The following is an 87,354-nucleotide window of genomic DNA, read 5'->3' on the forward strand; positions in this document are numbered from 1 at the left end:
ATAAATATTTGAAGTTTGATCGCTAACCTCACAACTCGCATAAACAACTACAGCTGCTTCGATCGTGAGTTCCGGTTTTTGTACTTTGATGGGCACTACTTTGGACAGAGTGGTCGGATAACCTTCTATATTTAGCGTATAAACAGTATCTATTTGGGGAAAAACCTCAAGAGTACCCTTGTCGGGGAACGGAGAGACTATACCGGGTAACGGCGTTCCATTTGCGAGAAGAGTTTTAGAGGAAGCGTAAATTGTATCCCAGGAAAGTATAATTTTTTCTTTCGGCTTTTTAGGATTCTGAGGATCAAAGTCGGAAGTAAACGACTTTAACTCGGTCGTAAATACGGTAGCTACAATCGTTTTTTGATCATACTTATCCCCTTGGAATGCTTTTAATGTAAACGTAACTGGAGAGTCCGTTATGTTTGCATATGTGAATTTTGATTGATTCACCGCGATTTGATCTTTGTGATCAATCGAGTTATACGAAGTTCCCTTATTACCGATTGTTATGGAAAGTTCCACGTATTCTGCATTTCGTGTTTTCCAATTCAAATCGATGCTCTGTCTATTTACGACTTCTAAGGTGTTCGACTCAAAGCTAAGTACTTTTGCCGAAGAAAGAGCTTTTTGTAGAGGCAATGTCAAATAGCCATCGTCAAACCCTGGAACATCCAGATACTGAAGATAAAGTTTAGTAATATAGGGAGTAAGATCCGTAAAAATCTTATGGGGGAAGATACTTAGAGTTTCTCCCACATCCAGCAACGCTTTGTTAGAATTGGTTGGCTTAATCGTCTGAAATAAGGTTTCCTGATCGGTAATCACGTACCAGCTGTCGTTGGAAAGGAATACTTTTATGTCTTTTCCTTTGCTGATCCGAGTCAGGGCTTCCTTTAATATTTCCGGATCCTGCGCATCGTCCGGCGCTAATTTCCAATGTAAGAGAAAACTAGGAGTTTTTTCCGCGGTGGCATTTATAAGAGGAACAGGATTCCCATTGCTATCTACACGATCATTGGAAAGTAAAAACCCCAATACGTTAAAAATTGGGCTGTCCGTGTTATTCGAACAATAGACTTCTCCAGAATGATCGGGAACCGTTTGCTTTGTGAGTTCGTTATTTGCATCAAAATGCGTCACAATACTTTCCACATCGGGAATCCAGTGTAAGCTAACGGGCAATGGCTTGGGAACAGCGGCAGGGGGATTTAGGATAAAGACGTTTTTAATATTAAAGAAACTAGATGGAGAAGCTGGTGAATGAATGACTTGGATCCCTATCGGATACATGGGTTGCGTTTTTCTGGAGACGGTAAGATTATCGAATTTAATGCTAAAAGCATCGCTTACCATGAGATCTTGTTGCAGAATGAGGTTCACTGTTATTTGGTCCGACGCCAATTCGAGTTTCCAATATGGATCGGGAATCACCAAGGCCTTGACCTCGCTTTGGCTAAGTAATCCCTCAAAATCTATCGTAATAGTAAAAGGATTTGCATTTTTCCCGTTATTTGTGCCCGGAAGTGTAAAGATATTATCCGACGTAACACCGACTTTCAAATGGAAATCATTTTGAGAAGGGTTGTCACTAATGAACACGGCCGATTTGTTGTCTAGAGAACTGTAGATTTTATTTTGCTCAAATTTGATCTTGAATGGATTCATATCTTATTCCTATTTGAAAGTTATTCGCTATCAGGTGTTAATATAAGCCAACCTTCTTTCACTGATTGAGGTGTGTATCCCATTTCGGCAACTGTGGATGGCTTAATAATTTCGGGCTCACTCTTCCAGGTGCCTTCTTTTGCAAACATCCATTTCCAAGTGTAGCCTGGAATAAGAGGTTTGTAAATTGCGACGGAGAATTTTGCAGAGAGGATTGGATGTACAGGAAAGGCTAATTGTAATTTTCGAAGTGCCGTTTCAAATTGATCCGGCGGAACGCTGATGCTGCCGACTGGTAAGATACCGGTAGTAACATGAATGTTTACTCTGGGGTCTATCAAAAGGGTTAGATAGGAAGTAGCGGCTAACGGATCGGAAGTCAGCATTATAGTACTATCATTCGGTTGCTTTACAATATCTTGATGGTCTTGTGCAGCCGGTGAGAAAAAAGTACCGTAATCCGTATTGTTTTCCGTTCCTTTAAAGAAACCAACCAACCCGTCGGTTACTTGAGTTAAATCTCCTAGATGTACTGGAAATTTTACTTCCGTAAATCCTCGAGTGTTCCGGATCTGTTTCGGATCGTTTTGAGTTTCTTCCTGTAATGTAGCCCAACTTAGCTCATGAGCAGGGAGTCCTTTTAGTTCTAGATCCAGACTAGCTCTAACCAGGGCTAAAGGTCTTCCCATCAGCAAGGCAAGATTGTTTTCTTCATTGGTATTAGCCGGTATGATTGTTCCTGCCGACTTATTGATCGAATTGAAAAGTTGATCTAGAAAATGCGCCGATCGGGAAAGAGAGGATTCTTTATCATCAATTGGGAAAACGGACAGAATAAAGTTCAGCAAGTGAACATTTTTGACTGATTTTTTGATATCATTGATTTGGTCCGCAATGCTGCCGAGAGGTAGGACATTCTTTCCTTCTTGAGGAAAAGAAGTCCATCTTGTCACGGATCTATCATTGATCAGATTGATTATACCCAATGGACTACCGTCGTAGTCATAAAAGAATAAACCTTCATAAAGTAAGTCCGGGATCACCCATCCGCAAATCGGAGATGAAGCCGGATGATCATTACTTTCGATTCTATCATTATTAGCCGAGATCCATCGAAACAATAGGCGAGCATGTTGAGAAAGTCTTGGCGGTAAATATATGAGTCTGTCTACATTTGGATTTCCGGTATTCACCGTAAGATTTTCCGATTTGATTAAATGATCCGGATCCGTCGGTAGTATCCTTTCTTTTCCGAAGATATCGATTAACTTTAAGGTCGATACATTAGCGAAGCCTCCGCGGATCGGATTGAAATCATTCTGGGGTAGAGGGTTGGTAGAAAGGTAATTGTTTACGTTCTCGGCGACGGAATTTACAAAATTCTGATAAACCGGTAATGGTTCCTGAGGATCTTTTACCTGCATTTGGATACTTTCGTGCTGCATTATCAAAGCATCGTGAAAACCGCCAAGTGATTGAGAAAGTAGCGGAGCAAAATGTGCGTTTTTTAATAATTCAGAAAGTTCTTCATCATTACTTTCTTGAAGATATTGAGTAAGTGCCGCTTTTAGATCAATGAAGCCATGCGGAGTCAGCATTACTGTACCTGAATATTTCTGATAATCTCCCAGCGGAATATCGTTCCTGGCGTTAAAGTCCACATTAAATTGATCTAGTAAGAAATTACCAGAAATAAGATCTTTCGCGTAGCTAGTATGATCTCCGGAGATAAGGCGCTGCACGGGATGGTATTCAACTTCCCAGTATAAGAATAAAGGAGAGCTTGGATTGGATTGCCAGATATTAATTGCTAAGGGCATAATCGGCAAAATTCCTTGCACCGCAAACTCACTTGACTCGATGGAATTCTGACGCAGTAGATTCGTTTGAAAATCTTGCAGTGCCTTTGCAAGTTCGGAAAAGCTTACGGAGGAATTTGTTTCCGATTTTTTATACAGACAAAATGCGATAAAAGTGGATTGATTTAGATCTGCAATGAATGCTTCAGTTAAGATCAGAGCAATGTCATCCCATAAAGGTAGCTGTTCGTATGTGTCTTCTAATGACAAGTCATCTATATTAAACATTAAGGAAGTGTTTTTGTGGGTAAGATGTTGTAGTAGCTCGTTCCGTTTTCTACACGGCAATTTTCCGGATTCATCAAAAGTATGATCATATCCGTAACGGATAGAGGGGGATGCCGCATCTCCACTTAATAGTATTACAGGATCTTTAGGTCTGAAATAGGATGGAGAATTAGACAATTGAATCCGGTATTCCATTGATCCTTTTGCTAATTCCTGATCTAAAGCTTTCCATTTATTCACGATTCGTTGTGCTAAGGAAGCTGGGTCTGAGGTAGTGGAGCAAATGAATGTTTTAGGATCATACTGATAATTCCCGATTTCTTTCACGAAGTTTGTAAGCAATGAATCTTGAGATGTAGCGATATAATCTTGTAGATTAGAAAGAAGATCGTTGGTATCTTCTTCAGAGAGAGCCGACTTAGCTCCAGATTTATCGGGTAGGTATTGCAGTAGCATACTGCGGTACCAATCCATATATAAAGATTCTCTTAAGCTCTCAAGCTGATTTCGAGCTTTATCATATTCGTATTGTAGTAAGTTCAACTCATTGAGAAGAGACGCGGCGATTTCGGACAGTGAAACTTCCGTCGCGGATTCGGAATGTAAGCTGGTTTCTGTCTTGGCTTTCTTAACAACTTCCCAGATATTGCCGCCCTTAGCTACATCAAACGCTTTTGTGTGAAGCTCCTCTTCTAATTTTGCGGGTAAGTCCGATTCGCCGGCTAACTTGTTCAAAATTCCTAGCTGCAATGCGTTCAATTGGTATTCGACAGCGTTAGAATGCTTACCTTGGTCCGATGCAAAAAGAGCGGATAAGCATTCAATATCATTATTTCCGATCGTAACTTTTAGATCGGATTGTTGGTCTATCTCATTGTAATCCTTATTATTGTCCCATATTACATTTTGAGCAGTTCCGCTGCAGATCGTTCTTGCTGGATAATCTTCGTTGAATTTCCATTTTAGATCTTCCGGGCGAGAAGCATACAAATTCAATATATCGTCTTCCGGATTTTCATACCATCCGTTGATCACATACGAGATCTGGTTACTGCCCGGATCGAAGTCAGGTATTTCGAAACTTTCAATTAGGCTATCGTAAAATCCGAATACATTTCGGCAGTTAGGATAATAAGAAGAAAAGTTTACGTTTCCATAACCTATACTTGTGAGATCTTTCCCGGTTTGGATTTTGAGGTAATTTCGATCTGTTTGATCCCGTTTTATCCAATCCATTAAAGAATATACTTTGCCTAGAAAAAGATGAAACTGGCTTTCCGTATCACAAGGAAATGTAGTGGGGAAATTCTCTGAGGAATTTAGCATAACGTAGTCGCTTTCGACGACCCATGATTGGATATGATTGATGGGCTTCTCTGGGTTTTTATAGGAGGTATAGATCCGGGTAACTAACCATCGGTTAGGTGCGGCAGGAAACGCAAGGTCTTGTGTTTCCGATACGGTTCCTTGAGTGATCACATCCGGTAAGGCCCAGTGCAGGTGGATTCCCTTTTCTAACGGGATCTGCGGAAACTTTTCAATCGCTTCCGCTAAGTAGGGACCGTTTAGCCAACTGGCTCCGTCTCTACTTTTCTTTGGTAACATTTTAAAATCTGCAGAGGGTCCTAAGAAAGTTTCACCTTGAAGTTTGCTATTGACACAAAGTGCTTCCACGTGTATTGGAACGATTATATTCGAAGTTTTTAATATCATGTATAGTCGGGTTATTTCTGATGGAAAGTAACTTGTCCCACTCCTTCTACCATTTGGTAGGCAATCTCCGCGGAAGTGAACGCTGCCTCGGCTGGGAATTCTTGTCGTATCGCTTCCGCCATGGCAGAAATGTTCAACACTAATTTTCGGTCAGACCTATACACGACAGGAGTAGATGATGCACCTGTGACGCTTGCATCGTGAGTAGCCCGAGTCTTTTTAAAATACTGCAATGGGTTCATAGGATCTTCTATAGGTGGGGAGGCTTCTCCTTCCGGCATGTCCAGGCCAAAGTGCATAGATTCGGCCGGTTCATGTAATTGGATCTCGCTTAACTCTCCATCGAAAAGAGCAATTATGATATTTGGCGATAGGTGATCGATACGAAGGACAGGGAGTTCTTTTTCGGAATTTTTATCATATGCCTTAAATTCAATTCCAGGCCATCCCTTTACTACTTCAGATCTCAATAATATTCCGGTAATAATTTTCTGACGATCCGGACTTTGAGAACCTTCCGAAACCATATCCTTTATTCTTGAATGTACCTCATATTCTGTCGCCGAGAAGTTTCCAAGACTAAAGGCGCCATCGATCAATGCTGATATCCAGTTGCTGTCTATATAGAAAAATCGTAGCGATTCTTCCGGAAGCATGCGTTCGTCCGGTACTAGAAGATTAAAGGGAATATTTTCAAGTCTGCTGAGTCGGTCGAAATATTCAACGATCGAGGAAGGGAGTTCTTCGGTAGTCAACGGGACACTGACAGAATCCGGTTTGATTATATTATTTGCATATGCTGATTTTAATTTCATATTCTTCGATTTATGATTTCGGGATCGGAGGAGGTTGCGGTAATTTAATTTCTTTTTTCGGCGCAAGAGCTACTTTGTCGGATAGTGCCTTGATGGATGTTTGTACGAGCCGGTTTTGAAATGTTCTGCTTATGCTAACGGCGCTTTCTTCCGTTTTATTTTCTTTCCCGTAAAGAAGATCTTTCAGAAAATTTAATTCAGTTTTTTTGATCAGTTCATAAAGTTTTCCATTTTTCCATTCATGGATTGCCCCGGAGATATCCGGATTAGAAAGGCTTTCCATTTTTCCTAATTGCCACGCTACAGCATAGGAAACATCAAACATGCCGGACTCAGGATTATAGCGATAGGCGGCATCTGCGCTTTCGTATGTATTGAAGTCTTTTGTCGCTTTTCGAAATGGAACTAACGGAGAACGATACCAAGATACCGTTTTTCCTCCCTCTCTCATAAGATGATCTACGGCAGTATATCCCATTTTTATTGGACCTTTAATCGCCTCGCCTGATTTTGCATCCGGTAATTGAAATGGTCCGGCGTCCAATTCTTTGAGATAAGTACTAAAATTTTTAGATTCTTTCATGCATTGAAAGCTCCACTTTTTTAAGCTCACCAGTCGGACATGTGTGGTTCCTGACGGAAGGGGAGTGTTCGGGATCCCTTTTTGATTTGGAAGATAATTTTCCATCTTTTCTAAAGAGATGAGATGTACAGTGCTACTTCTTCCCATAACTGGAAGCCTGTTTGCTACTATGGTTGCAAGATCCGTTTCGTCATTTACGGATTTTTGTTGTTGTGACTGACTCTTGCTACTCGTATTTACTTTTCTTACATGCGTAAGCCATCGAATGTCTTGGATGGTCGGGCATATTTCGTAGAACAAATCCAAAGGAACATCGATATATTGGATCTGGTCCGTAGATTTTTCTCCATAGTCTAGATCCGGTAAAAAAGAATAAGAGGCGATGCCTGCCGGTAGGTTTCCATCCGATGCCACGGCTGTTTTGGAATAAAGATCGCTTATAACGCCTTGAACGATATTTGGTACCGGATCAAATTGATCGAATACCATAAGGGCAAGCCATCCCGTAATAGTTTCCGGATGTTTAACATTGAAGTTATCATGTAGTGCTGAACGTTGCCAAGGAAGTGTGGGTTGGGATAAAACAATATGCGGTAATACGTTAAAATATTCACCGGTCGTATTTTCCGGTGGGAAGACGCTTTGAATCTCTTCTGGAGAAAGTTTAAAGCGTTCACCTCTTACCGCAAAGGAACGAATCGTCTCGAATTGGTCGATAAGTTTTTCGCGTGCGGGGTCTTCCGTTTGCGTAATTTCGGATAAAACTGGTTGGTCACTGTTTGCGATGAATTGCTTTACGGTTAGAGTATATTCTCCTGCTTCTATAGCAGGTAATTTAAATTCTTCGAAGGCGACTTGTCCTTTCGAAGTGAAATCAGGATCTGATTCGGTAGTCGGCATCATTTACTCTCCTAATAGCGTTACGACTGGCCAGTCGTCCAGAACTGTTTCCGTTGAAAAAATTTTCAGATCTACTTGATCATCCAGATCTAATCCGAACAGCTTCAGATCTTGAAGAATGTTCTTTCTGTATGCTTGTATTTCTGTCGCTTCAATATCTTGAAGTATTAGATTTCTATTAATTATCTCCTTTCCACTTCTATTATAGGTCAGATTCTCCTCCGATATGTTAGTTTCGAATGCATCGGAAGCCGGTGCTGTAGCATCGCTGTAGAAGATAATGTTAAGGTTGTTCTGTTCGAAGAGCAGCAATGAGATCGGAGACCAGGGAGTCTCCTTCGCTTCCGGTAATATTGGCCTTAGGGCGAATCCGACCAACGCTTTCGGAACGGTCCTAGGGCCATTCATTCCTTGATCTTCTAACCATAAGGCTCCCGGTTGTCCGCTAATGATCGGATCTATTAGAAAATTATCATCCAGAGTCGAGTCGCCGTGCTTGCTGAGGGTGATGGATATTTTTGTTTGGAAGTGCTGCGGGTTATAAGCAGACGGGTTTACACCGAAATCCATCGACCAACTATCGTCTTTCCTTGCGAAGGTTTCATTGTTAAATTGAACATACTTTAGAGGAATGACGGTATGAATCATCAATTCGGCATGTTCGGAGGATAATATCCAGTCGAATGTATCGTTCTTATCCGAAAGGTCCACTAACAGACCTTGGGAAACCCTGATGGAGAGGTAGTTGTCTTTTTGCCCGACTAATGGAGCCGGTAAGAAAGATTGTTTGAACTGGTCCCATGTCAGAGGGATTCTTTGCGGACTCGAATCTCCGAAATGAATGCTAAAGGAACAAACATAAAGATGTACGCGGGCAGTTCCACCGAAATTGGGCCCATGAAAATCGACTCCAACGCCGACACTTACGGATATCCTAATATGAGCAAAGAGTATGCTGATGGTAAGCGAGACTCCGATACTTATTGATACGCTAGCTTCGTAATAAAATGGTTTCCATTGCATTAGGAAATCGATCTCTGCGGTAAACCAGGCATCGATTCCCCCCGATTCCCATATTGCGTTAAAGCTTCCTCCGGCCATGAGCGCATGAGGTACAACCGCAAAATACATAGAGCCACTGATCGATAAATTGGAAGATAGTCTCCAGTTGAAGCCGATCCGGGATAGATTGGGATAATGGGCCGGTGCTTGAAACTTAGGATGGTATCCACCCAAACTATATACGAAGTCTCCCTCGTTTTCACCGGCAAACCACTTGCAATAAGCAAAGTAACCGCTCAACCGATTGATTGGGGCAAATAAATAGGAGGCTTTGGTAAGACCTCCGCATACTTTCAAATATCCTTTGGCTTCACTATAAGAAGCGAACAACACCATTTCCGCATAAGCAATGGGGTTGGGTATTTGGCTAGGAACGCTCATGCGAGAAAAGCCTAAGATATTTGCCTCAAGTCCTTCCCGATCCATATCTATGATCAAAAGTGCTAATGAGTTGATTAGTTCGAATGAGTTAAATGTGATCCCTGCGGCGAACCATTTTGCTCCAAGTTCAGGGACAATATCCGCAGACATTTCCCTCATGACCATTACAGGGTCAGAAGTATTGGAAAACATGGTCTGTTGCGGTAAGGCCGCATTGATCAGACTGAAATCCCGAATCCTTTCTAATTGAGGTATCTTGAGTTTGCTATTATAACCCATTCCTGCGGCAGCTCCCGTTAGCCGGAACAGGCTAGGTTCGGTTAACGGGAATTTCAGAATCGCAAAAATGAAAAACGAGGGGTGGCCATCGATCGTACCGTAAGCTCCTACGGCAGTCATGTCGAAACTGGTTAGGCTCAGCCTTGCTAATCCTTGATAGACCTCCCCTGACCTTAAAAAGCCCCCCCCGATAGTCACAGGAGGATTATTGTATTCTACGCTGAGGCCGCTCAGTTCAAACGTCGGCGAAAAATCCGTGAATGGAGTGTTTAATCCAAGTCCTGCAAGGCCGATCTTGATCCCACCTAAATCGATAAAGGCATCAATGAGTAAACCTACTCTAGAATTTTGGAATCGTACACCGATGCGATCCAAATTGAATGCCTTGAAGTTTAAGTGTACGGGAAACCATTTTGTTTTATCAACGGGAGTCTGCTGTGTGATAGGATCGGGCGGAATATAAGCTCCAGGAAATTGTTCCTGAGATTGTGTTTTGGATTCTATTGGAACGGATAGTGCAACGTTAGATCCAGCTAATTGGAGTTTTACGGAAAAGGAAGAGCCACTCTCTACCGAAGTAGAAGACGCAGGGCTCAATGCAGATTGCGGCAATTTTTGAAGGAGAGTTTCCAATTCTACACCCTTAAATTCTCGAGAGGCAATCGTGCAATTGATCGAATGCAACTTCATGTCGCCTACAGCACTCAATTGAGGACCGGCAACCGGCAAATCTTTTAGGTCTATATCAACGTCAATTTCTAGGCAAACGATATGGTCCCAATGAGCTTTGCTACTATTGCTGCCCTCACTGCTGGCGTTGGTGGGAGTCTTGCCATATGTATCTGCGGGGTCCAGCTTTTGAGCGAGTAGGCTGATCTTTCCCAATTGTTTTTCGCCGTCTTTTACCGTGCCGGAAATCACCATGCATTTGTTAGGGGAACCGACATTAAACTCCATGTAAAGATCATGGATTGTCAGTTCGCCCAGCCATATGGGCATTTCTAATCCGATCCATTCTCCCAGATTTTCGATCAATTTGCCGAAAGGAATCGGAGATGCGCCTTGTGCAAGTTGGAATACCCAACCTTGCAGAGAATCGCTGTTAGTTGATCCCTGCGGTAAATCAGATACTTTTTTGTCGGCAGCCAACGTAAGTTGCACGCCTCCGACATCGAAGGTGATATGGATCGTGGATTGTTTGGAGTATCGCTTTTGTTGCGGATCCACCAGGGTTCGGCTTACATGGAAGAAATTAATCTGAAGCCCCAGTCCTTCAAAAAAAGGAATGGTGTCCGAAGAACTTCCTTGGATATCGAACTCCCCTGTTTTTGGTGTTACGGAAATAGCTAGGTTTTCAACGGTAAAGTCCGGAAACTCTAAGGGAAGATCTATACCATGCAGGAACTGGTCGATCAGATTTCCGACATTAATGGAAGAGAAGAAGGTTTTAATACTTAATTCTTTTTGAATATCGACCGTAATGATGGCACTAGTGTCTCCAATTAAGAAACTACCGCTTAGAACTGCTGTTGTATTTTTTTCTTCTTTTTGGAGTTCTATATGCATTCCTGTGACGGTAAGCATTGATTTTCCGCTGATGTTGATTTCCCAATCGGATCCTATGTCCAGGATCAGTCCGAAGGTTTTGGTCTTGTAATTTCCATCCAGTTCGAAATCGACAATTTCTATTTCCGGCATATGGTTCACGCTTAGCAATTCCTCCAGAAAAGATCCGATCTCTAATTTCTGGTTAGGAGCTAAGAAGATCGAGATGTCTCCCGGATCAGGGTCTAACGTGGTAATCAAGTCAGTTCCGTTAAGATCCCATACTCCGACCACTCGGAGAGAAGTTGTTTCAGGATTTACGGAATTCGCATATTGTTTCTTATAGATCAGTTGAGGAAGGATGCTGACTTTTCCTTCCAAAAGTTGCCAGGGTGACGAGGTAGTTAAAGTAAAACCTAAGGAATTGATTCCGGCATTACTGCTTAAAGATAAACTAAAGTTAATCTCCTTCAAACTAATATCGCCTAATGCACTGAAGTCGGATGGCAAGTTGAGGTTGCCTAGGCTGAGAGCAGCGATAAGTTTTTGGACAGTAATGAGGCCGGAATCAAAATATCCTGTAATTGTAAGGTTTTTACTCCCAATGCCTGCGAAAACGACCAACTCTAGGTCACCGATCTGCACATCTAAGTAAAAACCAGGATCCACTCCTGAGATAATGCTAAGGCCCGTGCGAATGTTGAGAGTCTTTAAACTGATTTGAATGGAACCTACCGAGAAAGAGATCCCTTCGTCAAAATGATAGCCGATGTCGGCTACTCCATCTCGGATAATCGGAACATCCGTCTCCGGTGCTTCATGTTCCGGGATATATTCCGGTCCGATACAAGCAAAAATGGGTAATGAGCTAGGTAGATTGGGGATAAAGCTTAAAGTAGTCCAGAAATCGCCTTGCGGTGCAATGTTGCCGGTAAAATTCAGTCCCGCCTTTAATTCTTGTCCGGCAATATCCAAGGGTAAATTAGTATTTTCTAATAAAGAACTGGTGCGATATGTGATCTCATTATGCTTTTGAGCTTCCGAAGCTTCGAAAAAATCAAAAGAAGAATAACGGACATCGATTTTATCGATATCAATTTCCTTGAAAAATGATTCTTGTCGGCCCAAGGAGATCTTATCCGGAGCACTGTCTTCATATCCGGGAAGATTTTGATATACTTTTGTAATATTCCAATGGTCGGGAAAGTTAGAAGGAACAATCAAACATTCGAGTCGTTTTTTATCGGAAGAACCTGTTTCCCAAGATAAGAAAAATGTAATGGTGACTTGTATGTCCTCAAACTGAAGGAGATTCGTTTTTCCGGATATGCTAAAATTGCCATTTCCGTCCTGGGTTGACTTTTGAGGCTGCCCGATTTTGAAAGAGTCTGTTTTTAGAATGGTAAATAACTGATCCGTTAGGTAGTCTTCTTGGAGCGTTGTTTTGTCCAAGACGAGATCCAAGTTAGGCGTGATTGCTATCCTCGAAAATAGATTGTTCAGCTGAGGGTTCGTCATGTTCTTTTTACTAAATCCAAATATAACTTGACTTTAGCGCACCGGAGCCAGTGAATCCATTGCACTTTTGAGTGCTCTCGGGATACTAAGTAAATAAAGATCTTGAGAGAACGCAAATCCTGCTTCGATCATCGACCCAACAAGAACGGTCCAATTCGGGTCTTTTTGTTTGTTTTTTTTGTAATCGTTTAGGTAGACTCTAAAGTTGTCTGGAATCGGTGGATCTCCTTCGTATTGACCAAGGAGCTGCTCTATGAATCTGGCAATTACGGATGCTTTGTAGCGATCTGCCATTCCATTTGCATACGTACAGATTTTTCGATCTACAAACTCTTCTAATATTAAGAACTCATTATAATCAAAACTTTCACTCTGTGCATCATACCAATGGTCAAAAATTTTCCTATCGTTATAATACAGTTTATACCTTATATATTGGGCGACTGGTAGAAATTCGACGTCAGCCTTGCCGCCATCATCTGTAAAATTGGACCGCTCACCCGGAGAGATCCTGGCTCCATTTGTGGGAAGCAGATACGCTGTGATTTTTGCCTTTAAGCGATCGACACTTCTTTTTCTCTGCCCTGTCTCGATGGCTAGCTGCTCCGTGTTGCAATGATTGCTACCTGAAACGAAGTTTGCTGGAACTTCTTCTCCTCCATCTCCATGCCCGAATAGGTGACACCATTCTTGGCTGGTTCGGACCCAAATTTTCGGATCGACATCCATTCCCGAACTAGCTGCAGATTGGGCTGAGTCTATGTAACTTGGTTTATATCTGCGAAAGATCTCTGAGAGAATTTTATCAGTCTCGAAAGAATAATTCATGAACCGGGTTGCGGACAGTCGAGACGCTTCAAATTTAAGCTGGCGTGCTTCACACCAGGCTTTATACGTTTCGCGAAACATTCTTCCTTCTGGCAAGAGCTGTTTGGTCATAAAAAACTTTCCCATTACGGAGGCGGCGCTGATTCGCTTTGCTTTTTCTCCTTGGTTCAAATTAATCCCTGGAGTCCCGTCGGCCGCGCGAGGACCACCCTTCATCTTTTTGCGGATTAATGGTAGATCCTTGTATTGTTTTATGATAGAGACATTCTCAAAATGGAAGGTGATAGGAGCTTTATATGTTTGTGGCAAATTCTTTCTCTTTTCGAATATATCCGCAGCTATCCTTCTCTGTTTCTTGTAATATCTAATATGCTCATCCGTGGAGCTTGGATGGTGATATGTCGTAGCATGTCCGTTCCGCCCAAGAAAATCTGTTTCCTTTTCATTAGGAGTGTTTGTCTCGAAGTAAGCTGCAACGCTTGGCACATGCGGAGGTCTTTGTCTGATATCAAGCCCTAACATAAACCCCATATATATATTGCCGGTCCATGCATATTCGTTTTCTTCTATATTATCTGCTCTACCTTTTCCTCCGTGTGCTCCTCCGCTCGATAGTGCCATGAATGTTCTGCCTAAAAATGAATCTATCGCGTTTCCATTCACAAAATAATAAGGTCGGATAGAAGATTTAAAGCCTGGCGCGTACTTACTTGAGTTTACGTCTGATCCGAAATAAGTAGTAAGTATTTTCGAAACATTGTTTCCTCCTCTTGCGCTCCCGTCGCTGACCTGGGTCATAAGGTTCAGTTCAGAATATTTCCCCGACGACGAATTCAGGAAGGTCCACAGTTTTACTGTTGTGTTATCAAAATAAAGAGCACGATCCGGGACGATTTCATAATTTATTCTAGAAGGATCCTGAAAGTCCAAATAACGAAGTAACTTTCCAAAAAAAAATGAATCTTCTCCTCGGGAATATCTCTCAAAGCAGTATTTTCCTCCCGAAAAACCGACAATTCCAAAATCATAAAATACTTCTTCATTATTGCCATTTAAAAAAGGATGACCATCGATTTGGATATCAAAATGAAGCCAGGAAAGATAATTATCCGCCTTGGCCAAGATGTAATTCAGTTGCTGGTTTCGTTTTTCCCACAAATCTCGTCGGTCTCGATCATCTCCCCTGCTGCTTAATATTCGTGCGGTGGAATCGGAAAAAGTGATTTGACCTCGTGTCTCCGTATTCATCGATAGCTTACCGATTGGCAGTTTCGGATCCGTGTTGTTTTCAACAGATTCGTTATCGCCTTCCGGGAGTTCTTCGATATCTTGTTCAACTTTATAAGATTCATAAGCTAAGTTGATGGCAAAATAGAGAGGAAATTCCAATAAGCCGGTTTTACCGATAAAATATCTGAGCTCTTCGACCGAGAATTGGGTTTTTAACTCCGGAAACTGGTCCAGGAATGGAAAAAAATCATTTGGCATACTACCGGAGAATTCATTCCTTTCGTCATCAACTAAGTAATAGGGAGTGATCTTGCAAGGCATACTGGTTTTAGTGAATACAATCTAAAAGGTCAAATTTTTGCTAAAGACGGAACTTATCCCGAGCATATAAATCTTTCCTAATGAACTGGGTCTCTTGAACAGCAAATAAAGAGCGAATGACGCTTAATCGTCAATTCAAATTTACTAATATTTTCAATGGATCCAATTTTCTTGGAAAAAAATTATCCCTTCTTGCTGGAAAGAAAGGCAACCTTACCCCGGCTTTATCCAACCATAAGAAGCCAGAACTGTTTTGAGCAAGCTATTATTGCCTTCAGCTACTTGAGAGTGTATTCTATTTTTAGAATATATTTTCCTCTCATCTAAATATATTATTTTTAGATCTTTCGAAAAGCCCGACTAATCGGCCTTTAACTCAAAAAATGTTTCTTCAATATCTTCTCCGAAAACTCGCAATTGAGTTCTTCTGTTCAAGCTTTCTACGGTAGGCTTGAGCAGGTTCCATTTTTATATTTCGATTCAATGGAACCCGAGTAATGCCTAATTTAAATCTTTTTCGCTTAATAAAAAGGTTGACTTTTTCTCTCAAGACTATAAGAGTCAAAATGTGAGCAAAAGCTCACATTTTTCATATTAACGATCTTTGCATAAAAGGGGCGTTCCAATGCGTGAAACAACGTCGAAGGTTTTTTATTTTTCTCACTTATTCCTTATTATGGCCGGGGTTTCTATCGCAATCGTAGTCTTCGGATGTGGTAGCGAGGATGAAAAGCCGAATCAAGGTTTTGCGCACGTACTCATGGTGGACAATGCGTTTTCTCCACCTATGCAAAGGATCCATGTAGGTGGACAGGTCGAGTTTTTGAATACGGGTGCGAATCCGCATAATGCGATCTCTGTGGATAAGTCTTGGTCTACTGAGAAAAATTTTGGGAATATAGTCATGCCGAGTGGTGCAAAAGTAAAAATTACTTATCCGAAGGAAGGAGTATTTCCTTACTTCTGTAGTTTTCACGCGGCACCGGACGGATCTAAGGGTATGGTAGCGGATATCGTAGTAGGAGACGTTCCGTATAATCCCGCTAAAAGAATAGGAAAACAATGGAAGTCTGTAGAAAAATTTTCGGGAAGAACACTTCACGTTCCAAAAAGTTATCCGACGATCCAAAATGCTGTAGATGCTGCATTCCCGGGAGATCTGATCCTCATCAGTGAGGGAATATATTACGAAGAAGTTATAGTGACCACTCCTTCACTTGTTTTGCGGGGAATGGATCGGAATAGAACGATCCTTGATGGCCAATTCCAAAGAGGAAACGGAGTTATGGTGGTCAGTGCGGATGGCGTTGTAGTCGAGAATATGACTGCTCGAAATTACAAACTAAACGGCTTCTTTTGGACCGGAGTGAAGGGATATAGAGGCTCGTATTTAACCGCATATAATAACGGTGATTATGGAATTTACGCCTTTGATTCCATAAATGGAGTATTAGAACATTCTTATGCATCAGGATCTCCGGACTCAGGGTTTTACGTAGGGCAATGTTATCCTTGTAAGGCGATTCTTTACGATCTGATTTCTGAAAATAGCGCTTTGGGGTATTCCGGTTCAAACGCCGGAGGCGAGTTATACATCTTAAGTTCCGTTTGGAAGAACAATATTACGGGTATAGCTCCAAACAGTTTGGATACGGAACTCCTTCCGCCAGAAAGAGAGACTACGATTATCGGAAACCTAGTATACGATAATAACAATAGGTCAGTCCCCGTAAAACCCTTCGAATATCCTTCCTACGGAACCGGAATATTGATCGCGGGCGGACAAAAGAACGTTATTAAAAAGAATGTCGTAATCGGGAATGCAAACTATGGCATTTCGATCTTTCCGAATTTAGAAGAGAGCCTTTGGCTTTCACATTTAAATATCGTAGAGGATAATATAGTTTATTCTTCGGGGCTTGGAGACTTAGTGGTGTCCGGACCGATCAGTATCGGAAATTGCTTTTCGAATAATAAATTCCAAACATCCATTCCTCCACTTTTGGAGAAAACGAATCCATGTTCTTCACGATATCGATTTCCGTCGGGAGGAGAACTATTTCCTATCTTCAACGCTATTTCCTTGGCGATAGATGCATCGCATGGGGATTATCCAAAGGGAGATTGGAGAAAACAACCTATTCCTCCCGAGCAGAAAACTCTTCCTTTGGGAGCGACTTCTCCGGTAAAACCTGCAGTACATCCTTTCGAAGACTTTCCGTTGGATTTGGATCATGTCGCTCTTCCGGAAGAAGCAACTTTAGTCTTGGCGGAAAGGACCCCGAAACGAGGAAACATTTTCGGCAGTTTTTCTTTACCTAAACCTTTGAATTTGCGTGTGATCATCATCCGTTGGTTGGGATATATCCTTCCTTTGATCTTATACGTTTGCTTAGTTAGTCTTTCCTTAAAGGATTTAACCCTTAGGTCGCGAAGCGAGTCAAAAAGAACTCTGTGGGTCCTTTTTACTTCCTTGGTTCCTTTTGTAGGCGGGGCAACATATCTTTTATTCGGAAAATCCTCTTATCCCAAACATATTAGGTATACGTTATTAGGAGTAGGATTCGGAGTATATTTTGTATTTCTAATATATTTGGGAATAGAATTATCCGGCTCCGCCGCTCCGACCGACTTTGGAAACTGATATTTTAAATCGAAATCTAATATATTTTTTATTGGGAGATAAAAATGGAAAGCGCGCAAATTTTTGAACCGGGAGCAATCGCTTTGCTCTTCAACCTGTACGGATATTATATTTTCTTTATTCTTTTTGCACTTTGGACCCCTTTGGCCGTAGTCGATTTGGCCGGAAGAACGGATTTAAGCGTAAGGGCAGGAAGTATATGGACGGTGATAGTTATACTTGTGCCATTGCTGGGAGCTGCTGCTTACCATATCGCTGGCGGTTCGCAAGTTCCCGTTCGTATGAAAAGCCTTCTTGTTTCGGGCGGATTTCTTCTTCTCTTTTTGACAATCATGATTTCGACAATCGTTTGACTGTCAGAACTTGAGTTAGAGTCAGGAACCTCTTTCAAACTATAGCTCCTCCACCTAGGTCGTTCCTGGGTGTTTTTTTCTCGTCCCCGAATGATATCGCGAAGAGCAGTGTCCGACTTGACAGTTGAAAGAGATAAACCATTTTGAAGAGAATGATGCAGGATGCCTCCATTCCGAAGAGAAGAGCTCGAAATAGTTTGAACCAAGCTGAAATCGTTCAGGCGAGTTTGGAAATTATTAACCAGGAAGGTGTCGATGGGTTCTCTATGAGGAGAATTTCGAAGAAGTTAGGATGTAGTATCGCCAGTCCTTATTCTTATTTCAAGGGCCAGCAAGAGATCCTTGGACTCGTTATTTTCGAGGGAGAAAGAAGGTTAGCTGAGATGATAAGTAGTTCTCGCACAGTTGGTAATACTACTTTCAAACGATTGACTTCCATTGCCGAAGCCTACTTCAATTTTTCAGGGAAGAATAGGGAATTGCATAAAGCTATGGGCAAGACGTCCTTTCGCCGTAGATATAAAAAGACCTTTCCGATTTTATCCTTAGGATATCGAATATTTCTTCGCACGATTCGAGATGGGGTTTACTCGAAAGAATTTCAAATTTCAAGTAGGGAGATCCCTCTTATAGCTAGAGCTATGTATTCTTGGATTTATGGGATCGTATCTTTGGTCTCGGAAGATTCTTCCGGAAGAAGAAACAAGGAGGATTCTCTGCAAGAAGGAATATCTCTGTTCCATAAATTACTTTTACGGGAATCTTCCTAAAATTCGAATTTAAGTTAGTCATCTCGCCTATAGCAAAAAACTCCTCACACTTCTTATGCGGTGTAATGATTTAAATCATCCTGACTCAACCCGAACTTTCTTGAAACAATCACCTTCCTTAGGTTTTTATTATCCGAAAATAAGGTGATTTGTATGAATCGAATACTAACGATAATTTGTTGTTTGGTGGTGGCTTCCGCGATCCAAGCCCAGGGACGCGGTGGAATGGGCCAGGGAATGGGTATGAAATACGATACGTCCGCCGAAGTAACTTTGAATGGAAAAGTTACGGAAGTCACTAAGATCCCTCACGGTGGGAGAGGAGAAGGAATCCATCTAACGTTTCAATCTGAGAATGAATCTTTCACAATAATGCTTGGGCCTTCGTTCTATCTGGATAAACAAACAGTTAAGATTGGGAAGGACGATACGATCACAATAGTCGGTTCAAAGATAGGTAATATGATCCTTGCGCGCGAAGTGACAAAAGACGGACAAAAATTAGTCCTCCGAACTTCAGCAGGAGCGCCTCTCTGGGGCCGAGGCAATGGAGGCGGAGGAAGAGGGAAAGGACGACGTTGATGGAGGAGGCTCATTTCTATCAAGTAAATGTGAAATGGGAGAAGGAGCGGATCGGAACAGCTTCCGCACCTGGTCTTCCTTCAATACAAGTAGCTACACCACCGGAATTTCCCGGTGGTCATTCCGGGATTTGGTCGCCCGAACATTTGTTTGTAGCTTCGGTTAATAGTTGTTATATGACAACTTTCCTTGCGATTGCTAAAAATTCCAAACTTGAATTCTCTGATTTTGAAAGTTCTGCCAATGGTAAACTTGAAATGGTCGATGGGCGTTACTCGATTACCGAGATTGTTTTGGATGCAAAGATCCGAATACCGAATGAATCGGACCGAGCTAAGGCTCTGAAAATAATGGAAAAAGCCGAAAAGGCATGTTTAATATCAAATTCGATAAAGACAACTGTGCGTCTTATAATGAATGCAGATATTTCTTAACGGAAAGTTTGGCTTTTAATCCATGCTCCTAATGTTTAAATTTGTGGGTTTGGAAGTATTTTTTTCCAAGAGCGATAAGCTCTGCATCCGTTGGATGGTCGGTCGTAATTTCCCCGATGATTCGTTTAGCTAAAGCAGAATGGTGAGCTTCCAAATGATTTTTAAATTGCGTTTTTGCCATGCCTGGCCCGGCTAATAAGATACTTTCGACCGTTGTCAGGTTGGAAACGACATCTTCAAAGAAATGTTTTAGATCTTCCGATTTGATGCCGTCGATCCGGTCTAAATGTGTATCATGTTTTTCCGGTTTCGCGTGATGTAGAATGATCGAGCTGCTAGAAAGATCCTTTTTAAAAACGAATTCCTTTGCCATAGATTTATCGATCGATAAAATACTGTAAGACATTTTTTCCTCGCTTCAACGGTCGCAACTCATCTACTTTATTTTTGAGTTCGGCTTCTGGGTCATAATATTTTGTCATTAATTTCCATTGCGGTCAAGCGCTTGGTTGCAGTCTGTTGTTTTAAGAATATGATAATTATCAAATATTCTTTCGATCCGAAGATCCCGAATTTTCCGGTTTGTTTTGAATGAGTAATAGAGAAGGCTCTAAGTTTGATTTGGGCTTCTTTTAAATGGTAGATACAGCGCAACAATTGCAAGTATCCCCAGAATCTGTATGGAAAGGAGATAGATGGGCCAATCTCCCAAGAAGTTTAAAATCGATCCTCCGCTCGGCTTAAAGCGAAGATATCCGTAGTTTGCATCGATCAGAAAATCCAGAGTGAGCGCGGATACAAAATATATCTCGGAATATACAATGGTTCGAAGGATGGATCCCTGCCTGGGAAATAAGCCTAATCCAAATACAATGTAAAGACTTGAGACAACTAAGCCTAAGTGTCCGATGAAAAAAAGAAAGAAGGAAAGGTGTGGGAATGTTTGTGCTAAATTCGGAGTTAAAAGTGCATGAATTGATCCACTTAAGACCCAGAAATATGATAATTCAGACATTAGCCGATTACGAGTGAATAGTGCAGCAACAGTCACAAACATGGCCCAATCGCAAAATTCCATCGGAAGATCAAAACGAATCTCCCAATAACCTTTTTGAATTCTATATATAATGTATACGACCCCATTTAATAGCAAAAGGCCGCCTAAGAAATAACCGATAACGGGAGCAATTTTAGAATTACGGATACGTTTTCCCATCCAGATAGCTAATGCGCAGATCATTATGGAAAAGATCAGAATAGAAATATGTAAAAAGGACCAATGTACCCATTTCATATTGATATCTTTTTATTTAGGATAGGAATGTGGAAGTAAAAGTCCTCAGAAGAAAAGTAAAAATCGAGTTTCAGAATATTTTGAATCGCGTCGAATCTTATGATAGGACTATATTAAAATAATTGTTCATCCGCGTAAATTTTCCCTTAAAGCATCCTCGATCTCTATTTTTAGTGCTTTGGTCGAGTAATGGATCTCAAGTAAGGAATAGACCAAAGATAAGATCATCAATAGAAGGGATGCTCCAAAGAAGAACCAAGCTAGATTATTACTTAAGGAAATAGATCCGATAGAAAGTGTACATGAAATTAAGCTCAGGATCCTGGACGATTGAGAATATCTTACGAGTGATATCCGAAATCTTAAGTTTTTTACCTGCGCTACAAGGAGTTCCTCTCGGCTTTCTCGGTACTTTTCCAGAAGTTGTCTTGCAAGAGAAGCGAGTCCGAAAAATCGATTTGTAAACGCCAACATCAAAAGAGAAATAGCAGGAAAAAGTAATCCAGGAGTATTATAAGAAAGTGAATCCATAAAGCAAGCGACTGATGCGTATTGATTTAAAACAATCAATAAATGAGATACCTCTCAATATTGTAGTTGCTCGTGCGAGTTTTGTAGATGTAATGGTAGTCATGGCAATTGCGAAACGTAGAAAAGTTCTACTTCCTAAACGAGAAAGAACAAGGGCACAAATTATGAATGCGGCTCTTAGATTATTCGCGGTCAAAGACGCAGGAGAGACTTCGATTGCAGAAGTTTCTGCGGAAGCCGAAATTGCAAACGGGACTTTTTACAATTATTTCAAAACGAAAGAAGAATTATTAGAAGCTTCTGCTTTAGCATTGGCCGCGTCATTGGTTGCAGAAGCAGTTCGATTGATGCCTGATATTACGGACGGAGCCGAAAGAATGGCGTTGGGCGGAATGCTTTTTTTAAAAAGAGCAAGAAACGATGCAGATTGGGCTTGGGCTTTGATCCGTATCGCCGCAGTTGCTCCTAGGATGAGTGAACTTCTTCGAGCTCAACCCTTGAAAGATATGCAAAAGGCTATCAAAGCTGGAAAATTTTCGATCGATTCAGAAGAATCTGCTTTGGGTTTATACATCGGTGCTTTACATTATGGGATAAGGAACATTCTAGAAGGAAGAGCGAAAAATAAATCTCATGATGTGGAAATGATCGCTTTTGTTCTAAAAGCATTCGGCGTTTCCGCAACTACCGCTAAGAATATCTCTCAAAGAGCCTTTGATCGAGCTTGGAAAGAATAGAAATCCTTTTTCAATATTCATTCCGATTAGCGTTTTCTGGCTTTCGAGGCTAAACTTACAAATCGTTTGATCACTTCGAATTTGATCGCAGTACTTAAATTTATCCGATCAAAGACCGGTGCATTTCCGTAAATTTCCCCTTTTATTGCTAAGTTCGGAAAAAGTTTAAGCGCATGACCTCTATCAATTCCGGTAAGTGTAGAAGTATCAAATTGTTTTAATTTGTTAAGTTCTTCTCTTTGGTGAATAAATAGGGGTTCTGGGGCGAATGGAAAATCACTACCAAACAAAATATGGTCAGGTTCCACCAATTCTTTTAAAGCAGTCATTGCAAAAGGAGAAGGGGACAACGCAGTATCAAAGTAGAATCTTTTTAGATAAGTTAGAATTCCTTGAGGTGCTTTTTCTGAAATTTCAGGAAGAAGATTTCCTAAGGATACTCTCCAGGCAACATAAGGCAAAAATCCACCTGCATGAGCAAGTATCCATTTGATCCTTGGGTATTTTTCAAGAGTACCTGTATAGATCAGATTGACTGCAGCTCTTGTAGTATCGCAGAGAAACTCTAATATAAAACCGGGAGTTTTTAAACCTAATGTTTCGCTGCTTGGGTGAATATTAGGATGTACAAAAACTACTGCATTTCTTTTATCCAATTCGGCCATGAGTTCGTCAAAATCAGGATCTCCTAAAAATTTTCCTTTTGTGCTGGCAAGAAGAACGATACCTTCTGCTTTCAACGTATCTAAAGCGTAGACTGCCTCTTGAGTTGCTTCCTTTGGAAGAGGCATAGGCAAGATCGCAAAAGAGCCAAATCTTCCCGAATATATTTCCTTAATCTCTCTCGCATATTCATTACATCTACGAGCCAAAGAAACGGCTTCTTCGATATTTCCGAAGTACACCCCCGGAGAAGAGATGGAAGTAATAGCAGTTCGGATCCCATTTATATTCATCGCATCCAAGGAACGTTCTGGGCTCCAAGAAGGAAGAGGGGCCCCTGCAACGACTTTGATTCCCTGTCTATAGAGCGCCTCTGTGTAAAAAGAGGGAATAAAATGATGATGTACGTCGATTGCGCTAATTTGTTCACGCATAAAAAACTCCAAGCCTCAATAGATCATAATGTTTTATAGAATATTTAAGATAACGGTAGTAATTTAAAAACAGTATATCTCATAATTATGTGTACTATGTAATTATGAGATATAATTCAAAAATAAGCAAAACGTCAAACTAGATTTATGGATTTTTTCCAAAAATAAGGTTCGTTTCCTGACGAGACTTCCCTTTTTTGTTGACAAAGGTTATTAATGAAGAATGTTGCAAAAAATAATTATACATTAAAAAATGAGAGTTATCTCAAATAACTGATCGTCTGATGAAGTCGGCGGTTCTAAGAAGCGACTTGGTTGGGTATAGAGAAGTTTTAAGGAAAGGGATATGGAACTGAGAAAGTCGGATTCACAAGCAGAACTAAAGAAATTATCTGTCGGAACAAGAAAGATCCAATTCTATGAAACTGGTACAGGTGAGCCGGTTTTAATGTTGCACGGAGGAGGGCCCGGAGCTTCCGGAATATCGAATTATTCTAAGAATATAGAAATTCTTGCGGAAAATTTCAGGGTGATAGTTCCAGATATGCCAGGTTATGGAGGATCTTCGAAAGGAATTAATAGAAAGGATCCCTTTGGCGATCTTGCAGCTACGATGTTGCAATTTTTGAATGTTCTTGATGTCTCTAAGGTTCACGTAATTGGCAATTCTCTTGGTGGGGCATGCGCACTAAGGATGGGATTAGAAAAACCGAATATAATCTCTTCTCTCATCCTGATGGGACCTGGCGGAATAGATACTACTCGATCCCTCCCTACTAAAGGTTTAAATCGCCTTTTTGATTATTATTCTGGAAAAGGGCCAAGCTTAGAAAAGATCACTGACTTCATTCGAGAGTATTTGGTTTATGAAGGAAGCAAAGTTCCTTCGGCATTGATTGAAGAAAGATATAAGTCCAGTATAGATCCGGAAGTGGTCAAGGCTCCTCCCCTACGTAGACCAAAAGGGATCCCAAACTTTAAAAATTTCGATTTTACCAGAGACCCGAGACTTATGAAATGCGAAATCCCAACATTAGTGTTATGGGGAACGGAAGATAAGGTAAATCGTCCAAGTGGGGGACTTTCCTTACAGAAACGCTTACAGAATTGCGATCTGTATTTATTCAATAAGACGGGTCATTGGGTACAATGGGAAAGAGCCGAGGAATTCAATTCCATTACGAAATTATTTATCTCTTTGCATTCGCAATCGAAAGCGCTTGGGAGGATACAGTAGATGTTCGAAGTTGGCTCGGAAAATCTATTCAATTCTGTAAAATTAGGATACGTTATCGTCGAATCAGATCATTTAGAAAGATGGCTTACGTTTGGAAAGGATGCGATAGGTCTTCATGCAGAATATTTATCGGAAGATATGTTATCTTTCAGGATCGATCGGCATATTAGAAGATTCTTGATTAAGAAAGGAAATGCCGAGGACTTTACATCTCTCGGATTCCAGGTTAAAGATGAAAATTCTCTTAAAAGTATATTAGAAATATTAAAAGAACGAAGAATAGAGGTCCGAAGAGGAAGCGGAATAGATGCGAACCTGCGAGGAGTTGAGTCATTTTGGGAGTTTTTAGGTCCTAAGGGCTTGAGGATCGAAATCTTTATCAATCCAATTCTGACTGAAACTCCTTTGAATATGTTATCTAAAGGTTTTGTCACAGAGCAGTTTGGAATGGGGCATTTTGCTATGGTTTCCAAACAACCTGAAAAGTTGATCGAATTCTGGAAAGAAATCTTCGGCGCGAGGATCAGCGATTATATTGAACAAAAAATGTCAGGAGTAACGTTAGATATTACCTTTCTAAGAATGAATCCCCGCCATCATTCAATAGCAATAGCTGCGACAAGAGGCCTTCGTTTGGATCCACTCTCCACACGGATCCAACATTTGAATATAGAAATGAGAAATTTGGAGGATATGACCAATGCTTATCAACGCTGTAAAGAATTGGGATTTGAGATCGCTCATGGGATCGGGCAACACCCTAACGATCTAGAATTATCTTTCTATGTGATTACTCCTTCTGGTTTCGAATTCGAGGTGGGATGGAATCCTATCTCTGTAAGCGAGATCGATTGGAAGCAAAATAAATATAAACAGATAAGCGCTTGGGGTCATGAGCCTGAAATCTCTACTGCATTATCTAGGTTTAATGAATTCAGGAGGGGGTTCTTTTCCCTGTTTCGTTCAGAATATATTCCGTTTTAATATAGGAGGAATGATATATTATGGAAAATTTCAATAACTCAAACGAACTCATTTATGATGTTGCGATTGTAGGATTAGGTCCTACTGGACTTACTCTCGCTCATATTTTAGGTAAAAGAGGGCTTAACATTATTGTCCTCGAAAAAGAACCAGTATTCTATGGGAACGCTAGAGCGGTATATACGGATGATGAATGTCTCAGGGTCTTTCAGGCTGCTGGCGTTGCTGACGACGTACATAAGGATATGATGTTTGATATCCCAGTTCAATTTACTTATGAAGATGGAGCTCCTATCGGTCAATATACACCCACAGGAACTCCCAATGGATGGCCCGTTGTTAACTTTTTATACCAACCTTATTTGGAAACAAAGCTCAGTGAAAAGTTAGGTCATTATGATAATGTCCGCATTCTTCGAGGAAGAGAATTTCGTTCGCTTGTGCAGGATCAGGAGGGAGTAACTGTTTATCATGTTGCTTCTGAAGGAACAGCTTACGGACAAAAATTAGAAAATCCTAAACCGAAAGAACTAGAGGATGAACAATCTATTAGAGCTTCGTTTGTCGTTGGTTGTGATGGAGGAAGAAGTAAGGTCCGCGAATTTTTAAACATAAAATTAAAAGGGAAAAATTTCCCTGAACCTTGGCTTGTCGTGGACTTAAGACAGAAAAATTTGGAATTAGGACTTCGTCATTTACCATATTTCAATTTCTACTGCGATCCAAATGGTCCAGTCGTGAGTTGTCCTCAACCGGACGGTTACCATCGATTTGAATTCAGACTTAAAGCAGGAACCTCCAAAGAATATATGGAAAGGCCGGAAACAATACGGATGTTATTATCTAAACATGTGAATCCGGATCATTTCGAAATAAAACGTAGATTGGTATATACATTTAACGGACTCGTTGCGGAAAAATGGAGGGAAGGTCGAGTTCTTTTAGCGGGTGACGCTGCACATATGACTCCTCAGTTTATGGGGCAGGGAATGAGTTCTGGGATCAGAGATGCTTTTAATCTAGGATGGAAATTAATCGAAGTGATCGGAGGAAGAGCAGAGGAAAGGTTATTGGATACATATCAGAGTGAACGATATTTTCACGCGAAGGCAATGATCCAAGTTTCTACGATCTTGAAGGACTTGGTTTCTTTGGAGAATAAGGTTCTTGCCGTATTGAGAAACAGTATATTAAGGATCATTAAAACAATTCCAAGTCTCTATAGAATTCTTCAGGAAGGAAAATTCAAACCTAAACCTAAATATAAGAAGGGAAAGTATTTCGGCTTACCGAGAAATTCCGCCAATCTTCATGCAGGTACTCTGATACCTCAGCCTGATCTTCAGATCATGGATGGCACAATTAGAAAAATGGATCAAATTATTGGGAACTCCTTTGCTTTGATAGGTCAAGGGAACGATCCGAGAGAAGGTCTTTCCGATAAATCTCTTTCTTTTTTAAACTCACTTGGAACCAAGTATATTGCGATTTATGAAAAAGGAAGAAGGCCTCAAGGTATTCGTGGCGTTGGCAGGGACTTCGATCCAGATCTGAATGAAGTGGAAGACGTTTATAGCTTATTAAAGCCTTGGTTTGATGAGGCAGGATATAAGAAAAATGCACTAGTTTTACTTCGACCGGATAAATTCGTATTTGGTATGGCAAAGTTAAGCGGTGATAACCTTGTTGAAGAGTTAAAGCGTCAGCTTGGCATTAGTACTGCTGTACATAATACAAAAGGAAAATCGTTTGTTGGAGTTTAAAATGGGCGACTTAGAGGATTCTTCAAATATTCGATTAGCCGCTTTCGCATTACGAGAGGCGAGAAAGAATAGAAAAGCTATTCCGCCAATTACTCAGACTTATGGTATTCATGGTTTAGAAATATCTTATGAAATTGCAAAGATCAACAATGCAGAAAGATTGAGAACTGGAGCTAAGGAGATTGGAAAAAAGATTGGATTAACTTCTAAGGCAGTTCAGATCCAATTAGGTGTAGACCAACCTGATTTCGGAACTCTTTTTTCTGATATGGAATATTTAGACTCGGATGAAGTGCCCACTTCTAAACTTCTCCAACCTAAAGTTGAAGCGGAAATAGCTTTCGTATTGGCAAATGATATACAAGGAAGTATATCAAGTTACGGTGAATTTTTAAATTCAATCTTATATGCTCTTCCAGCTTTGGAGATAGTAGATAGCGCCATTGAGAATTGGAAGATAAAGCTAGAGGATACTGTAGCAGATAATGCTTCTTGCGGTCTTTTTGTATTGGGTAATCAGCCCGTTACTTTAGGAAATTTAGATTTGGCAGGTGTAGGAATGGTTCTTAGGAAGAACGGCGCAGTAGAATCTGTTGGATCTGGTGCAGCTTGTTTGAACCACCCACTAAGAGCGGCTTATTGGCTTGCAAAAAACTTAATAGAGAGAGGCCAAAGTCTGAAGGAGGGAGAGATTATTTTGTCCGGTGCATTAGGGCCTATGGTTTCTATTCGGTCTGGAGACGATTTGGATGCGGAGATCAAGGGGCTCGGAAGAGTTTCTTGTAAAATGATTTAATTATATATTTTCAAATTAGGTGCTTCTTATGGAAAGAAAAGTAAAAACAGCCATTATAGGATCCGGAAATATCGGAACTGATCTAATGATCAAGATCTTGAGAAATTCAAAAAATCTGGAACTATGTGCTCTTGTTGGTATAGACCAAAACTCGGATGGATTGGCTAGAGCGAGCAGATTAGGAGTTCCAATCACTCACAAAGGAGTGCAAGGTTTGCTGGAACTTCCTAATTTTAATGAAATAGAGATTATATTTGATGCGACTTCCGCTTCTTCTCATGTTGAGAATGATAGAATATTAAGAAAAGAGAATCCAAATATTCGAATGATCGACTTAACTCCTGCTGCAATTGGTCCTTATTGTGTGCCAGTAGTAAACTTGGAGCAGAATATAGATCAAAAAAATATCAATATGATCACTTGTGGCGGGCAGGCGACTGTTCCGATTGCGTATGCCGTTTCCAGGATTGTTGAGGTCCATTATGCGGAAATTGTTGCATCCATTAGTAGCAAATCTGCCGGGCCAGGCACTAGAGCAAATATAGATGAGTTTACGGAGACAACTTCGAAAGCACTGGAATTGGTTGGTGGAGCGAAAAAGGGGAAATCAATCATAGTAATGAATCCTGCTGAACCTCCTCCAATGATGAGAGATACAATTTACATCCTCTCAAAATTAGCGGATCAGTCGAAAATCGAAACATCGATATTAGAAATGGTAGAATTAGTTCAAAGTTATGTACCGGGATATCGACTGAAACAACATGTCTTATTTGATATCGTTCCTGAGGATAAACCTCTTAAAATTCCTGGAATAGGTGCACTTTCCGGATTAAAGACCACCGTTCTTATCGAAGTAGAAGGAGCGGCTCATTATTTGCCATCGTTTGCTGGAAACTTGGATATAATGACTTCCGCTGCATTGGCAACTGGGGAAAGGATCTCCAAATTAAGAAATTCTAAATTAAAGGAGATGGCGAAATGACTTTCCCTGAGAACAAGAAGCTTTTTATTTCGGATGTAACTTTACGTGATGGAAGTCACGCCATTCGCCATCAATATTCGCTTATTCATGTAAAAGATATCGTGCAAGCACTTGATGATGCTAAAGTGGATAGTATTGAAATAGCACATGGAGATGGGCTTCAAGGTTCCAGCTTTAACTATGGATTTTCAGCTCATACCGATTTGGAGATGATTGAAGAAGCTGCTCAAATTGTAAAATATGCAAAAATTGCAACTTTACTTCTTCCTGGCATTGGAACTATTCACGATCTAAAAGATGCGTATGACGCAGGGGTTCGATCGGTAAGGGTCGCAACTCATTGTACGGAAGCAGATATTTCAAAGCAACATTTAGAATATGCAAACCATTTAGGGATGGATGCTGTCGGTTTTCTAATGATGAGTCATATGATTTCCCCTCAAAAGTTGGCAGAACAAGGTAAATTGATGGAGAGTTATGGTGCCGAATGCATTTACGTAGTGGATTCAGGTGGAGCAATGAATATGAATGATATTCGAGATCGTTTCCGAGCATTAAAAGATGTTTTGAGACCGGAAACTAAAACAGGGATCCACGCTCACCATAATCTTTCTTTAGGAGTAGCAAATTCGATTATTGCAGTCGAAGAGGGATGTGACCGCATTGATGCGAGCCTTGCTGGTATGGGAGCAGGCGCAGGAAATGCCCCTCTAGAAGTATTTATTGCAGCAGCCTCTCGAATGAATTGGAATCATGGTACTGATCTTTTTATCCTAATGGATGCGGCAGAAGATTTGGTCCGTCCTCTACAGGATAGAGCAGTAAGAGTCGATCGAGAAACGTTAGCACTTGGATATGCAGGAGTTTATTCGAGCTTTTTACGTCATGCAGAGGAAGCTTCTCGCAAATTTGGTATCAAAACAGTTGATATTCTTATCGAATTAGGTAAACGGAAAATGGTCGGTGGTCAAGAAGATATGATCATCGATGTAGCCTTGGATTTAGTGAAGGCTAAAGGATAGTTAATATGTCGGTAAGTAGTTAGTTCGATCGGGAGACGGCTTGTCGCAAGATAAGGTCAGACTAAAATTTCTTTCTTTTTGGGCGCAAACTTCGGTAAATTTTAAAGAGCGTCGCATCACCCCCGCCGGAATTCATACGATTTCGTAAAGACTGGAGATTATATTCCAATTTTCTTAAACTGGAAAGCTGCTCTTGGTCATATATGAATTTTAAACCTAAGAAAAGTTTTCCGGTTCTGTCCACAGAGCGCCAACAGATCTTTGCGTTCATGTGAATGGGAGGCCTTCCCTTGAATACAAGGTCGAATTTAAGACTCTCTTTCCCGTAAACGTTATACAATATATCTTTTTGATGTATCCTTATTTTGGCGCCAGATTCGGAAATATTAAGTACATCGAATCTGTCGGTTGCCTTAATGGAATCAGAGTTGCGGATTGTGTTGATGATTCTTTCCGACAGTGCATATAGTTCGGAAAGATCTTCCGCTAATATATGTTCTTGAGGGCTTCTAATCCAAAGATATGCTTTCGGATATGAGTCTTTATCATTTTTATCGTATAAAATCGGAAGTATAAGTTCAGATTTTATCGATTCATTCTTATAACTTCTAATCGCAGAAAGAATATTCTTACCAAAGTAAGTGCTATAGTGAACGAATTGAGGCAGGAGTTCTGTATAAGAACTGGGTGCTTCTGTATTTTGGATGTAGAAGATCTTTTTTGTTTTTCTAACGATCTCAAATTTTGAGTCTTGGCCTGATTGAAAAAGCCCGATCTTGATCTCTCCGAATTTAGGATGTATTAACTCCTCCTTGAAGGTTTCCAATACTTCCCGAATAACGTTCAGAGAGATATGACGGTTCAATTCGAAATGTTCCGGGTGATATACTATATTTGTAGCAAATACCGAATCATTCTTAACTCGTAATCTTTCTTCTTTCCGATTGGTTTTAGCGATAGAAACTGATTCGGCTTGCATTAAAAATTCGAAATCATTAAGACGTCTGATGATCCTGCAGCTCAGTTCTATATGATGTTTCAGAGTTCTTTGTAGAATAATCCGTTCGCCCAAAGCGATCAGAGATCCTTTCTGAAAACGTACCGCAATCTGTGCGGAATCCCCGAAAGTTTTTGTGATAATCGCCTTCGTATCGAAAGACCAATCTTTGACCGTAAGTTCTTCCATATAGAGAAAAGATTCTGCAATTCGGGAGATTGCAGTGGGATCGGATAGAATATCCCAGGGTCTTTGATCCAATTCCCGACTGCCTATTGTCTTTTCCAAAACTGCGCCCTCTTTGTTCTCTATCATTTTCTGACGAAAAATGTCGGATGTCCCCACTGCGATCCGCGAGCCTTCTTAAAAATCCGCTAACTACTTTCCTCTTCTCTTGCGCCAATAAATTGAGCTTTGTCAAACTTCATCTATTTCTTTAGGAACAATATGCATAACGTTTATGAATAGAGTAATGCTTTTTTTACACTCAATCGAGTGATCTACCATTAATTATAATTCATATATTCAAAAGTTATAGTACCGCGTAATAATTTCGATCTATCTCAAGTCTCTAAAAATTGTTCGATTGTGATCTTTACTCAAAGACGCACAACGCTACAGGGAAGAAAGATTATATGAGTCGGGAGTTGGATCAAATTGTGGATATGCAGGTGCTCTCCGGAGAATCAGGAATGGGAAAAATTCTGATAATAGAGGATTCACCAGAGATTGCATTAGTCTACGATCATTTTTGTAGAAAGATGAATTGGGATTTTGATATTGCCTCAAATGGTAAGGAAGGAATGAAAAAGTTTCTTTCTGCTTCGAAACCTTATTCGGTATACATAGTCGATTTGGTGATGCCTGAACAAGATGGCGCATCTTTTATACGGGATCTAAAAAAACAGGACCCAAATGCAATTATAATAGTACAATCTTCTCTTGATGAACCTGACAAGATAATCGAAGTGATGAAGCTTGGTGTTTTCGATTATCTTCGTAAGCCGGTTACAAAAGAGGATTTTGATAGAACAGTCACCTTGGCATTTCAATGCAGCAGTCTGCGAGATTTTCAAGCGGATGTGGAAAGATCGAATCGTGACGTATTGAAAGAGCAGTTGGATTGGTTAACGTATAAAGAATCCATTCGCAAATCCGATGAGAATTCATTATCGCTTTCCACTATAAAGTCTTTGAATACTTCCTTTTCACAAGGCTCCGGGATAGGGGCCATTCTTTCTCTCCTTGATTTACTGAAGATGGGACATCAGACCACTGAAAACGGTGCATTAGTAAGTAACGAAATATTAAGTCTTCTTTATGCAAGCCAGGACGTTTTAAGAAAACAACTAGGAAGTTTGTCCACTGTTCTGTCCTTGGCCGGAGAACAGGCGAAGATGGAAAAAATTTCCATCAGCGATTTGGTCCATACTTTAACTAAGCAATCAGAGACATTCGTTCCTTTTTTGGATAAGAAGGATTTAAAGATTCGGTTTTCATCCAGTAAATCGAAAGAGTCGCTCAGAGTGCAATTGGATTGGGTCGGCATCGTATTCGATGAACTAATATTGAACGCTATGAAATATTCCAAGAAGTCGACCTTCATAGATGTTTATTTTGGTAAGATCGACGGATATTTTTGCTTAGCAGTTAAGAATGTAGTCAATTCCGCCCAAGAACTTGTGGATGCGGAAAATAAGGAAGTTTTGGTAACTCGTCCTTTCTTTCGTTTACTTCCCCCCGTAGAGGAATTTTCGGAGTTAGAGAAGTTTGGAATGGGGCTCGGTTTGACAGCTGTCGACATGATAGTGAATAAACATCGAGGAATATTTAATATTCATAATGTTTCCGATCATACTTCGCCTATAGTTGAGCCTTGTATAATGGCGGAAGCCTTCTTTCCTGTGATATCTGTGTAGGCGCTGAATATATGGAAGTTGATTACGAAAACCTGTTAAAAGATTATCTAGTAGAAGCTAGAGAACTTCTGGATATGGCGGAAGAGTCTATCCTCGAATTGGAAAAGAATTACCAACCGGAGCAGATCAATACTCTTTTCAGAGTGATCCATACTATAAAGGGTAACTCTGCCATTTTCGATTTTCCATTGATCACTGGATTGGCTCATTCTTTCGAGAGTCTTTTGAATCAGTTCCGTAAAAGGGAGATTAAACCTGCAGATAAGGAGATCAGTCTTTTTTTGGATTGTATCGATGCTCTTAAGGAAATGAACGAGCGCAAAGAGAGTGTTTCGGATTCGCAAGTTTCTGAACTGATGTCGAGGATCAACGAAAGTCTGAAGACTGAGGACGAAAAATCTGAAGAAAAGGAAAAACCTAGATTCGGGTTATTCACTCCTCCTAAAAAGAATAAACCATTAATTCTTCCGTCTAGTACCGAAGGAACTTCGTTCAAAAACGGGAAGATACTGATCCCTAAAAGTTATATTACAAAAGCTAAACATGGTTGTTTTTCTCTTTTTCTGGTTAAATTCCGGGAGAAGGATCAGGAAGACAAAAATTACTCCAGAGCCATAGAGAAGTTTTCCGATTTAGGGATAGTTTTGGATCATGGGGATTTTGAAGGGAAGAACGGAACTCATTCGAGTCTATCGGAAAATAGGACACATTATTTAATCTTAATGTATTCTAAGGATAAAGAAAGTTTTATGAAACTTTCTCCTGTTTCTTTGCTTTCAGTTTCTACAATCTTTAGGCCTCAATTAAATGAAAGTCCTTCCGTGTCTCAGTCTATATCAGACCGATCGTCTCGACCAACTTCCGAGCCTGAAAGTAATCCGTCCAAGTCCAAAGAGGTTTCGGCAGAATATTATCTGAAGATCCCTCTGCAGCTTCTGGATCATATGATCAATCTTGCAGGCGAAACAATAATCGTAAGAAACCAACTCCTTCAAAAGATAGAAAGCTACGACGATCCGTCTTTGTTGTCTATAGTTCGGAATTTAAGCCAGTTAATCACATCCTCTCAAGAGAGTGTTATGCGAACTAGGCTGCAAAAATTGGAATCTCTTTATAAGAGGATTCCTAGATTGATCCATGATCTTGAGAAGACTACTGGAAAGGAAGTTGAACTTTTCCTAGAAGGAGGCGAGGTCGAACTTGATAAGAGTATAATAGATTCGATTTCCGATCCTATTATGCATATGATTCGGAACTCCGTTGACCACGGGGTAGAATCTCCCAATGAGCGCGTCTCGGCGGGAAAACCTCGAAAAGGGAAAATACATTTATCAGCCTCGTTAAGAGGAGGAAACGTTATCCTCAAAGTTGAAGACGATGGTAGAGGATTGAACATCGACAGCATTAAAAATAAGGCAATCGAAAGGGGACTTATAACACGAGAGGAGGCGCAAAGAAAATCTCCGGAAGAATTATCTGAATTTATTTTTTCTCCAGGGTTCAGCACTGCTCATGCAGTGTCTTCCACGTCGGGACGGGGCGTCGGCATGGATGTAGTAAAGATGAATTTTCAGAAAGCCGGAGGGACTGTCTCCGTTTCATCAAAGCAAGGTATAGGAACTTCGGTTATCGCCTCCTTACCTCAGACACTTTCCATTATAAACTGCCAAATGGTTAAGACTTCGGGAATGCTTTTCGCAATACCTCAGCAGAATATTTCTGAGCTTATTTTACTCGATAGAAGATCCGTATCATATCTGGAAAAGAAGATGGTGTATCAACTAAGAGGTCATCTACTTCCTCTAATCAATACAGGAGAAATACTCGGATTGTCTTCCGATCTTTCGGCAGATCGGAACGATAAATACATCGTGGTCGTTCACACAGAAAAACATAAATTCGGAATGTTGATCGAAGAGATCGAAAATCCTGAAGAGATCGTAGTCAAGCCACTCTCAAAGGATTTGGCAAAGATTAATCTTTATACCGGAGCTGCGATCTTGGGCGACGGAAATGTTGCGTTGATATTGGATATTTCCGGGATTAGCAAATTCTTAAAGTTGCATACTAACGTAAAAGAGGAGCTTCGCTCCAAAACTATCCGTGAAATCACCGAAAGGGAACATTATCTTCTATTCTCCGTCAATAAGCAGATGTTCGGATTAGATTCAAGGTCCGTGATCAGGATCGAACAAGTGGATCCAAAATACTTCGAAAGATTCATTGATAGCGAAGTGGTCCAATACCGCGGAGAAGTCATAGAACTTTGTAGATTGGACAGTTATTTCAACCTGAAAGACGAGAATAAGGATACCGAGCGGACTATGATACTGATCCAGACTTCTTTAGGGAAAAAGGGAATCCTTGTACAAGAAATCCATAATGTTGTGGGAGAAATCGGTTCTTTTACTAAGAACGAAGACCGATCTTCCGGAGTTATCGGTAGCGGGATTGTCGCCGGACAAACTGTTATCGTAATCGATCCCATTGTTGTTTTGAAAAAGATCGGAAAAGATCAGATTCGTCAGGAAATTATTTCGGGGTGATGCATGGTAGAGCAGGAAGATAAGAAACAATATTTATCATTTTTCCTTGGAACCGAAATTTACGGACTTCCTTTAGAAGGATGTAAGGAAGTGGATCACAACAAAAGAATATTAAAAGTTCCTCATTCTCCTGATTATATTGAAGGGATCGTAAACTTACGAGGAGACCTTGTTACTATACTTAATTTGAGATCGCTCTTTGGAAAGGATCGCATAAGCGGAGAAGGAAAACATTCTCTTATTCGTTTAAAAGGAAAAAAAGAAACCTTCGCTATTCTTTCCGATTCAGTTTCGGATATCGTAGAAGTTGCGAGCAAAGATCTGGAGAGTTGTCCTTCTCATTTAAACGAGCAAGAGGCAAGATTCATACGAAACGTAACTATTTTAAAAGATAAGACAATGATAATTTTGAACAGGGAAGAATTGCTACGTCTGGAAGACGAGTGAGGAGTATTATATGCTAGGTTTTGTTTCTCAAGGAAATGAAAAGGAAAGTGAGAAAAAACAAATGTCCACAACGTTAACGGATATTGAACGTTTTGTAAAAGAAGGGACCACCCTTGTTTCAATGACCGACTTGAAGGGACGAGTTATTTATGCTAACAAGGAATTCTTGGAAATAGCGGGTCTAACCAACGATGAACTAGTTGGAAAGCCCCATAATGTTGTTCGACACCCGGATATACCTAGAAGTGTATTTAAGGATTTTTGGGAAACGATCCAGAGCGGTAAACCGTGGCGAGGGATCGTTAAGAATAGATCCAAAAACGGGGACCATTATTGGGTGGATGCGAACGTAGCGCCAAAAGTAGAAAACGGAAATATCGTAGGCTTTATGTCGGTCAGGCGAACTCCTACACGTCAGCAAGTTGAAGCCGCTTCTAAATTGTATTCGGATATACTCTCCGGAAAAAGTAAACTAGAGCCTACTCAAAAGAAAAAAATATCCATCAGGACAAAGTTATTTCTGTTCATCTTTTTAGGTGTGTTCGGTCTAGGAAGCTTAGCGGTTTCTGAATCTATCGGTTTAGTTTCGGAAGTGACTATCGGGATTGCAGGATTTTTTGCAGCTCTCCAAATCTTACTAGGTGGTTATCTCACTTTTTATATTCTGAAACCTTTAAAAGAGGCCACGGATATCGCAAACAAAATAGCGACCGGAGATCTTTCTGTCAACATCGCTCATAATCGCAACGATGAATTAGGCGAATTGGGGAAAGCGATCTTGAACATGCTGATCAATACGGCGGCTTTAATCTCTCGTTTGAAAGAGAACGGAGATATACTTTTCTCTTCCGCTCAAGACTTATCAGGAGCTAGTCTGAATTTATCCTCGGGAATCGAGGAAATGTCACAACAATCTCAAACGATCGCAGCAGCAGCAACTCAGATGAATCAGAATTTGAATGTTGTTTCGAGTTCCATCGAAGAAATGTCTGTTTCTGTAGGAGAAGTCGCGAAAAAGGCAGCCGACTCGGCAAAGATCGCAAGGGAAGCGAATTCCACCGCGATCGAAACCAGTAGGGTTGTAAAAGAGTTAGGTGAGAACGCGAATGAGATCGGGAATGTAATCGAAAGTATTTCCAATATTGCCGCTCAAACCAAACTTCTTGCGTTAAACGCGGCTATCGAAGCTGCGGGAGCAGGAGATGCTGGTAAGGGTTTTGCTGTAGTCGCATCGGAAGTAAAAGAGCTCGCTCGTCAGTCTGCGGAATCTTCCGAAGAGATTAAAAGTAAGATTTCCGCCATACAGAAAAGTACGGAAAAGGTGATCGAATCCATCGGTAAAATTACGAGTGTTATCGCTGAAGTAAACGAGATCAGCGGAAGTATCGCTTCTGCAGTGGAAGAACAGTCCATCACAACTAAGGAGATTGCGGCTAATGTCAGTCAGACTTCGCTAACTTCTAACGATGTCACTAAAAACATCAACGGGATCTCTACTGCTTCTCTAGATGGCGCTAAGGACTCAAACAGTGTATCTAAACTTTCCCAATCTTTACAGGACCTTGCCGCAGGCCTGACAATGTTGGTGAATCAATTCAAAATTTCTAATACGACAAAGTAAAAGGTGAGTATCTTGGAACTACCTGTGGAGAAAAGCAAAGTGACCCGAAAGACATCTGTTTTTGTCGTAGATGACTCTTTGGTCTATCGGAACCTTCTTCGGAACACCTTTTCGCAAGATAGTGAGATCGAATTTTTAGGAGCGGCGATAGACGGCAAGTTCGCGCTTCCTAAGATCGCTCAACTGAAACCGGATTTCGTGATTTTGGATGTAGAAATGCCTCAAATGAATGGGATCCAAACGTTGGAGGAAATTAAATCTAAATTTCCCGACACACGGGTGATTATGCTTAGTTCTCTCACGCAAGAGGGTGCTAAGATCACTTTGAAAGCCTTGGATATGGGGGCGATCGATTTCGTACCGAAACCAAATGGAGGACAGGACGGAGCGTTAAACGAAACCTTGGAGTTATTAACCTCCAAGATCAAAGCTCTTAGTCCGATCAAACCAATCGTTCAGAGTCAGTTCGAAAAGAAAAATATACCCGTTAAAACGATCCAAACCCGAAGGGAGAAAGATTGTGCGATATGTGCAATAGGTATATCTACCGGTGGACCGATCGCTTTGCGTCAATTATTCCTAAAACTACCGTCTGATCTTAATGGGAGCATTGTGGTCGCTCAGCACATGCCTCCTTTGTTCACCAACTATCTCGCAGAAAGTCTTTCACAGGCTGCAAATATGCTGATCAAAGAGGCGGAAGACGGTGAGGTTTTACAGAAAGGAGCTGCCTATATAGCTCCGGGAGGAAAACAACTCGAGATAGTCAATGGCTCTTCAGGACCTACTGCAAGAGTGTTTAACGGGCCGGAAGAAGAGTTATGCAAACCGTCCGTAAATATCCTCTTCAAATCTTTAGCAGAAAATTTTCCCAAAGAAACTACCGCGATCATTATGACCGGAATGGGAGAGGACGGTTATCTCGGGATGAAGGAGTTAAAGAAGAACGGTGCATACTTGATCGCACAGAATCGGGAATCATGTACCGTTTTCGGGATGCCCAATCGCCCGGTACAGGAAGGGCTTGTCGATGAAGTGTTGGATGTGGACAGCATCGCGGAAAAGATCTCCAACTTATTACAAGGGAACTAATTATAATGCAAGATGCCACCCTCGAATTGATGGAAGTGATAAAACTAGCGACGGGTATATCCTTGACTGAAGAGAAAATTTATCTTTTGGAAAGCCGTCTTTCAGATATATTATCGGATTATAATTTATCCGATTTCGGCCAACTCTCTAAAAAATTCACAGAAGGTCATGATCTTGAATTTAAGGAAAAAGTGATAGATAGAGTAACAACTCATGAAACAAGGTTTTTTCGGGATGAAAGTATTTTTGGAGCGATCTTAGAAAGGATCATACCTGAAATATTGGAAAGAAAGCAGCAGAAAGATAATAAGATCAAGATTTGGTCTGCAGCTTGTTCTACCGGACAAGAACCATATTCCGTAGCGATCTCTATCCACGAAAAGTATCCGCAATTATTTAAGAATATCAGCATAATCGCAACGGATATAGCAAAAGATACAATAGAAAAAGCCAAAAACGGAGTTTATTCTGCCTTTGAGATTGGAAGGGGACTGTCCGAAGCCCATCTTGCCAAGTATTTCGATCCAGTCTCTAAAGGGTTGTACGTCGTAAACGAGGAGATACGATCCGTCATAGAATTTAAACAGCATAATCTGATCTACGATCCTTATCCTTCCAACTGCGATTTGATCCTATGCAGGAATGTGTCCTATTATTTTGACCAGCAGGAAAGAAAAAATTTATTCAATAAAATAGAGCAGGCTTTGGATCAAGACAGCTTTCTTATTTTAGGTTCTGCCGAGTCTATATCGGAATATTCGAAAAATTTTATCATTCGTGAATTCGGCTTATGCCGCTTCTATGAATTGAATCCTTCCAACTTCACGTTATTTATTAAAGGAGCTTAATATATGGGGAACTTAAGAATACTAGCAGTAGACGACTCAGCCACTATGAGAAGTCTTGTCCAACAAACATTGGGGATAGGCGGCTATGAAGTCACTCTTGCATCTGATGGAAAGGAGGGCATAGACAAATTCGGCGATTCCGATTACGATCTGGTCATAACGGATATAAATATGCCCGTGATGGATGGGCTTACTTTTATACGGGAAGTCAGAAAAAGGAATGCGGACGTACCCATTCTGACCTTGACTACCGAGTCAGAAGAAAATATAAAACAGAAGGGAGCCGAAGCCGGAGCGAATGGATGGATCATTAAACCGTTTCGGCCTGCACAATTTCTGGATATTATAAAGCAAGTTATGCAGTGAGATCGGATCCTTATTTTCCGAAAACAATTCTTTATATTTGTTGGATGAGGATCGCACAAGTAGATTTTGTTTATGGAAGCCGTCTGAACGGCTTCCATAAATTCACGTTACTTCATTTGTTTAAGCAGAAGTTTTCCGATTATCACTTGGTAGAAAGTAGGAAGTAATCTTTGCATCAGATCCACAAACACCGCGTCCGGTCCGATAAGAACTCTTCTGGAATTTTTCTTAACCGCTTTTAAGATCACTTTAGCTGCTCGTTCAGGAGTAGTAATGAATTGAGCGGACATTTTTTCCCCGGCTGTATTCGGGTCCAAACCTAAGGCCCGCACGCTGTCGTTAGTTTTGGAACTTTTTGCGATGGCGGTTTTGATCCCTCCAGGATGAACGCTAGTAGCTGAAACTTTTGCTTTAGTAAGATCAAGTTCTTGTCTTAATGTTTCCGTAAATCCCCTGACAGCAAATTTGGAAGCATTGTATGCTGAAGTCCCCGGAACGGCGATGATCCCAAAAACACTTGAAGTGTTGATGATATGACCTTCTCCGCTTTCCTTTAAATAAGGTAGAAATGCCTGCGTTCCGTTCACTACACCGCCGAAGTTTATATCCATAACTCTCCGGAAATCGTTTGACTCAAATCCTTCTATCGTTGAGCCGAAGGCGATCCCCGCGTTATTAAATATTAAATTTACCTTATTATGCTCTTTGGCCACCTTGGAAGCCCAATCAAAAACTGCCGACCGATCCGATACATCCAGTTTTTGGCTGGTAACGGAAACATTCGGGTTTTTCTTTTTTATCAATTGGACTGTTTCTGCGAGGCCTGATTCGTTTACATCCGATAATGCCAAACTGCATTCTTGTTCCGCAAGTTGTATGGCAAGTTCCCTTCCCATTCCGGATCCGGCTCCTGTGATAGCAGCCACTTTGTTTTTAAAACTTTTCATTTGGTTTTTCTTCTTCCTATTTGAACTATTTTTATCCGAACGACAAGTTGGAGTCGTTCACATTCGCAAAATTGATATCGAGCAGATCCATTAGATAATTCTGATGGAATCTCCAAGGACGGTTTGCTCCTCTTTGAGGGAATTGGTCTATTGCTCTTTGGATATATCCTGAATTTAGATCGAGTATCGGCTCCTTCTCCATCTTTGCAGGATCGCAGATAGGCACACATTGTTTGTAACCTTTTGATTCCATATGATTCAGTAATCTTGCAACATACGTAGAAGTAAGATCCGCTCTCAAGGTCCAAGATGCATTTGTATAGCCCACACAGAATGCAAAATTAGGGACTCCGCTTAGCATCAATCCTTTGAATGTAAATTGTTTAGAAATATCAATTTCCTCGCCATCTACCTTTAGTTGGATCCCACCTATCGCGAGTAATTCCAATCCTGTTGCAGTCACAATAATATCCGCTTCCAATTCTTTTCCGGATCTCAATTTAATGCCTTTAGAAGTGAAAGTTTCGATATGATCTGTGACTATAGAAGCTTTCCCCTTTGAGATTGCCTTGAAAAGATCGGAGTCAGGAACTAAACAAACCCTTTGGTCCCAAGGTTGATAATTCGGCTTGAAATGAGTATCTATATCGTAACCTTTAGGAAGAGAAGCTTTCAGTCGAGCCCTGATCAGCCACTTTGCAAAGTTAGGAGATCTTTTGCAGATTTGATAAAACCAAATTTGGATCAGAATATTTTTGACCCGAGTGATATGATGAGCCAGCTTCGCAGGTAGAATGAATCTTAAAAAATCTGCAACTATATCCTTAGAAGGAAGACTAGTAATATAAGTCGGGGACCTTTGCAACATAGTAACATGAGAAGCATCATCCGCCATGGATGGAACTAATGTAACCGCGGTTGCACCACTTCCGATCACTACGACTTTTTTGCCTTTATAATCTAAGTTCTCAGGCCAATGTTGCGGATGAATGATCTGACCTTTAAAGTTTTTTACACCTGGAAAATTCGGAGTGAACCCTCTATCGTAATTATAATAACCGCTGCAGATATACAGAAAGTCCGCGGTGTACGTCCGTTTTTCTTTTTTAGGTCCTACTTCTACATTGATTGTCCAGAAATTTTCCTTACTTGACCAAGAGGTAGACGTTACTCTATGTTCGAAACGTATATTACGATCTATTCCAAATTCGGATGCGGTTTCTCTCACATAGTTTAGGATAGAAGGGCCGTCGGCAATTGCCTTCGCTTCTTTCCAAGGTCGGAAAGAATAACCCAAGGTAAACATATCCGAATCGGAACGAATTCCCGGATAACGAAATAAACTCCAGGTCCCACCGATATCTGCTCTACTTTCTAAGATTGTGTATTTTTTGCCTGGGCAAAGTTTTTGGAGATGATAACCGGCGCTGATCCCTGATAAACCCGCGCCTACAGTGATCACAGCGAAATGTTCTTTGTTCATATAAAGATTTTGTACCAAAACCGAGTAAGATTCGACTGATCTTATAATATCGCCCTCAAAAATTCGTTCGGAATGATAAGAATATACTGGATTTTCGAAGTTCCTTGCGAATCGAACTGCCTTCCGGTTCAGTAGTTTACGTCTCAAAGTAATCCCGAAAAGGCTTGCAACCATTTCAAAATCTAAGATTTGAGAAGGTCATATGAAGTATTATTCTGTAGCAGAATTGAATATCACTAGCGCTCGTTGGATCCCAGCCTATGTGCGCAGTGTGACTAAGATGGTGGAAAAATTCGGGGGAAGATATCTTTCCAGGACAACGAATATGGAGAAGTTGGAAGGGGACAGAAAACTTCCGCAGCTCTTCTTGATCATCGAATGGCCTTCAAAAGAAGCGGTTCAAAACTTTTATAATTCGGAAGAATATAAACCCTTTCTGGAAAGTAGACTCAAAGGTTCCAATGGAGAATTCATTTTGGTTCCGGGCGAGGATGTGAATCAGCTTGCAAATGTTCCGGAATGATAAGTTTCTTTATCAGGCGGAACATAGGAGAATACTCTTATCTTCTCAGGAAAGTATATGGCGATCCATGATAAAACAGCTGAACGTGTTCGAAAAGCTCTTACCAAACAGAAAGAAGTAGAAGAGAAAAAAATGTTCGGTGGCCTTTGTTTTATGGTAAACGGAAAGATGTGCGTTTGTGTCAGGGAAGAGGAACTTATGTTTAGAATAGATCCCAAAGACTACGAATCCATTTTAGAAAAGAAAAAAGCCAGACCAATGATCCATAATGGAAATCTGATGAAGGGATTTGTATTTGTAAGTATTGAGGAAGTAAAACCTGAAAAAGAGTTTGGATACTGGATGGAACTTGCCTTGGATTATAACAAAAGTGCTAAGGCCTCTAAAAAAAATACAAAACGAAAGGTCCCAATTCCTAAAAAAACTACTAAGAAAAAATAAGCACTAATAAGACTTTTATTCGCTACTTTCTTCGTTTAGAATAGTCTTCTTTCCTAAAAATCGATTTACTTCCTTTAAAGGAAACTTCAAAATCGACCGCTATGAAAAAGTTATCAGTACTATTTCTTCTAGGTATAACATGTGTTTTGTTTTCTTGCGGTAAAAAGGAAGCGGATGCAGGCAAGGGAGTGATTACATTCGTTGTAGGAAACGTAACCTTAGAAAGAGGTTCCGAAAAATCCAAGGCGGAAGTAAGCAAAGAGATCCAAAACGGTGACATATTAGTTACGGACGAAGGCGCCACTGCAACGATCGCATTTGGAGAAAATGCTTCTTTGCTTGAGATCCAATCCGGTTCCAGATTCCGTTTCGATGATATTAAATCGGACAAAAAGTTTTTCCAAGAAAAGGGAAGATCTTGGATACTCTCCAATAAACTTGTAAAAGGTGAAGGCTTAAGTCTAGGAACTCCAACAACCACTGCCGGTGTTAGAGGAACTAAGTTCTATACTTCAATCGTAGAAGATATGACCTTTATCTGTCATTGCCAAGGAAAGGTGGAACTGGAAAATAGTTCGGACCATTCTAAGATGATCCCTGAATCGGATTATCTTACAGTTACAAAAGGAACAAAAACAATTGTGATCGATAAAGATGATCTATTAAAGATAGGAATTCCTTATGTTCACAATCATAGTGAAGTAAGCGATTCTCCTGTCGGAGAAAGAACGAATATGAAGTTAGAGGATTTCCTGAAGATCCAAGATCTTGCTAAGAAAAAATTAGCGGGGAAGTGATCACGCTTCGTCTATTTCAACATTCTCTAATGTATCGAAAAAACCGGTCTGCAAAAGTGGACCGAAATCCACCATATCCTCCGCGGAAAGTTTAAGACCGTTTTCCATGGAGTAGGCCTGCAGTAGAGAAGCGCAGGCCAAATGGCTTTCATGCAATTGGGCGTGGGCCCTCGCTTTTACAACGAGTATGTCCGCGTCCGATTCTCCGAAATATTTGATATATAGATCAATAAACTTAAGTGCGTTCTTATGATCCGAAACTTTCAAATAACACTGAGCGATCATATCGTAATGTAAAAAAGTTTCTTCTTCGTCCATTCTCATGGCAGTTTTTAAAGAAGCTAACGCGGAGTTATAATCTCCCCTTTGATAATACAAATATCCAAGCTCGGACCAAATATCTTTTCGTTTGATCCCTCTTCCTCTGGAAAGTTTTTCCTGGGATAATGCTTGTTTCAAAACTTGGATCGCTTCGTTGGATCTATCCGTATCTTTTAACAAACTTGCAAGAGTTAGATACAATTCTAACTGATCGGGAAATATCTCGATTGCTGTAGTAAGTATCTTTTTAGCGGATTTAAAATTATGAACTTTAATCAGATAATTGGCGTAATACAGTCTGCTTTCTGGATGAGAGGAAAAACGGTCCTGCAATTCCTGGAAAAGATTCAGAGTTTCTCTGGTATTTCCAATATAATATTGGCACCAGGCCTGACGGTTTTTTATCTTCACGACTGTTTTCGGGTTTTGGGTAAAATTCAGGGATTCCTTGTATAGGTTGAATGCCTTAGTAAATTCTCTCTGCCTTTCCCTATGGATGGCGCTAATGATCAGTTCCCGAAAACCCACGACTGGGACAGGCTAAAAAAATTCCTAAAATAATCAAGTTTTCCACAGATCAACCGATGATTGAAACGGGGGCAAAGGAAAGAAAAAATCCCCACTTTAATCGAGGTAAAGAAAATGGAAATCGGTAGCCAAACCAGCCAATCTCTCATGATCGAAAGAATCGCCAATCTGCCTAGAGAAATATTCCAAGCTCAGTCTGATATGAATTCTAAACTTTTGAAGCTAAACGTAGAGGCTCAATTACAAGCCCAGGCCTCCGAAGGAAAATCCAGACTTCTGGATCTGTACGTTTAATTAGGATGTAGGAATTCTACATATCGTTGTAGGAGTTCCCACATCCATGTACTTCAATATCCCCTTGAAAAAAGAATCTTAATCTTTATTATATTCCGGTCTTTTTCTTTCGACAAAGGCAGTCTGTATTTCTCTGAAATCTTTAGAATCCAGAAAGCTGGAATTCCATACTGCGACATAGTTCAAACCTACTGACAAAGGTTTTCCTTCGGAAAAATTCATCACTTCCTTAGTTCCTTCTACTACGATTCTGGGATTGGCGGCGATCTCGGAAGCGGTAGCGACCGCACCCTCTAAAAGTTCGTCTTGAGTCTTGAATAATTTGGAGACCAGTCCCATTCTCAAGGCTTCCTCTCCGTCTATGTCTTTTCCGGTGAAGGCAAGTTCTCTTGTATTTCCTTGTCCTATGATAGAAGGAAGACGATTGATGGAACCCATGTCCGCAACGATTGCTACTTTTGCTTCTCTAAGAGAGATGCTTGCATCGTAAGTTGCATAACGAATATCGCAAGCAGAGATGAGGTCTAGTCCTCCACCGATACAATGTTTTTGGACTGCGGCAACGGAAGGTTTAGGAGAATCGTATACCGCGTTGATCCCTTTCTGCATTCTGAGTATGAGTTCGTAGAGTTTTTTGCGATCGTCCGCGTATGTCCCTCTCACTATGGGGCCGAATTCTTGGAAGAATGATTCCAGATCCAAACCTGTTGAGAATGATTTTCCTTTTGCTGCGATTACGAAAGAACGGATTTTACGGTTGGAGTTGATCTCTTCCACTACGTCCGGAAGATCTCTCCAGAAACTCCAGTTCATTGCGTTTCTTTTGTCGGGACGGTTTAAGAAGACGATAGCTACTCCGTCTTCTCTCTCGACGATTTCAAAGAATTCAAAGTTTGTCTTCATCGGGATCAGAGTTATCCGATTCGGCCGACGAGTAAAACGTTTTTTAGGTCTCGTGTTTTGCGGGGAAGCTGAGGGTCGCTTTGCAGCCGTTTTCGTTCTCTAATTTCAATTTTCCCCTTAGAAGTTTTACAAAGGAATCCACCAAAGAAAGTCCCAAAGAGCCTGAATTGCGTGTCTGAGGCGTCGTGTCTAATAAACCGACGCCGTCGTCTTTGACTTCTAAGAAATATCGTTCGTCGTTCAAACTAAAGCGGATCAATATAGAGCCACTCTCTCTATCTTTGAACCCGTGTTTGAATGAGTTCGTCAGAAGTTCATTGATGATCAACGCGCAGTTCATTCCCATCTCGCTTGGGATCTTAGGAGTTTGGATATCCAATACTAGTTTAAACTTAGAACGATCTACCTTATACACTTCGAATAGAAGGTCCGTAAGTTTGCGAACGTATAGGTCAAAACTAATGGAAGATAGATCATGATTTTCATAAAGCACTTCGTGCAGAAGGGCAACTGCCTGTATTCTATGCTGACTGTCCTTGAAAATATCCAAGGTCTCTTGGTCCTTCAGATTGGAGGCGTTCATGCTTAGCAAAGAAGAAATTACGGTAAGATTGTTTTTGATCCTATGATGGATCTCTTTCAAGTAGGACTGGTTTGTATTATCCGACTCTCCCAAACGCAGAACAGTGATTGAACCGCTGGATTTTCCTTCCGTGTTTAAGATGGGGGAAATCTGAATAGAAACCGCAGTTTTATTTCCGATCCCATCGATCGTGAATATTCCATTTTTCTCAATTGTTTGGTGAGAAGTCAGTACATCTGACAGTGGAAGAGTATACGAAGAAGAGTTCGAATCTTCTAATCTTAAGATCTTCGTTAAGGAAAGCCCGATGGATTCCGCATAGCTTAATCCTGCGATCTTTTCCGCCACCGGATTACAGAATAATACGAGACCATTCTCGTCGGTGGTGATGATCCCGGACTCCATTTGATTCAAAGTGGATTTTAAGGATTCTTCATTTTTGCGGTTTCTATGTTCCAGTTCGTTTTTATACAAAGCAACTTCGATGGAAGAACGAAGCTGGTCCGATTCGAACGGTTTGACTATATAACCTAGAGGCTGGGTCCTTTTTGCCCTGTTCAGGGTGTTCTCGTCCGCATATGCCGTAAGATAAATAACAGGTGTTTGGAATCTGTTCCGTAGGAGTTCCGCAGTTTGGATCCCGTCCAGATTACCTTCAATATTGATGTCCATAAGGACTAGATCAGGATGATTTTCCTCCGCCTTTTGAATGGCTTCCTCACCGGAGGATGTGATACCCACAAGATCGTAACCTAATTTTTTAAGTTTCTGACCCAAGTTGACCGCGACTATGATCTCATCTTCTACAACTAGGATCTTAGGTTTCGTGAGCATACTTCTAATCTACGAATAAAACCGATTGTTTCAACTATATTAATATAAAATGGTGAATGAAAATATCTGCGGAAATATGCAAAAGAATTTGAAAGCCTTCTTTGCAAGTAAAATCGAATATAAGCGGGATTTTTGTAAAGACTACTTATAGACCTGTAATTTTTTTTGAAACAACTATCAGTATATAATAACTTCCCTAATCCTTTCGGACTAAAATCGGAAATATTTTGACATATCGTCTAACGTGAATTGCGGAACAGGTGAATAGTATGCAGATTTAGAAGGATTTAATTTCGGAGAATATAGTTTTCGTTTCCGTAGGACTTGCGGATGAACAGCCTCTTCTCCGCTCCCAAGCCCAAAAACAATTGGTATAGATCGGTCAAGATCGGACGGGAAGAATAATATCCGTGACCTAATGACAATAAAGAGGAGTCGATCGGGTTTACATTGACCACATCCACACCTGGAAATTTGGAACAGGCGCCTAGTCTCCCTGTCTGGTTGATTTGAGCAGAGGCAAACAATGCGGAGTCTCCGGGAGAACAGTATAATGTGATCCTTTCCGAGGATTTTAATAAACTATCTAAGATGAGTATGAATTCACCTGTATCATAATCGGGCGCATTCAATACGAGTTCTTTCAAGAAAGGTTTGTTTCCGGATTCTTTTGAAAGTTCAGAAAGGGAATTTAAAACCACCTGATGGCCCATAGAATGTACTAATAGATGGATCTTTTTGTTGGTAGAGACCATTCTTTTCAGGAAATATTTGAAAGAATCCCTGCTACTTCTTGCAGACACCAAATTTTTTTCGTAAGTGTTTTTCAGGAAGAAGGTCCCTAACATGGAACCGTCTCCTCCCGCAGGCCAAGTATAAAGAGCTACCTTTCCCGGAAATTTTAGATCGTATTTGAGTTGAGCTGCTCTTAAAATAGCTTCTTCGAAACTCACGTTAAATCCGTGCACGAATACGATCACTTCTTCAAAAGGATCTTCTTCTATTCTTTTCCACCAAAGTTTTTCCTGTTCTTCTTTGGTTTTGCCTTGGATACCGACTCTGTGTTCCAGGAATTGAAATGATTTTTCTTTATTTCCCAGACCGAAGGGTAGGGAACCTATTTCTCTGTCTGCGGGAACATTTACCAAACAGGAGCCCGATTGGGTTCCCATATTTCCGAAATTCAGAAAATAAGAATTAGAACAAGCGACTTGTGTCCCTGGATTGACCGCTCTGGAAGTATTAAAAAATACTTCGATCCCATGAGTAGAAGAATATTGGGAATTGGTCCTTTTGTCCAGATGTTCGGAAATAGAAGGTCCGCAGCCTAAGGTAAGAACAAAACTAATGGCAATAAAAAAGAAAGATCGGAACATCATAAAATCTTAATGGTTCGGCTTAGAGCCTCTTTTATAACTGAGACCTTTTAGATATTTTCCAGGGTTTACCGATTTCCCTTTTTGGATGACTTCAAAATGTAAGTGAGGACCGAAACAGTAACCTGTACATCCCGAGGTTGCGATCTTCTTGCCTGCGACTACGTAATCCCCACGTTTTACATTCAGTCTGGAATTGTGAGCATATAATGTTTTGAAATCGTCGTTATGTTCGATTACGATTGCGTTTCCATAACCACCCATCCATCCGGAGAAAACAACTTTACCGTTACGAGCCGCCATCACTGCTTCGTAATTGGCTTTTAAGTCCAGCGCTTCATGGAATTTATGCTGCGGAAAGGTTCTCCATCCGTAATTAGAAGTAACCACATGAGAAGTAACAGGAACCACCCATTTAGGTGCGGGATCAGGGATCACAGCGCCTGGAAGAAAAACTTTTTGGCCCGGACGAAGAATATCCAGATCGTCCAGTTTATTCTCTTCTAAAATTTCATCTAAGTTTACTTTGTAAAGGGAAGCAACTTTTGCGACTGTATCTCCCGCTTTGAATTTATATAATAGACCTTGTTTATTCGGGATCTGTAATATTTGTCCCGGATATAGAGTTTCTTCCAGATTGATACTCGAGGAACCTGCAATGGATTCCATAGAGACCTTATAACGAGTTGCGATCTCTGATAGAGTTTCGTTCCTTTTAACTTTGTAAGTAACTACTTTAAGTTGTTTCTTTTTATCGGAAACGCTCTTGATCTCGTTTGCCATTAAGATGGTAAGTTTCGCTTTTTCGGATTCTTCTAAAAATTTTTCGTCGCCTTTTTTGGCTTTTAAGTCTTCCGAATCGTTTTCAGTTACTTCGGTAGATGCGGATTCCATAGAAGCGTTAGACGGGCTCATCCAAATTCCTAAAAATAGGACCATAAAGATAACCGATGCTACAAGAGGAATAACGCGGAACTTACGTCTTCGGAAGTCTAGGTTTCCGTGATACAGGTTTCCTCTGAAATAAAAGGAATAATGGAAATGGAAGGCGCCCAGGTAGATCAGGGTGAAATTATCGGTCCGGAGGATTTCTTTTCCTGCGGTCAATTGCCTGGGCTTCTTGAAGATCATACTTTGAGTATCGGTCGATCGGGTGGAGAACCACCCGAGTTTTTGATTCGAACAAATCTAAGAGGTGGGAAAAAGAACTCGAGGCCTGGAGTTATTCTTCCTTTCCGTTGTCCAATGTCCTTGTGCCGCCAAAAGATTCTTCCACGATCTTTTTAACGTCTTTCTTTTGGCCTCCGGTTACGGTGATATTTCCTTTCGCTACCACACCTTTTGCCAGGGAAAGAGCGGGAGCGATAATATCCCCTAAGAGACGTCCAGTTTCTTCCAAGCGGACTTCTGATTCCGCTTTAATATTTCCGATCAAGGTGCCTGCTACGATCACTTCTCTTGCGGAAATGTTAGTGCGAACCTTACCGGTTTCTCCAATAAATAATGCGTCGTCGGTTTTAATTTCCCCTTCGAATTTTCCGTCGATACGTAGGGAACCAGCGATATAGAATTTGCCCTCAAATATGGAACCTGGGCCGATTACGCTGTTATTATTATCCTTACCGATGGCCATCTGTTACTCCTGACTGCTGATTCATCTATTTGGTGGGCGGTTCCGAAATCGACAACTCTTTTTGCACGAGACCTTATCTAATTACGTCCTCGTCTCCCTCAAAGAGATTCGGTTTTTTCTTTTTAGTCGTTCCTGGGTCTGTGGTATGAGTGGGAGTCGGATCCGGCTCGCTCATTCCTCTATGGTCATCGCAGACTTCTTTTGGAACTGTATCTTTGTCGAATACTTCCTCTTCTGTTTGGTAGCAATGAGAACCTGGAAGTTTTCCGGAGATGGAGCAGATGGTCCTGCGCACAATTTTTGCGTCTCCAAAATCGAATGATTTGGATTTTTCTTTGACGAGTGCATTTGCCATAAATCTTCCCCAGATGGGAGCGGCTACTACTGCACCTGACATTCCTCTGCCGAGCGAAAGTGTTCCGGTGTCATATCCCACCCAAACGACCGCTACTAGTTCCGGAGTGTAACCTGCGAACCATGCATCTCTAAAATTATTTGTGGTCCCTGTTTTTCCTGCAGCAGGCCGCGTGAGTCCGTAAGACCTTGCTCCGGTCCCCGTTCCTTTTTTGATCACGTCTTCCATCATGGAAGTGATTACGTAACTTGTTTCGGGAGAAAGTAATCTCTTCCTTTCTTTCGATTCGAATTCTTTTCTGAAATCTTTGATCAGATTTCCTTGTTCGTCTTCTACATACAAAACGCTGAGAGGGAAAACTTGTTTTCCTCCGGAAGCGAATACCGCGTAAGATCTTGCGAGTTCATAAGGAGAAACTTCAAAACTTCCTAATGCGATTGAAAAGTCTCTAGGTAGATTTCTATTCTCTACCTGTAAAAGTTTTTCGAGTCTTGGCAGAAGATTATTCAGACCAGTATGTTCAAGAAGTCGAACAGCAACACTATTTCTGGAAAGTTCAAGTGCTTCTCTTAATCGAATGAATCCGGAATATTCTCCTGAATAATTACTCGGGTTCCATTCGTCCCCGTCTTCTAAAACATATTGAAGCGGAGAATCATCAAATAAAGAAGCTGCCGTAACATTCTTCTTATCATCCGGATGTTCATGATAATATTCCATCGCAGACGCATATACCAAAGGTTTGAATGCAGAACCAGGCTGTCTATATGCTTGGAATGCGCGGATCTGTTGGTTATCCGACCTAAATCCGGAACCTCCTACCATTGCGGTAATATAACCCGTGTCCGGACGAATGGAGATTAACGCGCCTTCCACAGGTAATAGGTGATCTTCTGTGGCTTGGGTCCTATAATTCCAGTCAATTGCTTCTCCTAAACCTTCTGTGCCTGAGATCAAATTTAAGACGGATAAGTCGTCTCTAAATTCTTCCTGCCAGGCTCTATTGAATGTTCTGTAAGAACGGGAGATCTTAAATTTGAATTCAGGAAGGTCGTGAAGTTCCGCCAAAAGTTTGTAGGTAGAACCATAAGAATCTTCGAATGAGTCGATTTTTGTAAAAGCTCTTTGGTTGGATAATTGGGTCTGTTGTTTTAATCCTGCAGCAAGCGCCTTTTCCGCCTGGGCTTGGTGCTGTATATTTAGGGTGGTATATATCTTTAGGCCACCTTCATAGATTTGTTGAGAAGGTATATAACGGGCCAGGTTCTTTCGCACATATTCGGTAAAATATGGGAATCTGTTGAGACGATCGGAGAAAGCAGAATCGTTAGGGGAACGATTTAAAGTTATATAATATTCGGAGAATGCTTCGAATTCTCTCTCTGCGGTTTCCACATCCAGAATCCCGTTTTCGACTAACTTCTTGAATACAACTCTCACCTTGGATGCGGACGTATTCGGGTTCACTAAGGGAGAAAATTCCTTGGGTCTTGTGGTCAAACTTGCGAGAAGTGCAGCTTCTCCCCAGCTTAAGTCCTTGATGTCTTTTCTAAAATAGAATTTTGCCGCGGCGCCTACGCCGATTGTCCCATGACCAAGAGGGATCTCGTTTAGATAGATACCTATTAAGGTTTTCTTATCGAATACTAATTCAAGAAGTAGTGCTAGCCAAGCTTCTCTTGCCTTACGTAAAAAGGATCTTTCCGTATTTAAGAACTTTAATCTTGCAACCTGTTGTGTGATTGTGGAGGCACCTTCTTTTACTCTTCCTGCAAGAAGGTTTACCATTGTGGCCCTGAAAATCCCTCGAAGATCCAATCCTTTGTGGGATCTGAAATTATTATCTTCCGTCGAAACAAAACAACGGATGACTTTATTTTCTTCCCAGCCGCCTGGAAGATCCTCGTCAGTGATCACCACTCTGGAAAACCTATAAAACTCTGCGATAGGTTCGTATTTCCCTTCTGTATTGAGTCCGAAGAGTAAAGAAGGTTTTTCGTAACGATCCGCTTTAGGAACCTGCCAAATATCTTTAACGGAGAATACGAATAAAAATCCGTTTAAGAAGATGAGTCCCAAAACAAGATATAAAAGTTTACGAACAGGATCGGAAGAATCCATGCGGGATTGAATCCTGTCCCTAAAAAGTACTACGAAATATCTTGTGAAAAAATCTACGGGTTCGTGTTTCATTTGGTTTATTTCTGATTTCTTATAAAGGCGAAAATTGGCGCATCTTATCTATACCATGGAACCTAAGTCCGGTATCTAAGTTGTATCCTTGGTATTCTTTGATCATAGAAGAACGAGAAGTTTTGTCGTGAACATAACCCCAGGCATTTGTCACCGCATCTTTTGCAGCTTCACATGCCTTATTGATCAGCTCCACGAAAGAATCGTTTCGGATCAGGTTCGGGTCCGCAGGATAAGACCATTCTCTTTTTTCTTCGTTCATGATCCTTTTATCTATATGTTCTTTTAATGGAAGCATTAGAACGGAAGAATTTACTTTGTGCATAGTGATCTTGTCTAGGAAGCTAAGTGCCGCTCTTACTATCTTGCTTCTGGAATCCAAGTATCTATGAAAATACAAATAACCTAAGAAAGATTCGTTCAGAATGTCTCCAGGGATGATCTTTTCTTCGGAGCCGATATATTTTTCTTTGAACTCTTTCGGGAAAGTCGCTTTTAAACCTTTTAGCCAAAAGTTCCAAAGCATTGGGTCCATTTTTTTCTTCCCATCTTTACCTTTAAAGATCAGATCCACATGTTGTACGAAATCATATGCTTTTGGAGTCATTCCCCATCTGAAATCCAGAAGCCAGGAATCCAAAGCGAACTCTACTCTCATATGATTGTATTGTGCCTTGGAACTGATCTGTTTGTCCGGACTATAATAATCGCCGGAGATAAAAAAGATATAAGGGTGAGTGACGATATCCACAGCACAGTGAATGATATAACCTAAAGTGAATGCTAAAAAACGATCTCTGTAAATTCCCTCTTCAACAGTGAGGACTCCGTCCAAAAAATTCAGGATCAATTCTAAAACGTTTTCGTGATGGCTTAGATCTCCCCAAGGGAGCGCCTTTTTGGTCCGAACAGGAGAAAGAACATGATAAAAATAAAAAATATCGGGAGCGATCGCACCTATATTGGCAAACTTACGAGTACCTTCTTCTCTTAAAAGTTTTGCGATCTTTCTTTGTTCTACAGTTCCGTGATCCAGATGTTTGCAGACTTGGGAGAGAGCTTCGAGATGAGTGATTTTGCCTGCCATATCGGAATTTTGCCTTTGAAAAAACCCGGACCGCTCTAAAAGATGGCCTAGAACTATCTAGAAAACCCTCTAACCCTATGCAATCAATAGAAAATCTTAAATTTTTGACCCCTGAAGAAGCAAGAAAAATCGCAACAAATTTCGGAACTCCACTTTTTGTGTACTCTCGCAAAGGGATCGAGAAAAGTTGCGATGACGCACTCGCATTCCCTAACGCTTTCGGTCTGACCGTTCGATTTGCAATGAAAGCCAATCCAGGACGCACAGTTCTCGAAATATTAAAGAAGAAGGGCATACATATCGACGCATCTTCCGAACATGAAGTGAAACGTGCGATACTTGCAGGATTCAAACCTTCCGATATTCTGCTCACTTCCCAACAATTGGCAAGATCCTTGAAGGATTTGATTCCCCAAGGAGTACAATTCAACGCATGTTCGCTCAGGCAGCTGGAAGAATTCGGAAAATTATTTCCAGGAAAAGAAGTAAGCGTGCGTTTTAATCCTGGCTTGGGTTCCGGAGCCACAAAGAAGACGGATGTAGGAGGTAAAACATCCTCCTTCGGTATCTGGCATGAAGAGATTGGAAAAGTAAAAGAGATCGTTTCCAAATACGGACTCAAACTTGTCCGAGTTCATACTCACATCGGTTCAGGTTCCGATCCGGAAGTTTGGAAGGCCGTTGCACATTATACCTTAGAGATCGCAGCTCAATTTCCGGATTGTAAGACTGTGAACTTAGGCGGAGGTTTCAAAGTTGGAAGAATGATCGGTGAAAAAACGACCGATCCGCAGTCGATTGGAGTACCGGTAAAGGAACTCTTTGAAAATTATGCCAAAGAAAAAGGAATCCAACTCAAAATGGAAATAGAGCCCGGTTCCTTCTTAATGGTGAATAACGGAGCAATCCTGACTCAGGTGGATGATATTGTCTACACTGGAGAGGGCGGATATACTTTCGTAAAACTTGATATGGGGATGGACGTGAATACACGACCTGCTTTATATGCGGCAAAACATCCATTGATAGTCATTCCACAAAAAGAAAAGTCAGAACAAAAGACAGGGGACTTTGTATATGTGGGACATTGCTGCGAGAGTGGGGACTTGATCACACAGGAAGAAGGAGGTGGGCCTCAACTTAGGACCACACAGATTCCTGAGGTCGGAGACTTAGTGGTGATGGAAGGAACGGGGGCTTATTGTTCTTCTATGTCCACGAAGAATTATAATTCTTATCCGGAAACTTCTGAGGTATTGATCGATACTGATGGAACGACCAAACTTGTAAGACAAAGACAAACTCTGGAACAAATCCTACAAAATGAACTCTTGGTTTCCCTCGGGTAATATCTATCTACTACTTCTTTCGGGAGGAACTGGTTCCCGAATGCGGTCGGATATTCCGAAACAATTTTTAGAATTAAACGGTAAATCGATCTTACTCCATAGTCTGGAGATTTTTTTAGACTGGGGCAAAACTAAAAGTATAGTACTAGTATCTCATAAAGATTATATTCTGAACTCGGAAACACTTTGTTCTCCCCTTCTTAGGGAAAGAGATAGAATCGTAGAAGGCGGAGACACTAGACACGGATCCACGTTAGCCGGGATTCATAGTATCCAATTTTCTGCAAATGATATCATATTGATCCATGATGCCGCGAGACCGTTTGTTTCTCCTGACGATTTGGACAGATTATCTAGTGCGACGGAAAAATTCGGAGTGGCCACTCTTGCCTCAAGAAATCACGAAACAGTTTTGGAAGAAGAGAACAACAGTCTGAAATTTTTAAACCGAGAGAAGATCTGGTTTATGAAAACTCCCCAAGGGATTCGGGGAGATATCCTGAAAAAGATCTTAGAAAAACAATCCACAACCGAACCGACAGATCTATGTACATGGGCTCAAGGTGAGGGTATCGTTTCTAGACTAGTGGAATCCAATCCATACAATCTAAAAATTACCGAAAAGTCGGACCTGGCGTTAGCAGAAGCGATTTTGCCATTGTTTCAAAATTGGAAAAATGAAATAATCTAACATTTTTGCGCTTTGTCTAAAGAGTGGACTGAAAAATGCTTGCATTTTGCAAGTTGAATAGAGTCAAATTACTTGTAAAATGCAAGTAAAACTTTGGACAAAAAGATGAAACAAACAATTTTAGTAACGGGCGCTTCTTCCGGGATCGGATTGCTGATCGCAAAAACGCTGCACGAAAACGGTCATACTGTGATCGGGACAAGTCGTAACCCCAAAAAGTCCCAATCGGAAGTTCCATTCAAATTATTACCGTTGGATATCTCAGATGACAATTCCATTGGTTCCTTCGGTAAATTATTATTCGGTGAAATAGATCGGTTAGATGTGTTGATCAATAACGCCGGCTATTTAGTAAAGGGACTGGCGGAAGAAACCTCTATAGAACTCGGAAGACAACAATTAGAAACGAACTTTTGGGGTACCGTTAAGTTTACGAATGAATTGCTGCCTTACTTCAGAAAGCAAAGATCCGGAAAAATAATTACTATCGGTTCTTTTCTAGGTTTGATCAGTCTTCCGAACGTTTCTTATTATTCAGCTTCAAAGCATGCATTAGAAGGATATTTCAAATCGTTACGATTCGAACTAAATCAATTTAATATCAAAGTTAGTGTGGTCGAGCCAATGGCTTTCAAAACGAATATAGGCGACAATTCGATTTCGGCAAAAGGGACAATAAGAGAATACGATTCTTTTCGTCAGAAGATTGTAGAGTTTACAAAAAGAGAATTTGATAATGCGCCCGGCCCCGAGCCGGTCGTAAATACGATACTGAAGATTGTGAATGAAAAAACACCCAAATTCAGTTATCCCGTCGGAAAAGGTGCATCTCTTTTCCTAACATTACAACGATTCGCTTATAATACTTTTGAAGGGGCTATTCTAAAAAAAGTAAATCAAGTCTGAAACTAAAATGATCTGCTGGGACGATCAAGTTAGGGTCTTTTCCAATTCTTTGGTCATTGCTTTAATGAATCCCAGCTTATCCTTTTTTACTTCTTTTAACATTGCCTTCCTATCTGCAGGTATGTCTGAATATTTTTCAGCCCATAAATTGATTTCGAGCAGAATGGGAAGTAGATCGATCCCTTTTCTAGTAAGCTTATATAACACTTTTGCTTTGCTATCAGGATGATCGTGTTTTTCGATAATTTTATTTTCTTCCAGAGTCAATAATCTAGAAGCTAAAATGTTGGTTGCGATTCCTTCTTTAGATTTTAGGAAATCGCCGTAGGTGCATTCTTTTGCAAACATCAGATCTCTTATAATTAATAAGGACCATTTATCTCCCCAAATATCTAGAGAGCAGCTTATTGGACAATCCGACCTTTTTTTACCGTTCGTCATACATTTTACCTGATTCACTCTGATCAATCACTTGCATATTGCAAGAAGATATAGGAATTTGAAATTTTAAAATAAGAAGTGGACTCGCCCGCTGCACAGTCTCGCATCCTGCTCGACTCGGTTCCGCGGCGTGCTTCGTCGGCCTCAGGATGTACTTTATTAGAATGTTTGATTGTTGGGGAGAGGAAAGTTTTTGCGAGTGGAGGGACTCGAACCCCCACACATTACTGCACCAGAACCTAAATCTGGCGTGTCTACCAATTTCACCACACTCGCGACGGGTTACGAAAGTCAGTTTTTCAGTCGATGCCGGGAAGTCAAGGATATTGCATTAGCACCCGCGAAGGATCGAGCCGGGGTCACAAAAATCGCGAATGCGATTTTTTGACCGGAGGTGAGAGCCTGGTCCGAAGGACGCGGCCGGACCCTTACCACTCTGAATATACAATCTTGATTTTCAGGATCCGATTCCAAGTCTGGTGAACTGCATATAAATAGCCGTTACTTGCTACTGTGAGTTTCGCCCCCACGATCGGATAGTATACATTCGGAATAGAAGGGAGTTCTACTTGTAGGGTCGCCCTTTGTTGCAGAGAAGAATTGTATCCGCGAATCGTTCCTTGGTACATATCCGAGATGATCACATTACCGAAGGAGTCAATCGCGATAGCATAAGGTTTTTCTCCTGTACCAGTGCTGCCTGTGTGAAAAAGACCATTGAGATAAGTTCCATCCGGAGCCCAAATGGAAAGAACAGGATCATGTACTGAATCCACTACTAATAAATTTCCGTTAGTAGGATCGATTGCTATGTCTTTTGCAATATCAAAAGCCCCTATATCATTTCCGTGGAAGGTTCCTCTAAAATAACTCACACCGGCTAATGGAGTATGCCAGCCCTTCACATCATTTGTATCTTTTCCGAGCCAACCTTCGTATGTTCCTGATTGGTCGTAGCGATTCACATAATACAGCACTTCTTCTGCAGCATAGATCTTATTTCCATAAAAAGAAATGGCACCGAATGTATTCATGGCACCGTCATCTTGAGTAGCATTAGGATTTCCTTGTGGCTGGCCAGTCGTATGCCAACCAATTGTGTTGTCGCTGGCTTTTCCCAACCATGCTTCGAAATTTAAAGAAGAATCAAAACGTTGGATCCTATAAGCGTCTGAAACATATAAACGATCTTGGGCATCCGTTGCAAGCCCACCTATGATGGTAAATTCTTCCGGGTTTAATCCGAAAGCAGCGACCGCATTTGTAGGAGCAGAATGAAAACCGGTACTGCCAGTCGTATCTAATCCAAGCCATCCTAAAAATTTACCAGAAGGATCGAACTTCAAAACTCTAGAGCGAGTAGTAGTTACGTATAAAGGGCATCCTCCAGTATAGTCATGTTGTACGTCACAGGTCCAAGATTTTTCCGCTACATATACATTGTCTTTGCTATCTACTGCGATCGCATACGGATTATCAAAATTATATTCTATGGTGGAAACGATACGGAATCCTTTTGCAACCATAGGCGGAAGAAGTAAGGCTTCCATTTTTAGAATGTTTGGGTCTAACGAGGAATTATTTGGGGCACAAGATATAAAAGATCCCAAGAAGAGTAGGATCACCGAGAAAAATCTAGGGCCGACGGTCTCCATCGGTTTAATAACAATCGAAAATCGGGATTTTGTCCTAAAAGTTTATTCGATGGCCCGATTTCCGAAATTTTTTATATAAATCGGAAAAAACTTTTTTCCAGATTTTATTGAACCACAAGCCTTTTGGATTGTTCCGAAAGTTCTTCCAAGCTGGATCTCATTCTATTGGAACCTTCTGAAATAATATTCGAAGATTGTTCAATGGAAGAAAGAGCCTGGACCACTTCTTTGGTTCCATTCTTCTGCTCGCTTGCGATGGATTCTATCTGTCTGGATAGATCGAATAGTTCCCGGAAAGATTTTAAGAAAGATTCGTGAATGCGTCCTTGGTTTTCCACTCTGGATCTCAATTGGTCCAGATTATCTACGACAGAAGTAAATCCGGATTCTTGGACGGAAACTTTTCTTTTTGTTTCTTCTGCCGCAGTGTTTCCGTTTGTGATCAGTTTCGCTGCCTCTCCAATAATTTTAGAAATTGTGGCTGCATTTTCGGAAGCGCTGTCTGCGAGTTTTGCTACTTCTTGAGCTACTACCGCAAATCCTTTTCCATGTTCTCCTGCTCTCGCGGCCTCGATCGAAGCATTTAACGCTAGTAAGTTGGTCCTGTCTGCGATCTCTCTCATGATATCGTTTACATCTTGGACCTTTTGGAAGGATTTACTTACTTCTCCAAAATTATTTCCCAATACTTCCATAGCTCCGGAAACATCTTTGCTATAACCTTTGGATTCTTCCGTTGTTTTAGATAACGATTCAGTGGAGATTTTCACTTCTTTTAGGATTGAATTTAAGGTATCGCTTTCTTTGTTTAATTCTTCTATCTTTCCGAACTGTGCCTTTACGAATTCTGCCGCGCTGTCCGTGGATGCCGCTAATTCTTCGAGAGAAGCGCTGATCTGTTCCATACTAGAAACCTGGCTTTGGATTTCCGAGTTTAGAGTATCCATTTCGGTTTTCATCTCGGAAGTATTTTTATTCAGAGTAGAAGCTTCGTCAGTAATTCTATTTTTGGCCTTCTCCGCTTCTTCACTTTTTGCTTCTGCTTCTACCGTGGACTTGATCGCTACATCCGAAACAGAGACCAAAAATTTTACCACTGAAGTTAAAATATGAATTCCTAAAACGAAAAATACGAATCGTATGATCTCGAAAAATACGGAGATCTCCGTGGATTTATCCGTAGTATATTTGAACTCCACTCCCTTTAACCATGCGAAATAATCCATGGAGAATGTTCCGATCAAAGCCAAATATCCGACCATCAGAGTGGTTTTAGGCGAAAGAAGAAGACCTGAATAGATCATCACGAAAAAATACAACATGATGAAGAATGGCATCTTTAATGTTCCGACCATCGCTTCCGCATTTGCCGCATAAATGGTTACTGTAATAAAGATGAGTGAATACATTAAAATGTCTAAGAATACGCAAAGAGTCACAAACGAACTTTTAAGCTTTCCTTTTTTGAGCAGCAATATCTGAGCTATCCCGTAGCCAAAGATCGTAAGTTCTATGGAAAAGTTTATGAATGTGCTAGTTTGGGAGCTGGACCCTTGAGAGAATAAAGCCAGAACGTTCACTAAAAGCATCACTATAGAGAATCCGATCCGGATCTTATTGATGCTGATCGCTCCTTTTTCTGAAAAATTTGTAGTTTGGAAGGAGTTTGCCACCATTGTTATTTTGCCTTTTCTAATTCTAACGGAGTGATCCGAATATACGAATGGCCGAGAGATTTCGGCCAATACTTTTCGACTTCTAAAAACGAATAAACTACACAGTTGTAATCCGAATAGAAAAAATGGACCTTCGGATTGTTAGCTTATGCTGTTTTCTCGTTCCTTCTTCCGAACAAAAAGAATGTAAAAGATAATCCAAAACAAGTAATCAGTAAACCCAAAAGGTCTAGCCAAATAGGTTGTAGTACTTGAATTTTTCCGGCAATGGGCGCAGAAAAGCCTGGGATCTCAAGTTGAAGCCCATTCAATACTATCAATGGAATTCCATTAAAGACAGCATGGATTAAAATCGAATTCAAGATCGAATCCGTTTTATAAACTACCCAAGCCATGTAGATCCCGAGAATGCTGGAACCGATAAATTGCCAAGGATTCAGATGGATTAGTCCGAACAACAAAGAGGAAAGAAGGAAGGAAGAAGGAATCGAAAAATGTTTCAAGAACCTATCTAAGATCACTCCTCTAAACATAAGTTCTTCTGTGATCGGAGCTACGACTGAAAGCAAGATCACAGATAAGAATATATTCTCCCCATCGAATAATCCTTGGAATAAGTTTATGATGAAGTCCGGCTTAGGAACGAACATCGAAAACAGATTATCCACTTCCGAAAGAAGAAGGGAAAAACCAATTGCAGTGATTGCGAAACTGAACGCCTCAAGTGGCCTCAACGGTTTGAGGCGCAGAACTTCAGAATATTCTTTTTTAGAAATTTTAAGTCCGATCCAGATCGCAAATCCAAACGAAGCTGAGTTTCCTATCGCTGTAATCACCTTCGCATCTAAATTCAATTTTGCTACGGATTGAAGGATCGCAATCACGATCCCTATTCCGAAACCTGTAACTAAAACTAAGAAGCAAAGACCGACCGCTCCTAAAAATGGATAATTTTTATTTTGCACGAGTTAAAATATACCTAGTGAGATTTAGGATTCGGCCGGTAATCTTTTGCCGTCTAACCAGCCGGCAACCCAAGCAAGAAGAACATAACCTACAAGAGCCTGGATAGAAAATTCAGGAATTGTGAGAGGAGGAGGGAAGAATGGAGTGGCAATCGCCAAAACCAAAAGTATCCCACCAAAGATCTGCATTCCGTATTTACCACCGAATGTTGGACCTGGTTTAGTCGCTCTGAAATATAAGATCAAGCCTATCAATGTAAGAGTCACTTCAGTTGCGATGGAAAGAGTTCTATTATGCCAAAGACCAAAACCTATTTTAGGGCCTGAATCAAATAGGATCGGTAGGTCCTTAGTATGCATAGGAAGGTCTAAAAAATAATGAGAAAGAACAGTTAAACCGATGAGCCCTGAAATTTTGTTTTTTAAAGAATCTGAATATGGTTTGGATCTTAAAAAAACGAATTTGAAGATTAGAAAACATAAGATCGACCAGCCAATTCCTCCTACTAAACTATGGGTGATTGGCATATAATAAAGATCGAAATTATTCACTTCGGTAAAGCCAGGAACGAATCTAATACCTTCGATCCCGAATAAGATAAAGATCATAAACAAAATATCTACGAATTGAACTCCCACAAAAGTCGCCCAAAGAGGAGTTTTTGGTTCCGCTTTTTTCGTAGCGAAAGAAACGCTATAATGTCCTATAAACATGAATTTGCCCCAAGGCCGAAGATCCGGCCGGAGCAAAGGATCTAGGAAATCTAAAAAAAGGCAAGAGGGAATCCGAGTGGAGTTCTTGGGGAAAATTAAAATTGGATCGGCTCGTGTTTTTCGCCGTTGATCAGTTTGCCTAAAAGTCTGTTTTCTCTGTCTATGAATGAATCAATGAACGGTTGTAAGTCTTTGATCTTTGAGGATAGATTATAACCTGCTTCCATAGTATCTACTAAAGAAGTGGCTCCTACCATGGATGCTGCAACTTTGATGGGAGCCATGATTAGTTTTACCATAGGAAGCTTGGAGAGAGAGAAGAAAAACCTTAGAGTTTCTCCCACCATTCCGATCTGGGCCCTTCTATCATCGAATCTACCTACTGCGCCTAATGCTGCATAAAGATTTTCTTGAGGGATCTCTCCGTTCTCGATGAGGTTATTTTCGATTACAACTTTTGCAGTATCAAAATCCAAGGAGTCAGTGAGTTTGTTGAGTAGAATTATTTGATGAATATTGTCGGTCATGGACTTGCCCGCGACCGTTTTTAATTTTTCGTACAAACTTTCGAGAGCATTGTCTCTTTCTTCTTTGTTGGTGGGAGCGTAGAGATTGTTTTCGAAGAAGCCTGGGATCCCGTCGTATCCCTTAATCGATGTTAAAAGATCCGAATATGTATGACGCAATCTTTCGATTGTGGATCTGACAACGGCAAGACGAACTGGTTCGAGTTCTTTCAGATCCATTTCTGTTAACAACGAACTTGGGCTTTCACGGTTCCTGGGTCAATTGAAAAAATATAGAAGATCGGCCGGGAGAATATCTAAAAAAATTATTCCTTAGAGACCAAAGCGTTTTCTTTCAAATTGCCTGGAAGTTTTTTCATGGATCTTTCTGCGTCTTCTTTGGACGGAAAATTTCCCATACGGACCGTAAAATAACCGTTTTTGGTTTTTTTCACGTAGGACTTCCCACCTAAAGACGACTTGAGTTCATCTGCCTTTTCTTTAGTTTTGAACGCAGCTACCTGAACAAAAAAATCATTATCAGCCTTATGGACCGCAGCCTTACGAGGAGAAGTATGGACTGATTTCTTGGATTCCTTTTCTTTCCGGACTAATTTTTTCTCAGGAATAGAAGAAGATGGAGCTTCTACTTCTATCTTAGATGGTTCTTCTTTTTTTGCGGGAGAAACTTCGGATCTTAGATCCACAACTTCAGCGCCAGGAGGAAGATTTCTGAATTTAACTTCTTCTTCTTTTTTAATGTTAGAAGAAGCGGACGATTCTTCCATCGCTTGGTTCACAGTGGAAGAAGATAAGGATTCTCTATTGGAGTTCAGAGCCAGGTCATCTTGCACTTGGCCTCTCTTTCTACCTACGGAAACTCCTAAGAAGAAGAATGAAAAAAGAAGACCCACTAAAAATAGGGAGAGTAGGGAGATCCTTTTATTGTCCAGATTGATGACGTAGAAAACTTTTTCTTTCATTTCATTCTTCCTTTTAACTCAGCGTACAAATATTCGCATTCTTTACGAAGATCCTGCAAATCCCCTGTGTTCTTAATGGAATAATCGGCCTTCTTCGCTTTTTCCTGAAGTGAAAGCTGGCTTTTTGCCCTCGCTTCCGCTTCTTCTCTGCTGATCCCGTCCCTTTTAACTGTCCTTTCCAAGGAAACTTCGGGGTCAGAGATCACACATACAGTAGCATCACAAAGTGTATAAGAGTCCGTTTCGAATAGAAGTGGGACTTCCCACAGAACTAGGCTACCTTTTTCCAAGCCGCCCAGAACTTCCAAAAACTCCTTACGTATCCTTGGATGGGTCAAAGAGTTAAGGATCTTCAGTTTTTCGGGGTTCCCGAACACCAACTTTGCGATCCTTTTACGATCTATCTTGTCGGACTCATCCAGAATTTCAGGGCCTAAGGAATCGATCAGTTCTTTGGAGATCGGGCTGTTAGGATCCGTATATTTACGGGCGATCTCGTCGGCACTGATCCTTACTCCGCCCAACTCTTCTAAGATCCGAGTCGCAGTGGATTTGCCACCTCCGATCATCCCAGTGATCCCGACAAGAAAAGTCCCGTCAGTTCTAAGAGAAGACCGAGTCATTGGGAAAGATTATATGAAAAGGCTTTTTAGTACAAGCTTTTTAAGATTCTATTATGGATGTAAAAAACGCTCTCAGGAAATGGAGAATAAATCTCTTTCCAAAAGATCTATACTTGATAGAGCAGTAGAATCATGAAATACTTGGAAACTTCTCAAATCATCCCAGCTAAGGGGATGTCCTACACGATGTATGAAATTGAAGGGGAGGACCAGATTTTACGGATGCTTACATATATACCGGACACGGACGAGATTCATATCTATCCTAAACCGCCGGTAAAAAAATTATATAAGCCCGAACTTTGCAAACAAGTGGAAGATCTGGTATTTACAGAATTATGGAAATTGGGAGAGGAAAGAAAGAACGGATAAGAGGGTTTTGGCTTCGGGCAGAATCGAACTGCCGACACAAGGATTTTCAGTCCTCTGCTCTACCGACTGAGCTACAAAGCCGAACCCAAGACCAAAATACTGAGTCGGGTCTATACGTCAATGGAAAATCCTGATTTAGGCTTCGTCTCTAGATTTGATGATGAGGAGACAGTTCTTGCGAGAGAAAGAATGGTCCGAACCCAAATCTCAGAAAGAGGGATCAAAGATCCAAATTTACTTTCTGCATTTTTAAAAGTTCCCAGACATATCTTCCTTCCCGAAAAAACCAGAGAACATTCTTACGAAGACAAAGCAGTTCCGATCGGAGAAGAACAAACCATCTCTCAGCCTTATATAGTTGCATACATCGCGAACCAACTCCAAGTAAGATCCGGGGATACAATTTTAGAAATAGGTACAGGTTCCGGATATTTGGCCGCAATTTTGGATTTGCTCGGAGCGAAACTTCTCTCTTTAGAAATCGTCCCCGAATTATACCAAAGGACTTTGGGGGTCTTGGAAAACTGGTCTCCTGGATTTACAAAAAGAAATCGGATCTTGTTCGGAGACGCGTTACTCCTCACTCAAACAAAAGTAAAATTCTCCAAATTTGTATCTTCTGCATGTTTCCCAAAAATCCCAGGACCCGGAAGTTTCCTTTTCGAGTCGCTTCCGGAAGAAGGGCTTGCGGTCCTTCCTGTAGAATGGAAAGAAGAAGTTCAGTTGCTTCTTACTTTGAGAAAGAAACAAAATCGATTAGAAGAAACGAATCGATTGCCTGTGAAATTCGTGCCACTCTTAGGAAGAACAGATTTGGTTTAAAAATCAGATCTCGTGTTTATAACCGAATCTATATTGGGTTCCGCCTAAAACTTGAGGATAGGCGACACTCGGTGCCAGACCTTGAATACCGCCTAAGGAAGAAGGATGGGCGATTCCATATTTAAAGGAAAATAACGTTTCCATTTCCATATATAAATGACCCTTGTCGGATATCCTTGCTTGCGCTCCGATCAACCAATTTGGAGCAACTCCGGAGACATTAAATTTCGTGTTTTCCCAAACTGCGGAAGGATCGGTACCATCCGAGACCAAGCCGAGCACAGTAGTATCTGTAATACCCGCGGAGACCAAGGCTTCGTGCACGTCGTTCAAACGATTATTTCCAGCTAAGCTCCATCCACCTTTGAAGTAATGGATTCCCGCACCTATATAAATGGCAGCATCTTCCGAAACAGAAAGTTTGAAACCTACATTCACCGGAATTTGGATAGCGTTGTAGTCCCAGACCATGTGATAAAAAGATTGGCCCGCAAATTTTGCTTCTGTATCTCCGCCCGTAATCTTTCGAGTGTAGTGTGCGTTTACTCTCCAGAAGAAGGTTTTTCCAAAATCTTGCTCATATCCAAAAGATAGAGTGAGACCGGTCATGCCACCGTTAGTCTTAGCGCTTATCAGTCCGTTGGAAGAATGTTGTAATGTGAGCAATCGGTTTTCAGGAATGACCGCTAGACGCGGAAGAACTCCGTTCTGAGTTCCAGTGCTATCCGTAGTTGCATAACTATTGGAAGAATCCAAGCCATCCGTAGAGATTGTGCTTCCGAGTGCTCCTAGATCGAACTGTAATCCGGCGCCTCCCATTACATATGACTTTGCTTCTAAATAGATCCCAGGTAATAGGAGAAGAGATATTGCGATCATTCTTTTGGCGGCTTGTTTCATGATATGTCTCCATTAATAAATCTTAAACAAATTTCATTGGAAGAGAGTATGCAGAATGTCCGCGACTTTTTTTTGGGTGGGAGAGATTTATATTTGTCATTTAAAAATAAAAAAGGCCCTCCTTAACGGAGAGCCTTTGCACAAACCAAACAAAAATCTAAGAATTAGATTTCGTGTTTGTATCCGAATCTGTACTGGTTTCCACCAAGAACTTGAGGATAAGCAACAGAAGGTGCTAAACCTTGCGCTCCACCTGCTGATCTTGGGTGACCGATACCATATTTGAAGGAGAATAGAGTTTCAACTTCCATATATAGGGAACCTTTGTCGGAAATTTTAGTTTGAGCTCCGAGTAGCCAGTTTGGAGCAACTCCGGAAACTTGGAAGGTAGTTTTTTCCCAGTTCGCAGAAGGATCAGTTCCGTCAGCAATTAAGCCAGCTAAAGTAGAAGACTCTGCTTGTGCTTGGGTTTGTCCACTAGCGACTAGAGCATTGACTACCGCACTATGAACATCATTTAAACGGTTGTTTCCTGCTAAACTCCATCCACCATTGAAGTAGTGAACCCCTGCTCCGATATAGAAGGAAGTATCTTCAGTAACGGACATTTTGATACCTACGTTTACTGGAACTTGAAGTGCATGGTAGTCCCAAGTGATGTCATAGAACCCTTGACCTAAGAATTTAGCGGAAGTATCTCCACCCATAACTTTACGAGTGTAGTGTGCGTTAACTCTCCAGAAGAAAGCTTTTCCGAAATCTTGCTCATATCCTAAGGAAACAGTAAGACCAGTCATTGCACCGCTAGTTTTAGCGCTGATCAATCCGTTTGTAGTGTGCTGTAAGCTTAGCAAACGGTTTTCAGGAATGATTGCACGACGAGGAAGAACCCCGTTTTGAGTTCCGGTTGAATCAGTAGTTTTATAACTTCCAGATGCATCCAAACCGTCAGTCGCAATTGTATCGCCCAATGATCCAAGGTCAAATTGAAGACCGAGGCCTCCAGTGATGTAAGACTTTGCGCTTAAGCCGAATGAAGAACAAAGTACGGCGAAAACTAGCAAAGCTTTCGTGATGTTACGAACCATTTAAATAGCTCCTTAAACTTTTCGTATAGTAGAGTGGTTTTTCACTTGGACCATTTATGTCTATAGCTGGGCCCAAGCATTGGACAGGACAATATCGATGCGGACTTGGGTGTCAAACAGATATTCCCGATAAAATAAAAAAGTCCGTTATATAGGATTTTATTTTGAACATTTGTTGTAAAAAACTTCCTCTTCTATGCGAAGCTTAACATCCGTTCGTTAATTTTGATTTTTAAAACTTTGAGAAAAATTAGTGAATTCTATCTCACGAATTCTAGTGAGAAGTTTTGGAAAAACTCCTTGCAAGACTAGAATTTAGGATTCCAATGGAGATGAACCGTTGGGGGTGGGACCAAAAGTCTCTGAGAGAGTCCCCGGAACCTGATCAGGATAATGCCTGCGAAGGGAAACGGAAAAAAACAAACGTACGAGATCTAGGTCCGCGAAAGATTATAAATTTTGCATGGACTTCTTGCTGCGTTCCTTTTTCTTTTCCTCATCTTCAGATTCCGGAATTTTCCCCGACATGGGAGAAACACTATGGAATCCAATCAAACTACAACTCCATTCGAAATTCCTCGAAAAGAAATACGCTTAAGCAACGGATCCGTTTACAGCGCTTATACTACAGAAGGTCCTTGGAAAGATGGATGGAATCCTTCCGATTGGAAGGCGGGGATCCCTAAACTTAGGCAAGAATGGGTCCGCAAAAGAGATTCGGGTCCTTCTCCGGTTCAAAATCATTCTCAAATGTATTTCGCAAAACAGGGATTGATAACCGAAGAAATGAAATATGTGGCATTACGCGAAGGAATGGATCCTGAATTCGTAAGAAGTGAGATTGCCAGAGGAAGAGCGATCATTCCTTCCAACAAAAATCATCCGGAATTAGAGCCGATGATCATAGGTAAAAACTTCTTGGTGAAAATAAACGCAAACATCGGTAACTCTGCTCTTTCTTCTTCCATTGAAGAAGAAGTAGAAAAACTCCGTTGGTCCATCAAATGGGGAGCAGATACAGTGATGGATCTCTCTACTGGAAAAAATATTCATGAGACAAGAGAATGGATCATTCGCAATTCTCCTGTTCCGATCGGAACTGTTCCGATCTACCAAGCTTTGGAAAAAGTAAAAGGTAAAGCGGAGAATTTAAATCTTTCCGTATTTTTAGAAACCTTGGAAGAGCAGGCCGAACAAGGTGTGGATTATTTTACGATCCACTCGGGAGTTCTTCTCAGATATATTCCTCTCACTTCTAAAAGAGTGACCGGTATTGTTTCCAGAGGTGGTTCTATCATCGCAAAATGGTGTTTAGCACATCATCAGGAAAATTTCCTGTACACAGGCTTTGAAGAGATCTGCAAAGTAATGAAAAAATACGGAGTATCCTTTTCCTTGGGAGACGGTTTACGTCCAGGAAGTATTGCAGATGCAAACGACGAGGCACAATTCTCGGAGTTAAGGACTTTGGGAGAACTCACTCAGATTGCTTGGAAAGAAGATATTCAAGTAATGATAGAAGGTCCAGGCCATGTTCCATTGGATAAGATTAAGGAGAATGTGGACTTGCAGATGGAAATTTGTAAGGAAGCTCCATTTTATACACTAGGGCCTCTAGTGAGCGATATCGCACCTGGTTATGATCATATTACTTCTGCGATTGGTGCCGCTATGATAGGTTGGCATGGAACTGCGATGCTTTGTTATGTAACCCCTAAAGAACATTTGGGACTTCCTGATAAAGAAGATGTAAAACAAGGAGTGATCGCATATAAGATTGCTGCTCATGCGGCCGATCTTGCAAAAGGACATCCCGGTGCTAAGGAAAGAGACGACTTATTGAGTAAGGCAAGATTCGAATTCAGATGGGATGATCAGTTCGCACTTTCTTTAGATCCGGATACTGCTCAGTCTTTTCATGACGAGACACTTCCTCAGGATCGAATGAAAACTGCACATTTTTGTTCTATGTGCGGACCTCATTTCTGTTCCATGAATCTGACCCAGGAGCTTAGGAAATACGCCGAAGAGAAAGGACTTTCGGACGAGAAGGCAATGGAAGAAGGATTCAAAGAAAAATCGGAAGAATTTTTAAATAAAGGCGGAACTGTATACGTCTCCTCCGAGTAGCTTGACCTTTCCAAAGAAATTTGGAATCCTGGATCGGCTTTAGGACCCGTATGAAACAAAACCTTGTTCAAAAACTAATTTTCGTATCCTTCTTATTGATTGCTCCTGCGGCTTTCGCCCAAGGAGGAAATGACCTTGCTCCTGTTCCCGGCGAACTGGAGCAGGCCGGAAGAAGAAGTTCCAGAAAATTCTTCATTGGAGGTTTTACTGCAAACGGTCTGAGTTGGTTCGGTTCAGGGATTCAATTTTCTTCTAAATTGGCTACTTCTTTCCAATGGCAGGAACAAAGAGTGATCCAAAGATTCGACTTGGACGTGAATGGAGTCCAATCCGATCTGTCAGGAATATTCACTCTTACAAATTCTGAAAAGATCCAAAGACAATTAGCTCTTCAAATGGAATGGTTTCCTTTTTCCGGTCCTTATTATTTTGCTGCGGGTGGAGGATTGGAAACTTATTCGGAAAAACAGAGAAAGACGGAGACCTATATTCCGAGCGGAAATTATAGAGACTATGCTTGGAATATTTCCCAACAAAAACTTTTTATTTCTGCGGGTGCTGGCTTTAGATATATTTTCACTTCAGGTTTTTTTATACATGTAGGCGGGAATATTCTATTCTATCCGGAAAGAGGCACTCATGAACAAAGAGGCTCTTATGGCACTAATACAAATTGGGATTATAGACAATTACAGAAAGATTGGCAAGAGCCTGAGAAAGAAGCTCGGACTCATCAGAATCCGTATGGCGCTCAGTTGCAGATCTTGTTTGGTATAGCGATCTGAAATCCGCTTACGGACTTTGATCATCTGAGGCTTTGGTAATATTATAGAATCTTAATGTATGGCAGAAGGGTCGGAGCCCCTTTTTTTATTACACGTTGTGGTCCTAAATGTTTCAATCAATTTGGAGCATTCCCAAGTAGAAACATCATAACCTATCGTTTGAAACCAATTTTGCAAAAAATTAGGATCTTCTTTTTGTATGCTAAGCATGAATTGAGGATGATTTGCTTTTTCCGTATGGACAAAATCTAAAAAAGTTCTCAAACTGTTTTCCGCCGATCCCAGGAGAATTTTACTGCGATTTAAAATCTGCAAGAAAAATATTGGGGAATTTCGGAATCTGTATTCCGATTTTATAATCTTCTAAAGGTTCGATTTCGGTTAACAAGGAGTATAACGCATGTTTTTCGGGGCTTTTTGTTTAAATTAAGGGACATAATTCACTATTACAGCTAATGTTCGATAAGACAACTTGCCTTGATTAGGGTAAGAGCGTTACCAAATTCTAAAATACTAAAATGGAATATTTTTTCCGGAAAGAATCTCCAAAAAACCTTTATTATCACAAAAATTTCTTATAAGAAATTAAATAAATGGTAAAAAAAAGAAAATTCTCTAATATGTGGCTATGCAAAGGCTTGATTTCAGTCTTTCGGATAATCCCGAAGGGACGGAAGAATTCTGCAAGTTACTGAATCGTTCCGCTTTAAGTATTTGTTATGGATTGCCAATTTCTCTCAGAACTGAGGCGGTCTTATTCTTATATAAACACTCCCAAAATAGCATAACGGAAGGATTTAATTTTCTAAGAAAATATTATAGTCCAAGTTATTCTATCTTGTATTGGATCAACGAATCCGCACACGGTTTGCCTTGGGAAAATCCTTGGCTGACTTTATTGCTCGAGTCCCATTCTTCTGCATTATTGCTTCATTCTATAGACGATCATCTGACAGATGGTTCTTTAAGAGCGAATCACATCATCCTTCAACTTAGAACCGAAGCCTGGACCAGATATGCGCAATCTAGCAAATTATTCGGTAGAGAAGTGCATGACGGTGTTTTGATCGCGGACGAATTTATAGATCGATATTTCAAATCTATCGTAAATTTAGGAATTACGGAAAGTTTAGAAGCTCATCTTTCTAGATTTCGCTCTCAAATGGGGATTTGGTCCTTACAACCATACTTACTTGCCAGATCTTTTTTCTCCAAGGACCAGGCAGAACTTGTGAGGAGAATGTACGAATTCTTTGGTGTTGCTTGGAGGCTTTTGGACGATTATCAAGATCTGAATGAAGATCTGGAGAATGAAGACATTTCCTCTATGATCTATTTTCTTCCGGAATATAAAAGGCAAGATTGGAAAAGGAACAAAAAGCGGGAAATTTTAGGGCTTTTAGAAGAGATCCATTTAGAAGATCAGATCGCCGATCTAATTAATTCCTATTTGAACGAAGCATCAAAACTTGCAGAAGATTTACATTTACCCAAATATGCGAATTCCTTGCTCTCCTTAAAAATTAAGGAACAAGCGGTGAGCGAGTTAACCTAAATATTCTAGAACCAGCAGAGCCATATCATCTTGGTTTTGGAATTCTCCCTGGAAAGATTGAACTCCGTGTATAACCGAATCGCAAAGTTCTTCAGGCGGTCTGAAAGAATTTTTTCTAAGTAGATCTGATAAACGATCTTCACCAAAAAATTCTCCTTCTGTATTTCTTGAATCAGGAATTCCGTCCGTATATAATACAACTTTGTCCCCAGGCGATAGATCGACTGATTCTGTCTGGTAAGTAGTTGGTATCGCCTCGTAGATCGCTACTCCTTTAGGTCTGTAAAATTCTACAACTCCACCTTTTCTTAGAACAAGACATTCAGGATGTCCTGCGTTTGCGATCAATGTTTTACCGGATCTCAGATCGATAGTCACTAAAGTAGCGGTGATAAAATGGCCGTCCAATTTTCCTTCAAATTGATTACGAATGTGTAATAGAAGTGAAGAAGGATCTTGCAGAAGAATGGACCAATCTCCCAGAGTCATTTTTAACATAGACGCCAATAACGCTGCGGAAACTCCATGACCGGTTACATCTCCAATGAACATTCCTAAAGAACTTGTAGAAGGGTCGTAGATCACATCTAATAAATCTCCGCCAATCTCCATCATCGGTTTGTATCTATAAGAGATCCTTGCATTCGGTATTACTGGAAGCTCTCTAGGTAAAAGTGCGTTTTGGATCTTTCCTGCGATAGATAGGTCTTTTGCTAAAATTCTTCCTTTTTGTACAAGTTCCGCTTTTTGGAATTCTATAATTTTAGTTCTTTCTTCTACCTTTGTTTCCAAAGATTCGTTTAAGGATTTGAGTTTACCTTCGGATTTTTCTAAGGCCCTAAAAACTTCTGCGTATCTTTTGGCGAGAGCTAAACTGAATAGTAATGTTAATCCTAAGAAGCTTTCGTTAACCCAAGGTTGGGCCGACCCGAAACCCGCAAAACTCATCACGGTATAAAAAGAAGATACCGCCACTAAAATTAGGCCCGTGACCACCCAACGAAAGGAAAGGATGCTGCTCCACCTATATCTAAAGAATATGTATAGAGTATTCATATAAAAGAATACTAATATGACTAAAAATATGTGAAAGGCGATCTTTCCGAAATACTGGTGTCCTCCTGTGATCCCGTATTCCAAAGATGGCCAAATGGTCAAAAGAACAAAAAGAAATTGTAATATTCTTCCCGGAACATTTCTAGGCGCTTGGAAGATCCCGATCGTAAATTCGTAAAATAAAATAGGAAGAAATGCTCCTAAAGAATATCCGAAAATCACCCAGGTCCAAGGAGAATCTACGATATATTGGAACCAACCTTCGTAAGCTGGATACCAGATTGCCAGGGACAAGTTTAAAAGAGCAAAGGAGAGATTGAATTTATCTTGTGGCCTTCGTATATAGATAAACGCAAAAAAGAAGAAGGAAAAAAATTCCAAAGAGCTGAATAGCAGAACTCTGAGCGCTTTTACCAGATAGACGGTCTGTATTTCCGAAAAACTTCCTACTACAGGATTTTCCATCATGTTCCGGGGCCCGTTAAAAGGGAATAATTGTAAGGCTAACGTAACTTCTTCATTTTGGAATGGAATGACTACGATCCTGGGTTTGGAGGAATCTTCCGATTCTCCAGGCACAATCATTTGTTCTTTTCCTTCTGATTTTACTCCTAAATAACAGCCGGACGGACAAAAAGGTATATAAGCAGAAAGTAATATATCCAGATCATTTTTACTTCTTTTGACTGAATGAAAGAATACGAGGGAAGAATCCTTTCTTTTCGGATTATAATTTGAAATATCGGAAGGCGTTGCCAAAAAAGGTTCTATCCCATAGTCCGCTTCGCGGGCTTCACGAGACTGTGAGTGATTTTTGTGAGTATTTTGGCTGGAAGGACTTCCAGAATCTTGTCCAGGTAAAACCGGAAAATGTCCGTGGAAAAAATTTCCGGGTGGAATTTCGGAAAACGCCCAATTAGAAATTATATAAGGACTTTTGTCTTGCTCCCAATTTGTTGATGGGGTCTCCATTCCTATGATTGATGAAGGCCTCGAAGGTCCGCATCCTAGTAGGAAGACCAACAAGAGAGAAACGATAGGTTTCTTTTGATTTTTTATTTTCATTTCGCATAACCGTTTATGGCTTCTTACGTTTGTTTATAAGAGCGCTGTACGTTGTATAGCTTTTTAACCTGCATCTTTCGCGCAACGGAATCCAAAATGGTGGTATTCAGGATAATTCTGAGGAACATGCGCCCTTCTTTTGGAACCTCTTGCATAACTTGAGGGCCACCACCAGGATCCACCTTTTAAGGTTTTTTTATCAAAACCAGGACAGCTGTCTTCTCCCTCGCAAGGTCCTTTCGGATCTTTTCCATTGCATGCCTCTCCGCATACTTTGTAATTTTCAGAATACCAATCTTGAACCCATTCCCAGGAATTTCCGGCCATATCAAATAGTCCATATACCCCTGCAGGTCTACTTCCAACGGGGGCGGTAGGCATTAAATTCGGAGGATTCATTTTTTTATATACACAACCTTTTCTCTCATCTTCTTCGATGACGGCTAACTTACAATTTGCGGGTTTATTTCCCCATGGGAATAAGTTTCCTTTCGGACCTCTGGCGGCCTTTTCCCATTCGGCCTCTGTCGGAAGTCTTTTGCCTACCCATTCGCAATATTCTTTAGCAGTATACCAACTCACTCCGAGCACAGGTTGTTTTGGCTTTAGATATAGATCTCCATAAGCAGGACCTATATAATCGCAGGTTCCGTTATAGAGGCAATCTTTGCAGGAACCTTCTTCTATACATTTGCTAAAGTCCTCGTTTGTGACCTCATACAGATCTATGAAGAAGTCGCTGAGATAAATTTTTTGTTCAGGCGCTTCGTCGGGATCATGGTTATTGCTTCCCCGGATAAAATATCCTTCCGGAATACATTGCATTCCTTTGATTTTTTTTCCGTAGCAGGGTTTACTTGGATCCGGAGATCCAAGTAAGTGAGGAGCGACCAGAAAGATAATGGATAAAAATAGAATAATAAAATGGATCGGACGAAAGGAATATGAGTTCATCAAACCTAGAAGAATCCTTTCCCAAGAGGATTCGTTTAGGTAGGTTCTTATGCAAGAGAAAAATTGACCGGGATGAGCGGACCTTCTTCCCAAAATCCGAATGTTTCTGATCCGGAAATTTTTAGAGAATAAAAAGTGGGACGCTACAAGAGGAGAAGTCTAGATTTCCCTGCTCAGTAGAATTGTTCCCGTTGGAATCAGTTACAGTATAAACATAATAACCGGAGCCACCGGAGAAGGAGACGGTTCCAGTTCCTGTCAGATCTCCGCTTAAAGTGAAGGATACTTTTCCGGATCTAGGTAGGCAATCCACGTATTTCCATTTCACAGGTTCATCTACTGAAACAGTTAATGTGAAATTTTTCTCCACATGGACTACTTGTAATGAACCCGCACTCCAGAGACGATACCAGGATAATGGATTCGAGTCGCTTCTATCCGCACCGTATTGCATAGAACTTAAGGAAGAAACTTGGTGAGAGAAGATGAGATCTCCGCCAGAGTAACCTTCTCTCAAAACGGAAACATCTTGGGAGTAAGAAGAAATTCCAGGAGAAGCTCCGGTCAGAATATTATTCCAAGTTAAAGAGTAAGCTTGATTGGTGGTTGGAGATCCTGCAGCGTAAGAAATTGGCGCACCTGTTCCGGTGACTTTTACTGAAATTCCTTGGAATGAATTTTGGATCGTACGATTTACTCCGATTTTTAAATTCGTACCGTTTTGTACAAAGGGAGAAGAACCGGAAAGATTACTCCAAACGTTTTCGGTCAACCCATCGATCACCCAATTGCTGAAAGGTAAAAATCTACAATTCCCAAATTCTTTAGAAACTATGAAAGAAGAAGAAGGATCGTTTCCATTCAAAATATAATCCAAAAAGTCATACGCATTTGCGTCGGTGGAAGCTACTTGTCTGGAATAATTTCCTCCACCCCAACAATTGAATGAAAAATTATAAGCTTCTAATTCTCCGAAATCAGGTCCTTTATTCCAAATACGATGTCCTAAAGAGCTAATCCTTTCCGGCCAAGTAATACGATTTCCTTGGATTGCAACAGATGCACCTTCTCCGCTTAAGCCTTCCATGGATCCTGATACTGGATCCATGGCAGAGGTTAATGCCTCGGCAATTTGGTCCCTGTTGGTAAGTAGAGATAAAGCGATCATATCGTTTGTTTTGGAACTTTTATCTTCCTGTGAGCAATAAAATAGGAAAAATACTGAGATAAGGATGGATATAAATACTCGAGAATAGGGGAGAAAATGATTCGAAAACATATAGAATACTCTGAGAAAACAGGTAAAAAACCTGGCTTCCCATATAAATTAACCTATAAGACTGTATGTTTTTGCGTAAAACCTTATTTCTTTCCTGCAAAATTCGGGTTTTTGAGCAAAAAAAATGGTTCAAAGAATAGTTTGCTTGCTAGGTTCCAAAGGAGACTAAATATAACCGATTTCAATAGAAACGTTAAGGGGTTAATCTAAAATGAAAAAATCACTCGTTTTGTTTGTCGTTTTGGCGGCGTTTTTAGTTGGCGAATCTACATTTGCTGACGCGCTTCCTGTAGTCGGAAAATGGAAAACCATTGATGACGAAGACGGTAAAGAAAAGTCCGTAGTAGAACTCTACGAACAAGGCGGCAAAATTTACGGTAAAATTGCTAGCTTAAGAGATCCTTTGGATAAAGACGGCAAACCGAAAGTTTGTACCAAATGTGAAGGTGCAGATAAAGACAAACCGGTTATCGGTCTTGTTATCATCAAAGGTTTGAGCCTGGACGATGACGAATATACCGGAGGAACCATCATGGATCCTAACAACGGTAAAACATATAAATGTAAATTAAAAGCCACTGATGGTGGTGCTAAATTGAACGTTAGAGGGTTTATCGGTTTTGCTTTGATCGGTAGAACTCAGACTTGGCTTAAAAAATAAAATTCCAAGCAGCGGGGAGGTTCCTCCCCGTTTTATTTCTATTTAACGAGGTGATTTTATGAAGAGGACGGGCGCAATATTCTTATTCGCTTTATTCTTTGCGGGAGCATTCAGTCTTTCCGCTGACCCAGCTCCTGTTACTGGAGTCTGGAGAACATTCAACGATGCAGGAACCAAAGAAGAATCTACGGTTGAGATCTATGAGAAGGACGGAAAGATTTTCGGAAAAATCCTGAGTCTTATCGATCCAAACGACAAAGATGGAAAACCGGCTCGTTGCACAGAATGTGACGGACCTGAAAAAGATAAACCTATCTTGGGAATGGTTATCATCAAAGGATTAAGCGCTGATGGAGAAAAATGGACCGGCGGACGTATCTTAGATCCAAACGACGGAACCTGGTACAAATGCAGCCTGAAAGTTACCGAGGGTGGAAAGAAGTTAGAAGTCCGAGGTTATATAGGATTTTCCTTGATAGGCCGTTCTCAATTCTGGCAGAAAAAATAATCTGAAGATTATCCGATTCGGGGAAGGGTACTTGCTTTTTCCCGACTCAGATGTTTTCTTTCTTTATAAGTTTATAAATATTCCTTTCAATAACTGAATTCTTTCTTTTCTTTCCGATTCACTTTCCGAAATTTAAACTGTGACGGGCTTCTTTCGAGTCTTTCTACTCGGCTTCTTATTTTATTCTACTATAGTTTCCTGTTCTATTCTTAGGGAAACTATTCCATCTAGACCATTAAATGACGGATCAATCTCGGTCCTTCTGAAAATCGATAAAAACGCCAGGGAAGAATTTGAGAAGGTTACTTCTTGGGAAGTTCCTTATACTTTTATAGAGAAGGATTATAGTTATGCGGTGGTCCACAGGGAAAAACTAAAAGCGTATGGTTTTCCTAAAGAAGGGATCAATATTGTGAAGGGAATGCCTTTCAAATATTATTCGGGAAATTACCAAGATTCCTTATCGGAATCCATTTTTGCATTAGCAGATATTAAAAAAGGTTATAAGGATAATATATTAAATTCTCATTATTTATATTGGGTGCATCGTCTTTTCCCAAAACATTCCCAGTATAAGATAATCGGAAAATCGAGTAGGGGAAGAGAAATACCGGCGATCTTACTTACCGATGCGAATGTCTCAGATGAAGATAAAATTTCCGTTCTATTCAATTGCGCTCATCATTCCAATGAAGTTGTTTCCGTAGAACACTGTTATGATGTGATCTACGAACTTTTAGCTCATAAGAAGAAGTATGGAGATTTGTTTGCAAAGTTGAAGATCTGGGTGGTTCCGATCGTGAACCCGGACGGTTCTCGTGTATTCTGGCATGAGAATATGTCTATGGGAAGAAAGAACGGATATCCTGGTTGGGGACAAGTCACTGAAAAGGATAATCAAGGAGTGGATATCAATCGTAACTATCCGTTCTTCTGGGGAAAAACAAAATCGAATCATACTTCTTCCGTATCCAATAGTATATTTTTCAGAGGACCTTATCCGGGTTCCGAGCCTGAGACACAAGCAATGATGAATTTAGCGGAGAAGGAGAGGTTTGCTGCTTCTATCAGTTATCATGCATTTGCGAATTGTATTTTAGTTCCATACACGATAGACGGAACTTCTAATCCGGAGCCGGACCTGGTTTGGAGTTTGGGTAAAAGGATCGCTTCTTCCGTAGAAAGCAAAAATCCGAACCATAATTTTAGCGCTAAAAAAAATATCTATGGTGTGGATGGAGTAGACCAAGATTATTATTTCTTTAAGTACGGCACTCTTGCTTATTTATTGGAATCTTCTCATTTGAATCCTCCGTATTCGGATGTTCCTAAAATTGTAGAATCTTTGAGACCTGCTTGGATGATCCTCTTGGAAGAAATTGCGGACGGAAGTAAACTTTACTTCAAGATCAAAGACGAGCATGGAAATCCGATAGCAGCAAATATCAAATATGATAAGGTCCTTTTTTATCATGGAGAAGTTAGGACTTCTCGTAAAGAAGACGGAATGTTCTTCCAATCATTTCCGGGTATTCGCGGAATTAAGTTAAAAGTTGAAAAAGAAGGATACGAAACAGTCAACTGGGAAGGAACCACATGGAGATTCTGGAAAGCTGTGGATATAGTTCTAAAGAAGAAAGTTCCGGCCCAATGAGATTATGAACCGATATAAAAACGAGGCCGCCTTAATCTTTTGCACCTTGATCTGGGGTGGAACCTTCTCAGCTACAAAACTAAGTTTAGTTTCTATTTCTTCTTGTTTGTTTATAGGGATCCGATTTGCGATCGCCACATTTGTTTTTGTACTTTATATTCTTCTTAAGAACCGAAAGAACCCTATATCTTATCCGGATTGGAAAACAAACAAGTCCCTATACTTCTTGGCGTTTTTATTGGGCTTTTGGATGTTTATGGGATTTGCATTCGAGACAGTAGGTTTAAAATACACAACCGCTACTAAGTCCGGATTTTTGACCGGGACCTTAGTAGTTATTACTCCGATCTTACAAACTTTATTCTTAAAACGGATGCCCAGCTCAGGGAATTTATTGGGAGTGATCGTAGTAATGTTCGGTCTATTCTTCCTTTCCGCAGAATCAGTAGGAGAAGATCATAAATTAGTAATATCCTATCATTTAGGAGATGTTCTTACTTTAGGTGGAGCATTTTTCTTTTCCTTATACATTATCTATGTGGATAAGGCGAGCAAGTCCTGTCCTTTGGATATTCTTCTTCTGTCTCAGACACTAGTAACTAGCGTATTCGCTTTTCTTTTAGCATTTATTTTACATTGGACAGAATTTGAACCTTTGTTTATCAAAATGGATTCCAGAGTAATGCCTGCGTTATTTTACAATGGTTTGATCTCTTCCGTTGGAACCACATTCTTGCAAACAAAATACCAAAAGGGAATTTCTCCTACGAGAGCGGGCTTGATCTTTTCTTTGGAGCCGGTATTCTCCGCTATTCTTGCCTATTTCACTTTGGAGGAAAGATTAGATACAACAGGTTTGATCGGATGTAGTTTTGTGCTCACCGGTGTTCTGTTAGCTGAACTATTGGGTAGAGAAAAAAAGTTTTAAACCTTAATTTTGTTGGATCGGATTTTCGGAACTTAAGTCCTGGGCGGGAATAGGGATCTTTGCTTTAATTGCGGCTTCTCTTGTTTTAGGATCTAATCTAAAAAGTTTTTTGATAGCGATATCCTGCCAATAGCGAGATCGATTTTCTTTGATAAATCTTTTTAGAAAATGGATCTCCGCTCCTTTTGCGTTTATTTCCTCTTTCCCATAAAATTTATTTTTGAGATCGGAAGTGAGATCCGGATTTTCTTTCAGATAAGTATCTATATTTGTCAGGACATAAGTTCCTGTATAAGGACCACCGAAGGAGAAATTTATACCTTTTGGATGGGCGATAAAATTTCCTAGAAAGCGGATCTCTAATCCTCCCGGATTGTAAAAAGAAAATTTAGATTTTTCTAATGGGTCGTATTCTATCCAAATGGACTGATCATGCGATACTGTGTAGGTATGGACTTGCACATGCCCATATTTGTCTACTGTGGTATAAGTGTGTGTGGTTGTATAAGTATAAGAAGCTTTGTCCAATATTAAAGACTGATTTTGAGGAAGCCTGGAAATTGCGAAATATTTAGGGGCAGCATTCTCTGATTTTCCCATTAGTAATTTTTGGACCCATAAAAATCTGTAATTTCCTTCTCCTTCCATTTCTTTGCCTGGATCTGCTAAATTGATCCTAAAGTCGTTTCCTGAAACGGAAGAAATATAAGTTTCTTTTGGAACGGATTCAGCTAAGCCTTTGAATATCCCATTTGAGATACCGCCTTGGGCAACAATGAGTCCGAAAGCGACTAAACCTTCTTTACCAGGAGCAGGCTCTTCCAATACTGGAAATGTTTTTAGGCAGCCTAAACATAGGAAGGATACACTTAGTACAAGTAACGATCTAAATCTCCAATCCATTGTTTCCATTTTAAAGGATAGCATTACTTATTCAATCTGTTTTGTTAGTTGACTCGGATCGGATTGAGAGAAGGAATATTCTTCATTATATTGCATGAAGCGAAACATACGGACAAAATATTATTTCATACTCCTGATCAGCATTTTATTTCCGATCTCCAATTTCGCTTCTCCGGCAAAGGCGGACCTGGACGAGGATGTTCTAAAAGAGATCCGAGATCATTATGATTCAGGACAAAAGGCAAACAAGTTCGATAGAGACTTAGGTGTTCCTAAAAGTCCTAAGGCCAGATTTTTTTCCATACAACCTGGAGGAAGTTACGATTTTATTTCCGACTTGGATATCAGCGGAAGAGGAAAATCCGCAGCTATGACCACGGAGTCCCAACAACCGAATTTTTTTTTCGATATCAGAAGTAAGGATTTAAAGATCAACGAGGCGTTCGGGGTACAACTTCTATTCCATTCTGCCAGAAAAGAATTTGATAAACAATCCACTTCTAACTCTACCTCGAATTCGAGTTCTTCTTCCGATTCGAGTTCTTCTTCTTCCGGAAGTAGTAGTTCCGGGGAGAGTAATAAAAATACGGCCACTGCAGATCTGGGAACGAATGTCAAAGTAGATTACAATTATATAATACCCACATTCTATTGGGGAAATCCGGAGGTGGATGGATTTCGGATGGGAGTCGGCTTCGGACTAGCGGATATTAAAATGAGAGGGAATATTGATTTTAGAGATCCGGGAGAAACGATCGGAAAAATGTACGGAGCAATGGGTGATAGAGATACATTTTTGAATACGTTGAGTTTTATACAATTGAGTTCCGGCCTCGTGGATCTGAGACGGGGAGATCCTATATTCAATTACCTTTTATTAAATTTAAGCCAAGGAAACAATTTGGAATTGATGGGAGCTTATCTTGCCAGCCAAGGTACCCATTTTTCAACGGATTTACTTTCACTTTTAGTTTATACAAACTTGCAGGATAAATATAATGCTCTAGAATTATTGGCTTTGACCGCATTGACCAGAACCGGTATTAATGCGAAGGACAAACAAGTTTTCGCTTACATGATCTATGTAGAGACTCCTAAATTCGGGTTTGTAAAAGCCAGGCTTAGTTGGCATGGACCGTTGTTCAAGGATTCAGGTTATACGATCCATATGAGCACACTTGAACTTGCTTTGATGGTCCCAATCGACTTTTAATTCTTCTAAATTAGATCCACATAATATCCCTGCTTGACACTCGGTCGATTTGAAGCGATTTTGGGCCAAAAACAAAAACCGCCTAACCGAGGAATAATGAATAGAAATTTGGAATTGGAGCGTCAAGGGGAAGTTGCAGCAAACTATCTGCGGATTTTTTTAACTATAGTTTTTATTTTCGGGACAGCATTCGGACTGGTTTGGAGGAGTGGGATCCAAGCGGTTTTAGGTTACTATATAGGCGGGATCGTAGCATATTCCTTTATTATCTTCTTTTCCATTTTTGTAATGAAGTTTTTCGGCTACAAACCTTGGTTGAAATATGCTACAGTGTTCATGGAATTTATAGGTTACGCAATTGTGCAGGCCGGATATTTCGGAACAGAGGACCAATGGAAACCGAATGGGATCTTGAGTCCTGCTAATTACGGAATTTATTTTTTAATCTTATCCGGGACCATCTTCAGGTTCAATCCTAGATTCACTTTTATCACTTCCACTGTTCTTGCGGTTCAATTCACCGCAATGGCGATGGCACTCACCATTCTGAATCCTCAACTTCTTACCATGGGTTATGAAGGAATGATCCGATTAAGGTCTCCTCTCGTAATTTTGATGGGAGTCTTTTTATTCGCATTCGGAGTCACTATCTCTTACGCAACCAAGTTTGTAAGAAGATTGGTAGAAGAAGCGCAAAGCGCAGAAGAAAGAGCGATCCGAAATTATACCTCCGCGAAAGAGATCTTACAAAGTTCAGAAACAGTCGCCGAAGAACTTCGCAAATCTTTAATAGATGTAGAAGATGTTGCCAGGGCAAACGAGGACAGCAGTCGCGATCTAGCAAGCATGGTAGAAGAAACATCCGCTACTCTGGAAGAGATGGGAGCAAGTATAGAATCCATAGCAAAGATGGCGGAACAGCAGGACGAATTCGGGGACGATACTTCTTCTTCCATAGACAAATGGAAAGATCAGATGGTCAGAGTGTTCGAGGCAGTATCCTTTGCTAGAAGTTTGGGCGAAGGTTCAGCAGCCACCGCGATCGAAGGGGAGGGCACAGTTCGAGTCGCGTTGGACGTATTCTCTCAATTTAAGGGTACGGTCCAAGAAGTGAGTAAGATTTTAGGAGTGATCCAAGATCTTGCGGGAAAAACAAATTTACTTTCTTTGAATGCAGCTATTGAAGCGGCAAGGGCCGGAGAAGCGGGAAAAGGATTCTCTGTCGTTGCAGAAGAAGTAAGCAAACTTGCAGATTCTTCTTCCAGAAATGCAAAGGAGATCGTAAAACAGATAGGCGCCTTGGGAGATGCTTCCGATACAAGTTCCGAAAAGTTCGGAGAGTTGGTCCAGGCATTCCGTGAATTGACCTCAGGGATCGGTTCTATCGGAGAGGCGCTGGCCCAGGTTGGAGATTCCGTAGACAAACAAAAAAGTCTTTCTACTGAAGTGGAAGATAAGAACAAACATATACGCGATCTTGCTAAAGAAATGAAAAATTCTACATTAGAACAATCGAATGGAACCAAGCAGATCCTGAACGGGATAGAATATTTGAGTAAAAGATCCATGGAAATGTCCGAGATCACCGAAAAACTCAGAACAAGTTTAGAGAGATTAAAAGTTACTTCTCAGTCTTTAACAAAAACATTGGAAGCTACTAAATTACATTAAGGATCTCTAAAGCGGACAAAGGAAATTTCATACGTCCTTTGATTGATGATCAATGTAAAGGGACGTATGACTTTTAAATAGATCCGAGTTTCACTTCGGAGCGGTCTTCCCACTCGAGATTGCTATCCGGTTCCATGAATTGATCGTGTTGATCACTACGATCAATGCGATAATATCCTTTTCTTCAAACTGAGCTCGAACCCTTGCATACAGATCGTCCGGGACCCCGTGCTCCGAAATTTTAGTCACATATTCCGTTAATTCCAAAGCAACTCTTTCTTTTTCAGTATAATAAGGAGCCTCTCTCCAAGCGTTTAAAAGATAGATCCTTCTTTCTTCTTCTCCTAATTTTCTGGCATCCACAGTATGCATGTTAATACAAAAAGCGCATCCATTGATCTGAGAAGCTCTAATCTTGATCAGCTCGTAAAGTTTGGTCTCTATTCCTAAGCTCTTAGCAAAGTTTTCCATCTCCAGCATTTTTTCCAAAACTTGGGGATTGACTTTAGCATAATCGAATCTTATGTTCATTTGTTTCCTCTTTTAAAAGAAAGACGCTTCAAGTAAGGAGTTGTGACAGTGAAGGGAAATTTTTGAAATATTCCCCACCCTCATTGGGTGGGGGCCGGCCGGTGGTACCCCGTGGCCCTACAAAAAGATTCGCTATCATACATTCCAAATTTTCACAACTACATTTTACAAGTAATCCGTATGTTGGAATTCCAACAAGATGATATACAGAACATTCGCCTCATCTTCTTGCCCTCGTATAACTACCTAAAAACGAAAAAATCCCTAGTAATTACCGATCTTGTTTCTAATTCTTAGATATGGTACCCTCCTTCTTGTAAAAAACTAAAAAACTTTTTAACCGAAGAATTCGGGAGAATACAATGAAAACTAAGGCGCCGTCTTTGCTCTTATCCTTCTTCTTATTAATCAGCTGCGGAGAAGATTCCGGAAACGATACTGTTGCGTTACTCGCATTGCTGAATAGGAAATGCAAAAGTTTGCCTCAAAAAATCACTAGGACCGATGTAAATGTGTCTAGCTCTGACATTACATACAATTGTTATACTTCCGGATTGAAATATGTCTGTAAAGGCGACGGTATGACTGTTACGCGAAATTATCTCTCCATAGCCCAAGCCAATCTTGGAGTAGTGAATCCTCCGGACTTCGGTAACTTTTCTTTCAACGGAGAAAGAGGTCTTGCATATGTGTTTATTGTCCTGCAATCCAATCCAACAGTTAAAGATACATATTATACGTTAGAATATGATTCTTCTCATCAATTGGCCTCGACGACAAACCAGTTGTCAGCTCCTCCGATGATCGTTACTTGGGGAGGTTATGATTCAGCTGGATTTGCTACTACCAACGATCTTGGGTCAACGACTGCGCAATTTCTTTATGATTTCGGAACAACAATTCCATCGAAGATCGTAAGCGGCAGTTACGAAATTACTTTCGATATAAAGGGATGGCCCAAAACAGCGTCCGATCCTAGCACTGAGTATGAATACAAGTACGGCGGCATCGCAGAGATTTGCCAATAAATTGTACAGTTTATGAATTTGAAAATTTTAACCGAAGAATTCGGGAGATAAATATGAAAACCAAGACATTGTCCTTACTCTTATCTTTCTTTTTATTCGCAAACTGCGAAGAAAATTCCGGAAACGATACTATCGCGTTACTCGCCTTGTTAGGCAGACAATGTAAAAGTATGCCTCAAAAAATAGAAAGTTATAATCCTAATATCGGAGTATTGGAAGACACTTTCCGATGCTCCGCTTCCGGGCTAGTCTATAGGTGCCAAAGAGATGGAAACGACTTTGTAAATATTCGCACATATTTGTCCATACAAGGAGCAAAATTGGGAGTAGTAGATCCTCCTGATGCGAGTAATTTTTTTATAGTAGGTCAAAGGGGATTAGCAAGTCTTAAGGTAGTAGATCAGTTCGATCCTTCAAATGTGGCTCGATATTTTACGTACGTATACGATTCTGCTCACCGTCTCGTATCTAATAAAAATGAGTTGAACTCCGCCACAATCAGCTTTACCGACTACGATGGGAATGGATTTCCTTTAGGCGGAGGCTCTATTAGTTACGCAAGTGATTCAGGCATGCCTTCCGAAATTTTTGATTCCGGTTATTCGATCACATATAATTCAAAAGGTTGGGCAAAAATTGCCGGAGATTCGTCCGAATCCCATGAATATGTTTCTTCCGGTTCGGTAGAGATTTGTGAGTAAATGAAAAGCTCTGCACTTTATATGTTGGTGAACGTAGATTCCAAGTTCTGTTGGTGAGTTTTGAAAAGGCCCCGCCCTCATTGGGTGGGGGCCGGCCGGTGGTACAACGAACAATCCCGTATCACATTTCCTCTATCTTCACAACCACAATTCTCCCAAATCCATCATGTTGGAATTCCAACAAACTAAAAGTATTCATCCTCCCGCTCCGCAATTATGATGAATGGTTTTATGGGGTTCTCTTTTGTCCGATTGGGATTTTGCTTCACTACGTTCAGCAACGCTTTGCGTTTTCCGCTTCCTATGGGGCGCGGAAAATATCCAGGCTTCGCCTGGACTAAAGCACTTCGCATCGCTATCGCGGAAAACTTATTGGAAATATTTTATAGATTTCTAATGCGATTTCCTGTTCGGCTTTTGGAGGGTTGGAGCAGAGTATTTTTTCCGGAAAATTCTTTTTCTTTTTCCTTAAAAATAGAAGAGATAACTCACGTTTTTCCTTGACCAGCCAGCTCAATTCTCTACATTGGTTTTTACGGTCTTTTCCGTATGGGAAATCGCCGGCAAAGCCAAACGAGTTCAAAAGACGGAGATTCTTCTCCCTCAAAAACAGAAACTTGCTGAGGCAAATAATCAGTTCTTTTACAACGAATATAACTGCGAATGAGAAATTAAATTTTTTTATTAGCTGAGATTGTATCATGGTGATGAGTTCGCCATGGTAATAATAATCTCGAACACTATTGAA

General features: G+C 40.7%; 76 protein-coding genes, 2 tRNA genes and 1 riboswitch (1 of these 79 running past the window's edge). Of the genes, 39 read left to right on the forward strand and 39 right to left on the reverse strand.

Features of this window, described 5'->3' with window-relative positions; all coding sequences use genetic code 11:
• The 6 genes from CH352_RS02440 to CH352_RS02465 form a co-directional block, all read right to left on the reverse strand.
• On the reverse strand, positions 1–1,668 hold the 5' portion of the coding sequence (locus tag CH352_RS02440; RefSeq protein ID WP_100706332.1) for a hypothetical protein. Its footprint begins 462 nt before the window's first position; the window shows 1,668 of its 2,130 coding nt (coding positions 1–1,668); the start codon lies at positions 1,666–1,668; its stop codon lies off the left edge, out of view.
• Positions 1,669–1,688: 20 nt separating this feature from the next.
• Positions 1,689–5,360, reverse strand: a complete 3,672-nt coding sequence (locus tag CH352_RS02445) for a hypothetical protein (protein WP_125169476.1) — start codon at positions 5,358–5,360, stop codon at positions 1,689–1,691.
• A gap of 119 nt (positions 5,361–5,479) precedes the next feature.
• Entirely contained in the window at positions 5,480–6,283 is an 804-nt protein-coding gene (locus CH352_RS02450; protein ID WP_100706330.1) for a hypothetical protein, read from the reverse strand.
• A 10-nt stretch (positions 6,284–6,293) separates the two neighbouring features.
• Positions 6,294–7,769, reverse strand: coding sequence for a hypothetical protein (locus CH352_RS02455; protein ID WP_100706329.1), 1,476 nt, complete (start codon positions 7,767–7,769; stop codon positions 6,294–6,296).
• Positions 7,770–12,551, reverse strand: coding sequence for a DUF6603 domain-containing protein (locus CH352_RS02460; RefSeq protein WP_125169475.1), 4,782 nt, complete (start codon positions 12,549–12,551; stop codon positions 7,770–7,772).
• A gap of 33 nt (positions 12,552–12,584) precedes the next feature.
• Entirely contained in the window at positions 12,585–14,867 is a 2,283-nt protein-coding gene (locus tag CH352_RS02465; protein ID WP_100706327.1) for a hypothetical protein, read from the reverse strand.
• A gap of 688 nt (positions 14,868–15,555) precedes the next feature.
• On the opposite strand from CH352_RS02465, the gene CH352_RS02470 reads away from it, so the two are divergent.
• From CH352_RS02470 to CH352_RS02490, 5 genes are all read left to right on the forward strand, one after another.
• Positions 15,556–17,574 (forward strand): PLDc N-terminal domain-containing protein, encoded by a 2,019-nt coding sequence (locus tag CH352_RS02470; RefSeq protein WP_100706326.1) that lies wholly within the window; start codon positions 15,556–15,558, stop codon positions 17,572–17,574.
• A 44-nt stretch (positions 17,575–17,618) separates the two neighbouring features.
• A complete protein-coding gene (locus tag CH352_RS02475; protein WP_100706325.1) occupies positions 17,619–17,927 on the forward strand; it encodes a phospholipase in 309 nt (102 codons plus the stop codon).
• Between the two features lie 152 nt (positions 17,928–18,079).
• Positions 18,080–18,697, forward strand: coding sequence for a TetR/AcrR family transcriptional regulator (locus CH352_RS02480; RefSeq protein ID WP_100706324.1), 618 nt, complete (start codon positions 18,080–18,082; stop codon positions 18,695–18,697).
• A gap of 153 nt (positions 18,698–18,850) precedes the next feature.
• The gene (locus CH352_RS02485) at positions 18,851–19,279 is read left to right on the forward strand and encodes a MamS/MamX family magnetosome protein (protein WP_100706323.1); all 429 of its coding nucleotides are present in this window, start codon (positions 18,851–18,853) and stop codon (positions 19,277–19,279) included.
• Positions 19,279–19,713 carry an OsmC family protein gene (locus tag CH352_RS02490; protein WP_100706322.1) on the forward strand — a complete coding sequence of 145 codons (435 nt, stop codon included), beginning with the start codon at positions 19,279–19,281 and terminating at the stop codon, positions 19,711–19,713. Before CH352_RS02485 ends, CH352_RS02490 begins: the two co-directional genes overlap by 1 nt.
• A gap of 28 nt (positions 19,714–19,741) precedes the next feature.
• Here CH352_RS02490 and CH352_RS02495 read toward each other — a convergent pair whose 3' ends face one another.
• From CH352_RS02495 to CH352_RS02505, 3 genes are all read right to left on the reverse strand, one after another.
• Entirely contained in the window at positions 19,742–20,119 is a 378-nt protein-coding gene (locus CH352_RS02495; protein WP_100706321.1) for an eRF1 domain 2, read from the reverse strand.
• A gap of 204 nt (positions 20,120–20,323) precedes the next feature.
• Positions 20,324–21,007, reverse strand: coding sequence for a YwaF family protein (locus CH352_RS02500; protein WP_100706320.1), 684 nt, complete (start codon positions 21,005–21,007; stop codon positions 20,324–20,326).
• 126 nt (positions 21,008–21,133) lie between these two features.
• Positions 21,134–21,538 (reverse strand): DUF2721 domain-containing protein, encoded by a 405-nt coding sequence (locus CH352_RS02505; protein ID WP_100706319.1) that lies wholly within the window; start codon positions 21,536–21,538, stop codon positions 21,134–21,136.
• 14 nt (positions 21,539–21,552) lie between these two features.
• Between CH352_RS02505 and CH352_RS02510 the strand changes: the two genes are divergently transcribed.
• Positions 21,553–22,275, forward strand: coding sequence for a TetR/AcrR family transcriptional regulator (locus CH352_RS02510; RefSeq protein WP_243396269.1), 723 nt, complete (start codon positions 21,553–21,555; stop codon positions 22,273–22,275).
• Positions 22,276–22,301: 26 nt separating this feature from the next.
• Here CH352_RS02510 and CH352_RS02515 read toward each other — a convergent pair whose 3' ends face one another.
• Positions 22,302–23,372, reverse strand: a complete 1,071-nt coding sequence (locus tag CH352_RS02515) for an amidohydrolase family protein (RefSeq protein ID WP_100706318.1) — start codon at positions 23,370–23,372, stop codon at positions 22,302–22,304.
• A 346-nt stretch (positions 23,373–23,718) separates the two neighbouring features.
• On the opposite strand from CH352_RS02515, the gene CH352_RS02520 reads away from it, so the two are divergent.
• From CH352_RS02520 to dmpG, 6 genes are read left to right on the forward strand one after another with little or no spacing between them, the layout of a single operon-like run.
• Complete coding sequence (locus tag CH352_RS02520; protein ID WP_207766663.1) at positions 23,719–24,609, forward strand: alpha/beta fold hydrolase; 891 nt, start codon at positions 23,719–23,721, stop codon at positions 24,607–24,609.
• Positions 24,610–25,593 carry a VOC family protein gene (locus CH352_RS02525; RefSeq protein ID WP_100706317.1) on the forward strand — a complete coding sequence of 328 codons (984 nt, stop codon included), beginning with the start codon at positions 24,610–24,612 and terminating at the stop codon, positions 25,591–25,593.
• Between the two features lie 20 nt (positions 25,594–25,613).
• Positions 25,614–27,356: a bifunctional 3-(3-hydroxy-phenyl)propionate/3-hydroxycinnamic acid hydroxylase MhpA gene (gene mhpA / locus CH352_RS02530; protein ID WP_100706316.1), complete on the forward strand. Its 1,743-nt coding sequence runs from the start codon at positions 25,614–25,616 to the stop codon at positions 27,354–27,356.
• Position 27,357: 1 nt separating this feature from the next.
• Positions 27,358–28,152 carry a 2-keto-4-pentenoate hydratase gene (locus CH352_RS02535; RefSeq protein WP_100706315.1) on the forward strand — a complete coding sequence of 265 codons (795 nt, stop codon included), beginning with the start codon at positions 27,358–27,360 and terminating at the stop codon, positions 28,150–28,152.
• A gap of 28 nt (positions 28,153–28,180) precedes the next feature.
• Complete coding sequence (locus tag CH352_RS02540) at positions 28,181–29,137, forward strand: acetaldehyde dehydrogenase (acetylating) (protein ID WP_100706314.1); 957 nt, start codon at positions 28,181–28,183, stop codon at positions 29,135–29,137.
• Positions 29,134–30,159: a 4-hydroxy-2-oxovalerate aldolase gene (gene dmpG / locus CH352_RS02545; RefSeq protein WP_100706313.1), complete on the forward strand. Its 1,026-nt coding sequence runs from the start codon at positions 29,134–29,136 to the stop codon at positions 30,157–30,159. Before CH352_RS02540 ends, dmpG begins: the two co-directional genes overlap by 4 nt.
• Positions 30,160–30,220: 61 nt before the next feature.
• On the opposite strand, the gene CH352_RS02550 is transcribed toward dmpG, so the two are convergent.
• A complete protein-coding gene (locus tag CH352_RS02550; protein WP_243396268.1) occupies positions 30,221–31,471 on the reverse strand; it encodes a DUF1577 domain-containing protein in 1,251 nt (416 codons plus the stop codon).
• 320 nt (positions 31,472–31,791) lie between these two features.
• Here CH352_RS02550 and CH352_RS02555 point away from each other — a divergent pair, with 320 nt between their 5' ends.
• Genes CH352_RS02555 through CH352_RS02585 form a run of 7 tightly spaced genes read left to right on the forward strand, consistent with a single transcriptional unit; the run spans position 31,792 to position 39,995 of the window.
• The gene (locus CH352_RS02555; RefSeq protein ID WP_100706311.1) at positions 31,792–33,075 is read left to right on the forward strand and encodes a response regulator; all 1,284 of its coding nucleotides are present in this window, start codon (positions 31,792–31,794) and stop codon (positions 33,073–33,075) included.
• Positions 33,076–33,086: 11 nt separating this feature from the next.
• A complete protein-coding gene (locus CH352_RS02560; protein WP_100706576.1) occupies positions 33,087–35,621 on the forward strand; it encodes a chemotaxis protein CheW in 2,535 nt (844 codons plus the stop codon).
• A gap of 3 nt (positions 35,622–35,624) precedes the next feature.
• Positions 35,625–36,068: a chemotaxis protein CheW gene (locus tag CH352_RS02565; protein WP_100706310.1), complete on the forward strand. Its 444-nt coding sequence runs from the start codon at positions 35,625–35,627 to the stop codon at positions 36,066–36,068.
• A 10-nt stretch (positions 36,069–36,078) separates the two neighbouring features.
• Complete coding sequence (locus tag CH352_RS02570) at positions 36,079–37,689, forward strand: methyl-accepting chemotaxis protein (RefSeq protein ID WP_100706309.1); 1,611 nt, start codon at positions 36,079–36,081, stop codon at positions 37,687–37,689.
• Between the two features lie 3 nt (positions 37,690–37,692).
• Complete coding sequence (locus CH352_RS02575; RefSeq protein WP_100706308.1) at positions 37,693–38,781, forward strand: protein-glutamate methylesterase/protein-glutamine glutaminase; 1,089 nt, start codon at positions 37,693–37,695, stop codon at positions 38,779–38,781.
• 5 nt (positions 38,782–38,786) lie between these two features.
• Positions 38,787–39,629, forward strand: a complete 843-nt coding sequence (locus tag CH352_RS02580; RefSeq protein ID WP_100706307.1) for a CheR family methyltransferase — start codon at positions 38,787–38,789, stop codon at positions 39,627–39,629.
• Positions 39,630–39,632: 3 nt separating this feature from the next.
• Complete coding sequence (locus CH352_RS02585; protein ID WP_100706306.1) at positions 39,633–39,995, forward strand: response regulator; 363 nt, start codon at positions 39,633–39,635, stop codon at positions 39,993–39,995.
• 107 nt (positions 39,996–40,102) lie between these two features.
• On the opposite strand, the gene CH352_RS02590 is transcribed toward CH352_RS02585, so the two are convergent.
• Both CH352_RS02590 and CH352_RS02595 read right to left on the reverse strand, forming a co-directional pair.
• Positions 40,103–40,942 (reverse strand): SDR family NAD(P)-dependent oxidoreductase, encoded by an 840-nt coding sequence (locus CH352_RS02590; protein WP_100706305.1) that lies wholly within the window; start codon positions 40,940–40,942, stop codon positions 40,103–40,105.
• Between the two features lie 31 nt (positions 40,943–40,973).
• Positions 40,974–42,572 (reverse strand): flavin-containing monooxygenase, encoded by a 1,599-nt coding sequence (locus tag CH352_RS02595; protein WP_243396266.1) that lies wholly within the window; start codon positions 42,570–42,572, stop codon positions 40,974–40,976.
• Positions 42,573–42,627: 55 nt separating this feature from the next.
• Here CH352_RS02595 and CH352_RS02600 point away from each other — a divergent pair, with 55 nt between their 5' ends.
• The 3 genes from CH352_RS02600 (at position 42,628) to CH352_RS02610 (ending at position 44,186) form a co-directional block, all read left to right on the forward strand.
• A complete protein-coding gene (locus CH352_RS02600) occupies positions 42,628–42,948 on the forward strand; it encodes a DUF1330 domain-containing protein (protein ID WP_100706304.1) in 321 nt (106 codons plus the stop codon).
• Positions 42,949–43,005: 57 nt separating this feature from the next.
• Positions 43,006–43,389, forward strand: coding sequence for a TfoX/Sxy family protein (locus CH352_RS02605; RefSeq protein ID WP_100706303.1), 384 nt, complete (start codon positions 43,006–43,008; stop codon positions 43,387–43,389).
• 101 nt (positions 43,390–43,490) lie between these two features.
• Positions 43,491–44,186 (forward strand): FecR family protein, encoded by a 696-nt coding sequence (locus CH352_RS02610; RefSeq protein WP_100706302.1) that lies wholly within the window; start codon positions 43,491–43,493, stop codon positions 44,184–44,186.
• Here the strand turns inward: CH352_RS02610 and CH352_RS02615 are convergent, their stop codons facing one another.
• A complete protein-coding gene (locus CH352_RS02615; protein WP_100706301.1) occupies positions 44,187–45,035 on the reverse strand; it encodes a tetratricopeptide repeat protein in 849 nt (282 codons plus the stop codon). It lies immediately after the preceding gene.
• 114 nt (positions 45,036–45,149) lie between these two features.
• On the opposite strand from CH352_RS02615, the gene CH352_RS02620 reads away from it, so the two are divergent.
• Positions 45,150–45,329 carry a hypothetical protein gene (locus CH352_RS02620; RefSeq protein WP_100706300.1) on the forward strand — a complete coding sequence of 60 codons (180 nt, stop codon included), beginning with the start codon at positions 45,150–45,152 and terminating at the stop codon, positions 45,327–45,329.
• 78 nt (positions 45,330–45,407) lie between these two features.
• On the opposite strand, the gene CH352_RS02625 is transcribed toward CH352_RS02620, so the two are convergent.
• The 7 genes from CH352_RS02625 to CH352_RS02655 form a co-directional block, all read right to left on the reverse strand.
• Positions 45,408–46,232, reverse strand: coding sequence for a crotonase/enoyl-CoA hydratase family protein (locus tag CH352_RS02625; RefSeq protein WP_100706299.1), 825 nt, complete (start codon positions 46,230–46,232; stop codon positions 45,408–45,410).
• Positions 46,233–46,275: 43 nt separating this feature from the next.
• Positions 46,276–47,649, reverse strand: a complete 1,374-nt coding sequence (locus CH352_RS02630) for a histidine kinase dimerization/phosphoacceptor domain -containing protein (protein WP_100706298.1) — start codon at positions 47,647–47,649, stop codon at positions 46,276–46,278.
• 287 nt (positions 47,650–47,936) lie between these two features.
• Entirely contained in the window at positions 47,937–49,025 is a 1,089-nt protein-coding gene (locus CH352_RS02635) for an alpha/beta hydrolase (protein WP_100706297.1), read from the reverse strand.
• Between the two features lie 9 nt (positions 49,026–49,034).
• The gene (locus CH352_RS02640; RefSeq protein ID WP_100706296.1) at positions 49,035–50,156 is read right to left on the reverse strand and encodes a peptidoglycan DD-metalloendopeptidase family protein; all 1,122 of its coding nucleotides are present in this window, start codon (positions 50,154–50,156) and stop codon (positions 49,035–49,037) included.
• 91 nt (positions 50,157–50,247) lie between these two features.
• A complete protein-coding gene (locus CH352_RS02645) occupies positions 50,248–50,658 on the reverse strand; it encodes a bactofilin family protein (protein ID WP_086446969.1) in 411 nt (136 codons plus the stop codon).
• A gap of 73 nt (positions 50,659–50,731) precedes the next feature.
• Positions 50,732–53,206: a penicillin-binding protein 1A gene (locus CH352_RS02650; protein ID WP_100706295.1), complete on the reverse strand. Its 2,475-nt coding sequence runs from the start codon at positions 53,204–53,206 to the stop codon at positions 50,732–50,734.
• A 19-nt stretch (positions 53,207–53,225) separates the two neighbouring features.
• Positions 53,226–54,293, reverse strand: a complete 1,068-nt coding sequence (locus tag CH352_RS02655) for a zinc dependent phospholipase C family protein (protein WP_100706294.1) — start codon at positions 54,291–54,293, stop codon at positions 53,226–53,228.
• Positions 54,294–54,370: 77 nt separating this feature from the next.
• Between CH352_RS02655 and CH352_RS02660 the strand changes: the two genes are divergently transcribed.
• The 3 genes from CH352_RS02660 to CH352_RS02670 all read left to right on the forward strand — a co-directional run bounded on the left by CH352_RS02660 (position 54,371) and on the right by CH352_RS02670 (position 57,239).
• Positions 54,371–55,642 (forward strand): diaminopimelate decarboxylase, encoded by a 1,272-nt coding sequence (locus CH352_RS02660; RefSeq protein ID WP_100706293.1) that lies wholly within the window; start codon positions 54,371–54,373, stop codon positions 55,640–55,642.
• The gene (locus tag CH352_RS02665; protein ID WP_100706292.1) at positions 55,617–56,333 is read left to right on the forward strand and encodes an IspD/TarI family cytidylyltransferase; all 717 of its coding nucleotides are present in this window, start codon (positions 55,617–55,619) and stop codon (positions 56,331–56,333) included. Before CH352_RS02660 ends, CH352_RS02665 begins: the two co-directional genes overlap by 26 nt.
• Before the next feature lie 105 nt (positions 56,334–56,438).
• On the forward strand, positions 56,439–57,239 hold the full coding sequence (locus tag CH352_RS02670; protein WP_100706291.1) for an SDR family NAD(P)-dependent oxidoreductase: 801 nt from the start codon (positions 56,439–56,441) through the stop codon (positions 57,237–57,239).
• 24 nt (positions 57,240–57,263) lie between these two features.
• Here CH352_RS02670 and CH352_RS02675 read toward each other — a convergent pair whose 3' ends face one another.
• From CH352_RS02675 to coaE, 9 genes are all read right to left on the reverse strand, one after another.
• The gene (locus CH352_RS02675; protein ID WP_100706290.1) at positions 57,264–57,680 is read right to left on the reverse strand and encodes a winged helix-turn-helix transcriptional regulator; all 417 of its coding nucleotides are present in this window, start codon (positions 57,678–57,680) and stop codon (positions 57,264–57,266) included.
• 194 nt (positions 57,681–57,874) lie between these two features.
• Positions 57,875–57,956: transfer RNA gene (locus tag CH352_RS02680), tRNA-Leu, on the reverse strand.
• A gap of 152 nt (positions 57,957–58,108) precedes the next feature.
• A complete protein-coding gene (locus tag CH352_RS02685) occupies positions 58,109–59,230 on the reverse strand; it encodes an NHL repeat-containing protein (RefSeq protein WP_243396264.1) in 1,122 nt (373 codons plus the stop codon).
• 209 nt (positions 59,231–59,439) lie between these two features.
• Positions 59,440–61,011: a methyl-accepting chemotaxis protein gene (locus CH352_RS02690; RefSeq protein WP_100706288.1), complete on the reverse strand. Its 1,572-nt coding sequence runs from the start codon at positions 61,009–61,011 to the stop codon at positions 59,440–59,442.
• 146 nt (positions 61,012–61,157) lie between these two features.
• On the reverse strand, positions 61,158–61,976 hold the full coding sequence (locus tag CH352_RS02695; RefSeq protein ID WP_100706287.1) for a CPBP family intramembrane glutamic endopeptidase: 819 nt from the start codon (positions 61,974–61,976) through the stop codon (positions 61,158–61,160).
• A gap of 24 nt (positions 61,977–62,000) precedes the next feature.
• Positions 62,001–62,690: a hypothetical protein gene (locus CH352_RS02700; RefSeq protein ID WP_100706286.1), complete on the reverse strand. Its 690-nt coding sequence runs from the start codon at positions 62,688–62,690 to the stop codon at positions 62,001–62,003.
• Between the two features lie 95 nt (positions 62,691–62,785).
• Positions 62,786–63,436 carry an FFLEELY motif protein gene (locus CH352_RS02705; RefSeq protein WP_100706285.1) on the reverse strand — a complete coding sequence of 217 codons (651 nt, stop codon included), beginning with the start codon at positions 63,434–63,436 and terminating at the stop codon, positions 62,786–62,788.
• Positions 63,437–63,522: 86 nt separating this feature from the next.
• On the reverse strand, positions 63,523–64,179 hold the full coding sequence (locus CH352_RS02710) for an SPOR domain-containing protein (protein ID WP_100706284.1): 657 nt from the start codon (positions 64,177–64,179) through the stop codon (positions 63,523–63,525).
• Complete coding sequence (gene coaE, locus CH352_RS02715) at positions 64,176–64,802, reverse strand: dephospho-CoA kinase (RefSeq protein WP_100706283.1); 627 nt, start codon at positions 64,800–64,802, stop codon at positions 64,176–64,178. Before coaE ends, CH352_RS02710 begins: the two co-directional genes overlap by 4 nt.
• A 132-nt stretch (positions 64,803–64,934) precedes the next feature.
• On the opposite strand from coaE, the gene CH352_RS02720 reads away from it, so the two are divergent.
• On the forward strand, positions 64,935–65,174 hold the full coding sequence (locus CH352_RS02720; RefSeq protein ID WP_008593308.1) for a hypothetical protein: 240 nt from the start codon (positions 64,935–64,937) through the stop codon (positions 65,172–65,174).
• Between the two features lie 8 nt (positions 65,175–65,182).
• Here the strand turns inward: CH352_RS02720 and CH352_RS02725 are convergent.
• Positions 65,183–65,255: transfer RNA gene (locus CH352_RS02725), tRNA-Phe, on the reverse strand.
• 39 nt (positions 65,256–65,294) lie between these two features.
• Between CH352_RS02725 and CH352_RS02730 the strand changes: the two genes are divergently transcribed.
• Complete coding sequence (locus tag CH352_RS02730; protein ID WP_100706282.1) at positions 65,295–65,996, forward strand: protein-L-isoaspartate O-methyltransferase family protein; 702 nt, start codon at positions 65,295–65,297, stop codon at positions 65,994–65,996.
• A gap of 3 nt (positions 65,997–65,999) precedes the next feature.
• On the opposite strand, the gene CH352_RS02735 is transcribed toward CH352_RS02730, so the two are convergent.
• Together CH352_RS02735 and CH352_RS02740 are read right to left on the reverse strand one after the other, a co-directional pair.
• Entirely contained in the window at positions 66,000–66,896 is an 897-nt protein-coding gene (locus CH352_RS02735; protein WP_100706281.1) for a porin OmpL1, read from the reverse strand.
• A 164-nt stretch (positions 66,897–67,060) separates the two neighbouring features.
• Positions 67,061–67,984, reverse strand: coding sequence for a porin OmpL1 (locus tag CH352_RS02740; protein WP_100706280.1), 924 nt, complete (start codon positions 67,982–67,984; stop codon positions 67,061–67,063).
• A gap of 332 nt (positions 67,985–68,316) precedes the next feature.
• Positions 68,317–68,409, forward strand: a riboswitch (TPP riboswitch).
• A gap of 115 nt (positions 68,410–68,524) precedes the next feature.
• On the opposite strand from CH352_RS02740, the gene thiC reads away from it, so the two are divergent.
• Positions 68,525–70,114, forward strand: coding sequence for a phosphomethylpyrimidine synthase ThiC (gene thiC, locus CH352_RS02745; protein WP_100706574.1), 1,590 nt, complete (start codon positions 68,525–68,527; stop codon positions 70,112–70,114).
• A 50-nt stretch (positions 70,115–70,164) separates the two neighbouring features.
• Complete coding sequence (locus CH352_RS02750; RefSeq protein ID WP_100706279.1) at positions 70,165–70,899, forward strand: hypothetical protein; 735 nt, start codon at positions 70,165–70,167, stop codon at positions 70,897–70,899.
• Between the two features lie 51 nt (positions 70,900–70,950).
• Here the strand turns inward: CH352_RS02750 and CH352_RS02755 are convergent, their stop codons facing one another.
• A complete protein-coding gene (locus CH352_RS02755) occupies positions 70,951–71,163 on the reverse strand; it encodes a hypothetical protein (protein ID WP_100706278.1) in 213 nt (70 codons plus the stop codon).
• A 364-nt stretch (positions 71,164–71,527) separates the two neighbouring features.
• Here CH352_RS02755 and CH352_RS02760 point away from each other — a divergent pair, with 364 nt between their 5' ends.
• Positions 71,528–72,454 carry a hypothetical protein gene (locus tag CH352_RS02760; protein ID WP_207766662.1) on the forward strand — a complete coding sequence of 309 codons (927 nt, stop codon included), beginning with the start codon at positions 71,528–71,530 and terminating at the stop codon, positions 72,452–72,454.
• Here CH352_RS02760 and CH352_RS02765 read toward each other — a convergent pair.
• The 3 genes from CH352_RS02765 to CH352_RS02775 form a co-directional block, all read right to left on the reverse strand.
• Positions 72,446–74,269, reverse strand: a complete 1,824-nt coding sequence (locus tag CH352_RS02765) for a PP2C family protein-serine/threonine phosphatase (RefSeq protein WP_243396262.1) — start codon at positions 74,267–74,269, stop codon at positions 72,446–72,448. The two genes, CH352_RS02760 and CH352_RS02765, sit on opposite strands and share 9 nt — an antisense overlap.
• 369 nt (positions 74,270–74,638) lie before the next feature.
• Entirely contained in the window at positions 74,639–75,529 is an 891-nt protein-coding gene (locus tag CH352_RS02770; protein ID WP_100706573.1) for a formylglycine-generating enzyme family protein, read from the reverse strand.
• A 121-nt stretch (positions 75,530–75,650) separates the two neighbouring features.
• Positions 75,651–76,808, reverse strand: a complete 1,158-nt coding sequence (locus CH352_RS02775) for a hypothetical protein (protein ID WP_100706275.1) — start codon at positions 76,806–76,808, stop codon at positions 75,651–75,653.
• Positions 76,809–77,019: 211 nt separating this feature from the next.
• On the opposite strand from CH352_RS02775, the gene CH352_RS02785 reads away from it, so the two are divergent.
• The 4 genes from CH352_RS02785 (at position 77,020) to CH352_RS02800 (ending at position 80,559) form a co-directional block, all read left to right on the forward strand.
• Positions 77,020–77,469, forward strand: coding sequence for a DUF2147 domain-containing protein (locus CH352_RS02785; protein ID WP_100706274.1), 450 nt, complete (start codon positions 77,020–77,022; stop codon positions 77,467–77,469).
• A gap of 58 nt (positions 77,470–77,527) precedes the next feature.
• Positions 77,528–77,977, forward strand: coding sequence for a DUF2147 domain-containing protein (locus tag CH352_RS02790; protein ID WP_100706273.1), 450 nt, complete (start codon positions 77,528–77,530; stop codon positions 77,975–77,977).
• 139 nt (positions 77,978–78,116) lie between these two features.
• Entirely contained in the window at positions 78,117–79,631 is a 1,515-nt protein-coding gene (locus CH352_RS02795) for a M14 family zinc carboxypeptidase (protein ID WP_100706272.1), read from the forward strand.
• A 4-nt stretch (positions 79,632–79,635) separates the two neighbouring features.
• Positions 79,636–80,559, forward strand: coding sequence for a DMT family transporter (locus tag CH352_RS02800; RefSeq protein WP_100706271.1), 924 nt, complete (start codon positions 79,636–79,638; stop codon positions 80,557–80,559).
• A gap of 3 nt (positions 80,560–80,562) precedes the next feature.
• On the opposite strand, the gene CH352_RS02805 is transcribed toward CH352_RS02800, so the two are convergent.
• The gene (locus tag CH352_RS02805; protein WP_100706270.1) at positions 80,563–81,486 is read right to left on the reverse strand and encodes a hypothetical protein; all 924 of its coding nucleotides are present in this window, start codon (positions 81,484–81,486) and stop codon (positions 80,563–80,565) included.
• Between the two features lie 70 nt (positions 81,487–81,556).
• Here CH352_RS02805 and CH352_RS02810 point away from each other — a divergent pair, with 70 nt between their 5' ends.
• Positions 81,557–82,675, forward strand: coding sequence for a hypothetical protein (locus CH352_RS02810; RefSeq protein ID WP_100706269.1), 1,119 nt, complete (start codon positions 81,557–81,559; stop codon positions 82,673–82,675).
• Positions 82,676–82,771: 96 nt separating this feature from the next.
• Positions 82,772–84,346, forward strand: coding sequence for a methyl-accepting chemotaxis protein (locus CH352_RS02815; RefSeq protein ID WP_100706268.1), 1,575 nt, complete (start codon positions 82,772–82,774; stop codon positions 84,344–84,346).
• Positions 84,347–84,436: 90 nt separating this feature from the next.
• Here CH352_RS02815 and CH352_RS02820 read toward each other — a convergent pair whose 3' ends face one another.
• Complete coding sequence (locus CH352_RS02820; protein ID WP_100706267.1) at positions 84,437–84,877, reverse strand: carboxymuconolactone decarboxylase family protein; 441 nt, start codon at positions 84,875–84,877, stop codon at positions 84,437–84,439.
• A gap of 362 nt (positions 84,878–85,239) precedes the next feature.
• Between CH352_RS02820 and CH352_RS02825 the strand changes: the two genes are divergently transcribed.
• Both CH352_RS02825 and CH352_RS02830 read left to right on the forward strand, forming a co-directional pair.
• Complete coding sequence (locus CH352_RS02825; RefSeq protein ID WP_100706266.1) at positions 85,240–85,905, forward strand: hypothetical protein; 666 nt, start codon at positions 85,240–85,242, stop codon at positions 85,903–85,905.
• Positions 85,906–85,958: 53 nt separating this feature from the next.
• Positions 85,959–86,606 carry a hypothetical protein gene (locus CH352_RS02830; RefSeq protein WP_100706265.1) on the forward strand — a complete coding sequence of 216 codons (648 nt, stop codon included), beginning with the start codon at positions 85,959–85,961 and terminating at the stop codon, positions 86,604–86,606.
• Positions 86,607–87,354: the final 748 nt, after the last annotated feature.

It is taken from the genome of Leptospira hartskeerlii (assembly GCF_002811475.1).
Lineage (GTDB): Bacteria > Spirochaetota > Leptospiria > Leptospirales > Leptospiraceae > Leptospira_B > Leptospira_B hartskeerlii.

Coding starts and splice junctions, on each gene's coding strand:
- CH352_RS02655 (WP_100706294.1), bottom strand. CDS start 54,293: ATGGCAGGCAAAATCACTCATCTCGAAGCTCTCTCCCAAGTCTGCAAA.
- CH352_RS02810 (WP_100706269.1), top strand. CDS start 81,557: ATGAAGCGAAACATACGGACAAAATATTATTTCATACTCCTGATCAGC.
- CH352_RS02455 (WP_100706329.1), bottom strand. CDS start 7,769: ATGATGCCGACTACCGAATCAGATCCTGATTTCACTTCGAAAGGACAA.
- CH352_RS02670 (WP_100706291.1), top strand. CDS start 56,439: ATGAAACAAACAATTTTAGTAACGGGCGCTTCTTCCGGGATCGGATTG.
- CH352_RS02815 (WP_100706268.1), top strand. CDS start 82,772: ATGAATAGAAATTTGGAATTGGAGCGTCAAGGGGAAGTTGCAGCAAAC.
- CH352_RS02605 (WP_100706303.1), top strand. CDS start 43,006: ATGGCGATCCATGATAAAACAGCTGAACGTGTTCGAAAAGCTCTTACC.
- CH352_RS02515 (WP_100706318.1), bottom strand. CDS start 23,372: ATGCGTGAACAAATTAGCGCAATCGACGTACATCATCATTTTATTCCC.
- CH352_RS02550 (WP_243396268.1), bottom strand. CDS start 31,471: ATGATAGAGAACAAAGAGGGCGCAGTTTTGGAAAAGACAATAGGCAGT.
- CH352_RS02520 (WP_207766663.1), top strand. CDS start 23,719: ATGGAACTGAGAAAGTCGGATTCACAAGCAGAACTAAAGAAATTATCT.
- CH352_RS02570 (WP_100706309.1), top strand. CDS start 36,079: ATGCTAGGTTTTGTTTCTCAAGGAAATGAAAAGGAAAGTGAGAAAAAA.
- CH352_RS02505 (WP_100706319.1), bottom strand. CDS start 21,538: ATGGATTCACTTTCTTATAATACTCCTGGATTACTTTTTCCTGCTATT.
- CH352_RS02800 (WP_100706271.1), top strand. CDS start 79,636: ATGAACCGATATAAAAACGAGGCCGCCTTAATCTTTTGCACCTTGATC.
- CH352_RS02685 (WP_243396264.1), bottom strand. CDS start 59,230: ATGGAAGCCTTACTTCTTCCGCCTATGGTTGCAAAAGGATTCCGTATC.
- CH352_RS02820 (WP_100706267.1), bottom strand. CDS start 84,877: ATGAACATAAGATTCGATTATGCTAAAGTCAATCCCCAAGTTTTGGAA.
- CH352_RS02750 (WP_100706279.1), top strand. CDS start 70,165: ATGAAACAAAACCTTGTTCAAAAACTAATTTTCGTATCCTTCTTATTG.
- coaE (WP_100706283.1), bottom strand. CDS start 64,802: ATGACTCGGTCTTCTCTTAGAACTGACGGGACTTTTCTTGTCGGGATC.
- CH352_RS02760 (WP_207766662.1), top strand. CDS start 71,528: ATGCAAAGGCTTGATTTCAGTCTTTCGGATAATCCCGAAGGGACGGAA.
- CH352_RS02600 (WP_100706304.1), top strand. CDS start 42,628: ATGAAGTATTATTCTGTAGCAGAATTGAATATCACTAGCGCTCGTTGG.
- CH352_RS02580 (WP_100706307.1), top strand. CDS start 38,787: ATGCAAGATGCCACCCTCGAATTGATGGAAGTGATAAAACTAGCGACG.
- thiC (WP_100706574.1), top strand. CDS start 68,525: ATGGAATCCAATCAAACTACAACTCCATTCGAAATTCCTCGAAAAGAA.
- CH352_RS02475 (WP_100706325.1), top strand. CDS start 17,619: ATGGAAAGCGCGCAAATTTTTGAACCGGGAGCAATCGCTTTGCTCTTC.
- CH352_RS02495 (WP_100706321.1), bottom strand. CDS start 20,119: ATGTCTTACAGTATTTTATCGATCGATAAATCTATGGCAAAGGAATTC.
- CH352_RS02675 (WP_100706290.1), bottom strand. CDS start 57,680: ATGACGAACGGTAAAAAAAGGTCGGATTGTCCAATAAGCTGCTCTCTA.
- dmpG (WP_100706313.1), top strand. CDS start 29,134: ATGACTTTCCCTGAGAACAAGAAGCTTTTTATTTCGGATGTAACTTTA.
- CH352_RS02660 (WP_100706293.1), top strand. CDS start 54,371: ATGCAATCAATAGAAAATCTTAAATTTTTGACCCCTGAAGAAGCAAGA.
- CH352_RS02585 (WP_100706306.1), top strand. CDS start 39,633: ATGGGGAACTTAAGAATACTAGCAGTAGACGACTCAGCCACTATGAGA.
- CH352_RS02470 (WP_100706326.1), top strand. CDS start 15,556: ATGCGTGAAACAACGTCGAAGGTTTTTTATTTTTCTCACTTATTCCTT.
- CH352_RS02590 (WP_100706305.1), bottom strand. CDS start 40,942: ATGAAAAGTTTTAAAAACAAAGTGGCTGCTATCACAGGAGCCGGATCC.
- CH352_RS02730 (WP_100706282.1), top strand. CDS start 65,295: ATGGAAAATCCTGATTTAGGCTTCGTCTCTAGATTTGATGATGAGGAG.
- CH352_RS02700 (WP_100706286.1), bottom strand. CDS start 62,690: ATGTTTATAGGACATTATAGCGTTTCTTTCGCTACGAAAAAAGCGGAA.
- CH352_RS02560 (WP_100706576.1), top strand. CDS start 33,087: ATGGAAGTTGATTACGAAAACCTGTTAAAAGATTATCTAGTAGAAGCT.
- CH352_RS02500 (WP_100706320.1), bottom strand. CDS start 21,007: ATGAAATGGGTACATTGGTCCTTTTTACATATTTCTATTCTGATCTTT.
- CH352_RS02665 (WP_100706292.1), top strand. CDS start 55,617: ATGAACTCTTGGTTTCCCTCGGGTAATATCTATCTACTACTTCTTTCG.
- CH352_RS02740 (WP_100706280.1), bottom strand. CDS start 67,984: ATGGTTCGTAACATCACGAAAGCTTTGCTAGTTTTCGCCGTACTTTGT.
- CH352_RS02465 (WP_100706327.1), bottom strand. CDS start 14,867: ATGCCAAATGATTTTTTTCCATTCCTGGACCAGTTTCCGGAGTTAAAA.
- CH352_RS02480 (WP_100706324.1), top strand. CDS start 18,080: ATGATGCAGGATGCCTCCATTCCGAAGAGAAGAGCTCGAAATAGTTTG.
- CH352_RS02805 (WP_100706270.1), bottom strand. CDS start 81,486: ATGCTATCCTTTAAAATGGAAACAATGGATTGGAGATTTAGATCGTTA.
- CH352_RS02625 (WP_100706299.1), bottom strand. CDS start 46,232: ATGAAGACAAACTTTGAATTCTTTGAAATCGTCGAGAGAGAAGACGGA.
- CH352_RS02790 (WP_100706273.1), top strand. CDS start 77,528: ATGAAGAGGACGGGCGCAATATTCTTATTCGCTTTATTCTTTGCGGGA.
- CH352_RS02630 (WP_100706298.1), bottom strand. CDS start 47,649: ATGCTCACGAAACCTAAGATCCTAGTTGTAGAAGATGAGATCATAGTC.
- CH352_RS02830 (WP_100706265.1), top strand. CDS start 85,959: ATGAAAACCAAGACATTGTCCTTACTCTTATCTTTCTTTTTATTCGCA.
- CH352_RS02645 (WP_086446969.1), bottom strand. CDS start 50,658: ATGGCCATCGGTAAGGATAATAATAACAGCGTAATCGGCCCAGGTTCC.
- CH352_RS02460 (WP_125169475.1), bottom strand. CDS start 12,551: ATGACGAACCCTCAGCTGAACAATCTATTTTCGAGGATAGCAATCACG.
- CH352_RS02555 (WP_100706311.1), top strand. CDS start 31,792: ATGAGTCGGGAGTTGGATCAAATTGTGGATATGCAGGTGCTCTCCGGA.
- CH352_RS02535 (WP_100706315.1), top strand. CDS start 27,358: ATGGGCGACTTAGAGGATTCTTCAAATATTCGATTAGCCGCTTTCGCA.
- CH352_RS02510 (WP_243396269.1), top strand. CDS start 21,553: ATGCGTATTGATTTAAAACAATCAATAAATGAGATACCTCTCAATATT.
- CH352_RS02735 (WP_100706281.1), bottom strand. CDS start 66,896: ATGAAACAAGCCGCCAAAAGAATGATCGCAATATCTCTTCTCCTATTA.
- CH352_RS02690 (WP_100706288.1), bottom strand. CDS start 61,011: ATGGTGGCAAACTCCTTCCAAACTACAAATTTTTCAGAAAAAGGAGCG.
- CH352_RS02610 (WP_100706302.1), top strand. CDS start 43,491: ATGAAAAAGTTATCAGTACTATTTCTTCTAGGTATAACATGTGTTTTG.
- CH352_RS02650 (WP_100706295.1), bottom strand. CDS start 53,206: ATGAAACACGAACCCGTAGATTTTTTCACAAGATATTTCGTAGTACTT.
- CH352_RS02540 (WP_100706314.1), top strand. CDS start 28,181: ATGGAAAGAAAAGTAAAAACAGCCATTATAGGATCCGGAAATATCGGA.
- CH352_RS02785 (WP_100706274.1), top strand. CDS start 77,020: ATGAAAAAATCACTCGTTTTGTTTGTCGTTTTGGCGGCGTTTTTAGTT.
- CH352_RS02445 (WP_125169476.1), bottom strand. CDS start 5,360: ATGTTACCAAAGAAAAGTAGAGACGGAGCCAGTTGGCTAAACGGTCCC.
- CH352_RS02620 (WP_100706300.1), top strand. CDS start 45,150: ATGGAAATCGGTAGCCAAACCAGCCAATCTCTCATGATCGAAAGAATC.
- CH352_RS02525 (WP_100706317.1), top strand. CDS start 24,610: ATGTTCGAAGTTGGCTCGGAAAATCTATTCAATTCTGTAAAATTAGGA.
- CH352_RS02490 (WP_100706322.1), top strand. CDS start 19,279: ATGGAGGAGGCTCATTTCTATCAAGTAAATGTGAAATGGGAGAAGGAG.
- CH352_RS02710 (WP_100706284.1), bottom strand. CDS start 64,179: ATGAAAGAAAAAGTTTTCTACGTCATCAATCTGGACAATAAAAGGATC.
- CH352_RS02775 (WP_100706275.1), bottom strand. CDS start 76,808: ATGTTTTCGAATCATTTTCTCCCCTATTCTCGAGTATTTATATCCATC.
- CH352_RS02720 (WP_008593308.1), top strand. CDS start 64,935: ATGAAATACTTGGAAACTTCTCAAATCATCCCAGCTAAGGGGATGTCC.
- CH352_RS02770 (WP_100706573.1), bottom strand. CDS start 75,529: ATGAACTCATATTCCTTTCGTCCGATCCATTTTATTATTCTATTTTTA.
- CH352_RS02635 (WP_100706297.1), bottom strand. CDS start 49,025: ATGTTCCGATCTTTCTTTTTTATTGCCATTAGTTTTGTTCTTACCTTA.
- mhpA (WP_100706316.1), top strand. CDS start 25,614: ATGGAAAATTTCAATAACTCAAACGAACTCATTTATGATGTTGCGATT.
- CH352_RS02640 (WP_100706296.1), bottom strand. CDS start 50,156: ATGATCTTCAAGAAGCCCAGGCAATTGACCGCAGGAAAAGAAATCCTC.
- CH352_RS02565 (WP_100706310.1), top strand. CDS start 35,625: ATGGTAGAGCAGGAAGATAAGAAACAATATTTATCATTTTTCCTTGGA.
- CH352_RS02825 (WP_100706266.1), top strand. CDS start 85,240: ATGAAAACTAAGGCGCCGTCTTTGCTCTTATCCTTCTTCTTATTAATC.
- CH352_RS02705 (WP_100706285.1), bottom strand. CDS start 63,436: ATGGATCTGAAAGAACTCGAACCAGTTCGTCTTGCCGTTGTCAGATCC.
- CH352_RS02485 (WP_100706323.1), top strand. CDS start 18,851: ATGAATCGAATACTAACGATAATTTGTTGTTTGGTGGTGGCTTCCGCG.
- CH352_RS02450 (WP_100706330.1), bottom strand. CDS start 6,283: ATGAAATTAAAATCAGCATATGCAAATAATATAATCAAACCGGATTCT.